Raw genomic sequence first — 115,343 nt, forward strand, 5'->3', positions numbered from 1 at the left:
GATTTACAGATGCAGCTGGGCGCCTATAAAGACAACTTTTACAAAACTATCAAGCAGAAGGTTGAACATACAAAGCTTATGCTTAAAAGCTTTAATCCCGATTCCCTGGAAATCCGCTTCAGGACAATACAGCAGCCGCTTTTAAACCGTTTTGCAAATGCTAAGACTGCCCTAAGCCAGAATCTGAATGATAAAATAAGAAATTTACGCAATCAGATTCAGCAGCATAAGACTGTTTTGGAAAACGCCAGCCCGGAAACAATTTTTGCCCGCGGTTATTCCATGGTCGTTGATAAAGCGACCGGAAAGGTTGTACGGGACGCAAAAACTCTCAGCCTTAATTCAGAAATAGAAATTACACCGGCAAGCGGAAAAATTACCGCAGCCGTAACTAAAATAAACTAGAGGTAGAAAATGAACACTTTTGAAGAAAACCTTGAAAAACTTGAAAAACTCAGTAACGACATAAAAAGAAATGATATTTCACTGGAAGACGCCCTTAAGGATTTTGAAGAAGGAATCAAGCTTGCAGCAGGAATGGAAAAGGAGCTTGAAAAAATTGAAGGCAAAATCCAGATTCTGATGAACGAGCCTGTTCCAATGGAAAAAAATAATCCACCTCAGATGGAACTTTTTGACGGAGCTGATGAATTGACAGGAACAGCCGGCGCTCCTCAGGCAGGAACACGTCAATGAGTCTTGAACACCCTGTAAAAACGCTTAATGCCGAAGTTGCAAGAAAAATTGCAGCCGGTGAAGTTATTGACCGCCCAAATGCAATTATCCGTGAGCTTATAGATAATGCAATCGACTCTGGCGCAAAAAACATTACCGTAGAAATCTCTGGCGGAGGTATAGAAAAAATCCGCATTGTTGATGACGGCTGCGGAATGACAAGAGACGATTTACAGAACTGTGCCCGTCCTCACGCAACAAGTAAAATTGCCACAGAAGTTGATTTAATGAATTTAACGACCCTGGGCTTCCGAGGAGAGGCCCTGGCTTCCATTGCGGCAGTTTCCCGCCTCAGCATAACTTCCGGCGGATTTAAAATGCGGGCAAGCATTACAGAAGACCATATTATTGAGCCTGCGCCACCGGTAGAAGGAACTATCGTACAGGCGGAAGGACTTTTTGAAAATTTCCCGGCCCGCCGCCAGTTTTTAAAGCGCCCTGCAACAGAAGGAATGATGTGTAAAAATACCTTTATAGAAAAAGCCCTCTGCAAAACTGATATTTCTTTCCGCTTTATTCAGGACGGAGAAATTAAAATAGATTTACCTGCCGGACAGACTCAAAAAGAGCGCTTTGTATTTGCTAACAGCTATTCAGAAGACCTTGCACTCTTTAATCAGATAGAAAATACTTCAAGCCATTTTACAGATGAAAATCCAGACTGGAAGTTTACTGTAATAATCGGGGAACCTGCTGTAAGCCGTTCCAACAAAAAAGATATTTTTATTTACGTAAACGGACGGCGCATTCAGGAATATTCTCTTGTTCAGGCCATTGAATACGGCGGACAGGGATACTTTCCTAACGGCACATACCCGGTGGCCGCTGCCTTTATAGACGTGGCGCCAAGCCTTGTGGATTTTAATATCCATCCGGCAAAAAAAGAAGCCCGCTTTTACGATATTTCAGATTTGCATCACGGACTGAGCTCTACAATTAAGGCCTTTTTCCTTAAGTACACTCAGGCAAATTTTGCAGAAGATAAGCCGACAGATTTTGTAAGGGAATTAAGCTTTGGAGAAAGCACTATTTCTGAGACAAAGCCAAGCTACGAGAATCATATTTCATATAAAAATTATTCGCATACAGGTGCAGGTTCTGGAACAAGTTCCGGTGTAAGTTCCGGAGTTGATTTCAGATCCAGACTTTTAGGAGGCGGCTCTCAGACTCATACAAGTTCTTCTCAGAGCCTGGCAGGAGGCGCTTTCAAAACCTCTTCGCTTGCCGAACAGGCGCTTTCAATTTCTGAAGGCAGAAATACGTCGGAAGAGAGCCTAATCCCCCGGCCTGACGCGTCAGCGGCAGCTTCATCAAAAATCAAATTCATAGGCTCCTGCCTTGGCACTTTCCTGCTTGTTGAAAAAAACTCTACGCTTTATTTTATTGACCAGCACGCGGTTCACGAGCGCATTCTTTTTGACAAGCTTATGAATAATCAGGGAAAATCGCAGCCGCTTTTGATTCCTTACAAAATTAAAACCGACTCCAAAAGTCAGGATAACCAGCTGGAAAAACTTAAGGATGCCCTTACTTCAATTGGCTTTACCACAAAAAAAATTCAGGACGGAGAATGGGAAATTACTTCGATTCCGGAGCGATGGACCGGTACGGAATACGATCTTCGCACCCTGCTTTTTGTAAAGCACGTTGAACCTAAGGAAATTATCCGCTCGATTGCGGCAATGACAGCCTGTAAGGCGGCCGTAAAGGACGGTTATGTTTTAGATGACCAGACGGCAGCGGAACTGGCAGAAAAGGCTTTTACGCTGGAAGACCCTCACTGCCCGCACGGACGACCGATTTACACGACAATCACACGCGAGCAGCTTTTTGCCCTGGTAAAGAGAACTTAACTTTGACTACTCTGTGACAAGTTCCGGAAGGATTTCAGGCTCGTTTTTTACTTCAGGTTCCGGGGCATTTTGTGTATCATACTTCTGGAAGCGCTCTTCACTTTCACGAAGTTCAAGAAGGCGTCTTTCTTCCCGGCGGGTTTCTTCAAGCTTTCTCTGGCGTTCTTCTTCGGCAAGGCGGCCTTCTTCAAGAATCACGGCATCTTCAACAAGCATTTTTTTCTGAGAGTCTGAAAGTTTTTCGCCAGTCTGCTCTGAAATATTGTCAGGGGCTCCGAAGTTTTCATCAAAATAGATTTCAGAAAGCTCTTCATCTGTGTTATAAAAATCAGGATTATCTTCGACAAGTTCGTCCCAGTCGCCGTTTTCATAAAAATCAGGATTTTCTGAATATTCTTCTGTGAGCTGTCTCTGGGCTGCAGCCTCGGCATCAAGCCTTCTCTGTTCTTCTTTTAACAGGCCTATCAGCTTGATGATTTTTACTCTCTGAGGATTTTTAGGGTCAAGCTTGAGGAAGTTTGTATAATCAGAAATTGCTTCAATGTAGCGTTTAAGATGAAGATAGCTGTTGGCGCGGTTTAAGAAGGCGCGGGAAAATTTCTTATCCTGCTCAATTGAAAAAGTAAAGCATTTTGCGGCGTTATTGTAATCTTTGAGGGCAAAATAAGAGTTTCCCATATTGTATTGAATTATTGTTTTATTTGTTGAAGGACTTTTCATCGCATTTTCAAAAACTTCAATAGCTTTTTTATGCTCGCCCACCTGAGAATATGCAAGTCCCAGGTAATTATAAACGTCGGCGCTGGCCTTTCCTGTCGCTACCTCGGCTTCAAGAAGTGGAATTGATTCTTTGAATTTATTCTGAGTAAAAAGAAGTACGCCTTCTGAAAATCCAAAAAGACTGGCTGTCCCGGTAAGAAAGAAAAAAAACAAAAAAAATGAACAAGTCAACAAATTGTATTTATTTCTCATAGTTTTTCCCAATATAAAGTTTGACATCAAAAAACAAATAATTTAATCTATTTATATCTGTTTATCGAAAGATTTTACACACTTTTTAAGATAATCTTGGAGAAACCTTAACGTGACTGTTGTAATTCTTATTGTTATTTTACTCCTCGTAGTAGGTGGACTTGGTATTGTTGTTGCAAAAAGTATCATGGCGCCCCACAAGCTTGATAATGTACCGCGCCTTTTGCGTCAGGGAAAAACTCAAACAGCAATCAAAATGTGTAAGCAGATTGTTTCAAAGGAACCTAAAAACTTCCAGGCTCACTATTATCTTGGAAAGGCTTACTTAAAGGAAAACAGAACTGAGCTTGCCCTCATGGAATATAAAACCGTAAATGACAACGCTTTGTTCGGAGAAGGCATTGAAGAGCTTCCATTCCGTAAGGAATATGCTCAGATTTTATTGCAGCACAACCAGCAGAATGATGCCCTGCAGAACTTCCTTCTTCTTACAAAAATGGAACCTAATAATGCCGAAAACTTTTTCCAGGCAGGACGTATTTACGAACTTCAGAACCGCTATGATATTGCCCTCGGCTTTATGCAGAAGGCTGCCATGCTTGATAAAAAGCACGCAAAGGCTCATGCAGAAATCGGCCTTATGATGTACCGCACAAAGCAGTATGAAGGCGCAAAAAAGGAAATTGATATTGCCATTAAATTGAGCCCTGAAACATATTCTTCTTACTATTATTTGGGAAAAATTCTTAAAGACCAGAAGGATTTGAACTCGGCAATTAAGGCTTTTGAAAAAGCTCAGAGAGACCCGGAAGTAAGGCAGAAGGCGCTTATTGAACACGGTTCCTGCTTTATGGTTGCAAACCGCTACGACAATGCCGCCATGGATTTTCAGCGCGCAATTGACCTTGATAAAAACAATTCTAATCCTGAAACTTTGTTTGCCCGCTACTTCTTAGGTCTCTGCTACGAAAAATCTCGTAAAATTGATGACGCCATTAAACAGTGGGAGGAAATTTACAAGCGTAATAAAAACTTCCGCGACGTTGCTTCAAAACTTCAGGAATACAAGGATTTGCAGGCAAACGACTATCTTAAAGACTACCTTACCTGTTCAAATGATGAATTCCCTGAAATCTGCAAAAACACTGCAGAAAAAGGCCTTAATATGCAGGTTCTTACCTGTGACCTTAAAAAATGGGGCTGCCAGATTACAGGCGTTGCAAAAGGTGATGATTCCTGGATGAACGTGCGAAAGCAGGTTATCCTTATCCGCTTTTTCAGAAATCCAGAGCCTATTGAAGATGCCCCAGTCCGCGAGGCTGTGGAACTTCTAAAGACCATGAACGCCGTTAAAGCCTTTATGTTCTCAAGTTCAAGCTTTACCCAGGCAGCAAAGCACTTTGCAGAAAACCGCCCTGTTGAACTTGTTGAAAAACAGAAGCTTGAAGCCGTTCTTTCTAAGGCAGGCTCATAAAAGTCTTTCAAAATGAAAATCTTATGCCTTTCAGATTATGTCGATCCTCTCATTTATAATCCAAACGTAAAAAATGTCTTTCCGGACATTGATATGGTTCTTTGTGCCGGCGACCTTCCTATGGATTATATTGATTTCATCGTTACAGTATTAAACAAGCCGACCTACTTTGTTTTTGGAAATCATAATCTTAAGGAACTGCGTTTTTACGAAAAAAATCCGGCTCACCTGCCGCTCAATCAAAATTCAGCGCCAAGACAGTTTATCCGCCCGGATGCTCCAACCCATGGGGCAATTTACGCAGGCTTTAAATGTCTTGAAAATAAGAATCTTTCTTACATTGACCCGAAAACCGGAAATAAAACACCGCTTCTAATCGCAGGAATTTCAGGAACCTGCAAATACAATAACGGGGTCTGCCAGTATACAGACCGAGAAATGAAGCACCTTTTGAAAAAGCTTTATCCGCGTCTATTATGGAATAAAATCCGTTACGGACGCTACCTGGATATATTTTTAACCCATGCAACTCCTCGCCATATACATGACCATGAAGACCCCTGCCACATCGGCTTTGACAGCTTTAACTGGTTTTTGCAGAAATTCAAGCCAAGCCTTATGATTCACGGCCACATTCATCTTTATGATATGCGCGAAGAAAGAATTGGAACTTATTATGAAACAAAAATCATAAATGCCTATGCCCATTGCATAGTAGAATTTCCGGACACTTCCGACATAAAGTCGGAAAATGTATCTCAGGAACTTGCAAAAGAGGATTTACAAAAATGAGTATGACAACAGCACAGACAGAAGAAGATTTTTCAAGAGCTCACAACAAGGCTTTTTTTAATGAAATACAGCATTTTTTAAGCCCGGAAGAAGCGCGTCTTCTTTCATTAAATGATGTAAAGCAGCTGATAAAACCAAAAAACGAAACTTATATCGGAATGCAGACAATTGCAGTAGATAAGGTAGTTGGAAGCGAAGGCCGTTACAACGATTTTGACAACCGCTTCTTCCCAAAAAACTCACATCTTAGAAACCGCTGGCAGCATGTTGATGAAGCAGCTATCAATTCTGTAGTTCTTCCCCCGATTAAAGTTTATGAACTTGCAGGACTTTATTTTGTCCGCGACGGAAATCATCGTGTTTCAGTTGCAAAAGCAAGGGGAACTGAATTTATCGATGCAGAAGTAGTTTCCCTGCAGAGTGAGGTTGTCCTCAAGCGTCCCAACAACCTAAAGGACGTAATCCGCCAGATTATCAACTATGAAAAGCGTTCTTTTTATGCAGAAACTGGCTTTGGCGACATTACTGACTACTGGTGCCTGGATTTTTCTACAACCGGTTCTTACGACGTTATCTACAATCATATTTTAACTCACAAATACTACCTAAACCTTCATAAAACAGAAGAAGTTTCTATGGAAGCTGCAATAACTTCCTGGTTTGAGACAGTTTACTATCCTTTTGTCGTTACGATTCAAAAGAAGAAACTTATGAAGCATTTCAAAAAGCAGACAATTTCTGACCTTTATGTCTGGATTGTCCGCTACTGGGATGATTTGAAATCAAAATTTGGTGATGAAAATATTTCTATCGACAGGGCCGTAACAGATTTCTACAAGATGAATAAAATTCCTCTGATAAGAAAGATTAAAAATAAAACAATAGGCTTTATTTTAAGGAAAAAAATTCAGCAGACCGAATAAAACAGGGCATAAAATGGCTTAAAGGCGGCGCTAAAAAAACTTGACGGCAGAAAACTTCAAGATTATAATTTAATTTGTATTATAAGGTATAATATAAAGGGAGATAAAAAACTTTGACTTCTATTGATTCATTCATCAGTGTTCCACTATTTGCATCTGCAATCTTCGGATTGTTTATCCTTCTCTCATTAGTTACTTTAAAAATCAAAGGTAAAACAAAACCAAGTTTTATTTTTTATATCACTCTTGTGGTTCTTGCTTTAGGCGCTGTCTATTCTGCCATTTCAAAAAAGAGCATTTTCTTTGTTTTTTCAGTTATTCTTGCAGAATTTCTTGTTGAAACATTCATCCTCTTTAAGTCATTTGATAATCCAGAAAAGCAGGAAGCCAAAAGACTTGCAAAAGCTGCTTCTGAGGCCAGCCATTCAGGCGATCAGGATTCGGTTTCAACCGCAGTTATAAAAGAACTGGAAGAAAAACATAAAAGAACCCTTCAGGTTCACAACGATTTTGTAAATAAGGTTTCTACTTTCTTTTCAAGCGACAACAGTATGGAAAACTTCCTTGAATACTGTAACGGTGTTTTAAGGGAAAAGGTTTCTGCAGACGGTTGTATTATCCTTATTGCTGATGATTATGATCAGGTGCTTGCAGTTAAATCATTTGTGGGATCTTTTCCTCCTCCATATAAATTGCCTGATGATTTGCCTCATAAGCCGCTCAGAGTTGAAACAAACCTTCGCTTTGCCCAGTTCCAGTTGAACGGCAATATTTTTGGTGATATTTTCAAAGAAGGAAAACCTGTTCTTATTGAAGATTCAGTAAAGGATCCTCGTGTATATCAGAATGGTCCGGAAGACTTCTTGAAGACAGGAAGCTATATTTTTGCACCAATCCGTGAGGAAGAAAATGTTGTAGGACTTATCGGTCTTGCAAAGAATCCGGGTGATTCAAAGTTCTCTAAAGACGATCTTGAAAAAGTTGTAGACCTTGCAGATGCAATTTCTATGACAATGAATCCTCTTTACAGTTTCCTTGCTTATGCAGAAAAGACTGAATTAAACAAGGGCGGAAGCATTGCTTCTAAATATCAGAAGGACCTTCTTCCACAGAAACTTCCAGTTATTGGAAAAACTTCAATCGGATGTTTCTCAAATCAGGCAGAAGGTGTCTGCGGTGACTACTACGATATTCTTGCTTCCCGCAAAGATAAGGTTTCATTTATTATGGCCGACGTTGCAGGAAAAGGTATGAATTCACTTATCGTAATGATTATGATTCGCGCAATTCTTCGTCTTGCTGTCAATACAGCCCAGTCTGCATCAACAATTATGACCTGGGCAAACAGAGGAATCTGTGGCGATACTTCTAAAATTGACCATTTTGCCAGTGTTGCCCTTATTAATTACAATGCAACAACAAAAGAAGCAGAGATTTCTACCTGCGGAAACAATCCGGTTTTCCTCTTCTCTGCAAAAGATAAGACCATTAAACAGATTTCAACACCAAGTGAACCGCTGGGTGTTACAAAAGAAACTGTTTTTGAAGATATTAAATTGACATTATGTTCTGGAGACATCTTGGCAGCTTGTACCGATGGTTTGCTTGAATCATTGAATGAAAATGGTGTACAATACTCTTCAAGTAGTTTGTCTAGAATTATAATAAAGAATTGCAATGCAAGTGCTAAGGAAATTTCAAACAAGGTGAAGGATGATTTGAAAAAATTCTGTGGCGTTGCACAGCAATATGATGACCAAAGCCTTCTGGTTATAAAAATACAATAGAAAGGAGCTTCTAATGGAACTGAAGATACGTAAAAATGGTGATGTTTACATTATTGATGTAACCGGGGAAATGGATCTTTACAACTCTTACAAACTAAAAGAGCTTGTAATGAAAATGTTGGAGAAGAACGTTAAAAATTTTGTAATCAACCTTGAACAGGTAGACTACATCGACTCGTCTGGAATCGGTGCATTGATTTACATCTGTTCTACAATTAAAAAGATGAACCTTAACCTTGCGATTGCTAATATCCATGGTTCGGTTAAGAAAGTAATTGAACTTACTAAACTTATGGGCTACTTCCCGATTGCTAACAGCATCGATGAAGCGCTTTTGATGGTTAAAGAGTAATCAATACTTTCACGTCAACATCGTTTTTTGAGGTATAAAATGCAGGAATTTAAAGAGCTTAGATCGGATGAGAATGACCCTTTGTTTGATAAAACAAATATGCTTAAAAAGGAGTTTCCATCTGATTTCAGACAGATCAGATATTTTACTCTTTTAATTGTGCAGTCAGCACCAACAGAAATTAAAGAGTTGAACCTTCTTGAACAGCAGATTAGTGAAGTTATTAAGAATGCCGTTAAACATGGTAATCACTGTGATATTAACAAGAAAGTTACAGTATGGTATTCATTCAGCCCTACTCACGCTCACATTATCGTTCAGGATGAAGGAGAAGGTTTCAAAGATCTGGACAAATGGAACGATTTTAACAGAAAGCGTCTTGAATGCCTTCATAACAATGATTTTATGCAGCTTGCTGATTACGTATCTTTCAAAACTAAAGAATCAGACAGCCAGGACGGCGGTAACGCTTTGTTCGCAGCATTGGAATACTGGAACGGCGGCTTTGTTTACAACGGAAAGAAAAATGCCGTAGCAATGCTTAAGAAATTCCAGCAGAAGTTCCGCACAAGTCACGACGGCGAGTAAACTAAGATACATTTATGCATAAAAAAGACTTCAGATTAATCTGAAGTCTTTTTTTATACTCTTTATTGGAGATGGGGGGAATTGAACCGGGTTCCGCACCAAAACATCCTGTTTTGGCACTCCACCCCATCTACAGTCGCTTTCGGTGCCATCCATGGCACCTTTTCCTCCCTATTCGGTCGGCGCTCATTTCGCGGGGTTCAATTCCCCCTAAAAAAATCATTTAAAATAAAAAAACTCTCGCTTTATTTACGAGAGTTTCTTTGGAGATGGGGGGAATTGAACCCCCGTCCGAAAAGGTAAACCAGGTGCCTCTACAAGTTTAGTTATGCGAGGTGGTTGTCGGGAGCCGGTAGCAGCATAACAAGCGTCGCCTCCGTATTCTGATTAAATGTCCTTCCTAAATACCAGAAACTTTAAGAAGCAAGTCCCGATGGGTAAAAGACGGGCCGGCAACGCGGAACAGAGCCGCCGGGGTCCTGCAAGGCAAACTAAGCTGCCATTGCGAACTGTTCTTCGTTAGAATCTTCTTCTTTACGTTTTGCAGTTATTTTCTTGTCAGTTTAAGGAACCTTCACTCCTACTTGCAACACAAGATTTCGCGATTCCGTCGAAACCGGTGCACCCCCAAGTAGTATTAAATATAAGCACAAAATCAAAAAGCGTCAACCAAAAATATCAGCTTAAATATCAGAAAGAGGGAATCTGTAAACACTTCCGCAGTTACGGCAGACAATTTCTACAGGATCAAGGCCGTCTTTCTTCATAGCTTCTTTTTCCTTGGCAGGAAGATTTTTTAGGTAATTCAGATAGATTTCTTCATTACACTTACAGTCAAAAATAATATCGCGCTCAAGCGTAATAGTCGGACTGAATTCGCGGAAGAGGCCTAAAATAATATCTTCTGAATCAACAGTTTTTTCGCTGTAAAGCTGGCCAAGAGAAGGACATGCAGTAAAAGCATTTTCCACACGGCGGATTAAATCCTCTTCATCTGCATCTTCTTCCTGATGACTGTCAACCTGGGAACCAATCACCTTTGTACCGCCTGTTTTCGGCATAACCTGAAGGTACATGGAACCGGCACCGATTACCCTTCCCTGCTTATCAAACTGAACGCTTGTATTAAAGGCAGTTTTAAGCTGTTCAGACTGACTGAAATACCAGGCAAAATCCTTTGCGATATTTGCATCGTCTACATCAACCGTACTCTGCTGAGGATACTTATCATCCGGGTGAACTCGGCTGAAAGTAAGGTTACCAACGCCCAAAAACTCTTTCAAATCCCAGTTTTCAAGCGGCTTTGTAACAGGAATATGTTCGTTATAAAGATAGCCTCGTACATATCCGGTAGAATCAGCTTCCAGGGAATAACCTTCCGCACTGCCGGTTCCTTCATATTTAATGACAGTATGCTCTCGATCCTTCATCATTGGAATGATAAGGGCAGCACAAAGACCTGCCTGCCCTAAAATCATAGTTTCAAGAATACCAAGATTATGCTGAGCCCTGAGCTGATTTACAAAACGGCTTCCATGAAAAAGGGCTCCTCGCACACGACCGTCTGCCATTGTAAAAATACGGAGTTTATCAGCTTCCAGTGAATCCAAATGCTCTCTCAGTTCTTTATCTTTAATTTCTGCTTTAATCATAAAAGATATAATAGTGAATTTAGTAAGATTATAACAGAGGAAGGAAAAAATGACGCGAAGAAGCATAGCACAGGACGAAAACATTCTGTTTGCGGAGCGTCGCGATAGCGGCGCATTTATAGTTTCTTAACCGCAAACAGCATGTAGCACATTATTGCGCGGTTTCGTACTGGGCTATGCGACCGGAAGTCATTTTTTTATTCTCGATTGATAAACAATCCTAAAAACACTAGAATATTAATATTATATTTTTAGAGGTATTACTATGGCAGTTGATGAAAAACTACAGACTGTGCGTCACTCATGTGCGCATGTGATGGCAGAAGCTATTCTGAAACTGTTCCCTGGCACAAAGATTGCAATTGGACCTGCTATTGAGAACGGTTTTTACTACGATTTTGAATTCCCAACCGAAACCAAATTCACCGAAACCGATTTCACCACCGTTGAAAAAGAAATGCGCCGCATTATTGCAGGTAACCATGATTTTGTACGCAAAGAAATCTCAAAAGATGAAGGCTTGAAGCTTTTTGCAGACCAGCCTTATAAAATTGAACTGATTAAGGATTTGCCGGAAGGCGAAACAATCACAACTTACGAGCAGGACGGCTACCTTGACCTTTGCCGCGGCCCTCACGTTGCAAATACAAAAGAAATCAATGGACAGGCTTTCAAGCTTACAAAAATTGCAGGCGCTTACTGGCGCGGTGACTCTAACAACAAGATGCTTACCCGCGTTTATGCTGTATGTTTTGCAAAACCAAATGACTTGAAAGACTATCTTAAAATGATGGAAGAAGCTGAAAAACGTGACCACCGTAAGCTTGGTGTTCAGATGGACCTCTTCCACCTTGATCCAGAGGATCCAGGTCAGATTTTCTGGCACCCTAATGGATGGACGATCTATACTGCAATGCAGGACTATATGAGAAAGATGGTTCGCCGCGACGGATATCAGGAAGTTAATACACCTGCTATCATGCCACGTACTTTGTGGGAACGTTCAGGTCACTGGGGACACTACCAGCAGAATATGTTCATCACAGAAAGTGAAAAACGTCTTTTTGCCATTAAGCCTATGAACTGTCCTGGTGCCCTTGAGATTTTTAAGAGCCGTCAGCGCTCATACAAAGACCTTCCTTTGCGCCTTGCAGAGTTTGGCCACGATGTTCGTAACGAACCAAGCGGAACCTTGCACGGAATCATGCGTGTACGCGGTTTTGTTCAGGACGATGCTCATATCCTTTGTACAGAGGAACAGATTGGTTCCGAAGTTGCAAAATTCTGTAAGCTTTTGAAACAGGTTTACCATGACTTTGGTTTTAATGACCTTGTAGTAAAATTCTCTACAATGCCTGAAGACCATGTAGGTGACCTTGCAACATGGGAAAGAGCAGAAAAAGCCCTTGCAGACGCTTGTACAGAAGCTGGACTTACTTATGAAATTCAGCCTGGTGAAGGTGCTTTCTACGGTCCAAAGCTTGAGTTTAAACTTTATGACTGCATTGGTCGTGAATGGCAGTGCGGTACAATCCAGGTAGACTATCAGCTTCCAAGTGCAGAACGCCTTGATGCAACATACATTGGAGCAGACAACCAGAAGCACCACCCTGTTATGCTTCACCGCGCTATCCTTGGTTCTTTTGAACGCTTCTTAGGTATTTTGATTGAAAACTTTGCAGGTGCATTCCCAACATGGCTTGCATTTGAGCAGGTTGCCGTTGTTCCTGTAAGTTCAGAATTCAATGATTATGCTCAGGAAGTTTCAAACAAACTTGATGATCTTGGTTTCCGTGTAAAAGCCTACACAGACGAAGAGAACATGAAGAGCAAGATTAAGACAATTTCTACTGAACACAGAACACCTTATATTCTTGTTGTTGGCCAGAAAGAAAAGGACGAAAACAGCGTATGCGTTCGCTACCGCTTCTCTTCAGGCAAGCAGCAGCAGACAATGAAGGTTGATGACTTTATCGCTTACATCACAAAGAATGTAGCAGATAAGTCTGTAGAGATTTAGTCAAAGCTGATTAAATGGAAAAAGGCACTTGCGTAATGTGAGTGCCTTTTTTTATTTAAGGGCAAGAGGGATTTACCTACTTTCGGCTCTGAGCGAGACTTGCGAGCGAAGACGACATCCGCTGGATGTCGGGGGTTAATACAGATTTCGGGCAAAAAAAAAGCTCTCTTTTTCAGAGAGCTTCTATCGGGCAAGAGGGATTTGGCGTTACAGTCGCAAACATCCTGTTTGCTCCTTCCACGCCGTCTACGTTCGCTGTCGCTGCCATCCATGGCAGCTTTTCGCCTGTCGGCGCGCTCACTCCGCTTCAAATCCCTTTCTAGTTCTAAAAAAATAAATTTAAAATAAAAAAGCTTCCGTAGTTCTCTACAGAAGCTTTTTAGTCGGGCAAGAGGGATTTGAACCTGCCGATAATAGCAAATCCGTTAAAAAAAATTGTGCAACAGCGCAATTTTTTAGGATTTACCTACTTTCGGCTCTGAGCGAGACTTGCGAGCGAAGACGACATCAGTTGGATGTCGGGGGTTAATACAGATTTCGGGCAAAAAAAAACTCTCTTTTTCAGAGAGCTTCTATCGGGCAAGAGGGATTTGGCGTTACAGTCGCAAACATCCTGTTTGCTCCTTCCACGCCGTCTACGTTCGCTGTCGCTACCATCCATGGCAGCTTTTCGCCTGTCGGCGCGCTCACTCCGCTTCAAATCCCTTTCTAGTTCTAAAAAAATAAATTTAAAATAAAAAAGCTTCCGTAGTTATCTACAGAAGCTTTTTAGTCGGGCAAGAGGGATTTGAACCCCCGACATCCTGGTCCCAAACCAGACGCGCTACCAGCTGCGCTATTGCCCGTTGCGTGATTTATAATATATACTAAACGCAAAACTTAATCAATAGCTAAAAGTAGAATTTTGCAAAATTTTTGCATTTTTTTTCAAAATATTTTGCTTAATTTACTAGCTCTGCAAGGGCCTCTATCTCTCCACCTTTAAGAATACGCTCTGGAAGAACCTTTATAATGCGCAGGCGAACAGATTTATTAACAGTTAGAGGCACATCAGTTTTTATCTCGCAGTGAATAAAATTTTCTGTTACGGCATGGTAAATCATTGTTGCAGACTTTCCGCTCAAGGCAAGAGGACGACGTACTGTTTCTAAAATTGCAGTCACTTCCTTACCTGCAAAGTGATTTACATAATCAATCTTACTCTTTATGGCAAAGTCAGTAATCTTTTTTGCACGCTCTCCGCTAAGGCTCTGAGGCACTTTTGGCTTCATAATAGCGGCTGGAGTTCCAGGGCGTTCTGAATATGGAAAGGCATGAATCCATGCAAAAGCACATTTTTGGCACAAATCCATAGTCTGTTCAAAATCAGCATCACTTTCACCAGGGAAGCCTGTAATTATGTCGCAGGCAAGGAAAGGAGATTCTTTTGCAGCCTTAAGCTTATTGCAGGCATTCAGCACGTCTTCTGCCTTGTATACGCGGTTCATACGCTGTAAAACGGCATTACTTCCGCTCTGTACAGAAATGTGAAAATGAGGCCTTACACGTGGATTTTTAATTACACGGCAGAATTCATCATCAACAACTTCAGGATAAAGACTGGAGATTCTAAAGGCAATTTTTTTAGTATTCTGCAAAAGAAAATCCAGTAAGCGGGTAAAATTATATACCTTGCCTTCATATTCAGAGCGATACTGGCCAATATTTACAGTTGTGATTACAACTTCATCATTTCCCTTGTTTTCAAGCTCCAGAACGCGTTCCAGAGCCGTTTCTACGGGTATAGATACGCTGTGGCCGCGTGCAATATGAATTGCGCAGTAGGAACAGTTATTATTGCAGCCATCCTGAATCTTAAGCGATGCCCGGGAATGAGAAATAAAGGAGGTTGTAGAAAGTGTAAAGGATTTTTCCGGAAAGCCCTGTTTCTCTGCAGCTTCAGCAGAAAGCTTTGTATTTATAATCTTTGCAAAAGCCGTGGCATCAAAATCAGAGCCGGAAGTATTTTCTTTAAGCAGGGCCGGAACAGCAGCAATACGGCTTTTAATCTGTCCGCCAAGAACCGCAATACGGGCATCCATCGCCTTAATTTCTTCAGGAGAAAGCTGGGCATAGCAGCCAGTAACTATCACACAGGCGCGAGGATATTTTTTCAGCAAAAGACGGATAATTCTTCTTGCCTTTTGTTCTGCTTTCTGGGTAACTGTACATGTATTTAAAATGCATAAAAGCGTTGCAAAATCTTCTTCAGTCTGATTTGTAACGCCCTTCATATCTACGGTATATCCCGCATCTATAAAAAATCTTGCCGCCGCCTCACTTTCAATCTGATTAAGCCGGCAGCCTAATGTTTCTATTCTTATTTCTGTCACTATTCTAGTTTAATTTAGAGCTTACACGCTCACGTCCGCGAATTGCATCATAGAAAGTTGAATTGAGTTTCAAAGCTTCATCATAAGCCTGTAAAGCTTCTGCATAGTTTCCTGCCATTTCGCGGGCATATCCAACTCTAGCCCACCATCGCTCACGATTAGGCTCTTTTTTTACTGCCATAGAAAGTGAAATATCTGCATGCTGGTATTTAGCCTGACGGATGTAGATTTCCCCCATATAATAATATGCAGCGCCAATTCTGGCTCCGTTTTCACTTGCAGTAGCGGCATATTTCTGGAACTGTTCAAGAGCTCCGTTATTTTTTCCAAGATAATATTTTGATTCGCCAAAGATTTCGATTAATCGCAAATCATAAGGGCTGATTTTCAAGCCAGCATCTGCACGCTGTTCAGCTTCTGCATACTGTTTGTTGGCAACCAAAGACCAGCACAAAACTACATAGGAATCAATTCTGTTAGGATTATCTGTAATTTCCTGCTCACAAATCTGAATAGCTTCCTTGTAATTTCCGTTATGATAAAGAACAAGCGCATCCTGTCTGCTCTGTGCAATAAGATTTAAGACAAAAATTGAACTGATAAAAATCAATGACAAGAACTTTTTCATTATTTCACCCCTAAACAGCCTGACCAGAAGTTTTCATAGAACATTTTCCGGTAAAAACACAGCCAGGTTCCAGAACAACTTTTTCAGTTGTAATGTCACCTTCCAAAGAACCAGAAGAAGTTACAAAAATCAATTTATTTCCGATTACATTGCCGCAAACCTTTCCGCGAACCAAAACACGTTCGGCCTTAATGTCAGCGTTTACAACGGCATTTGAATCGATTACAAGATCACTTTCACTAAAAATATTCCCGTTTACTTTCCCGTGAATCATAAATGAAGTTTTAGTTCTGATAGTTCCTGTAAAAAGAATATCGTCTTCAATAATATTTTTGAAAGATTCTTCTTCAAGGTCAAAAAAGTCTGTGTCTTTTACGTCAAACATATTCTATCCTAAGGCTATCTGCCCATCTGTGTATAGTTTTTAGAAATCCAGTCCTTGTAAGAACCGCTCTGAATATGTTCAATCCAGGTAGTATTTGCAAGGTACCAGTCTACAGTTTCCTGCAAGCCTTCTTCAAAAGTCATAAGACGCTTCCAGCCAAGCTTTGTCTTGATTTTTGTACAGTCGATGGCATAGCGCTTGTCGTGTCCCGGACGGTCTTTTACGTAAGTAATAGTCTTTTCTACGTCTTCTACCTTTTTTCCGGTTGCAGCGGCAGTAAGTTCAATTACCTTATGAAGCAGCTTGATATTCTGCCATTCGTTTTCACCGCCGATATTGTATTTTTCGCCAGTTACGCCGTTTTTTACAATCAGCCATACAGCACGGTTGTGGTCTTCTACATAAATCCAGTCGCGGATATTGTCACCCTTACCGTAAACAGGAAGATTTTTTCCTTCCTTGATATTTGAAATCATAAGTGGAAGGAGCTTTTCCGGGAACTGATATGGACCGTAGTTGTTTGTACAGTTTGAAAGTGTGATTGGAAGACCATAAGTGTGGAAGTAAGCCATTACAAGGTGGTCTGAAGATGCCTTTGATGACGAATATGGAGAGCGAGGATCATAAGGTGTGTCCTCACGGAAGTAACCTGTCTCGCCAAGAGAACCGTAAACTTCATCAGTTGAAATATGATGGAATAGAACGTCATCGCGGATGCTTCCGTCTTCTTTTTTCCAGTAATTGCGGGCAACGTCCAGCATTGTAAAGGTTCCCATTACATTTGTCTTTACAAAGGCTTCTGGGCCCAAAATTGAACGGTCAACATGGCTTTCTGCGGCAAAGTGAACTACAGTATCAATATCATACTGCTTGAAAATGCGTTCAATCTGCTCTCGGTTACAGATATCAACCTGCTCAAAAAAGTATCGCTGATTTTTTCCGGCTGCTTTTCCGAATTTTTCTTCTACGTCAGAAAGACTTTCAAGATTTCCTGCATAAGTAAGGCAGTCTACATTTACGACATTTCCGTCAAAAGCAGCGTCGCTAAAAAGATTATTTTTTGCTGATGAGAGTCCAAAAAGATAATGAATGAAGTTTGAACCGATAAATCCGGCACCACCGGTAATCAGAATGTTTTTTAATTTTCTGCTCATTCTTCTATTTTAGCATATTTTCATATGCGGGGGAAGTTCAATTTCAAAGGCGCTTTCCCTGCCGTTTAAAGGAAGTGTAAGACGAACCGATGCCAGAAGAAGAGATTTTATTTTCAGGGCTTTTTTCAAGGCCTTATTGAGCTTAAAATTTCCGTGCTGATCGTCGCCTGCAATCGGACAGCCGTTTTTTGCAAGATGAATACGGATCTGGTGCATACGACCGGTTTCAAGCTTAAGGCGAAGTACAGAAAGTCTTATATTTTCATAGCCTTCAAGTTCTGTCGTGAAATTCTTTTCCTCTTCTACAGTAAAATATGTAACTGCAGATTTTTCACTTCCGTGCTGGGTGACATTTTCTGTAATCACGCCCTTTTTCTCTTTCATAGTTCCGGCACAGATTGCAATATATTCTTTTTTTACGGCTTTTGAAGAAATCAGTTTTGTCCATTTAGACGCCGCAAAAGGTGATTTTGCAACAATCATAAGGCCTGCGGTGTCCTTATCAAGGCGGTGAACAAGATAAACTTTCTGTCCGACCTGCTGGGCAAAATCAACATCAAGGGAATGCTTTACCCCCTGACCGCCCTGAACACTAAGTCCTGCAGGTTTATTTATCACATAAATTTCATCATCTTCATATAAAACACTTACGCAATTCATCCGAAATATAATAATAAGGATAAAACAAAATGACAACAAAACTTTTCTACAAAAAAATTACTGCGCTTTATATTGCATTTTTTTCAGGCTTTTTGCTTTTTGCAGAGCCTATTATTGACGAAACATTCGGATATTCTCTCGACATTCCGGAAGGTTACGAACTTTCCGCAACGACAAACGATAATTTAAGCCTCGCGTTTACCCATAAAAATCTTCCGGTAACACTTGCGGTGAAAATTTATGACAGCACGGAAGATGCCATTTCTGTTCTTCAGACGGCACTTGAAAAAGTGGGCTCAAAGGATGAAGCCGGAAACTTTGAATGGAATAATAAATCCTGCGCCATTGCAAAACCGTCTTTTACCCTGTCCAACGGACAGGAATTTGCAGGATGGGCTCTAAGCTCTCCAACAAAACTTGAAGGATATTATCTTACCCTTCTCTGTTATGCTCCAAAGTCAATTTCTGAAAAATGTAATTATTTTATCATGTCGACATTGAACTCTTTGCAGATTGGAGATGAAAAGACCACGGGAATAATTACAGATTTTGCATATCCAAAACAGGGAAAAGAGGATGTACAGCTTGTAATTGACGGAAAAAAAATCAAAACAAGCGTTGATAAAAGTGATGCAGAGGCATCTGAATTTGTTGTAAATATTGAATTTGCAGTTCTTACAATGTACGCAAATCATCCTCATAAAATGGATGCATGGAAACGCTATTACCGCCTGCTTTATCGTGATTCATATGCCCGTCTTTCCCACGTAAGCGATGATATTTACAAGGCGCTTTTACCGGAATTGAAAACAAAATCTCCAAAGAACCTTCAGCTGGGCTATGCTCAGGCTCTATTAAGCTGGGTTCAGACATTTGATTACAAACGCGCAAAGATAAAAACAAATTCAGACTTTACTCCGCTTCCTGCAATTCTCACAGGAGAAGGAAGCGACTGCGACAGCCGTTCTATGCTTGTAAGCCTTCTTTTGAATGCAAAAAACATTCCGTCTGTACTTTTGTTAAGTCCAGGATTTTCACATGCAATGGCTGGAACTGAAATTCAGGCTCCCGGACAGACTTTTGTAGATAGCGAAAAAGGGAAAGAATACCTGATGGGAGAAACTACAGCCAAAGTTACCTGGGGAACAATAGCCCAGGATCATGCAGATAAGAGCAAGTGGTTTGCTATTGAATTGAACTAAAATGGACAAAAAAAAACGGACTGTGGGACGCAGGCGGAAATTAGGGGGGAACCCGCAAGGGGCAAAATGCTATATACCGACGCATTTTGCCTGATTTACGCCGTCGCTGGGACCCGCAGTCCGTTTTTTTGTAGATTAAGTTATGCTTTCAAAAGCAAGTCGTAAACTTCTTTTTCTGTAGCGGCCTGGGTCATTGCCTGACGAAGGTCATTTTTCTTAAGTTTTGCGCTGAAGTGCGAAATTGTCTTAAGGTAATATGAATGCTGGTTATAAGCCGCAGCAATCATAAAGAGAAGATTTACCTTCTCATCATCAATTGTCTGGAAATCTTCCAGAGGCTTCTTACAAATTCCAACTGCCATTACAAGGTCTGTAACAGAAGAAAGACGAACGTGAGGAATAGCAATTCCGCGTCCGATTGCAGTCGACATAAGCTCTTCACGCTTAAGGATTTCTGTTGTAAGTTCCTGTTCGTTCTTAACCTGAGGTGCTGTAGCCAGAACCTGTGCGAGTTCTACAAGAGCATCATGCTTTGTAGTATGATTTATAAAAATTACACGCTCAGGAGAAAGAACATTTCTTACCTGAACCTGAATCTGAGCCTGTTTTGTAGTATCTGAAGAAAGACGGGCATTTACCCAGTTTTCTACTTCAGATTTCTTGAAACGCCATACAGTTCCGATTTTACCAGCAGGAATTTCCCCCTTCTGAGCCCAATCATAAACTGTTCTATCTGATACACGAAGGTATTTTGCAACTTCTTCAATTGTAAGGATATCGTCTTCCACGACGCGCCCCCTCTGACATGTTTTTTAAAATCATTTTGAAAACTTTAGAATATTTTGCATACTTTACGCTTTTTTGTCAACGATTTTTAAGTTGAGATAATTAGTATTTTATAGTAAATTATTAATATGAATGAAACTAAATCTCGTGCTCCATTACTTATTACCTTAGCAATCATTTTTTCAATCGCTTATCTTATTCTTGCAGCCCGAAAACTTCCAAAAGAATATCAGTTCCAGCCAATCTGGAAAATTAATATAACAAAACAGATTTCAGAACTCAAAGAAGGACAGGAGCAGCACTACTTCAGACTGGGAAAAAACATCGGTTACTTCACTGACGACGGAAACATCACACTTTTTAAGCCCTTCCAGAATCTTGCTTCAATTTCAGATACATATTTTTCAATTTTTAATAACTATACTAAAAACACAACCTTTTACGAAAATAACGGCTCTGCAAAGGGCGTAATTAATTTTGAAGGACTTCCATACATTGTTGAAGACCGTATTTACGTAATGCTGGCAGGCGGAAATTCCTTTATCAAATGCGATGAAAACGGAAATGCCGACTGGCACTATGAAGGGATTCTTCCGATAACCGCCTTCAGCTCAAACAGCGCCTATACCGCAGCAGGTTTTGCAAACGGTTCTATTTCAATTTTCAATAACACAAACGGAATTTCTGAAATCGAATTCTCTCCTGGAGGAAGTGATTTTCCTGTAATTCTGGGAATTGATATTTCAGAACACGGAGAATACATTGCAGCAGTCTGCGGACACAATAAGCAGAGATTTATCATCGCCCACAGGGAAGAAAATCAACCTAAAATCATTTATCACACTTTCTTAGACACAAAAGGTGCCCACCAAAGTCTTGTTCATTTCTGCAACGACAACAGCCGCGTCATTTATACTTTTGAAAAAAACATCGGAATTTATGATTACAGACAAAATCAGAACAACATCATTCCGATTAATTCAAAAATCATTTCTATCAGGGAATCTGATAATTTAATTTTCCTTTTAGGTAAAAACGCTTCTGAATATACAGTTTACCTTCTTGAAAAAACAAATACCCTTGAAGGAAGCTTTAGTTTTAAAGCCGAAACTGCCTTCATTCAGACAGGGAAAGACTGTTTATTCATAGGAAAAGACGATTCCATCTCAAAAATCTCTTTGGAAAGGAAATAGTGATGAAAAAAATAGCTGCAGTCATAATAAATCTTACTTTGCTTGCAGGCATTTTTGCCTTTGAATGGCCATCAGAAAAGGCTGACGCAGATAAAATCTCAACCTGGTTTGCCCAGCGCACAGATACAAATATGGGCACCTTTATAAATCTAAAAGAAACAGAAGAAGTCCTCTGCTCTGATGCAGGCAATACCCTGATAATTATTGAAGATCATAATGATGACACAGATTTTTTCACATCCTCTCTGGGAGCTGCAGTTATTGTCCGTCATGATGATAGTTTAATTTCTGTTTATTCACATCTTGAAAACTCTTCGATTGTTACTACAGACTATTCAAAAACAATTCAAAAAAGCCAGGTAATTGCTCAGACAGGAAACACAGGCTTTGTAAAAGATGAAAAAACACTTGGCTTTCAGATTATCGATGTAAAGGAAAAGAAGGCTATAAATCCCCTTTTACTGCTTCCTCAGCCGCAGACTCTTCCTCAATTATCTATTTCTACAATAATAATTAAAAATAAAAACGGAACAGCCTATGATTTGCAGTGGGCAAAAGCATTTTACGCCGGAACCTATAAAATCTATTTCAAAAGAAACGAAATTCCAGTTCCTTTTAAGACTACTGTGCTTGTAAACGGTGAACAGACTGATGAAATTTCCTATAACTCCCTCAATCAGGAAGACGGAAAATGCAACGTTACAGGAAAAAGAAATTATTCAAATCTTGAAATATATCCGGATGAAAAACTTATGCTGGTTGGTGAAGCAATTCTAAAACAGGGGAAAGCGACAATCACATTAATTTTCACAGACTTAAAAGGAAATTCAAGACATTTAAATTATAACGTTACAGTTCACTAAAAGTATGATAAAATAAAATCATGGAACATAAAATGATTTTATCGGCTTCCGGATGGCGCAAGGTATTTGCAGCATCCGGAGCAGAACAAGACAAAACAAGTGAAATTACAAAAGAAAGTAAGGCTATTTCGGTTGCCGCAGCAGTTTGTTTTTTTGACTACCTTTCAAATCTTACAGGATTAACAGCTCCGGTTATTGCAGTCGGAATGGATACACGTCCAACAGGACCTGCAATTGCAGATGCAGTCTTGCGCGCCCTTATAAAAAAAGGCGCAATCATTCAGTTTTTAGGTATTTCTTCCGCACCAGAGATTATGGCTTATGCTAAAAAACTGGACGGCTTCATTTATATTTCTGCAAGCCACAACCCTATTGGCCACAACGGAATAAAATTCGGTACAAATGACGGCGGAGTTTTAAATGCTGCCGAAAATGCAAAAGTAACGGATGCATTCCTTAAGCTTGTAGGCGATGACAATCTTCTTTTGACAACAGTTTCTGAAGCTGATGCCTGCAGTTCTTCAATCCTCAAGCAGGTCTATCAGGAATCTTCCAGCGCCAAACACAATTCTCTGAAGGCTTACTCAGACTTTATCCGCCGTACAATTTCTTCAAGTGAAGATAAAGAAGGCCAGGAAAAGTTCTTCAATCTCATAAAGGCATCTGCAGAAGAAAAAGCTGTGGGAGTTGTCTGCGATTTCAACGGAAGTTCAAGAAATTACTGTATCGACCGCGACTTTTTTGCAGAAAACAAGATTAAATTTAACAGCATAAACGATAAAGAAATTGTCCACGAAATAATTCCAGAAGCAGAAAATCTTGTTCACGTTGCAAAACAGATGGAATGGCTGCAGAATCAGGGCTATAAAGAGTACATTCTCGGTTATATGCCTGACTGCGACGGAGACCGGGGAAACATCGTTTACTGGGACGACAAGCAGAAAAAAGCAGTTATCCTAAAAGCCCAGGAAGTTTTCAGCCTTTCAGTTCTAGCAGAACTTACCTGGTGCATCTGGAATAACAAAGAAAATAATATAAAACCTGCTGTTGCTGTAAACTGCCCTACTTCCATGAGAATTGAAGAAATTGCAAAGGCGCTTGGAGCAGAAGTTTTCCGCGCAGAAGTTGGAGAAGCAAACGTTGTAAATCTTGCCCGCGAAAAACGTGAAGAAGGCTTTACAGTTCCAATTTTGGGAGAAGGTTCAAACGGAGGAACAATCACATATCCTTCAAGCGTGCGTGACCCTCTTAATACTGTTTTTGCCCTTTTAAAACTCCTTACAATCCGTGAAAACGGACTTTTTGAACTCTGGTGTAAAAAATCCGGTGCAAAATATAAGGCAGATTTTACCCTCACAGATATTCTTGCAACATTGCCTGAATATACAACAACAGGTGTAAGCGAGCCTCGCGCTGTATTAAAAGTAAAAACTACAGATCACGCAAAGCTTAAGGCTGCTTTCCAGAAGGTATTTGAGGACAGCTGGAAGAAAAAGAAATCAGAACTTGAAAAGAAATACGGAATTACATCTTATGAAGCTGTAATTACAAACGGAACAAAAGAAAGCCGGAATGTAAAAGATTATTCTTTGAGTAAGAAAGGCGGACTTAAGATTCTTTTCAAGGATAAAAAGGATGAAGCCTGCGCATTTATCTGGATGCGTGGCAGCGGAACCGAACCTGTATTCCGTATTATGTGCGACGTTAAGGGCAATAATACGGAGGAAGAAAAAGCCCTGCTTGAATGGGAAACAGAGCTTATCAAAAAGGCCGATAACTAAAACATCTGAGTCATATAATCTGGAAGATCAGAATTTTCATCTTCCAGAGAATAGTGCTCGGCGTCAAAGTTTTCAAATTCTTCCTTAAGATTTTTGAAGCATTCAATAATCTTAGGGTTGAACTGGCCGCATTCACCGCCGACAATCATTTCATAAGCCTGCTCAGGGCTGAAAGCATCCTTATAGCAGCGTTCACTGACAAGAGCATCATAAACATCTGCAAGGGAAACAAGCTGGGCAGAAAGAGGTATTTCATCACCTTTTTTGTGCATTGGATAGCCTTTTCCATCCCATCTTTCATGGTGATAAAGACAAATTTCATAGCAGGCAGTACCATATTCTTCATCCCAGATATCAGACATTTCCTTTACGATTGCAGCGCCCTTTGATGTGTGAGCAGTCATAATGGCAAATTCATCAGGAGTAAAACGTCCCGGCTTCAGCAAAATTGAGTCAGGAATTGCAATTTTTCCTACATCATGCAGGGAACTTGCAGAAGCAATCAGTTTTGCCCTGTGAGTTGTCATACCTTCTTCCGGGTAAAGCTTCATATATTCAAGAGCCAGAAGATGTGTATAACCTTTTACACGGTGAATATGTTCTCCGCTTTCAAGATTACGGGATTCAACGACAGTACCAAGAATATCGATAATTCTTGCATTATTCTGATGAAGTTCGTATGCCTGACGGCGCAAAAGAATATTTGTTTTTTCAAGAATATCAGTCTGTGTATTGTAGCGTTCTTCTATCTGCTTGCGGTAATTGTAGAGGTCTGTAATGTTTTTTACTCGCTGGCGGACAATGTTTACATTAAAAGGCTTATGAATAAAATCATTTACACCGAATTTTAAGGCTCGTGTTTCAACTTCAACGGTTGCGTCACCGCTTATAATTACGACAGGAATATCTTTCATCCAGTCACGCTCTTTCATAATATTGAGAACATAAAAACCATCAACTTCCGGCATAACAAGATCCAGAAGAACTACGGCTATATTTTCAATTTCTGAATTCATTATTGTAATTGCCTGACGACCGTCAGCAGCAGTAAGGATGTCATATTCGTCTTCAAGCATATCCGAAAGAATATCGCGGTTAAGCTCAACATCATCGACTATAAGTATTTTATTACGCATAAATTCCCCCGGTTACATTTCGTCTTTATATTTTTCCAATACATCCATAATCAGCTTGTAATCAGAACTTACTTTGTTTACCAGTTCTGTAATGTCGTTTTTTGGTGCTCCATGACGCATTGTGTCACAAAGTTCAGAACCGGAACGGGCAAGTTCGGTAAAACTCATATTAAGGGCAATTCCCTTCAGATTATGAGAAGATTTAAATCCCCCTTCCCAGTCTTTTATCTGAATTGCATTAATCATATCGTTGTAATCAGTCAAATCCATAAATTTCAAAAGATACTTTGAAATCAGTTTTTCAGAACCCAAGCGTTCCATTGCATCTTCATAATCTGAATTAGTCTGTTCGTAAACTTCCTTAATTGTCATAAATCCCGCCTTATCTAATAGATTATATTTTACACCAAGTTATCAATTTTTTTTATAAAAATTTCATCCAAAACCGTAAATAATTTAGTAATGTTAATCGGCTTTACGATATAGGCATTCATGCCTTCCTTTTTTGCCATCTGAATATCTTCTTCAAATGCATTAGCCGTAACCGCAACGATAGGAATCTGAGAAAGCGATATATCAGGAAGATCACGGATAAATCTTGTAGCTTCATAGCCGTTCAAAATAGGCATCTGGATATCCATGAGGACTGCTGAATAATAACCAGGGACGCTGGCCTTCACTTTTTCTACTGCTTCCTGACCGTTTCTTGCTTCTTCAACCTTAAAGCCTGCCCTCTGTAAAAGTTCTGTCGAGATTTCGCGGTTAAAGTCATTATCATCAACAAGAAGAAGAATTTTTCCCTCGTAATTTCGTTTTGAATTATTGATTTTTGAATCGATTCTGTAACTGTCGTGATTGAGAGAAATGTATTTTTCCTTTTCATACTGTTCAAGGCTGATGTGATTAAACTTAAGCTTTACAATAGTTTCAGTTCCGACATTTTCGGCGCTCTTGATTTCTATTGTTCCGTTCATGTGCTCAATCAGTTTTTTACAGATTGCAAGACCAAGTCCCGTACCACTGACTTTATCTTCAATAAGCTTCTGACGGCTGAAAGGTTCAAAGACATGCTTTAAGAAATCACTGCTCATTCCAATTCCGTTATCCTTCATGCTGAATTCGTATTCGGAACTTGATTTTCCCGGAGCAGAAAGCAGGAGCTTTTCTTTTACAGTAAGAGAAATATCGCCGTGCCGCTGAGTATATTTTACGGAGTTACCAAGGATATTAATAAGAATCTGCTGAAGATGCAGCTTATCACACATTACATAAGAATTAGTAAGCAATTCGGAATTTATATGGAAATTCTGTTTTTTAGGCTGAGTCTGAACTGTAAGGATATTTTCTATTTCGCTTAAAATTTCACGAAGGTCGCATTCAGTTTCCTTAATCGTAATTTTTCCGCTTTCAATACGGCTTATATCAAGGACTTCATTTATCAGGGAAAGCAGATGATTGCTGGCAGCAAGGCTCTTTGAAAGATACTGCTTCATCCTGATTTCATCAGAACTGTTAAGAACCGCAAGATTTATGTATCCGACGATTGCATTCATAGGAGTTCGGATATCATGGCTCATGGAAGACAGGAAGATTGTCTTATATTTTGCTTCCGATTCAGCCTTATTCACCCGCTCTTCCATAATTGAAATATTAATTCTTTCCTGAGTGTTTTTAATCATAAAGATCAAATAAATTGAATAAAGTACGCTCATTATCACAATAAATTTTACGGCAGTACTTTTAAATAATTCCAGATCTTTGAAAATTACGTTGTTTTTTCCAAAAACACATATAGAAAAATTTTCCACTGACAAAGGAACTACATATATATAAAGCTTTTCACCCAGACTATGCACTTCTGATGAATAGACACTAAGCTTTTCACAGGCTGAAACAATTTCATCTACCTTGTTTTTAGGATAAATAAGCCGGGTTAAAAAGGCATAGAGATTTCCCGTCAGGCGGGAATAGGTATTTACATACATTTCCCGGGTATTTGGATTAAAAATTATGTAATCTGCGTTGCCGTCATAAATTGATTCAACGCCTTCATTTGCAAGAAAGTCCAGATCGAGTTCACAGAAGAGGATACATACAGTTTTTCCGCTTATGGTAACAGGAAGATAATGATCGATAGATACCATTGATTCTGTAAAACTTGGCTTTATAGGAGAGAAACTTTCTCCTTTTTGCGCCTGACGGAAGAAATATTGATCGTCAGTAATCTGCATGGTTTTTCCGCCCCTGCAGATAATAGTACCGTCAGGAAGAATCATTTTTACATCATAGGTATTATATGAAAAAGTAAAATTCTTCATGAAATTAATGAATTCTTCCTTTTCATCTATTTTATTGGCAATGATTAAATCTGCGTAATCGTGAAGGAATAAGGACTGATACTGAATGTCTGAAGAAAAAAGATTTCCGACTTTTTCGGCGGTTGTTTCAAGATTTATAAGGCAGTTTTTCTCTGTAAGACGGTACATTCGGAAATATACAAAGGCAACAAGTATTATTGAGATAATAATAATTGCGATCGTTGAAAGAAGAGAACCAAGCTGTTTAATTTTTTTAGAAAAACTTAAATTCACAATATATAGTATATTTTAACATGAATGGTAGCAAAATCAATAAAAATCACTTATAATAATATTGAATAAGGCTCGCTCTGACCGGCGGGTTTACATACACAGGAGAATTAAATGGATCAGGCAGAAATCTTAAAGAGAGCAAAAGCTTACATTGCAGAAGAAAAAGATGAAAGATTCAGCAAGGAAGTAGAAGAACTTATTTCGAAAGAAGATTACAAAGAGCTTGAAGACAGATTCTATCAGACTCTTGAATTTGGAACAGGCGGACTCCGCGGAATTATGGGCGGTGGTACAAACCGCATGAATACACTTGAAATCAACAAGGCTACACAGGGTCTTGCAAACTACGTTCTTAAGGCATTCCCTAAAGAAGCAAAAGAAGGAACTTTGAGTGCAGTTGTTGCTTACGACAGCCGCTTGAACTCAGATGTTTTTGCAGAAGCAACAGCTTTGATTTTTGCTGCAAACGGAATTAAGGCTTACCTTTTCTCAAGCCTTCGTCCTACTCCAGAGCTTTCATTTGCAATCCGCCAGCTGGGAGCAAAAACTGGTGTTGTAGTAACAGCATCACACAACCCACGCATGTACAACGGTTACAAGGCTTACTGGGACAACGGTGCTCAGGTAATTGAGCCTCATGATGTTGGTATCATTGAAGAAGTAAACAAAGTAACAGAAGTTAAGACAATGACACGCGTTCAGGCAATTGCCGAAGAAAAACTCGTAATCATTGATAAAGAAATTGATGAAAAATTCTGGGCTATGTGTAAGGCACAGCTTTTCCGCCCTGAATTGATTAAGGAAAAGGCAAAGGACATCCGCATTGTTTACACACCACTCCATGGAACAGGTGCAATGCACGTAGAAAAAGTTCTTGGTGATCTTGGACTTAAAGTAATCACTGTTCCAGAGCAGCGCGAACCGGATGGAAACTTCCCTACTGTAGAAAAGCCAAACCCAGAGGAAAAACCAGCTCTTACTCTTGCAGTTGAACTTGCAAAGAAAGAAAAGGCAGACGGTGTAATGGCAACTGACCCTGATTCAGACCGCTTTGGTACAGCATTCCCAGACAAGGACGGAAACTTCGTTCTTTTGAGCGGAAACCAGATGGGTGCCCTTTTGATGGATTATGTAATCAGAAGCCGCGAAGAATTCGGAAAGATGCCTAAAAATCCAGCCCTCATCCGCTCTATCGTAACATCTAACTTCGGCGATGCTATCTGCAAAAAGCACAATATCGCTTTGGTTGAATGTCTTACAGGATTTAAGTGGATTGCCGCTGCAGAAGAGGCATTTGAAAAAGCAGGAACTCATAACTATGTATTCGGTCTTGAAGAGAGCTACGGTTACAAGATTGAAAAAGAAGTAATGGATAAAGACGGTGTTTCTGCTGCTGCTATGTGTGCAGAAATGATTCTTTACTGGCGTTCACAGGGTAAATCACTTCTTGAACACCTTGATGATATGTACAGAGAGTACGGCTACTATGAAGACCGCGCAATTTCTAAGAACTTCCCGGGAAGCTCTGGTGTTGCAGTAATGAAGGGAATCATGGCTAAACTCCGCACAGAAGGTCTTAAGACTTTGGGTGGCGAAAAGGTTGTTAAAATCCGTGATGTTCAGGAAAGTGTTGTATTCGATCCAGCAAATCCTTCTAACAAAACAAAGATTGACCTTCCAAAGAGCAATGTACTTCAGTTCTATCTGGAAAGCGGTACAATCGTAAGTGCACGTCCTTCTGGAACAGAGCCTAAGATTAAGTTCTACATCAACTCTGTAATCCCGGCAGGAGACGGAAGCGATGCATGGCTCAAAGATGCTAAAGCTAAGGCCGGCACATTCTGTAACGCAATTGAATCAGACATCAACTCTATTCTTGATGCTGCTTCAAAATAAGGCAAAAACTTTCGATGCAGCACTACAACAGGATTTTGCAGGATAACAGACGGCTGCTCAAGCTATTAAAAAGCGGAGCAGTCATCACAGCCTTTGATACCGAAACTACTGGCATAAAGGCGGAGGACTGCACGATAATCGAGATTGGTGCTGTAAAATTCAATAAGGATGGAGAGCTTGACCGCTTCTCCACCCTTATAAATCCAAATCTTCCTATTCCACCCATAATCACCCAAATTACAAAAATCACTGACTCAATGGTTTATGATAAGCCCTGCATTAAAGAGGTATTGCCGCGTTTTATTGATTTTATTGGCGATTCAATTTTGATGGGCCACAATGTTCAGTTTGATTTGAATTTCTTAAACAGTGAGTGTGAAAAAAACGGACTGCCTTATGTGAGAAATCACGCACTTGATACACTGCGTATTTCCCGCTGGGCATATCCAAAGGCAGAGCGCCACAAGCTTGATTATCTGGCTGATGCTTTAAAAATAAATAAAGGTCACAGTCACCGTGCCTTTGACGATGCTGTAACCTGTAAAGAATTATTTCTGCGAATTCTGAAAGATACTGTGCAGTGTCAAAAACTATAATACCATAAAAAGTGCCTCTAACACTGCACATCAGCTTTGCAAGCAAAGCTGATAGTATAATGCAAACTAATTGCGGGGTGCAGTGCGTGGGTCTATAGGCTGGCCGTTCTGGAATACCATGAAGGTAATGCCTGGCTTTCCGCTGATAGGATCAACGCCTGCAGTTCCTAAATCAGCGCCGCTTACAGCATAATCACCCTTCTTAACGTTTACGCTGCCAAGTCCTGTATAGGCATAAATCAGGCCGGTCTTTGACTGAACAAAGAGAACCTGACCAAAACCACGGTAAACACCAACATACATTACAGTACCTTCATGAATACACAAAACCTTTTCATTCTGCAAGGCTGATAGTTGAACGCCTGAAACTTTTCCTTTTACCGAAGTAATTCTTGGATTTTTTACAGGCCATTTTGTATTTGCATCTGAAGACACAGTTGAACCGTAAGTTCTTGTATCTGGAGCTTTATCGTCGAGTCTGATTGTTGTAGTTGTCGTTGAAGCTGAATCCTGATTATATGAAGTATTTGAACTTGAAGATGTTGCAGGAGTTTTTCCCTGTGAATACTGACTGCCGCTTGAAATCTTTAATTTCTGTCCAACTTTGATGACTGCATTATTATCAAGATTATTTAAGGCTAAAAGCTCAGGAACCTTCATGCCGTTTTTGCGAGCAATTCCATAAAGGGTATCGCCCTTTTGAACAACATAAGATGAAGTAGCTGCATTAGATGTTACTTTTGGCGCAGATTTCTGATTTGATGATGAAAGAGCTGCTGCAGTTCCAATATCAGCCTCAGGAATTATAATTTTCTGTCCGGCTTTAAGAACATCATTTTCAGAAAGGTTATTTGCAGTTCTAAGTTCTGCAACTGTGATCTGATTTTTACGGCTGATAGAATATAAAGTATCGCCTTTTTCAACAATATAAGTTGTGTCGGCAAAAGAAAGCGCAAAGTTTGTGATTGCAATCAAAGTCAATAGTACAAATTTCTTCATACTATATTTATCGGCATTAAAAAAAGGGAACTGAAAGGATTTTTAAGGCTTTTTACAGAGAAGAGATTATGCTGTAATCTCGTGAAAAAGCTTATAAACGTTTATTCCGCTGATTTTTTCACCTTCCGCATAGTGGCGCAGCATTCCGTCACGTCCGTTTGTAAGGTGAATTGATGTAATTCCGTGCTTTATGGAAATATCAGCTTCCATAAGGGCTGCAAGATGATCGCAAATTCGAACAAGACGTCCGTCAACAGGATTAAGCTCATCTTCATTATAGAAATTATTCAAATCATCCCAGGAAACTTTCTTTACATTTTTATCATTATCAAGAATTCTGTCTGAAAATTCATCGCTGGTGTAATAAATTATTTCATCACGGAAAAAATCTTCCATAAGAGGAACAAGTTCCTTTGCAACAATTTCATCTTCAATCTTTTTTACGATGTCAGGAAGACCGTCGGTAGCCTGCTTTACAGGTGAAATAATATCTCGGGTTACAGATTCCGGCAAATCATGGAAAAGGGCGCTGAAAAAATTATTGATGATTCTCTGCTTACACATGTTAGGATTTGACTGGCGCCCCAAAAGCATTGTCATTGTTGCAACATAAAAGCAGTGCCCCAAAACAGAAGTTGCAGGAACACGAGGAGTCTGATTCCATCTTGTCTGAAAACGAAGCTGTTCAATTTTCATAAGAAAATCAAAAGGCTTCTGGTGAGTCATAATTTTCTGAAGGCCTTCCAGATCAAGAAAAGGCTGAATATCAGCCTGAAGTTCAGTATAGATTTTTTCAAGGCGCTGCTTTTCGTTTACAACGGCAAGCATATCAAGCTCACGCATTGTTGCGTATTTGTGGGCGGCATTGTAAACGCGAAGAGATGGCCTTAGTTCATCTGACAGCTTAAAATAGCCTGCCTTCTGGCCTACATAAATTGTGAATTTGGAAAATAAATCGTCATCGTTGATAAGAGTACGATACTGATTTAAAACCCACTCATTCAGCCGCATGTATTCGTCAAGAAATTCACGCTTGAGCATCTGCTGAACTGGAGCTTTAATATCACAAAGGGCAATTTTTCTGAGTAAATCAAAAAAGGAAGCGTAAATTATCCATTCCCAATCTATATACTGCCCTTTATTTTCCTCGTATTTTCCAATGATATATGCCAGCACCATTTTTTCGGCGGCCTTATCCATTTCTACCATATCAAACGGCCGGATAAGATCATTCCAGCGCTGTATAGAAAAGCCCTCAAAAATACGAAGAAAAAGTTTTGTTTCCATTAGTTACTGATACCCTTTTTAGCGTCGGCATCCATTCTGTCTTTCCAGACTACAGCCTTTTTCTTTGCTTCTTCAGCAGGCTCTGAACTACCGATTGCTATATAAAGTTTACGAAGCGCAAGAAGATATCTGATTGCATTGCGCATATCATCTACACGACGTGTTGAAAGCTCATATTTATCGCGGTAAGCATCAGCAGAATCAGAAAGCATTTTTGTAATCATTCTGATATAGAAAACTGTGGTTTCATAATCAAGTGAAGAAGGATCAAAATAATCTTTTGTTGCAGATTTCATGTCGATAAGGTTTTTTGCAACTGTTGCAAAGCGTCCTTCAATTTCTACGAAAGTCCATCTCCATTTAGAATTATCGCCGAATGCATCGCGCAATAGATTAATTGCAAGTCCAAGTTTACGGATAATTGTATAACGGCGTGCCAGGCTCAGATTCATGATTTTTTCATGTTTTGGAACCAGATCTGAGTATGGAATATCAATAGTCGGGGTAACAATTTCTTCAAGATAAATGATGGCCTTATAAATCATCTTGCGGGCGTCGTTCAAGGCATCATTATTTTTAACTTCCATAACCTTTACGGAAAGAGCATTCTCAGCCATGTAAAGGGAAGCAATGTAAATCATGTCTTCACACAAAAGGACTTTTTTATTTTCAAAATCCATATCGCCTTCGTGCATACCGTTCAGCATGGTCTTTTCTTTTTCCAGCATCTGATTGATTTTTTCTTTGTAAGGCGCAATTGTCTCTGTAAAATGAAGCCTGCGTTCATCTGAAATTTTTGCCATTAAAATCCCCCGCAAAATTTATTAAGCATAGAGCGAGCGTGTTCCAGAGACTGTTCTGTCTGAGCATCACCGGAAAGCATACGGGCAATTTCACTGACTCTTTCTTCGCCCTCAATAGGATGAACATTAGATGATGTAATTTCACCAGAAACACTTTTCTCTATCTTAATCTGATTATCGGCATAAACTGCGATGCTCGCTAGATGTGTAATACAGAAAATTTGTCGGTTTTTAGAAAGATTTTTGATATGATTTCCTACTGCAACAGCGACTTCACCGCCGATTCCAGTATCAATTTCATCAAAAATAAGGGTTTCTACGTTATCTGCCTGACTTTCAGCAAAAATTGTCTTAAGGGCAAGCATTACACGGGAAAGTTCACCACCAGAAGCAATTTTAGCAAGCGGCTGCAAAGGATTTCCAGGGTTAGCGCTGATCATAAACTCAATGTCATCTTTACCGTAAGGGCCGCATTTCTGTTCAAGAGCAGAACCTTCTTTTGCTTTTATACTGACACCAAAACGTGTACCGCTCATTCCAAGATTTGCAAGAATCGCATCTGTTTCCTGCTCAAGAGTTTTTGCAGCCTGAGCGCGTGCGGCTGAAAGTTTTTCCGCGCGTACAAGAACTTCTTTTTCCAGCGCTTTGATTTCTGCTTCAAGCTGAGATTTTTTATCGTTGCCGCTTTCGTTTTCTTCTACAAAGCGATTTGCTTCTTCAAAGAAAGTAAGTACTTCTGAAAGAGGCGCATTTACAGACGAGGCATATTTTTTCTTAAGGTTATAAATTGCAGAAAGTCTGTCCTGCACTTCCTGAAGACGAGCCGGGTCAAAAACAAGCTTAGACTGATAAGAAGAAAACTCATCAGAAAGGTCAGAAAGCTCATAGAATGCAGATTCTACACGGGCACTAAGTTTTTCCAGAGATTTATCCATCTCTGCCACGTAAGCGCTGCTTCTCATAAGCTTTTTAAGGACCCCGGTAACGCCTTCGTCACCGCCAGAAAGCAGCTGATTAATGCCTTCTACCTCTGAATAGATTTTTTCAAAGCCAGAAAGACGTGATTCTTCCTCTTCCAGGGCAAGGTCTTCATCTTTTTTAAGCTTCAGAGCCCCTATTTCTTCAATGGCAAATTTCATCATATCAAGTTTTCTAAGGCGTTCACTTTCGCTCATAGAATACTCTGAAAGAGATTTTCGCTTTGAAACAAGGGCTGCATAAAGTTTTGTAAATTCTTCTACATCAGCAGTAATACCGGCACGGGCATCAAGGAATTTTCTGTGCTCAGAAACCTTCATCAAAGACTGATGCTCATGCTGACCGTGAATATCAATTAAAAAGGCGGAAAGCTGGGCTAAATCTGTCCTTGTAACAGGAGTATCGTTTATCCAGCCGCCAGACTTTCCGTTAGCACGGATAAAACGGCGTAAAAGTACACGGTTATTTTCTACTTCAATTCCATGCTTAAAAAGCCATTCATAGGCTGTGCGAGGCTCATATTCATCATCAGACTGAATAAGAGCCTGAACTTCTGAACTTACAGGCTTTCCGTTCAAAACAAAGGTTGCGCTTACATTAGCTTCATTTTTACCGGCGCGAATCTGACCAGCATCAGCCTTACCGCCAAGCAAAAATGAAATGGCACCTATTAAAATAGATTTTCCGGCACCTGTTTCACCGGATAATACGGTAAAGCCTTTCTTAAATTCAATATAATCAGAATCGATGAGGGCAAAATCTTTTATTGTCAAATCTTCAAGCATGAGGTCCTCCCGACCAGTTTAATTTTGAGCGCAATGCCGAATAAAATTTATCTGCAGTGCAGTTAACAAGTCTTACCTTCTGTTCCAGTTTTCTGATTAAAACTGTATCGCCGACGCTTAATTCCACAGGTTTTGAACCGTCCAGGCGAAGGTTTATTCCGTCTGCCCTGCTTTCAGAAATACCGATTGAAATCACTCCTTCCTGATTTAAGACAATCGGGCGTGAAGAAAGCGAAAAGGAATTAATCGGCGTCATTACAAAAGCTTCCAGAGAAGGATCCAGAATCGGGCCTCCAGCCGCTGCAGAATAGGCAGTTGAGCCTGTAGGAGTGCTTACAATAAGACCGTCGCCCTTTATCTTACACAAAAGCTGCATTTCGTAGTAAACATCAAGCGAAATTGTTGTCGCTGCAGAACGGGCAGAAAGTACAACATCATTAAGCGCATTTCCACAGTAGATTTCTTCATCATTATGAATGACGCGGACATTTGCCATAGAGCGCTGAATGATTTTTGATTTTCCGTCTAAAAAAGCTTCAAGCTCTTCTTTCCAGTCTTTTGGCTGAACGGAAGCAATGAATCCGAACTGGCCGAAATTTACAGGAAAAATCGGGACATTATATTTTACACAGTTACGGGCGGCAAAGAGAACTGTTCCATCACCGCCGAGCGTAATAACTAAATCATAATCTTTAATTGACGAATCCTGGCAAAACCCGTCAAAATTAAAAAAATCTGTGCTAATTTTTTTTGTATTGAGAAAAGCAGAAATTTGTTCGGCTAATTCTTTTGAATCAGGTTTTCCGACATTAACGATAATAAGAACTTTTTTCATTCAGTTTTTCTCATAAAAACAATAAAAATTACGGTAAAGCGCTCAAAACCTTTACGATTTTTGCGCTTTCAGAATGTGTAAGACGCGGATACAAAGGCACGTGAATACAGCACAAAGAAAGAGTCTTTGCGTGAATGCAGGCTTCAGAAAGTTCTTCCTTGCAGGCAATCACAGACTTTTCAAAGGCAAGCTGAACTTCAATATCCTTTTTAGCGGCGAACTGCTTTACGTCCTTAAAGGAACTTGAAAGTACAAGCGGGAAACTGCACATTGTAGAGCCGTCTTCCATCTCTCTCGCAAAAGTTTTATGACGTCCAATCATGCAAGCCTGATGGAACATTCCGAAAAGCTCTTTACGGGTCTTTTCATTGCGGGCATATTCCTTAACCTGAACCCAGGCAAGGGCAGAGTTAATATCAGGAAGCAAATCTGTATCTGCAGCTTCATCTGAAAATTTCTTAAGGACAATCCACTCACGGCGGCCTGGTGCCATAAGGACAGCTCCACCGCCGGCAGTAAGCACGTTACGCTCTTCAAGACCTAAAATTGTGTAAATACCAAAAGTTCCGGCCTTTTTAGAGTCTTCGGCAGGATTACCGTTTTCGTCTTTTACCTTTACACTTGCACCAGCACTCTGGGAAATATCTTCAATAAATGGAAGGCCTAAAGCGGCAATTCCTTCAAAATCAGGAAGAATTCCTTCTGTTTCATGCAGAATAAGAAGTTTTCCGCCTTCTTCCATTCCCTTCTGTACAATAGCAGCAGAAACCAATCCTGTAGCTTCTTCTACATCAAGAACAAGCGGACTATAGCCCAGCTCTTCAATGGCTTTATACTGCCAGAAAGGAGCTAAGGCAGAAATCATAATTTTTGAATCTTTTTCCAAGTCAAGAGCCAGCAATGCATATTTTAAAGCAATTGCAGGACTTCTCAACGCCACACAACCGTCACATTTAATAAATTCCTTAACCTGCTGGATAAGTCTCTGGTTCAATTCACCAGGACCGATTTTTTCATCAACCATGCAGGTAAGCACGGCATCCATTTCTTTTCGTCGAATAGTAGTAGAGTATGTCTGTATCATTATTGCATTTCGATAATTTTCTGAAGTTCTTTTGCGTTAAAGAGTTTTCTGATATTAAGCATAATCAGATAGCCCTGTTCCTGGCGGATTACACCTTCAATGTATTCCGAGCCAATTCCACTGAGCATCTGAGGAGGCTCTTTTACGTCCTCTGCCTTTACAGAAACAACTCTTTCAACTTTATCAATAATAATACCTATCTGGCTGCCTTCGATATTCAAAATGATAAAACCGCCGTCATTTACATCAGAGTCAGCAGAAACCGGGCCGCTCTGGAGCTTAAAACGCTTGTGCAAATCAATAATAGGAATGATTTCACCACGAAGATTGATAATTCCTTCAACATAATAAGGAGCATTCGGAATAAACCGAACATTCTGGAGTTTTACGATTTCTTTTACATCCATGATGTTAACACCGTACAATTCTTCTCCAAGATGAAAAGTAACCAATTGAAACTGTGATTCAAGTTCAGCCATATTGTCTGTCTCCTGTTTTAAAACGCTCATTAGAGCGTACTATGGTCTATACTACTATAATACTCCCAAATTATTTGTTTTGCAATGCAAGTTTTTATTGTTTTTTTACCTCCATTTTTGATTAATCAAAGCCACTAGCCGACAGCAAACAAAGTCATTGCGTAAACCTTTTTTACAGTCGTATTTACTTTTATGATATGCGCGCAGGTTTCTATAGTAGAACCCGTTGTGCAGACATCATCTATAATACAAAGTTCAGAAGGAAGGACCTCATAGACTTTTTCTGACAAAACATAGGCAGATTGAATTGTTGAAAGGCGTTCTTCACGGTTCAGTTTTTTCTGCTGGGTTGAAGAAGTTCTTTCAAGCAGAGAAAGAAGTTTGAAGCCGTAATGAAATTTCAAAATTTTGCACAGTTCATCTATCTGATCCCAGCCGTTTTTCTTAATTTTTCCAGGTCGAGGCGGAACTGGCACTATATATTCAATCTGAAGTTCCTTCAAAGCCTTGCTTACAAGGCCAGCAAAGAAATATGACAGTGCCCTTAAACCCTGAATTTTCCACATAAATAAAAGCTCTTTATTCCAGAGTCTGTAAGAAAAAAGCGGAATCATTTTATCCGTGCTTTTCAAAACAGGAGAGTCGCGGCATTCCATACATAGCTCTTTTTCCGAAATAAGTTCCTTTCCGCAGCATTTACAGCGATTGACTTTGAGCGCATCTGAAACAAAATAGAGTTTCCTGCAGTTTGAACAAAGAGGAGTCAGATATGATGTTTTACCGCAGACCAGACAGGTCTCCCCGCCAGAAATCAGGCTGTAAAAAAATCTGAGAAAAGTCACGGCATAGCTTTTTATTTTGAATAGAACATTCACATATATAATATATCCGCCGACAGTGAAAATTCGGAAATGAAATGAGAAAAATTTTTTGATTTTTTGAAAAATCTTATGCTCTTACTGACCTGAAAGCTCTTTTTTCCATCTGGAAATTGTCTGCAGGGCATTCATCGGAGTCATGTTATCCAAATCTACAGAAAGAATCTCTGAAATTATGATTTCTTCGTCACTGAACAAGCCCGGTGTAAGGGCAGCCGGCTGTACAGGAGCGGAAACAACACTTTCAGTCTGGGCAATCTCACTCTTATCACTTTCATCCAAAAGCAGAGGCTTTTCGGCTGCCGCATTCTGAATGTGAGTAAGGATTGTTTTTGCGCGGTCAATCACAGTTTTTGGAATACCAGCAAGGGCTGCAACGTGAATACCATAAGAGTTTTCTGTAACGCCTTCCTTAATTTTTCTAAGGAAAACTACACTTCCCTGCTGCTCGCTTACATCCATGCACAGGAACTTAAGGTTTGCATGCTCCATTCGCGAAAGTTCATGATAGTGAGTTGCAAAGAAAGTCTTACATTTAATTGTGTCCAGAAGATATTCAGAAACAGCACGGGCAATTGCAAGTCCGTCTTCTGTAGAAGTTCCGCGTCCTACCTCATCCATAATTACAAGAGAACGTTTTGTTGCTGCGTGAAGGATGTTTGCAGTCTCCGTCATTTCTACAAGGAAGGTTGATTCGCCTTTTGCAAGGTTATCAGAAGCGCCAACACGGCAGAAAATGCGGTCTACAATTCCAAGATGAGCCTTATCGGCAGGAATGTATGAACCTGTCTGTGCAAGAAGAGCTATAAGAGCATTCTGACGCAGATAAGTTGATTTACCTGCCATATTAGGACCTGTAATCAGGTCGAAAGAAGGAACTTCGTCATCATCACTTGAAATAAGGCTGTCGTTAGGAACAAACTCTCCGCTTGGAAGATGATTTTCTACAACCGGATGACGGCCGGCTTTTATCTCAAACATGCAGGCCTCGTCCATTTCCGGGCGAATCCATTTGTGAGCAATTGCAGCCTGTGCAAAAGAAGCAGTAACGTCTGTATTGGCAATTTCATCTGCAATACGCAAAAGATATTCTATATATTGGGCAAGAGTACGGCGAACTTCTATAAAAAGATCACGTTCCAGCTCCAGAATCTTTGTAGAAGATTCATTAAGCTGCTGTTCAAGCTCCTGAAGGCGGTTTGTAGTATAGCGGTCGCCGTTTACAAGAGCCCGGCGCATAATAAAATGCGAAGGAACTGAAGAAAGCTTTCCTTTACTAACTTCAATAAAATAGCCGGAAGCATTGTTGTATTTAATTTTGAGTGTAGAAATGCCTGTTGCATCACGCTCTTCTTCCTCATATTCAGAAAGAACAAGATTAAAATTATCGTGAATCTGTCTCCAGTGATCCAGTTCTTCTGACCAGCCCGGATTTATGATTCCACCTTCTGTAAGGGAAGTTGCAGGATTATCAAGGATTGACTTTTTAATAAGCTGGCAGATTTTATAAGAATCATCAGATGAAACAAAAGAAAAATCATACTGATTAAGATATTCTTTAATTTTACACCAGGATTCAAGACTTAGACGAAGAGCCTGCAGATCTTTTGCATGTGCCTTCTCCATTGCAATACGGCCCGCAAGGCGTTCTACATCAAGAATCTGAGACAAATCAGCTTTAACTTTTTCTAAAAGCTGGCGGTTTTCTACAAAATTAGAAACTCTATTCTGACGGTCTTCAATCTGGCGAAGGTTTGTAAGCGGGAACAAAAGCCAGTTGCGCAAAAGACGGCTTCCCATTGCAGTCTTTGTAAAATCTACGCATTCCATAAGACTGAACTGACTTGTGCCGTCCCGCATATTTTCTGTAATTTCAAGATTACGGCGCGAAGAGTCATCCATCATAAGGAATTCAGAATCCTGATAGAGCCTTATTGAATTTACATGCGGAATAGAAGCGTTCGTTGTCTTTTCAAGATAATCAAGAAGAAAGCCAGCCGGAACAATTTCGCAGGCGCCATCTTCCAGCCCAAAAGCCTTTAAGTTTGCCGTTTTAAACTGTGCCGTAAGCTTTTTATATGAAAGCTCATAATTAAAATCCCAGTCAGGATAATAAGAAACTGCAATATTGGTGTTGGCATTTAAAACAGCCTGAATATCTGAGTTTGTCTTTAAAGAAAGCGGCAGTAAAAGTTCACGAGGTCCTGCACGGTTGAGTTCCTTAGAAAAGTTTTCTGCCATTTTGTTAGCTGGCCAGGAAGTTGCGCGGAATGATGAAGTTGTTACATCAATAAAGGCAAATCCCGCTCGAGCCTTTGAAATACAAAGCGCAGCAAGGTAGCTTGCCTTAAAACCGTCAAGGTATTCAGCTTCTACGGCAGTTCCCGGCGTAATGATTTCTACAACTTTACGCTCAGCAATGCCTTTTCCGCCCTTTGGAATCTCGCCAACCTGCTCGCAGATAACGATTTTTTTTCCAAGACGGAGTAAGCGTGCAATATAAATCTTTGCAGCGTGGTAAGGAATACCACACATAGGCTGATTTGCCCGATGAGTTAATGTTAAATTCAAAAGACGCGATACTTCAACCGCGTCAGCATCAAACATTTCGTAGAAGTCGCCTAATCTGAAAAAGACGACTTCATTCTGATATTTTGATTTTATCTCCCGATACTGAAGCATCATCGGGGTAAGGTTTTCAGCATTATCTAAGGACATTAGTTCAAACCAAGCTCTGTAATAACCTGCTGAGTAATATCAACCGAAGAACTGTACCACAAAATTGCGTTAGCATCCTGAAGACTCAAAATCATACTGTATCCGCCGCTTTCAGCAATTTTTGAAAGAGTGTTATAGAGTTTTTTATAGAATTCATCAGAACCTTTCAAAGACTTCATAAGACTTTCAAGTTCAACGTTCTTTGCATTTGTGTATTCAGTCAGGTAATCTCTTTTTTTTGTGATTTCTGCCTCAACGCGGAGAGCCTGAGCTTCGTTTCCGGCATTTTCAAACTCAAATTTCCTTTCCTGAAGATTTCTTAATTCATCAGTTCTTTTATTGATTTCTGCCTGAAACTCAGCCTTCTTTTTCTCATAGTTACGAACAGGGCCTGATTTCAAGAAGAAAGCTTCATATACTTTTGCTGTATCAACAACACCAAAACGGGTAATCTGCTGAGAAAAAGCACCCGAAGAGATAAAAAGACCAAAAACAAGGGCTAAAATCAAATATTTTGTATTTTTCATAATTTACCTGCCTTAATATTCCTATATTAGCGGTTTGTAATATTAAATGAAAGTACAAACTGGAAGTCGCTGTAACTTGAAGAAGAACCGTTTTCCTTACTCCAGTCAGAAGCCTTAACAGGCTGCCAGTCGCTGTTAATCTTATATTTCCAAGCAAACAAAAGATGCAATGGGAACTGAGGCAAGAGGAAGCGGATACCAGGTCCATAACTGAAGTACCAGTCTTCAATGCTCAAATTCTGCATGTCTTTCATAGAATTCTTAACTGCCGCAGCATCATAGAAGAAGTCAATACCAATAATATTAGGAACAATCGGCATACGGAGTTCAAGACGGTTACTAAGCATTGCCTGACCTTTAGCAATCTTATAAGCTTCAGTCCAACCGCGGCCATTAAACATACCGTCGATATAAACTTTATTCGAATCAGATACCATATCATTATTAACAGGGAACAAAACTGTAAATCCTGTATAGGCAGCAAATACGAATTTAAGAGACCATTTTTCTGTTACACGAAGATCAAGAAGTTTCAAATATCCTTCAAGTTTTGTATCACTCTTAAGGAAGAACTCTTTTTCAAGACCTGGGATAAGACCATACCATGTGTATTTCTGGCTTGCGAACCATCCTTTTGTAGGATCGTAGTTAATATCACGGTTATCAACAGAACCGCTGATCCAAAGACCGTTTAAGATACCCCAGCGGTTTGCATATTTTGAAAGCCCCTGATCGATAGGAACATAAATGTTTTCATCAAAAATGTAGTTAGTAAGGTTATTTGTAAGACCAGTACCCAAAGAAAGAATAGCATAGTCAAATGCCCATCTACGGCCGAATGCAGTAGAAAGACCTACAGACCAGCCGTCATACTTTGTGTAATAGTAGCGCTGAGTCAAATCACCGCCAGGAAGCCACTGATTTGTAAGAACATATGCAGTTTTATGGCTGAAAGAAAGTGATTCAGAGAAAGAAATTGGAAGGGAACCAATCCAGTTCTGTGAGTAACCTAAATCAATTGACTGTTCTGAAGCAGAAATAGTTGTTCCGGCTGATACAGTTTTTCCTTCACCAAAGAGGTTTGAGTTTTCAATTTTTACAAAAAGAGAAATTGGAATAGGGTTATCAGGATCCGAAGAACCTGAGAAAGTCATACCGAACTGCAAAGAAGTAGTTGACTGCTCTTCTACAGAGAAAACAAGGTCAACCAAGTCCTGTTCACTACCCTGCTGAGGCTCAGGAACAACACTTGAGAAGTACTGCAGGTTCATAAGGTTACGAAGACCTGAAATAATCTTATCACGGCTGAAAATATCACCCGGTTCGATAGGAATTTCACGGCGGATTACATAATCCTTAGTCTTTGTATTTCCTTTGATAATTACGTTTTCAATATGAGCGCGAGGACCTTCAACAATAGTTACATCGTAAGAAATTTCGTGAGTCTCTGCGTCTTTAGAAGGCACTGGATAGAACTGGTTAGACATGTAACCGTTCTCATAATATTTACCTGTAATACCAGAAAGGATTTCCTGGAATTTTACTTCATTATAAGTTGCGCCCGGCTTAAGTTTTGGCATTTTGATAAGTTCATCATCAGAGAAAACTTCGTTACCATTAAGACGGATACCGGTATATGTATACTGATTACCTTCCTGTACAAAGAACAAAAGGGAAAGTTCATTACGCTGTTTCTTTTCGTTATAAGATTCTTCAATCTGAACATCAAGAACAGACATATCAACGTAACCGCGTTCTTTATAGAAGGCAACGAGAGCCTGTTTATCCTGCTCTAGAGAAGCCTGCTGGAAAGCGCCGTCTTTAAAAGCGCCGACTTCCTTCAAAGAAAGCTTTGACTTCAATTTTCTTTCAGAAGCAACTGTATTTCCCGCAAAATTAATGTGGCGGATAACTGTGCTGGAACCTTCTTCAATTTTGAAAGTAACGATTACGCCGGCATCAGTTTCCTGAACTGTATGAGAAACCTTTGAAGTTGTATAACCTTTCTGAATGTAATAGTTACGGATTGTACGTTCGTCTACTAAAACTTTTGATTCAACATAAACGTCACTTGCCTTAATTTTTATCTGTTCACGAAGTTCACCATTACGGATTTTTTTATTTCCAGAAAATGTAATGGATTTAATAATAGGACGTTCAGTTACTGTAAAAACAAGAAGAACGTCGTTATTGCTTTTTGAAGCATGCTTTGCATATGGCTCAATTTCCTCAAACAAATCAAGGGCATAAAGCTTATCAAGCATTTCATTATAAACTTCTTCTGTAAATCCATGACCGATATATGAACTGACAACACCAGTAAGTTCAGATTTTTTTACATTTTTAAGACCTTCAAAATCAACCTTTGTAATCGGCTGATCCCAGAACCATTCTCCCTCTCCAGAATCCTGAGCAAAAGAAAGTCCAACACAAATAAATAAAGAAACGAAGAACGCTGCTAACTTACGGCGCATATACATATCCCCTACCAATCCATTTTTTTTCAAAAATTTTTTAATTTTCAAAGCTGTTTTTTATAGGGCTTAAAATCCCTAAATTAAAACTCAAATTTCCAAGAAAGCGTCAGGGCGCTTGATGGCTTATACTGCTGATTAAGCAGAGCTTTGATGTCTGGAGAAACGCTCCATCGTATATTTACAAAAGGCGACTCCAGTTCCAGACCAAATTCAGGCTGGAAGTTTAAATTTAAGCTGTTGGATGCGGTTAATTCCTCATAAGACTGAACTGTTTCATCAAGAGACAGATGCAACATCGTATCAAAATATAACGAGCTTCCAAGGTACTTACCCATATAAACAGTTGAGTTATCCAAAAGGTTACCAATAGTAAAGACTTCCTTTGAAGAAGAAGAATTTCTTCTTACACCGTAACTCAATGTATTTTGCAGCACGTTTGTTCGCACTGAAAATATATCAAAATTCAGCACTTCACGCAATGAATTTTCAATTTTACGTCCAACAGAAGACTGAATTGCATAGTCTCCGGCGGCAAAAAGAAGGTTTGTTCCGCTCATACCGTTTTTATCAGAGGAATCTGCAATTGCAATCTGTCCCAGAAGCTTTCTGATTTCACTTTCTGATTTGGCAGGTGACGCAGAAAAGCGCGGACTCAGTTCCCTCAAATACTGATTTTCTACATTCATCGAAATTGTTACGGTTTTTCCGTTATCATCGCGTTCACGGGTTTCAGCCCGCAGGGAAACAAGAGGATTAAGCAAATCTTCCTGATTGAATTTGATTCTTCCGCCTTTTATATAGAAACTTCTGTTCAAATAAGCAATATCACCGGTGCGGACACCAACATTTCCGTCTACAGCATAAGCCTGGTCATATGTATCTACGCTGACTGTAAGATGAGATTTAGGAACAAGAACTGCCCGCAAAACTGGATCAAGAATAAAGGTTGCATGGTTTCCCAGCTGAATATCCAGGTCTGTTCTGAAATTCATTCCTTTTGGATCCGGTTCAGAAGTAAGGCCTGCAATTTTCTGTACATCGGCAGTAAAACTTGTATTTTCACCGATAATTTTTCCGCCAATTTCCATAACTCCGTTTTCATAAAAGAGAGCCAGGTCTATATTTACATCACTTTTTATCAGGAACTGCTTTGTTTTAAGTTTTCCAGGGAATTTTTCATCACCAATTGACTTAAGGCTTGCTTCCATATGGTCAAATGAAAAACGGTTTAAGAAAATTGAAGCCTTTCCAAGAATTTTTTCTGTCTTTTTAATGGAAAATACGGTTTCTTCAATTTTAATTTCACTGTTTTCGATTGTAATTGGTGTATAAGGAGCCTGAAGTTTCTGCTGGGAAATCAAGCTGAAAATAAGCTGAGGTTCAAAAATTGCAAGATTTCCCTTTATATCAGGTTCAGAAGATGGTCCTGTAATTCCTGCAAAACCGGAAAGTCTTCCGCCGTTAACAATGAAAAGCGTATCAAAATTAAAGTAAGAAAAGGCTTTTTCCAAATCAAAATCAACATCAGTAATATTAATATCAAGCTTTTGCCCGGTTGTACCAAAAACCTTAAGTTTTGCAAAAGAGTTATTGTCAAAATTAAGTTCAAGGAAATGGTCGCTTGTAAGGGAACCGAAAAGTCCAACGTTATCGGAAGTAAAGAAATTAATGTTTCCCTCTGAGTACATCATGCTTGCTGTAAAGCCAAACTGCTTTTTAATGAAAGAGCCGTGAATTGAAGGAAGGGAAAGCGTAACCATAAATGAATCAGGCAGGAATTTTCCTTCAGGGATTGTAGAATTATTAACTTCAATTTTAAAAGGAGACTGAATGCTCTTTTTTATTACAGAAGAATAAAGATTTCCTGAAGCGCTTCCCGTCATAGTTTCCAGAGAAAAATCTGCCTGAATATCAGAGAATTCAGAATTACCCTTTTTAACATTAAGAGTCTGAACCGAAAGGTTTCTTTCTTCAAGTAAAAGGGCTCCCGACATCTTTGTAACGCCGCCGTTTGAAGCAAGGGAAAGTTCAGCAAGGTTCAAGGTTACGTAAGGATGGGTAAAGGTTCCGGTTGCAAAAAGAGAACCGGTAACAAAATTATTTTCACTTTTTGCAACTGTAATATGGTTAAGATTAAGATTAACAAGCTGCATCTGAAGGTCCAGATAGATTTCATTCAAAATCGTCTCTTTGGAGAATTTCTGTCCCATCGGATTTGTCGCATTAAGTACAAGATTAACTGATTCCTCTGAATAGGAATTATTAAGGGCGGCGTTTACATTAAGGGCGTTAAAAATCCCGTCATTTAAGTCAAAGGCAAAATCAGCCTGGCCGGCAAGAGTTGAATAAATATCAGAATAGCCAAGATTATCAAGATGAGCGCCATATTTTGTAACGCTTCCACGGAACATAATTTTTGGAGATACCGTATAGTTTGCGCCAGCGGCTTCAAATTCAAAAAGATTTACAAGAATTTCAGGGCCCTGATCCTTTGTATAAGTAAAATTAGAACGGGTTGAAAGAACCGCCGTCATCTGGTCGTATACCAGAGGAAGATTTTCACAGGCAAGGGAACCTGAGATTCGTGAATCCGGATAAAAGTTCAGGTTAATCTGAGAATTATAATCTCCAGCAATCGAAATAAAATCCTGACGAATATTGCCGGAAAAATGGTAAGGAATGGAAGAACTTGCAATATCAACATTAAAGAAAAGTTCCCTTTCCTCTTTATTTCTGTCGAGGGTTCCGGCCACTTCAAAATTCATTTTTCCCAAAACGGCGCTGAGCTTATTAATCTGCAAAGACTGTTCGTTTCCACCAAAAGAAAGGAGGACTGTCTGATTTTCCTTTTCAATATTGGCGGCAATTATGTAAGGCACATTATATGAAAGTGATTTCAAGTCTGTAGAAAGATAGACGTCGCCGGAAAGCAGGACTGAACTTAGAGATTTGGCGGCGCTTTCCAATGTCTGTGCAGAATCTTCCTTCATTGCCTGGGCTGCAAAAAGAATAAGGCTGTCTGCAAAAACGCTCTGAAGGTTCAAGTTCAATTCCGCATATTTTTGAGACGGAAGAATATTTCCGTCAGCTTTAATAAGGCCTGCATCACCAAAATCAAGATGAGAAAAATCGCTGGCTTCAAAACTATAATAAATGGAATCATTCAGAGGAATAAGCTTAAACTGCAGGGCCGAAAGTGATTTATCACCGACAAAAAGCTGAGGAGAAAAAGCTTCAAAACCTTTTTCCATAGGATCGATGTAAAGCTCAGTAGAAAGAGACTTTCCGTTTTCAAAAACAAAATAAGGAAGTTCAAAAACACCAGAGAGCCTGTATCCGTCAAAAATAAAATCAAAATTCATATTTGAAAGGATTCTCTGACCCGCTGCAGAAAACTTTGAAAGTTCCAGATGAGTTTCATCACCATACAAAGAAAAATCGATGTCCGCGCCGCCTGCAAAAATTGAATCAGGAAGATGAATGTTTGAATCAGAAACATAATCCAGAGCCTTATCTGAGAAACTGTATTTCAGAATTGTATCTGTATTTAAAATGAGATCATTTAATTTTTTTACTGTCTTACGGGAAGTTGAAGAATTAAATATCTGGACAGGCTTAAAATCTTTGGTTTTCAGCTGAATATTCAAATCTTTGGTATCAAGATGGTAGTCGGCACCAAAAGAAACCGGGTTTTCATTCTGAATGATATGAATGCCAGCCGTATTATTCTGATAATCAGCCAGTAAATTCAGCTTTTTAATTGAATAAATGCCGTTTGAAATATTAGAAAGCCTTGCAGTAACGTAAGAGCCGTCGCCTTTATGTAAAATTGAACCTGCAAAAACTGCATTCATATTAATTTTTTGAGAAAGTTTTTCTATCTGCAAACGGATTTTAGATTCAATTTCAAAGTTCAAGCCGTTTTTCTGGCTGTTTGGAGAAAAATCAAAATCCCTGATACGAAGTCCTGCATTTACGCCGTTTTTGTCATAGGTTAATGTAACATTTTTCAGGCGGACATTTTTTGGAATAAGATGATAAAAAGTATCAAAATCAATCTCAGATGAATTTTTGGAACCCTTCTGATTTTTAGTTTTTCCCTGGTTATTTTTCTGAATATAGTCTTTCATTGACATTATTTCACCAAGATTCAGATCAATACCGTCAATTACAAAACTTGTAAAACCATTTGAAAAATCATGCTTCAGAAGCTTAATCAGGCTGTAATCAATATTTGTCTTTTTAATTGAAAGAACGACATTGTTATCATCATCAAGGAATTTAATTTTTTTAACAGTCAGCGTTGAAAGAATTGATGGAGAAAGCTTTTCGTAAGAGAAAGTCAGGCCTGTTTTTTCGTAAATTTTTGATGAAAGACTGTTTACCATGTTTTCTGCAGAGGACACAATAGCCCTGTGAAGCGGAATTACAAGGCTGATTCCAAGCAGAAAGAGGAGAATAAAAATGAAGCTGCGAATTTTAGAAACAGTTACCTTCATCGTTTAAATTATCGGAAAGGTTTAATTATTTCCTTATTATAGTAAATTTTCTGATTTTAGATTATACTTTCTGATATGTTGTTAAAAAATTTTATTGTGTTTGAAGGAATTGACGGAGCGGGTACTTCAACACAGATTAAAAAATTGTGCGCCAGAAATTCAAAATTGTTGATTCCCACTGCAGAGCCGACAGACCGGGCTACCGGAAGATTTTTGCGTCAGCTGCTTGCAGGCGATTTTAAACTTGATGAGAGAACTACTTCTTACCTTTTTGCAGCAGATCGCTGCGAACATATTTACGGCGAAGGCGGAGTTGAAGAGCTATTAAAAGCCGGAAGAATTGTTGTAAGCGACCGCTACTTTTTTTCAAGCCTTGCCTACCAGAGCGCAACCTGCGGAAAAGGAATTCCCCGCCATGTAAACGCCCCATTCCCTCTTCCTGAAGTTCTTTTTTACTTTGAAATAAATCCGGAAGTTTCTTTAAAACGTGTTGAAAGCCGTGACGGCAAACGCGAGATTTATGAAAAAATTGATTACCAGAAAAAAACCGCTGCTTTGTACGACGAAGTAATCAATGAATACGAAAATAATCCGGATGGAATGAAAGTTATCCGTGTTGACGCAACAAAATCAATCGATGAAATCGCAGATTTTATTTATAATACTTTAATCAATCTGAATATCATCCGATAATTTTAATGTGAAAAAATCTTTCCTTATAATTTTACTTTGTACATTATTTTTCTCTTTCTCTTATGAAAATGCCTTTGCCTACATGGTAAAATATAAGGAAGACTGGTATAAGCTTTACCATGTCCACTACCAGCAGTACCCGGATGACTGCATTGAAAATATTTACTGGCTTGAAAAAGCAGCTCAGGCAGATTTTTGTAATCCTCAATTTGCAGATTTTAAGGTAGAAAGCGAAAAACAGTGGGAAAAGTACCGCTATTTATTCCAGATGCACATAAACCTTAAGCTCATTGAACAGCACCTTCGGCTTGGCAGAACTTACGACAAAAAATGTATTTATTTTTATGACGCGCCATGGAAAGATGAATATCTTCGCAATATGGAAAAAGCGCTTAGCTGCTATAAGGCTGGCCTTTATTACTGGCAGGAAGCTAAGCTCTGGTGTGAAAAATCAAGCAATGTTTCATTTAATTTTTTGACTATTACAGCAAAACAGAACTGGGAAGATGAACGGGAAAGAATTGTCTCAGGTCAGCTGAATTATGAAAAGATGCTTAACCGCGAAATAGCACGGTTAGAAAAAAACATCGCGGAATTAACCGCGATGGATAAAAAATATTAACTATTCTTCTTTTGATTTCTTAGATACAACATGTACACGTCCTGATTTTTTTACAGGAGGTTCGTAAGGAGGAAGTTCATCTTCTTTTGATTTAAGGTGAACAACCTTTTTATTTGATTTTGCTCCGGCGCCGAATTTAGCTTCTTTTGCAGCCTTCTTTTCGCGGGCAGCTTTCTGGCGTGCCTTGCGGTCTTTTTCAATAAATTCAAGTGATTTTTCCATTCCCTGAAGGAATTTCTGCATATCATCAGAGAAAATTGCAATCTGATGGCGGTCAGCTTCAGCACCGTCACGATTCTTGCTTTCTACAATCTGCAAAAATACGTCACCAGTACGGTTTTCTTTTACATTGAAAAAATATGAACGGTTATCAAGATAAATCTGAGTAGTAAAAAGTTCTCCACGTGCTCCCATGTTATTACCTCTTTATATTTAGTTTATAATTCGATTTGCAACAAAGAAAAGCCCAAAATTCGAAGAACCTTCCCTTGTGATGTGAGATGTAAATCTACCACATTCTGAAATTAAAATCAACTTGATTGAAAATGTTAGTTAAATGTGCCGTTAACTTCTTTTACAGCTTCAAAAAGTTCATCGATGGCCTTTGCAGTTGTAAGGGGGCCAAAGCTGAAGCGGACAGAAGTTTCGCGTAATTTTCCGTCAACATGCATTGCTTCAAGAACCGGCCGGTTGTTCTTGCGGGAAGAACAGGCGCTTCCTGTACTGATGTAAAAGCCTTTTGAATCAAGGGCTCGAAGCATGACATTACCAGGAACATTATTAAAGGCCGCCTGCACAACATAAGGAGAAAATAAATCGGTCTTTTCAAGACGGGACTGAGGAATTATTGTACAGCCATTCAGCGAAGAAAGTTTCTTTATAAAATCATTGGTTTCCTGACGCTGTTTCTGATAAGCCGAGAGAGCCTCAGAATTTTTCTCTGAAATAAAATATTTTTCCAGACACTTACTGAAGGCCAGGGCACCGAAAACATTTTCAGTTCCGCTTCTGATTCCTTTTTCCTGCCCGCCTCCACGCAAAAATGGATCAAGGCCTTTTTCACAGTCTTTCAGATAAAGGATTCCGATTCCACGAGGACCGCAGATTTTATGGGCGCTAAAGGCAGCGCTGTCTACGCCCCAGTCTTTCAGGCTGAAAGGAATCTTTCCTGCTGCCTGAACACAGTCAACATGAAATTTCGGCTTACGGCCGCCTGCACTAGCCTTTGAAATTGCATCAGCAATTTCTTTAACCGGCTGAATTACACCGGTTTCATTATTGACAGCCATAACGCAGACTGCAAGAGTATCTTTTGTAAGAAGGGCTGTAACTGCTTCGGGTCTAATTACGCCGTCTTTATCAGCCGGGATATATTCAACTTTACAGCCGGCTTTTTTAATTTCCTCCCCCATTTCGCGAAGGGCCGGATGTTCAATAGAACTGATAAGGACAGTTCCTTTTGAAGGCTTATTCAAAACAGAAAGAAGAGCAATATGGTCACTTTCCGTGCCGCCTGAAGTAAAAAAAACAGACTCAACTTTTACGTCAAGCGCCTCTGCAGCAGTTTTTCTTGCAGCTTCAAGAAGATTTTTCGCATTTTTTCCAGCCTGATGCGTAGAGGAAGGATTTCCCCAGTCATCAAGGGTCATTTCCAGCGCCGCGCGGAGAATTTCCTTATCACCCGGACTTGTAGCAGCCCAGTCAAAATAATGCTCTGTTTCTGTCATTTTTTTCCTACTTTAGAACTGAAAGAATTTCAGAATCTTTCACTTCTTCTATAACAGTATCCTGAAGACCATTTTGAATTATAACCCTTACTTTGTCAGTAAGATTTTTTTTGTCGTTGTGCATTACATTCAAAAGTCGTTCTGCAATTCCACCGCCATAAACAACAGAAGGAATTGCGGCAGTTTCCCAGCCGTAAAGCTTAAGTACATCAAAGATTTCGTTCATAAAGGCTTCGCGGCAATATTCTTTTTTATAGCTGAGTGTTACGGCACGACCAATACCCCAGGCAACGGCAGCGCCATGGGTGATTTTTCCCAGTCCTGCAACACTTTCAAGCGCGTGTCCGAAGGTATGTCCCAGATTTAAAGTGGCGCGGATCCCCTGCTCGGTAAAATCTTTTTCTACAACGGCCGCTTTTGCGCGAACGCTCTTGTTTATGATTAAATCGAGGGTCTCTGGGTCGCGGGCGTTGAGCTTATCAGCTTCATTCTTGAAAAGATCATACATTTCCTTATCAAAAAGAAGGGCTGTTTTAAAGGCTTCTGCAAGGCCTGAGTTATACTGATTTTCTGGAAGATACTGAACAAACTCCGGCCAGTAAAAAAGTCTTTTTGCCGGGAAGAATGAACCTATCATATTTTTGTAATTCTGATAGTCACAGCCTGTTTTTCCGCCGATTGAAGCATCAACCATAGCGAGCAAGGTTGTCGGAACAAGTTCTACGGCAGCGCCGCGCTTGAAAATTGAAGCAGCAAAGGCAGTAAGGTCGCAGATTACTCCACCGCCGATTCCTACAAACAAATCCTTACGGCTGAAGCCGGCTTCAAGGGCAGCAGTAATTATTGAAAGTACACTTTCTATTGTCTTAAAAGGCTCTCCAGATCCTAAAATCAAAAGGCAGTCATTGCCGCAAACTCCGTCATCAAACTTTGCGATAAAATTCTTCATGCAGTCAAGGCTGGCTACGGTTGCATCAGTAACGAAAAAACGTTTGCAAGGGGCATCTTCCGCTCCCGGATTGTAAACATCAATTAAATCTGGGGTACCAGACATAAAATTAATTTCTGATTTTTCAGTTCCTGCGTGAATTGAAGGATATGCGATCTGGAATGTTACTTTTTTCATACAAGCAGAGTTTAGCGTTTTTGGTTAGTTTTATCTATAAGAATTTTAATATTTAAAAGAAAGACGCTGGATTGGAGAAGGCCCTATTTCACGGCAGATTTTTCTGTGGGCAGCTGTAGGATAGCCTTTATGTCCGGCATAGCCGTATTGAGGATAGAGTTTATCCATTTCTTTCATAAAACGGTCTCGTTCATTTTTTGCTAAAATGCTTGCCGCCATCACGCAGGGATATTTTCCGTCAGCTTTGGGTTCGGCACGGCATTCAATGGGAAGGTCCGGGCAGCGGTTGCCGTCAGTAATACCAGAAAGTTCAACTTCTTCATAATTTATGCCCCTTTCCCTGCACCATTGTGGAAGTTTTTTTATCATGATTTCAAAGGCCCGCTTCATTGCAAGCATACTGGCTTCAAGAATATTGATTTTATCGATTTCTTTTTCATCACAAAAGGCAATTCCATAGCAGGCTTTTTCTAAAATCACAGTTTCTGCGGCAAGACGCTTTTTTTCAGAAAGTTTTTTTGAATCGTTTAAGATTTCAATGGGAAAATCAGCCGGAAGAATTACTGAAGAGGCATAAACAGGACCGGCAAGAGGACCTCGCCCTGCTTCATCAAAACCGGTCTCAAAGATAATTTTAGTCGGCATAATCTGAGTTATCCAGTTCCTTGAGAACAGAATCTTTGTTCGCAAAAACCATTACAAAGCCATCGCTATTTTGATTCTGTGGAAGATCACACTTGAAAACGTTCTTTTCAAAATCGCCTTTAGCTCCAAAAAGTTCTGCAATACGGCCTGTTTTAGCGCTTACTTTAAACTGATTACTGATGGAATCAACATTTCCTTTAGTTGCGGAAATGACAACGCTTGTATCGGCGCTTGTATTAATCACAGAATCGCGCAGAATAAGATAAGAATTCATGCTTGAAATAAATGAAGAATAAGTAACTGCATTTACAGAAGCGATTGAATCAAAAACCTTTACGACTCCAGAAGAAGCATCGATTACTGTTCCGTTTTTTGCAAAATCTGCGGAAAGCTCGCAGTTTTTAAGTTCCAGAGTACCGTTATTCAAAGAAAAAAGAGGAATCAAATCATTTTCAGAAAGAACCTTCTCTTTTTGAATCCTGATATTATTCAGGCTGAGAGTTGACTTATCAATCTGGATTGAACTTCCCTCATTAAAAATCAGGGTAGCGTTACCGTCATTCAAAATTTCACAGTCAGAAACAAGGCGGATAGCCTCTGGAGGAAATTCTGCATTTCCTTTTAAGCGGAGTTTTACAGAAGTACAGCTGTTAATGTCTTCAAGACATTCCTTGATGTTATTATATGGATGAGCCGCAGAACCATCAGCATTTTTGCCCGAAGATTCAGAATCAAAAAAATAATTGTAGCTGTCTATAATAAAAGAATATTCAACAGTCTGACTTTTTGTGATTTCATTCTGTGAATAAGCCTGGATTTTATAAAACAAGGCGCCGGCATCATTTGGCAAGAACTCATTCTGATAACCGTTTGGCTTATATTCCTTAAAATTGCCGACAGAAGTCTGCTTTAAGGCATTAATAACCTCATCATTGAGCTTAGTAACATCCTTAATTAAAAGAGGACGGCTGACTGCAATAAAAAGCTTGTTTTTTGAATCAGTTTCTACACCGAGGCGAACATTACGGCGTGAATAAAAGCCTTCAAAATCTGAAGAGATTTTAGGAACTTCAGGAGCCCGCTTATCAATATTATAGGAAACAGAAATTTCTCCCTGATAAACAGAACTAGAAAAAAGCCCGACTTTCAAAAGGCCTTCTGCATTATCGCCGTAGAAAACATCCGCGCCAAGCTGAGAATAAAGCTCTGAATATCGGTTATTATCGCCTTTTACGCTCATCGTATAGGAAGAATCGCCTTCTACGACAAAACTTGTAGTGCCGTCTCTTTCAAGCATGGTTTTGATTTTTGGTTTGGCAGGGAGAATACAGAAGTCTATTGCAGAGCCCTTCTGAAAATCCACATTCTGCCAGGAAACGATATGAGGACGACTTCGGTCAATATGGCGGTTTTCAAGCGGCATTGACCAGTATTCATCATCAATTTTATAAAGAAGATTTTTGTCTGTAAAAACTACAGTTTCCCAATCTTCAATTTTAATCGGAACCTTTCTCGTATTATTCAAACCGGCAACATGAGGGAAAGTTTTTATTATAAATCGCCAGGATTTTCCGCCCTCAGCAGGACGAACGACACAGGGAACGTATCTTGAAAGAACGTTTTTTTCCGAAATAGACAAATCAATTCCATGCATAAACTCAGTAGAATTGTTCATCTTAAAATTCATTTCAGCCGGAATAGAAAAAACAGTCCCCGAAGTATAGTTTACAAGTCCTGTATCGTAAAAAGTGGAAATAAAATCTGAATAAGGCTTATTTTCAGCCCTGTCTGTATTTACAGAATAGCGGACTTCCACAGTTTCATCTCTGCCGTCTGGTCTCACATGTGAAATTTTAAGATTTACATCACCTTCCACATCAAGAAGAACCGGACGGTCGTAGAAAAAACCGAAGTTTGCAGGATTTGATCCGTCAACCGAATAGTAAAATTCGCCGCCTTCAGAAGTATCAATAACAAGCATCTGCTTGTTTGCCCAGACACCTTTTACGGGATTTATTACATTAATCTCAGCAATAAGATTTGAAAGTCCCGCAGTCATGAGGAAAATTAAGACTGAAACAAGTTTTTTGACACTTCTTTTCATCAATTCTGCCTTTTTAATTTCCTAAATAAGGTCCAAGAATATCGCGGAGTTCAGGATCATCCTTGTAATAGTGAGTTTCCAATTCTTCAGCTGTAAGTCCGATAAGCTCATGGCTTGCATAGTGAATCCAGCGGTTTTCATCAGGATTGTTAATTTCAAACTTACGGCAGTAGTAATCAGGCTGAATAGGAAGATTTGCGTGTCCGTTGTCATAATTAAAATGCTTGTAATCATGAACGACCACCTTAATGTCTTCACGTTTAAATCCACGTGTATTCATCAATGTTTCAACAAGACAGTTGATTGTGCGGCCTGAGTCGTAAATATCATCTACAAGAAGGATTTTGTCACCAGGACGAAGATTTTCAGGAGGATAAGTCCAGCCGTCAATATAAACCTGTGTGTGCTGGGCAATATCAGAATATGAACGGGCAACTACACCAGCGTACAATACCGGATGATGTTTATTTTCACGGCAGACAATCTTAAAATACTCACTGATAACGTTAGACATGGCAGCGCCACCGCGCAGAGAACAGTAAATTACATCAGGAATAAAACCGTCTTTATAAATTTTGTGTGCAATTTTTAATGCATTGTTGCGGACTGTGTTATAGTCCAGAAATTCTTTAATCATTATTTCTACCTCTTTATCCCTAATATATTACTCAATTACGCCGTTTTTTCCAACAAGCTGCACTACAGGAACTTTTTCTTCTGCAGACAGGCTGATCTTCAACTGGCCTTCATCCAGTTCAATATTTACAAAGCGCATGTTTTTATCTGCATTTTCAAGGATGGCAATTGCAAGAGGATCCTCAATTTCCTTGCGGATAAGACGCTTCATAGGACGGGCTCCCATTGCAGGATTGTAACCATGCTCAATCAGATATTCCTTTGCATCATTATTAATTTTGATTGTAAGGTTCTTCTGTTCTACACGGTCTGCAAGGTCTTTAATCTGAATATCAAGAATCTTTGAAATTTCAGTCTTTGAAAGAGCATTAAATACGATTACATCATCAATACGGTTGATAAGTTCAGGATTTAAAAGCTTTTTCAATTCATGCAGGGCGCCGGCTTTAATGTCTTCGTAAGGCATTACACCTTCCAAAGTACCAAAGCCAACACGGCCTTCATTTGTAATCTGGCGGGCACCAGCATTTGAAGTCATAATGATTACTGTGTTGCGGAAATTTACAGTGTGTCCAAGATTGTCAGAAAGTTCACCTTCCTCAAGAAGCTGCAGCAAAAGGTTGAAAATGTCAGGGTGAGCCTTTTCAATTTCATCGAGCAAAACAACTGAATATGGATGACGGCGTACTTTTTCAGTAAGGATACCGCCGTCTTCATAGCCTACATATCCCGGAGGCGCTCCGACAAGGCGGCTTGCAGTATGCTTTTCCATAAAGTCTGACATATCAATTCTGATAAGGGCGTCTTCGCTTCCAAAAAGATATTTTGCAAGAGCCTTGGCAAGCTGAGTTTTACCAACGCCGGTAGGACCTAAGAAAATAAAGGAACCAACCGGGTGTTTTGGAGAAGAAATACCGGCACGGCTGCGGCGGATTGCGCCACAGATAACTTTAACGGCGTCATTCTGTCCGATAACTGTATTGTGCAGTTCTTCTTCCATATGAATAATGCGGGAAATTTCTGTTGTTGTAAGCTGCTCAACAGGAATGCCTGTCATTTCACAGATGATTTTCTCAATATCTGAAACTGTGACAGTTTTTTTGCCGCCGAACTGACCTTCGCTCAGCATTGTTGAATAGCGGCCAAGTTTTCTTTTGAGTTCGATTACCTTGTCGCGAACAAGAGCGGCGCTTTCGTAATCCTGATTTTTTACCAGAGATTTTTTTTCTTCAATCAAGTCGCTGATATTTGTTTCAATTTCGCGAAGTTCTGCAGGACGTTCTTCTTCGCTGATTTTTTTTGCTGCTCCGGCTTCATCAAGAATGTCAATTGCCTTATCAGGAAGAACTTTCTCAGGAATATAGCGGCGGCTGAGTTTTACGATTGAAGGAATTACGGCATCTTCATAAATTACGTGATGAAAATTCTCATACTTCTGCTTAATTCCGCGAAGGATTTCTTCAGTTTCCTGGTCACTTGGTTCACTTACCTTTACAACCTGGAACCGGCGCTCAAGAGCCAGGTCTTTTTCAATATGCCGTGTATACTCTTTAGTTGTAGTAGCGCCAATAATCTGGATTTCTCCGCGACTTAAAGCCGGCTTCATGATATTGGAAGCATCCATTGTTCCTTCAGGACCACCGGCTCCGATAATCGTGTGAAGCTCGTCAATGAACAAAATGATGTCGTCATTTTCTTGAATTTCCTTCATCATCTTTTTCATGCGCTCTTCAAATTCACCGCGGTATTTGGTACCGGCAACCATGGCAGCCAAATCTAAAGAAAGAATACGCTTCTTAAGAAGATTTGACGGAACTTTTCCCGCAGTAATTGCCTGAGCAAGGCCTTCTACAATGGCAGTTTTTCCGACTCCAGGCTCACCGGTCAAAACAGGATTATTCTTTGTGCGTCGGGAAAGAATCTGAATTACGCGGTGAATTTCCTTATCACGGCCTACGACAGGATCGCTTTTGTTTTCACGCGCCATTTTTGTAAGGTCGCGGCTGTATTCAGAAAGGAAGGATTCGTCACCGCCAGAAGCAGCTTCCGCATTCTTATCATTCTGATTATTTTCTTCAGGAGCAGTTCCTGTTAATAGGAAATCCGAAGGTTCATCGCCGAAAATCGACTTGAAAAACTCATCAGCGTAATTGTGGAAATTAAAATCATTATAGGAGCTTGGAACTTCACTCTGAGCTTCCACTACACTAAACCTAACATCACTTACTGTATAGCCGGAAGCTGTGAAAAAGTTTTCTGCAATAGTTTTTGACTCTTTTACAGCCGCAAGAAGAAGATGCTCTGTTCCCACGTAAACGTTATTTAATGAAGATGCTTCAAGATCTGCAAGTTTAATAAGATTTGCAACTCTTTCACTCTGGGGAATATCTTCTAGAGTTGGAGTTTTTTCAATTGTTGCAAAAGAATCCTCAAGAGATTCTTCAAAACGCATAAGATTAATATTCAGTTTTGTAAGGGTTGTAAAGCCGATACCCTCTTTCAGGCGAAGCATTGCAAGCAGAATATGTTCAGGAAGAATTTCCTTGCTTCCAAACTGACGTGCCTCATCCTGAGCCAGAAACAATACAATTTTTCTTGCGCGAACCGAGAAATTTTTCAATTAAAACCCCATTGCTTTTATGAGTAAAGGATTAGTTTACTGCAATTTTTTCAAAAGCCTGTTGAATTACAATCGCTCTCAGGCGCTGCAACTGGGCGCTCAGGTCGTTTTTAAGGTCTTCCTCGTAAGAAAAAGCGTAGTTGTCATTCACATAAAGAATATGACCGTGCTTTGCCCTGTAATACAAGGCATTCAGCTCCTGCCCGGTAATCCCAGTTACTCTGCCAGTCTGTAAACCGAACTTCATTACGCTGATAATATCCGCCGCTTCATCGTAAGTAAGCAGAAGCGAATACATTGCCTTAGCGTAAGCCCTTTTTACAAAATTTAAGAGTATTGTAGGATTATTATCGGCAAAAGTACGCCGAATCTTGCGTTCTGTTTTTAAAATAATTTCTGCAAGCGAACTGATGTTTGCTGCCTGGTCCAGCTCAGTGCCGTCTGCCGAGTTTCCGGGGAACAAATCAAAAATAAAATTGGAAAAGTTTGCAGAATCCGAAACCTGAAAAACAGGCTGAATGCAGAACTTCTTTTCCTGTACCAGCCCAAGTATTGCATCAAACTGCCCCGAAAGCACAATTGAGGGAATAAAAATACGGTAGGAGATTTTTAGTCCTGTTCCGCAGTCCTTTATCTGAGAAGTCAAATAACCAAAATCATGGCTTGCGGCAAACTGCAGCCTTTTTTGCAAAAGCTCGTCAATTCTGTAAACCTGAGCCATCACCTTTTCGGTTTCAAAGCCGCAGGAAAAAGCTGAAATGCGGACATGATCTATATGATTTACAATAATATTTTCCGAATCATTGTCATTTAAAATTACCGCAGTACAGTCAAAATTCTTATCATCAGTAATGATATTTTTGTCTATGAGAACCTGGCGGCCCTGGGAAAAAATATTTTTGTAATCAATAAAATGAAAGGAATTTTCCCCCTGAATGGCATCGTAAACAAGGGAATTTACCCTCTCCATGTCGTCTGTACTCATTTTCACAGGAAAAGGAAAATCTGCAAGATTGCGGCTGAGACGGATTTTTGTAGAAAGCACTACATCATCATTCTGTCCGCTGACAGAAAACCAGGGAAGAGGTATTTTATTCTTCGCCATTTTTGTCCCCCTTTCCCTCTTTATTTTTTGCTTCTAAATCAATATCAGAATCTGAATCAGTGTCAAAAGTGATTTTTTCACCTGACTCTTCTTCAGAAAAAGAAGCTTCCTTATTCAAAACCTTAAGATAATCCCGGTAAAAAGCGGCCTTTTCGTATTCTTCGGCTTCAATTGCAGCTTCAAGCTTAAACTGCATTTCAACCCGGCTTGTGAGGGTCGACTTATAGCCTTTAAGTTTTTTTGGAAAGCTTCCCTGATAAGGCTTTGTAATTCCGTATTTTTTCAGGGTCTTTTTGAACTCCTGGGCAAAAGTATAATAGCATTCAGAGCAGCCGATCTTCTGAGACTCTGAAATACTTTCGTAAGTCATTCCGCAGACCGGACAGATTTTTTTTGTCATTTCAGCGCCTCCAGAGGTTTTTCTTTACCGGCCCTTACAGAAGGCAGAACGCTTACCAGAACAGAAAGCAGCAGGGTTCCGGCGCATACAAGGACAATCTGCAAAAGCGGAATATCCACAGGAATTGTTTGAAGATAGTAAGCAGGATCCATGAGACGTACTTCGGTAAAAAGATTTACCATGCATTCAAGGCCGCGGATAAGCTGATTTGCAAAAAGAGAAATTAAAAGGCCTGCTGGAAGGCCTATGCAAAGGCCGGAAAAGCCGCAGAAGAGGCCCGTAAGCAAAAAAGAAAGGGTGATTCCGCGCGGCGTGGCGCCCATGCTTTTAAGGATGGCTATTTCGCGGCGGCGTTCCATAACAAGCATTACTATTGCAGAGGAAATATTTATACTTGCCACAAGCACAATCATCATCATTATAAAAACAAGCATAACCTTGGTAGAAGAAAAGTTTTCAAAACGGGCAGAGTTTACCTGCGACCAGCGGTAAACATTGGCATATTGGCCGGCCTCTTTTTTCACTGCCCTCTGGATTGCCATAAGGCGAGGACTGAAAGCATCTTCTGTTTCTATAAGGATATTAAAGTCAGCATTAGTCATAGTAAAGGAACGAAAAAAAGTCTCAATGGGAATAAAAATCCAAAGTTCATCCAGTTCCTGATAGCCGGAAGTTACAATTGCCCCAACTTTGAATGTAGAAAGTTTTGGAAGGACATTCTCCCCCGACTTTCTTGTCGTGATAATCCTGAAACTGTCTCCTGCGTGAACTTTAAGCCTTTCAGCCATCTTCTGTCCTATAATCGCCCCGGAAATAGATGAGGTATCGCCTTCAAGAACTTCAAAAAGTGTTTTAAAGCTTTCATTGCGGGAAAAAATATCACTCTGAACCCCGCGGATATAAGCCCCTGTTCTGACATTCTTTCCAACCGCCAGCGCCGACAGAGTTACTTCAGGGTAAACCGCAGTCACGCCGCTAACCTTTTCAAAGCGGGCCGCATAGGCAGTAAATTTTTCCGCAGATTTAGTCTCTTCAATTCCCTTTGCCACCCTCATTTCCAGATGACTGGAAGAAAGCCCTATTATACGCTCTGTCATTCCGTCAATCATTCCGTTTGTAATGGAAAGGACTGCCACAAGAGGAATTACGCTAAGTCCGATGCATATAATAGCCCCGTAAATACTTTTACGCGCCGAAGATTTTTTTTCAGTTTTTGGGAAAATTAAGCTTTTTGCAAAATACAGGGAGGCCTTTAAAGTCACTTATTTTCCTCCGTTTTCCTTTGCAAGTTTTCCGCCAAGGATTCTGTAAATCTCATCGCCATTTTCTGCAATTTTCATATCGTGAGTTACCAGAAGAAGCGTTTTATTGTATTTTTCCACCATATTGAACAGAAGTCCGCTTATCACACCCGCATTTGCAGGATCAAGATTTCCCGTAGGCTCATCTGCAAGAATTAAGGAAGGGTCATTTATAAGGGCACGGGCAACAGCCACTCTCTGACGTTCTCCGCCGCTAAGCTCTGAAGGAAGATGATTTTTTCTTTCGTAAACTCCGGTATCCTGCAAAAGCTGCTCAGCCTTTTCACGCGCGATTTTTTCAGGAACTCCCGCAATTAAAGCCGGCATACATACATTTTCCAGCGCCGTAAAATCCTTTAAAAGATAGTGAAACTGAAAAACAAGGCCTAAAAAACGCGAGCGGTATTCACAGAGTTCTTTTTCACGAAGTTCAGAAACCTTCCACTTTCCGCTCTTTTCAGTTCCGGCAATTACAGAGCCAGCGGTAATAGAATCAATTCCCCCGATTATATTCAAAAGAGTTGATTTTCCGCTTCCGCTTTCGCCAAGAATTACGATTTTTTTTCCTTCTTCAACTTCAAGATTAAGATCAGAAAGAACAGTAAGCTTTTCGCCTGTTGAAACAAAAGTTTTTTCAAGATTTTTGATGGAAAGTATACTACTCATTATGAAGCACCTCTGCCAGAGTTGATTTTAATACGTTTTTACTTGCAAAAAAACAGGCCGCAAGCGGTGAAATTATTCCAAAAATAAAAATCATAATAACCTCAGACTTAAAAATACGGGCCGGAATATTTGCATAAATGCTGTAAGTCGAATTTTCTTTGATATACATAAGATTTTCACGACTGAAAACCGCTGTAAAAAGATACTGAAAAAAGTAAACGATTTTTGAAGCCCCGTTAAATACCGCATTTGTATTAAGGCTTATGATAATTCCAAGAAGGAGTCCCGCCGCCGAGCCCAGAAGTCCTGTATAAAAACCTCGGGTAATAAAAATCGCCTGAATTTCCTTAGTCCGCGCTCCCAGGGCAGAAAGAATTGCAATCTCCCTCTGCCGTTCAAAAACAAGCCGCCTCATCGCGTTATAAATATTTATTGCCACTACAACAAAAATAAGGCAGACAACCAGCAAAAGCATGTTTTTTTCTATGCGAAGCGCCCCGTAAAAACTCTTATTGTATTCCTTCCACGAGCTGATTTTAGCTCCGTATCCCTCTAAAAGCTTAGTCAGAGCCCGAAGTTCCCTTTCTACCTGAGCCGTATTGTAAACCTTAATTCCCCAGGTCTTTTTCGCATCCTTTCCAAAATACAGGGCCGCATCCTCAAGATTTATAAAACACATGCTGGCATTTATTTCCTGATAGCCGGTTGCAAAAATTCCCTTTACGGTCAAAAGCCTCTGCCCCGAAAAAAGCTCCACATCGCTTGAGCCGCTTAAAACAAAAAGATTTACCTGGTCTCCCACGCGGACTTTCAGATTGTGTGCCAGGGTATTTCCCAAAATGATTCCGCCCCTGCCCGACAAATCAAAGCTTCCCTGTAAAAGAATGATTTCTTTTCTGAAGCCTTCATCCTCGTAGTAAGACTCAGCCGGGATTCCCCGGATTACAGCAGGACTTTCAAATATAGCAGAAGAAGATGATGAAATTTTGCCTCCGGCAAAATCCGGGGGATTAGGCACCGAGCACATTAAAGTCTGCGCCTGATAAAAAGGAGTAAGAGCACGCAGGAGTTTTGAATCCTTACAATGCTGGCTAAGTTTTTGTTCAAGTTCAGCGCCGTCTGCCCCTGAAAGTTCCCCCGAGCCTTCTTCCACCTGAATATGATAAGACTGAGTTTCCAGAATTGCGTCAATAAAACTCATCTGAAAGCCGTTCATAACGCTTGTAACTACAATAAGAGTCATAACTCCAAAGCAGATACCAAGCAGGCTGAGCCGGGAAGTAACCGAAGCCCGGCTTGTCCTGTCTGCCGAAGCAAAACGGCGTGAAATAGAAAAAATTAGCGAAAATTTAGAAATCCAGTTTTTCTTCATCATCAAACTTGTGCACCCTCAAAACCCGGTCTTCCTGGTAAATCACCTCTTTAACCCGGTTATAATCTACAAACCAGGTTTTTACGCTGATTCCTCCGTTAAAAAAATACTGCTGGGTAAAGGATCCCAGAACCTGTGAATATTTTTCCACAGATTTCAATACGTCATTTTCATAATAACTTACATCAGGAGGAATTTCTTCCCCGTCAGCGTTGAGGGGATTATATTTATATTTATATGTTTTTACAAATACGCCTCGGCGCTTTGTATCTTCTTCACTGTTATAGGAAAAAGTTCGCGTACTAATTTCACTAATGCGTTTCTGGCTGTCGTATTTATATCTGCAGATTTCAGTAATATAAGGCCTGTCATTTACCTTTTTGTATTTTTCAGACTTTTCTACAAGATTATCAGGAAGATAGAAAAAACTTTCTCCTTTATCTGCGCTTTCAATGATTTTATTGTAAATGCGTTTTTCCCTTCCGTGATACTTAAAAAACTCCTGCTTTACGATTTTTGAATCACTAAAGCCTGCAATTTCCCAGTGTTCAATTTTTGAAAGTCTGTATTCGTCATCAAAAAACCATCTGGAAGTTTTATTGCCGATCGAATAAACCATTACCCGGCTGCCATCCACCAGGTCAGGCTGAATGACTTCATTTTCAAATTCGCTGAAGCTTAAAAGAGAAGTTTTTTCCTTAAAATCTTTTGAAAGATATTCCGGAACTTCTATTTCAGGAACCTGAAGCTCAGAAATATCAATGTCTGAAAGAGCATCAGCTTCCTGATCTTCAGAAAATCCGGAAACCAAAAGAAGAGAAAAAATAAAAAATGCAGAAAAAAATCTTTTACAGGATTCCCAGGAACTCGTCAATGTATTTCTCCGCATTAAATGGCGCAATATCGCCGTATTTTTCACCTGTACATACAAAAGCAACAGGAATTCCAAGTTCACGGCCAATACTTACAGCAACACCGCCTTTAGCTGTTGAATCGCACTTTGTCATGATGATTGCATCAACCTTTACCGCTTCATTAAAAACTTCTGCCTGGCGCAGGGCATTCTGACCGGTTGTAGAATCAATTACGATGATTTTTTTATAGCAGCCGTCATCAGCTTTAAGGGAACATGTTCGGTCGATTTTCTGAAGCTCGCGAACAAGATTTTCCTTATTGTGAAGGCGGCCTGCAGTATCAGCAATTACAAGGCCAGGTCCCTTAGACTTTACGGCTTCTGCGGCATCAAAAACAACGGCGCTAGGGTCGCTTCCGTGCTGGTGGCTCACAACCCTCACCCCGATTTTTGAACCATGAGTATCAAGCTGTTCGATTGCAGCGGCTCGGAAGGTGTCGGCGCTGGCAAGGACAAGGTTTTCTACTCCACGGTTTTTAAAATAATTTGCAAGCTTTGCAACGCTTGTTGTTTTTCCGACACCGTTTACGCCAAGCACCATCCATACATTCTGCTTTGACATATCCGGCTCCAGGCTGATTTCCCGGATGTTCTGTAATAAAAGCTGCTTAAGTTCAGCAACAATATCCTTCTGTTCACTTATCTTTTTCTGGCGGCAAATCTGTTCAAGTTCATCAGTAATTTCAAAGGCTGTTTTTGCGCCTATATCGCCTTCAACAAGGCTGTCTGTAAGTTCTTCAAAAAATTCTTCGTCTATTTTTTTTGAAAAAAGATTTTTTAATTTTTCGCCGAATGATTTTTTCATTTTACTTCCTCATCTTCAACTTTTTCTTCAGTTTCTATATCGTCTGCATTTTGCTCTGATTCAGTTTCTATAACTTCTTCAGTTTTACGCATTTTCTCAAGTTTTTTAAGTTCTTTCTGCTTCTTTTTTTCAAGTTTTTGTGGAGAAATCGGTTTTGCCTTCTGAGGAAGAACAGAATTTACTGCCATAAAATAGCGGACAAGTTCATAGACAAAAAGGGCTCCGCAGCCTATGGCAATTCCGCCGCAAATCTGGTTTCTTGTCTGCCATTTGAGGGCGTCATCATAAGTTCCGACACCAGAATTAAACTGATTTGCAGAATTAACATAATTTCCGTAAGTGTAAAAATAAGGCACCATAGAAAGCATCAAAAGAGTATAAGTTCCGTACATGATGCGGCGGCGCTTATCAATATAATCATTTACATCGTAGCGAAGGCCTTTTACGGAAACCGTATTTTCATTGCTCAAAAGATTTACAGGAACATAAAAGCTGGTGGAAAAACCGTCATCGCTTATAAACTGACCCAGAATCTGAGTGTCATTTATGCGGATTTTTGCCTGCGGAAAGACGTTTTCTTCTTCAGGAAGAGGCGCAAATGGTTCTGCAAGCGCACCTGCCGCATAAAAACGTCCCGGAAAAGGAGATAAGTTTACGGCATCTATGAAAATTTCTTTTTCAGGCTGCATTGTAACGTCAATCTTATATTTTTTGTTGCCCTCAAAAAAATAGGAAGTTCCCATTTCAAGATAGCCGTCACAGACAAAACGAACGGCATGTACGCCTGACTGAGTTCTTATTGTCGTCATTTTTGGCGGCTGCAAATCATCATCAAAATAAACGCGGACTTTTTCCTTTACCTCTTCTGGCTCCACGCAGATTTCAACATCAACAGGCATACCGTTAGAAAGGGTAATTACAATCTGATGGGCAAGCGAAGCGCTTATCATATCAGCATTTTCGATGAGGCCGACTTCAGAAACCGTGTGATTTAATTTTCCGCCCGGATATTCATATATTTCTACAGTAACAAAATAATATTCCCCGTAATTTGTAACAGTACCGGTAATCAAAGAACGGATTCCTGCATTTACGGCTTCTTTTTCATAATCATAGCTTGTGTAACCGTATTTTTGAGCTGTCTCACTGGCTTCAAAAAGGGCGGTCGTATCATCCTTATACAAATTAATGTCCAGAGAATCGACAAACTCGGCGTCACGATTAAACATATTGTGAAACATGGTCTTTAAGTTTTCTTTTTCACTTGTTTTTTCATCATGATTAAAAAGACCGCGCTGAACAAGTTTTTCTTCACGGATTGATTTTTGCATTGCCTGATCAACTTCTTTTAAGTTATCTGCAATTTTAGTCTTAATGCTTTTTATGGCCTTTTCTTCTTCCTTGATTTTTGAAGCAAGCTTGCGCTTTGAATAATTTTGCAGCAGTAAAGAATCGCGTTTTTTATATTCGGCGGAGAGCTGCAGAAAAAGTGAAAGTCGTGTTTTTCTTAAATCATACAAGGTCTGGTCAAGTTTTTCATCCGGGTAAACAATATGAACAAGGTCTTCATTTAATTTTTCAAGAATTCGGTTAGGAAACATTTCTGCAATTCCCTTTGAAACTGCGGGATCTTCCGACGCTGCAGAAATGTATTTAAAACGTTCAGCGCCCACAACCCACTTTGAAGTATCAGCTGCATAAAGCGGATTTGCGGCGCTTATGAGTAAGGCAAAAATTATAAAAGTCAGGAGATTCCTAAACTTCTTCGTCATCATCCCCGCCGTCCATTGGAAGTCCCTTCCATTTTGCAACAAGGTATGCGTTCATAAATTCGTCTATTTCACCGTCCATTACACTCTGAATGTTTCCCGAAGAAAACTTAGTGCGGTGGTCTTTTACCATTGTGTAAGGCTGGAATACGTATGAGCGGATCTGGCTTCCAAAAGAAATATCCTTTTTTTCTGCGGCAAATTTTGAGTTTTCCTTTTCCTTCTGCTCGCGGTAGTATTCATAAAGACGTGCCTTAAGCATGCTCATACAGGCCTGACGGTTAAAAATCTGGCTGCGTTCTGTCTGGCAGGCAACAACAATTCCAGTAGGAATATGAGTAAAGCGGACAGCAGAGTCTGTTTTGTTTACGTGCTGACCGCCCTTTCCGCCCGCGCGGTAAGTATCTACGCGAAGGTCTTCAGGACGCACTTCAACTTCAATTGTGTCGTCAAGAACCGGGTAAACATAAACAGAGGCAAAACTTGTGTGACGGCGGGCGTTTGCGTCAAAAGGAGAAATACGTACAAGACGGTGAATTCCGCCTTCGCCCTTAAGATAACCGTAAACATAATCGCCGGAAATCTGAATTGTAATAGATTTAATTCCGCCTTCTGCTTCCAGCTGGTCAACAACTTCTGTTTTATAGCCGTGGCGTTCTGCCCAGCGAAGGTACATTCGGCTAAGCATAAAGGCCCAGTCGCAGGCTTCTGTTCCGCCCGCTCCCGCATGAACGGTAAGATATGCGTCGTTCTGGTCAACCTCGCCCGAAAGCAGGTTGAGAATATTTAATTTTTCAAAAGTCTCTTTGCAGGAAGCATACATTGTATTAACTTCGTCTTCGTCGGCAGCATCTCCGCTTTCTACGGCAAGTTCATACATTGCTTCCAGGTCATCAAAATCAGCCTTAAGCTTGCGCCATGGTTCTACGCGATTCTTAAGCTTTCTGATTTGAGACATTACTTTTTCTGCAGCCTTAGGATCATCCCAAAAGCCGGCAGCTTCTGTTAGTTTTTCTTTTTCCTTTATTGATTTATCGATTGCGTCCGAGTCAAAGACGCCCCCAAACAGTGTTGATTTCTTCTTTCAGTTCTTCAATCTGTATTTTTACTTCTTCTAACATAGCCTATACAATAACCTTTTTTTCAAGAATCATCAATCAAATGCCGATTATTAATATATGAAGAAATCTTTTTTTATTTTTGCATTAATTTCAGCATTTTTTGCAAATTCCATCTTTGCCGAGCGCCCTATTGTTCAGGATATTCAGGCTCTTGCGGGTAACTCAAACCGCATAAATCTTTTATGGAATCTGCCGCAAAATCCTGAAAAAGAGATTACACAGCTTTTGGTTTACCGTGACCTTTCTCCGATTTCTTCATATGCCCAGCTTGCAAAACTTGAACCGATTGCAAAGCTTGTTCCAATTCTTACAAGCTACACGGATACAGTCAAAGATTACAAGGATTACTTTTACGCAGTAATTGCAGTTACAGACGAGCCTTATGACATTATTCTTATGTCTATTAACTCAACAGTAACAGGCTGTCATGTTCAGACTGTCGCAAAAAATCCACTGCCAAAAAAAGAAGAAAAAGCTGAAAAGATTTATCCGGAAGGCTCAATGAGGGAAATTCCCCTGCCATATCTTGATTATATTGACGGGCTTGAAAAAGAATATAAGGTTTCACAGGAAGTCGCTGCCAGCGTAAAACCTTTGGGAATAAATGAAAAACGGGAAGTTCCCCGCCTCAGCATTCATATTTTTGAAGAGGATTTGATTTCGCCGGACGGTGGCGATGATTTTCTTCTTTTTGAAGTTTTGAAAACGACTTTTATTCAGAAAAAATACAAAGAAGCGATTGACCAGCTTGAAAAACTGGTTGGAACAAATATCAGCCAGGACACAAGAAACCGCGCCTACTTCTACCTTGGTGAATCGCATTATATGCTGGCACAGTACCCCAGCGCCATCAGAACTTTTGTAAGAATTGAAAACATCTACCCAGCCTTGTGCAAGCAGTGGATAGACAATTCGCTTGATCAATTATAAGCCCAGTTTAAAGAAAATACTTCCGCAAAGAACCGGCTTTTGTTCCGCCGAGAGCGCTGATAGGAAATTATTATACATTTCCAGCGCTCAATGCTCCACAAAAGCCGAACCTTTGCTCCGTATTTTCTTGTAAGTGCAGCTTACTTATTAATAGATTGACCTCAAAATCTCAACAATCGCAGGTTTTTCTACAGCCTTTTTAATCTCGGCAAGAATAGAAGAACCTTCTGTATTCTTTACGACAGGCTTACCCTTCTCGTCCGAGTTTGGAACTGTATCAATTCCTTCTTTTTTATTCTGCTCAGGCACGCTTACCAGAATAATTTCATCATCTACGTTTACGCGGTCGTAAAAACCGTGCTGGGTGATGTCTGCTTCAGAAACTTCTTCGCTGGCCTTTGTGATTTTGATACTACCAACAACATCAGCATCTTTATAAGAAAGCCCGATTCCATTATCCGAAATCTTAAGTCCGCCCTTCTTTACAATCTTGAACTCAGAATCATTTACAACGTTTTCCGATTTTCCAAGGTCAACAAGAACAACCTTGCCGTTACGCTTAAGGATTTTTCCGCGGACTACAAGTTTTTCCAGAACTGAATTACGGAAGCGGCGGAGTACAGTAGAAAATCTGTTGTTTCCGGTTGCGAACCATCTTTCTTCCATAACTGGAGTTCCGGTTCTTCCTGTGTACATGGAAGCCTTAAGGGTAATATCCTCTTCTGATTCACTTGAGTTTACAAGAATAAAATAATCAAAATTACTTCCCCGGGCAATTTTATAGGCTTCGCTGTAGCCGCTTACAGGCGTTACCTGAGTTTTTACAGAGGTAATTGCAACGCCGGAAAATACATCACCAGCCGCAAAGGCTGTAAGGCGTTCTGTATCAGCGTGATTAAAGCTTGTGTTCTGGTCTACATAGAAAACTGCAATGTTCCAGCGGATTTTATCAAGATAAAAAGGTTCTACTTCCCACTTTTTGGCAATTGTTGTTCCCAAAAGTGATTTATAGCCTTCAATTGTGTCTTTTAAAGTCTGATTAATTGAATCCGGCGAATTATTCTGGATAAAATCCAGCTGTTCAAGATAAAGCTCATGCATTCCGTTCATTTCAAGAATGTCAGCATATGAAAGGCGGGCTTTTACATTGGCAGGATCAAGAAGAAGAGCCCTCTGATATTCGTAAACAGCCCCCAGCTTATCAAAGCGGCTTTCATACTGAAGGGCATTTGTAATGTGATATTGAGCCCATTCCTTACGGCGGCTGTCATCCATTGGAAGAGTCGTTCTCGCAGTAAGCTCAAGCTGAGTTCTCATCATTTCATCCTGAGGCGAAACAGAAAGTCCCGCATCCCAGGTATCAATGGCATCATCATAAAGGCCAAGCTTATTCTGGGCAATTCCCTTTAAATACCAGGCTTTTCCGTTTGTACGGTTTCTGCTGATTAAAAAGTCACTTATATCAATTACATCGTTATAGCGGCCTTCAGAATACAAAATTGCTGATAAAAGCTGATAGCCAGGCTCAAAGTTTTTATTGAGTTCAAGGGCAATTCTAACGTGCTTTTCAGCCTGAGTAATTTCACCCTTCATAAAGTAAATGAGGGCTGAAAGAAAGTGAACTTCACTTTCCCCCGAATAAAGCTGCATTGCCTGATTCAAAAACTTTTCAGACTGCTTGTAGCGGCCGGTTTCTGCGCAAATCAGGGCCATAGAAAGAAGAGCCTTTCTGTTCCCGGATTCACGGCGAAGGGCTTCTGAATACTGCTGTTCAGCGCCTGAAAATTTTCCGTCATAAAGTTCAAGTTCTGCAAGACCAAAATGAGCGCTTACGTCATTCGGGAAGTCCTGCAGGATTTTATTAAAAAGAGCCTTTGCTTCTTCCGCGCGACCAAGCGCCAGATAAAGCATTCCCTTTAAATTTTCAATTTTGCTGTTATGCTTTTCAAGATTTTCAGCTTTTTCAAGATAAGTCAGGGCAAGCTCAAACTCCCCCATTTTGTAAGAACAGCTTGCAAGATGATACCAGGCATCGGAATATGAAGGATTTAAGTTTACAACCTGAAAAAAACTCTGTCCTGCATCGAACCAGTTTTCCTGGGCTTCATAGGAAAGTCCCTGGTCAAATAAGGCAAGAGGACTATTCTGGCTGGCTGCAGGCGCCGCATAGAGATTGCCGGCAGTAAATAAAGCTAAAACTAAAAGTGTAAACTTATTCTTCCTTGTTTTCATCATTTTCACTGTTTTTAATTACCTTTATTACATTGATTCTGTGGCCTTCCATGTTCTGAACGATAAAATCAAATCCATTCCAGGAAGTTTTTTCATATTTTACAGGAACTTTTCCGAACAAATCGAAGACAAATCCGCCCAGAGAATCAAAATCTTCTTTAGGGAAGTCTGAACCGATTGCTTCATTTAAATCATCAAGATTTACGCGGGCATCACAAAGCCAGATATTTTCGCCGGCAGAAATGATGTCCTCTTTTTCGTTGTCGAATTCATCCTGAATATCGCCGACAATTTCTTCAATAATATCTTCCATTGTAACAAGGCCGGAAATTCCACCATACTCGTCAATTACAACGGCAATATGAAGGTGCTGGCGCTTGAATTCACGAAGAAGGGAGTCAATTCGCTTGCTTTCCGGAACAAAATAAGCGCGTCGGATAATTTTTTTAAGGTCAATTTCAGAATCTTCAAGAAAAAGCTTGAGAAGGTCTTTTACATAAAGAATGCCGGTTACGTTATCAATTGAATCCTGATAAACCGGGAAACGTGAATGTCCGCTAGCAATCAGTTTATGAAGAAGCTCGTCGCGGGGAGTGTCAGCCGCAATAAAGTCTACGTCGATGCGGGGAACCATAACTTCCTTAACGGCAGTTTCTGAAAGTCCCTCAACGCCTTCAATCATATCCTCTTTTTCTTCTTTCAGAATTTCCTTTTGGGCAGCGGACAATTCTTCTGTATGTGAAGACTTTTTCTTTTTCTTAAAAAAACTCATTTTATTACGCTCTCATTTTTTAATTCTTTTAACAAATTTTCCTGCTTTACAAGCATTTCACAGACAGGCTCTACGCCTTTTTCTATGTGCTCAGGCTCGTGGTCATAGCCGTTCAAATGAAGAAGGCCGTGAACCAGAAGCCTTTTTATTTCGTCATTTTCAGTCTGTTCAAAGTAGGCGGCATTTACAGGAAGAGTGTCCAGGCTGATTGCAATGTCGCCTGCGCATTTCCAGACTCCCTCTTCATCTTCATATTCGTCACCGTTTTCAAAGGAAAGAACATCAGTTGCGCTGTCAATTCCGCGGAAATTCTTATTGAGTTCCCGAATATAATCGTCATTACAAAAAAGAATACTGATTTCTTCCCCATCAAAGCCGAACTTTTCCATAACAAGGTCAACAAAAGGCTCAACATTATCAAGCCATAAAGGAGAGTCTATTTCTTCCTGAACAGAAATTAAAATGCGGTTTGCCATTACTTTTCCGCCTTTTCTGTTTTTTCAGTTTTAGGAGCTTCTTCTTTTGCAGCCTTAGCTCCCTCTTTTTCTTTTTTTGCAAGAGCCGCAGCACGGGCATTTGCAGCTTTTTCTGCAGCAGAAAGGGGCTTTTCAGCAGTCTCGTTTTTTTCTGTCTTATCCTTACCCTCTTCATTCTGATCTGGATATTCAATTCGGCTGTGATAGTAGCCTGCAAGAATCTGAACAAAGGCTTCCTTAATGCGCTTAACATCGCGGAAGGTCAAAGGACAGTTATCAAGCTGCTTGTGTTCAATTTTTCCGTTGATTAACTGAGTTACAAAAGCTTCCAGACGAGGAACAGAAGGACTCTTCAAGGTTCGGCAGGCAGCTTCTACGGTATCTGCAAGCATGACAACGGCTGATTCGCGGGTTGTAGGAGGATTTCCTGAATATGAAAATTCCTCAGGACTCAAAGTGTCGTCAAGTTCCTTTGCTTCATTATAAAAATAGGCAATCAGGCTGTTTCCGTGATGTTCTGCAATAATATCAATTACAGCCTGAGGCAGATGAAGCTGATGAGCCTTTTCCACGCCCTTACGAACGTGACTCTTGATAATCGAGCGTGAAAGAGACGGGTTCAAATCATCGTGCTTGTTTTCACCCTTCTGATTTTCAACAAAGTATTCAGACTGCTCAATTTTTCCTATATCGTGGTAGTAGGCGCCGACGCGAGCAAGCAATGCGTTTGCCTTGATTTCGCGGCAGGCATTTTCAGAAAGCTGGGCAACCATCAGGGAATGCTGATAGGTTCCGCTTGCCTGAACCAGCATTTTTCTCATAAGAGGATGATTCAGGTCGGAAAGTTCCATAAGGCGGAAAACCGAAGCAGTATTAAGCATGATTTCAAGCGGAGTCAAAAGACCAAGCGTTAAAATTCCCGAAAGGAAGCCGTTGGCTGCAACACCGCCCAAAAGTTCAGGAAGTTCTGTAAATGTTTCATTGAAAATTACGTGGATAATCACCATAAAAACGCAGTTGAAAATTGCAAGGGTGATTGAAGCAAAAACAAGATCAAGGCGGCGGTCAATTTTACGGACGATTGCCGCTGAAGTAAGGGAGGTTGCAAGAGTGTAAACAAAGGTCTGAACCTGACAGTCGCTGGAAATCAAAACTCCAAGCGAAAGCACAAAGGAAAGCAGAACTGCCGCAACGTTTCCGTACAGAATTGTAACCAGCATTACAAAAAGCGATGCCGGAATAATAATACAAATAGAATAGGAATCTGAAAAAATTGACATTTTGCCGCAGAAACTGACGACCACGTACAAAAGCACGAAGAAAATCATCTGTAAGAGCGGCTCACGAACATATATCTTCCGGTTGAAAGGTACAAAGCAGTAAAGCAGGTACCACATAATCGCCAGCAGCAGTAAAAAAAGCTCGGCATTTGCAAAAGCCCGGTAATCAATGTAGAGCGGAGAAGCCGACATTTTTTTCAGCTTGGCATAGCCTTCTTCTGTAATCGGGAAGCCCTTCTTTATGATTTTTTCGCCCTTTTCTATTGAAACCGGATCCAGTTCATCAGGCGGCAAATCTTTTTTAGCTATAATAGTACGGTCAGAAATCTGATTGATTTCATAATCGGAAAGTGAAAAATCAGCAATAGTCTGAACAGTACTGATTTTTACAAAGTTAAGGGCAGAAACCATCAGCAATCCTACAAAAAATAGGATTAAATAGAGATAATTTTTAGAAATGTAAGCGCCCATGGACTGGAAATATAATCCAAAAACCCCGGGATTATTCTTCTTAGTATTGTTTTTCATTCTCGTATGCCTTTACAATCTGTTTTACAAGATAGTTTCTTACAACATCTTCTGCTGTAAGCTCCATAAAGCCTATGTCTTCTATTTTATATAAAATCTGAATGGAATGCATTAGTCCGGATGGTGTTTTATGAGGTAAATCTATCTGAGTAGGATCGCCTGTTACAAAAACTTTTGAATTGTCACCCATGCGGGTAAGGAACATCTTCATCTGAGGAATTGTCGCGTTCTGGGCTTCATCAAGAATTACAACAGCATTATTAAGGGTACGACCTCTCATATAGGCAAGCGGCGCTGTTTCAATAATGCCGGCTTCAAAAAGTCGTTTTACAGTTTCTACAGGAAGAACGCTTTCCATTGCATCTTTTAAAGGCCGCATATAAGGGTCGATTTTCTGTTCAAGATCGCCCGGCAAAAATCCAAGGTTTTCCCCCGCTTCTACAACCGGACGGGTAATAATCAATTTTGATTTTTTGTGACTTAAGATGAGGCTGAGTGCTTCTGCCACCGCAAGAAAAGTCTTTCCGCTTCCAGCGCTGCCCGTACAGAAAACCATATCCTTTGTCTGAAGAAGATTGATGTATTCAGCCTGATGCTGAGTACGGGCATAAACCCGTTTAAGTCCGCCCGGAATCATAATTACAGCTTCTTCGGCTTTAGGCTTTTTATGTGTATTTAAAACAGAAACTACAATATCTTCGCCGTTTTTTCCGCCAGCTGCAACTTCATCAATAATGCGGTCTACAATGAACTGGAATTTCTGGCGTATCAGCGGGTCTTCGTCTTCTACGGAAAGCTCGTTTCCTTTTGTAAAGACAGGTACGCCCAAATGTTCTTCTATGAGTCTAAGGTTGCTGTCATTTGTTCCACACACACAAGAAAGTACATTATGGTCAGGAACAACAATCGTGTAATCTTTCATTAAGTATTTCTATTATAAGGTTAAACACGCTAAAAAGCAATTTCCTACAACATTTTGCCTCGCAAAATGTTAAGCGATGGTAGTTTTCATTCGGAATTTGGAGTTTAGATTACGACCATCGCACTATTGGAAAGTCCAGTCTCCGTAATTATCTTTAATCTGAGTCTTCATACTCTGCATTGGCTTCCATACGACACCGATGGTGATATAAGGATTCAAATCGTAATGGCTTGTTCCGTTTTCTGTAAGAAGACGAGGCGCAAAACTCCAGGTCATGCTGAAATCCCAGTCGTGAAGACTGTGGGTAACTTCCATATTAAGAGATTTGAGCTTAAAGCCGGATGCCTTTCTAAGAGATTCATTATCAAAACGGAATGAATTCCATAAATCCTTCCACATATTATCTTCACCAGGAACACGTCCTTCATGTCCTGCCATTTTCTGGAAATAACGGTAAATAACCGAGTTCTGGGTTGTTGAAGAAAATTTTATATAGAAGAAATTATTCAAATTAAAGGTGATTGAAGGAGTAAAAATAAAATATGAGTTTGTTGGTCGAATTAAATCGGCCGTTATGCTGGTAGTAAGGCCCGGTGCCACAGAAATTCGGTTAAACCAGCGGTAATAAGTTTTTGACGGCATTGTATAGGCAAAAGAATAACTGTAAGGAAGAAATTCTTTTTTTGAAGTAGTTCCGTCTGCTTCCTTGCGTTCCACCCATTTGTTATTTTCAAAATCATAGCCCTGAGTATAGGACATTACATATGATGTAGAAAAACCGTACCAGCTTGAAGAAAGTTTTAAGCTCGAATGATATTTTTCTTCAAGGTTATAGTTATAGGATTCTGAAAAAGAAAGTGTTGAACCTAAAACTGTGCCGGACACTGTCGTAGACTGCTGAATATCTTTCCAGTCCCACTGGTCATCCCAGTCAGAAGCGTTTTTATTTTTTTCCTGAATACCTGTTGTGACAGTTTCAGTAACATAAGGAAATACTAAAGTTAAAGTTCCGGTATACTGTCGCAAAAGAGGCGGCATTACCTGACTGAAAGTAAGAGTCTGCTTGAACTTTTTGTCCATTTCGCAGAGGCCGAAAATAAAATCAAGGGAATTGACTGTAACACAGTTTTCATCACCCCAGTCAAGAGTATAATACTTGTAGTCAGGAGTATCTGCATCGCCAATAAATTCCTGGCGGAAAAGCTTTGCAGTAGAACTCCACTTTAAGCCGGTCTCACAGAACAAAGGAACATAAGCAAACGGGAAAAGACTGATTGTGTTGGTAGTTGAAATATCCTGAGATTCAGCCTTATAGTCGGTTACTTTAAGAGTATCAGCCTGGGATTCTGTATAACCGCCGCCCGAAGTACCTTTTGTATTTATATATGGATGCTTCTGATAAATCGGACTGTATGAGAAAGAATTAGTAGCAGAGAAAACACTTGTTCCATAAGTAAGATTATTTGAAAGACTTACAGGAAGCTTGATTGTGTACATTGAAGATTTTATGTTAGTCCAGTCAAAATCACTGCCGGTTTTTATGTATTCAGATTCTGTTGAATAGGCAATCTGAGTAAGAATGGAAGGCGTAAAGGTATAGCCAAGTTTATAGACAAAGCCTTCTGCAAGACTTTCCGTAGAAGATGAAAAATCCAGATCAGGGAAAATTGGTTCAATATTTCCGTTTCCAAAAATTTCATTTGCAGAAGCAACTTTTTCATCCTTTGCAGCTTCTTCAGGCTTTTTTTCGGCCTCATTTTCTGTCGCTTCAGCAGCTTCCTTTTCTTTTTTCAGCTCATCCTCTGTTTTTAATTCATCTGCTTTATTGAGGGTAATTGCAAATTCCTCTTTTTTTGATGAAGTCTTAAAGCCGTTTCCAAAAGGTACTTCCAGAAGAGTTCCTGCAAAATTAAAGGAAAGGGAAAGAGGCGTTGCCTGAGACGGGGCATAGAATTTATTGATATATGAATTTCCATCAATAATATAATGATGTTCAGAACTCAAAGTGCCCGTTGCATCATATTCTGTAGGCTTCATAGTTAGAGTTGTAAACTGAACAGAAGATGTCAGGTTATAACTCATCGTAGAGAAAAACTGCTTTAAGGGTGACGGCAAAGAAATCGCCTTTGAAGAAGTAAGTGTCCAGGCAAAGTTTGAATATTCACTTACAGTAATCGTTTCTGTAGAATTCTGAATTGTATTAAGATCAAGAAGATATGAAATCCAGTCCATGTATTCAGTACGGTTAGTAATAAAATCATACTGATAATAAGGATCTGAAAACAAAGGCATTTCCAGAGTAAGGTTTACAGGATTTGAAAGCTGCAGGCCGAATTTTCCGCCATAACGGAAAGGAAGTTCATTTCCCAAAAAATTAGATTTATCTGAGTAAGTTGTTCCCGTAGTCGGATTATATGGATAATACTTTGAACCGCTTGTATAAATTGTTTTTGAAAAACCAAGTCCAAAATCGGTGACTAATGATGTTACATATTTTTCTGAAGGCTTAAAAACTCCTGAAAAACCGACCATAGTTCCCAAAGTAGAATACCAGTCCACCATCAGCTTAAAATATTTTGAAGTATCGCCTGAATAATTTTCTTCCAGATTATGAAGGACAAGACCTTCAAGACGCTGTTTTTTAAGCTGGGAAGGTTTCATAAAGTTATAAAGGCCTTTAAGAGAATCTGCCGCAGCGGAAGAATTTGTATCAGAGGACGTTGTAGAACTAGATGACGAAGAAGATGATGTTGTTGTCGAAGAAGATGTATCAAGAGGCTTTCGGCCATAAAGATAAACTGTATTTTCTATAAAGTAACCTTCTCGGCGGCGGTAACCAAACACAGGATTGAAGACCAGTTCGTCTTTCGGATAGTAAAAAGCCGGAAGATAAAGAACAGGAATCTCTCCCACGTACAAAAGGGCGTTGAAAAAGGCAAACTCTCCGCCAGGAAGCAGCCAGGTACGGGAGGCGTCAATGTGCCAGTGAGGATTCACATCATCACAGAATGTAAGGCTTGAGTTCTTGAAGGCGATTGCATTTGAAGCGCCCTTACCAAACATATCAGAAAATACGATAAGGGTAGAACCAGATGGCAGATTGATTGCATCAGACTGGGTCTGAACAACCTTACCGCCGTCAAAAACGCCTTCAAGAGTACTGGTATTTAATAAGAAGGAGTTTGCAGTTGTTTTATCGTTACCGGAAGCGGCGCCTGTTGTGGCAATAGAAACATTTCCTTCGGCATAGAGCATTTCTGTCTGGCGGTCATAGCTTACAAAGTCTGCTGAAATTTCTGAGGTGACATTTCCCTTTTTTACGCTGATTTTTACCTGGCCTTTCAAAACGATTGTATCGTTTCCGGTCTCTTCAGATTTTTTATAGGAAGTCTGACTGGCGTTGTTAATTGTGATTACAGTAGTTTCAGGCTCGTCGGCATAAAGCCCCCCCGCCCCGCAAAGAAACAGCGCGATAGTGAGGAAAATTGATTTTACGAAACTACATTTTTTTAAATTCACTTTTTTATCAGATTGCTGTTTTATTTTTTCGCAAGCATTTCCTTTACAAACTGCCCGGTGTAAGAGCCAGCCACCTGAGCCACTTCTTCAGGCGTACCCTTAGCAACTATTGTTCCGCCACCGGTTCCGCCTTCCGGTCCCAGGTCAATCAGATAGTCAGCCTGACAGATTACGTCAAGATTATGTTCAATCATCAAAACAGAGTTTCCCTTGTCCACAAGACTCTGGATAACGCTCATAAGCTGCTTTACATCGGCAAAATGAAGACCTGTTGTAGGTTCATCAAGAATGTAAAGGGTTTTGCCTGTTCCCGGGCGGGCAAGTTCATTTGCAAGCTTAACTCGCTGAGCCTCACCGCCCGAAAGTGTAAGGGCATTCTGTCCAAGCTGAATATAGCCAAGGCCAACTGCCTGTAAAGTTGCAATCTTTCTGTAAATATGAGGAATTGAGCTGAAAAACTCGCAGGCCTCGTCAATCGTCATGTTAAGAACGTCGTTTATGCTCTTTCCCTTATACAAAACTTCCAGCGTTTCGTGATTAAAGCGTTTTCCGTGGCAGACTTCACACTGAATGAAAACATCAGGCAGGAAGTTCATTTCAATTACGATTTCGCCCGCACCCTGACAGTTTTCACATCGTCCGCCCTTTACGTTAAAGCTGAAGCGGCCTTTCTGATAGCCGCGGGCCTTACTTTCCGGCAGGCTTGCATACAAATCGCGGATTGCATCAAAAACGCCTACATAGGTTGCAGGGTTTGAACGAGGAGAACGTCCAATCGGTGACTGGTCAATATTGATTACCTTATCAAGTGCCCCCGCTCCGTGGCATTCAGTGCACTTTCCAACCGGCAGTTTTGTTCGCATAAGGCGGTTACTTACATAAGGGAAGATTACATCGCCCATCAGGGTAGACTTTCCGCTTCCGCTTACGCCGGTAATACAAGTGAAAACTCCAAGAGGAATATCAACATCAACATTTTTAAGGTTATGCTCTGTAACACCGCGAATCTGAAGGAACTTGCCGTTGCCCTTTCTTCTCTCGGCCGGAATCTGCATGGTCAATGTTCCCGCAAGATATTGACCGGTTAGGCTTTCAGGCACTTTTGCCACTTCTTCCGGAGTTCCGGCTGCAACAATTTTACCGCCGTTTACACCAGCCCCTGGGCCTAAATCAATAAGGTAGTCGGCAGTACGCAGAGTCTGCTCATCGTGTTCAACAACAATTACAGTATTTCCGTTATCGCGCAGGTTTATAAGTGTATCAATAAGGCGCTGGTTATCACGCTGATGAAGACCGATACTAGGTTCATCAAGAATGTACATAACGCCGCAAAGGGCAGAACCAATCTGAGTTGCAAGACGAATTCGCTGAGCCTCGCCACCGCTCAAAGTTTCGGCAGCACGTTCAAGTGTAAGATATTCAAGTCCTACATCACGCAAAAAGCGGAGTCGCGCTCGGATTTCCTTAAGCACCTGCTCGCCGATTTTCTTTTCGCTTTCGGTAAGTTCAAGGGCATCAAAAAAAGCAATCGATTCGTTTACAGAAAGTGTAGTCAAATCCCATATGTTTTTTCCGCCAACGGTAACACCAAGGGCTTCGGTGCGAAGTCTTTTTCCGCCGCAGCAGGAACACTCGCTGATTGTCATAAACTTTTCTTCAATGTTAGCGCGCTGACTTTCGCCCCAGGCTTCATTGTGGCGACGCTTCATTTCATTTAAAACTCCGGGCCAGGGGCGGTTATATTCTGAATAGCCTTCCCCGCTCTGCTTTTTGTAAACCCAGCGGATTTTCTTTTCGGCATCGCCATTCCAAAGATAATTAAACTGGGCGTCAGAAAGCTGATTAATCGGAGTGTCCAGAGTAAAGCCTGAAGCCTCAGCAACAGCCGCAAACATGGAATGATTCCACTCGCTGTCAGGATTAAAAAACGGCAGTGCCTTCTGATTAAAACTCAGATTTCGGTCCGGTAAAATCTTACTTTCGTCCCACTCCATTTTCTGGCCAAGACCTGTACATTCCGGGCAGGCACCAAATGGGTTATTAAAAGAAAAAAGACGAGGCTGCAAATCAGGAATGGAAATACCGCAGTCCGGGCAGGCATTTTTCTGGCTGAAGAAAACCTCTTCTTCCCCGGCATCAGTCCGACGGGTAACAACAACAATGCCGTTGGCACTCTTAAGGGCAATTTCCACACTGTCAGTAAGACGGGTACGAACATCCGCGCTTTTTACAATTCGGTCAACAACAATTTCAATAGTGTGCTTTTTCTGTTTATCAAGTTTAATCGTCTCGTCAAGGTCAGCCATAACGCCGTCAACGCGGGCACGGATAAAGCCAGACTTTTTAGCGTCTTCAAAAATCTTAGTATGCTCACCCTTTTTACCGCGGATTACCGGCGCCAAAACCTGCATTTTAGTGCCGTCTTCCCAGGTCATAATCGTATCGATAATCTGGTCAATGGACTGCTCCCGGATTTCCCGCCCGCAGTTAGGACAGTGAGGCTTACCGATGCGGCTAAAAAGCAGACGGTAATAATCGTAGATTTCCGTAATAGTTCCCACTGTAGAACGCGGGTTTTTATTTGTAGATTTCTGTTCAATAGAAATGGCAGGAGAAAGCCCTTCAATCAAATCAACATCCGGCTTATCCATACGGCCAAGAAACTGGCGGGCATAAGCCGAAAGACTTTCCATATAGCGGCGCTGGCCTTCCGCAAAAAGAGTATCAAAAGCAAGGGAAGATTTACCGCTTCCGCTCAGCCCCGAAATTACAACAAGCTTATTGCGCGGAAGTTCAACATCAACATTCTTAAGGTTATGCTCCCTCGCCCCCCGGATAACTATCTTCTCATCATTTGCTTTCATGAAAAATATTATAGTAAAAATAAGGATAAATAGCCACAGATTCACACAGATGAGACACAGATAGCTTTTATGAGGGGAAAGCCTTCCCCTCGCTCCCAAATCCTCACTTCGTTCCGGTCTTGTCCGCTACCCCTTCTGCGGGCTCAATCGCCGCCCGCAACGCCTGCTTTTAAATCTCAACACTTACATGCTTAAATTGAGTAACGTCAAAGAGGCCCATATCGGTGATTTTTAGTGACGGAATAACAGGCAGTGCCATAAAGCATAGCGTCATAAAAGGATCTACTGTTTCCGGAACCGAAAGTTCTTTTCTGGCAATATCTACCATACTTTCAATTTTTTCTGCAACTTCGTGAGCCGGCTTATCGCACATAAGGCCTGCAATTTCGTGCTGAATACTGGAAATTACCTTTCCCTTCTTTGCAATGGCAAGACCGCCACCCATTTCTACAAGGCAGTTTACGGCTGCTTCCATATCTTCATCACTGTCGCCTGCAACAATTATATTGTGAGAATCGTGAGCAATGGAAAGCGCAATTGCCCCGCCCTTAAGACCAAAGCCCTGAATAAGTCCAAGTCCCACATTTCCGGTTCCCTTATGGCGTTCCACAACGGCAATCTTAACTACATCATCATCATTTCGAATCCAGCAGCCATTTTTATCACGCAAAACCTTTACTTCAGAAGCATCTGTAACAATTGAATAAGGAATAATCTTAATCGCCTTAGCCCGGTCAGAAGCCAGTTTCAAGGCAAGTCTTTCCCGGCTGAAGTTTTTTACATTCATTTTGCCGCTTACTTTTTCAGGCTTTACATGCTGGTCTTTGGCAAGATATTGTCCTTCATCTGCGACAAGCTTACCGCTGGCCCAGACTTTTCTGACTTTGAAATCAGATAAATCATCAAACAAAATCAAATCTGCAAGACGTCCCGGAGCAACAGCCCCCCGATTTCTTAAACCAAAACTGTTTGCAGCAGTGTAAGTTGCAATTGTAATTGCAGTAAGCGGATCAAGGCCATGCTTTATGGCAATTCTTATATTATTGTCGATATGACCTTCATTTACAATGCTTGCAGGCTGTCTGTCATCAGTACAGAACATAAAACGGTGATAATTCCTGTCATTTACAGCAGGCAAAAGTGTTACTACATCATGGGTGGCAGAACCTTCCCTGAGCATAATGTACATGCCTCTTCTTATCTTTGCCAGAGCGCCTTCCGGACTGATACATTCATGGTCATTCAAGGCACCTGCCGCAATATAAGCATCAAGCCCTGATTTTCCCAATCCGGGACAGTGGCCGTCAAAGAAATCTTTTCCGTGCTCTTTTGAAACAGCTATCTTATCAAGAACTAAATCATCAGAATTGCAGACACCAACATAATTCATAAGTTCCCCAAGCCCAAGAACACGACGGCTGTCTATGCGGGAAGCAATTTCTTCTGCCCCCAGTACTGCCCCGGAATTTTCAAAAGGAGTTGCAGGAACGCAGGAAGGAAACTGAACAAAAACCTTTAAGGCAAGATTTTCTGTAGCCTTAATCATATAATCAAAACCGTCCAGACCGCATACATTACAGATTTCATGAGGATCCGCAATTATAGTCGTGGTTCCGTGGGGCATAACAAGACGGGAAAATTCTGCAGGACAAAGATGGCTTGATTCAATATGAACATGAGCATCAATAAGGCCTGGCGCGATATAACTTCCCCTGGCATCAAAAACTTCCTTTGCCTGAGGAAAATTAGGACCGCCAAACCCCGCAATATAATCATCAGAAATATAAATATCCGCATTAAAAACGCTTCTGTCAAAAACATCAATGACCTTAGCATTTTTTATGCACAAATCTGCCGGAACTCTTCCCGTCGCAGTTTCAATAAGTTTCTTTAATTTACTTTTTTCCATAATCAACTTCTCTAATCAGGACAAAATCCCGATTATTATTCTTATTACAAAAAGGCCTGCTACAACCCAGGTCATAGTTTCAACTTCTTTGATATGTCCGGTAAATGCCTTAATAAGTACAAAAGACAAAATTCCAAAAAGGATTCCATCTGAAATACTTGAAGTACAAATCATCATAAGAACTGTAAGGAAAGCCGGTATTAACTCTGTATAGTCTGAATAATCAATATCCTTCATAGGAGCAATCATCATGCAGCCTACAAGAATAAGGGCTGACGAAGAAGCAGCAGCTGGAATCGAACCAAATATCGGTTCTATAAACAGAGACAGAAGGAAGAGGATTCCGACGACAATTGTGGTAAGACCTGTGCGGCCACCTTCCGCAACTCCGGTTGAACTTTCAACAAAGGTTGTAATCGTAGAAGTTCCTAAAACGGCGCCGACAGTAGTTCCAATCGCATCAGACATCAAGGCTTCTGAAGTTCTCGGAATTGTGCCGTCTTCCTTTATCATGTTAGATTTTCCAGCGCAGGCAATCAAAGTTCCGACAGTATTAAACATATCAACATATAAAAGAGTAAGCGTAATGATTATAAAATCTGAAATCGTTTTTTGATTTGTAAAAATCTCAGAAAATGAAAATTCACAGAAATAGGGACTTGCAGGAAGATAGCTGCCGCCAGCATATTTAGTAATACCCATAGGGATACCAAGGAGGGTCACAAGAAAGATTCCAACCAGAATTGCCCCCCGAACCTTCTTAACCATAAGAATACCGGTAATGATTACCCCAAGAATTGTCAAAAGCGGAGTTCCAACAAACCAATGGGCATTAATTGCAGTAATAGTAGAAGAATGAGGAACAATTATGTTGCCGTTTTTTAAACCGATGTAAGCCACAAAAAGCCCGACACCAGCCCCTATTGCTTTTTTAAGTGTTGAAGGAATGCAGTTTACGATTGCCTCTCGCAAATTAGTAACAGTAAGAAGGATAAAAATAATGCCTTCCATAAGAACCGCTGTAAGGCCCCACTGCCAGGAATAGCCCATTGCATTACAGATAGTATAGGCAAACATGGCATTTACGCCCATGCTGGCAGAAAGCGCAAAAGGAAGATTGGCATAAAAGCCCATTACAAAGCAGGAAATTGCAGATGCGATAGCCGTGGCGGCAAAAACTTTTGTAAAGTCCATACCGCAGGCAGAAAGGATAAGTGGATTAACCGCAAGAATATACGCCATTGTCATAAAGGTTGACAGACCGGCAATAATCTCGGTTTTTACATCAGAGCCGCTTTCCTTAATATGAAAGAATTTTTCCATAGTTAAAGAATACACGGGGATTATCAAAAAATAAAGAAAAAAAACGGCCACAGATAAACACAGATGTCCACAGATTTGCAATGGTAAAAAAACAACCTTACAACTTCAAAATCAACATCACCATTGCTTAACTTGCGCATAGCGCAAGTTGCAGGACTATCCATGTCCCATCCGTGCTAATCCGCGTTTATCCGTGTCAAAAAAACTAATTTGCCTTAATGCTGTTCTTTACGATTACGTCGTGAGCACCGCCCTCGCGGATAGAAGCAGAACTTACGCGAGTAATCTTTGCCTTCTGCTGAAGTTCAGGAATGCTGACAGCACCACAGTTACACATAGCGTGAATAACTTTGCTTGTTGTAAGAGTAACGTTATCGTGGAGTGAACCGGCATAAGGAACGTAAGAGTCTACGCCCTCTTCAAAAGCCATGCCTTTTTTACCGCCCAGATCATAGCGCTGCCAGTTGCGGGCACGGTTAGAACCTTCACCCCAGTATTCCTTAACGTAGTTGCCGTTTACAATCAGCTTGTTAGTTGGCGATTCATCAAAGCGGGCAAAGTAGCGACCCAGCATTACAAAGTCAGCACCCATAGCCAGAGCCAGAGTGATATGATGGTCGTGAACAATACCGCCGTCCGAACAGATAGGAACGTAAATACCAGTTTTTTCGTAGTAAGCATCGCGGGCCTTAGCAACCTCAACAGTAGCAGTAGCCTGACCGCGCCCAATACCCTTCTGCTCGCGGGTAATACAGATAGAACCGCCGCCAATACCAATTTTTACAAAGTCAGCACCAGCTTCTGCAAGGAAGTTAAAGCCTTCTGCATCAACAACGTTACCTGCACCTACCTTTGCGTTAGGCCATTTAGCGTGAATGTCCTGCAAAGCGCGGCGCTGCCATTCTGTAAATCCTTCTGATGAGTCCAGAGTCATTACATCAACACCAGCCTTTAAAAGAGCAGGAACACGTTCCATATAATCGCGGGTATTGATACCTGCCCCTACGATATAGCGTTTTTTAGAATCCAAGAGCTCAAGAGGATGTTCTGTGTGGCTTGCAGCATCCTTACGGAATACCAGGTACAAAAGATTTCCTTTTTTATCAACAACAGGAAGCTGATTGATTTTGTGAGCCCAAATCAAATCATTAGCTTCTTCAAGAGTGATGCTGTCTTCTGCCTTTACAAGGTCCTTGAGAGGAGTCATATATTCGCTTACTTTAGCGTCAGGAGCGCAGTGATTAATTCTGAAGTCGCGCTCAGTGATAATTCCCAAAAGCTTACCGTTGGCAGAACCGTCTTCTGTTACAGCAACAGTAGAGTGGCCTGTTACTTCAATCAAAGAAACAAGCTCAGTCAAAGTCTGGTCAGGACGGATATTAGTATCAGAAGAAACAAAACCAGCCTTATAGTCCTTTACGCGGGCAACCATGGCAGCCTGATTTTCAATAGTCTGTGAACCAAAAATGAAGGAGATTCCACCCTCTTTTGCAAGAGCAACTGCAAGCTTATCATCAGAAACTGCCTGCATAACCGCACTTACCATCGGAATATTCATTGTAAGCGGGCACTTTTCGCCGTTTTTCTTGTTGTAGCGGACTACCGGAGTCTGCAAAGAAACATTTGCAGGGATACAATCAGGGCCAGTATAGCCCGGAACCAACAGATACTCATCAAAAGTGTGGGATTCTTCTTCAAAAAAATATGCCATTACGTTACCTCTTTTATTTAATCGAACATTCTAGTAGAAAATAACATTTTTTACAACTTCATTTGCTCACTTTTCCATAATATGCTATTCTTAGCGCCATGAATAAGGTTTCCGATTGGGTAAAGGCACAAATCAAGCAGGATGAAATTGACCGCTACATGGAAGGCGGTAAAGACTTTATTGACGACGATTACATAAACCGCACGCTGGCAGAAAATGCCATTAATATAGAAAGAAAACGAGTAGAAGACATCCTTCAGAAGGCCCTCGACATCGAACTTATGGACGATGCCGACGTTGCTGCTCTCTGTAACATAAAAGATTCCGAACTTCGCGCCCTTGTTTTTAAGGCCGCAGAAGAAATCAAACAGAAAGTTTACGACAACCGCATTGTAATGTTTGCCCCGCTCTACTTAAGTTCAAAATGCGTAAACGCCTGCCGCTACTGCGGATTCCGCTCAGACAACAAAGAACAGAAACGCTCGGTACTTACTCAGGCAGAAGTTGAAAAAGAAACTCACGTACTGGCTTCTAAAATCGGACACAAGCGACTTGTAATTGTATTTGGCGAACACCCCGAATCAAATGCAGACTACATTGCAGACTGCATGAAAACCATTTATTCAGTAAAAGACAAGGTTCGTAACGGCTGGGGACAGATTCGCCGCGTAAACGTAAACGCCGCCCCAATGAGCATTGCAGATTTACGAAAGCTCAACGATGCCGGAATCGGAACCTTTCAGGTTTTCCAGGAAACTTACGACCACAAAATATACGCTCAGATGCACCCTGCAAATACTCTTAAGGAAAATTACCAGTGGCGTCTTTACGCACACCACCGCGCAATGGAAGCCGGTATAGACGATGTTGCAATCGGCTGTCTTTTTGGGCTTGCAGACTGGCGATTTGACGTAATGGGAATGGTTGCCCACGCCCGCGACCTGGAAAAACATTTTGGACTAGGCCCTCACACACTTTCTGTTCCCCGTCTGGAAAAGGCAATCGGCACAAACTTCAGCTTTATTAAAAACTGGGTTAGTGATGAAGATTTCAAATACCTTGTAGCAGTTCTCCGCGTTGCAATTCCATACGCAGGCCTTATCGTAACAAACCGCGAAAAGCCGGAAACTATCCGCCAGCTTTCAAACATCATCACCCAGCGCGATGCAGACAGCCGAATCGGGCTCCGCGCCTATTCAGAAGCATACCGACAGGGTCTCAACTCCGCCGCCGACTGCCAGAAGCTTGACACCGCCCAGTTTGAACTTGGCGACACCCGAAGCCTTGATGCCGTTATCCGCGAAGCCGCTCAGCTGGGCCACATAGTTTCTTTCTGTACCGCCGGTTACCGCTGCGGCCGCACAGGCAAAAAAATTATGACTCTTCTTCGTAACGGAACTGAAGGCTGTTTCTGCAAACTCAACGCTGTACTCACATTCCAGGAATGGCTGGACGATTTTGCAAGCGAAGAAACCCGCCGTATCGGCATGGACCTTATTGCCCGCGAAATGGAAGAAATCCGCGGCAAAGTTCCTGGCACCTATCCGCAGGCGCTCTTTATGAATTTTAACGCCAGCTATCAGAAGCTGCTGCAGGGGGAAAGGGATTTGTATTTTTAGGGGAAAGCCTTCCCCTGACTCGCACTTCGTTGCTCGCCACCCCTTCTAGCGGGGAGAGCCCCGCAACACCCCCAAGGAGACTTACAATGTCAGATAACACTACACCGCTTTCAGAATCATTACACATTGTAATTGCCGGCAACACGAACGCCGGTAAATCTTCTCTTTTTAACGCACTCTTTCGTAACAATGTTGCAGTAGTTTCTTCCGCTCCCGGAACAACGACAGACCCTGTAACCCGTAAAATTGAACTTTCAAACCTGGGACCTTGTTCAATCACAGATACCGCAGGACTTGATGACACGACAGAACTCGGTGCTCAACGCATAAAAAAATCACATTCAAGAATTACAACAGCAGATTTAGTGCTTTTCGCGACTCCGGCTAACATCAGTCTTACAGAGGACGAAAAAACTTTGCTGTCTGAACTTACAAAAAGCAAAATTCCTCTAATTGCTATTTTTACTTTTGATGACAAAAAAGATTCTGAAATATTCAAACAAAAAGAAAACTTCTTCAAAAATGCCGGATGCAAAACAGCTGTTTTTTCCTCCTCAAAAAATACCGCCGAGCACGTTTCAAAAATCTACAAATTAATAGAAGAAAGTGATTCAAAAATCGCGCGGGAACTTACACCGGTAGAAGGCATTGTCCGCCCCGGCTCAACAGTAATTCTTGTTACCCCGATAGATTCAGCAGCCCCAAAAGGCCGCCTCATTCTTCCTCAGATAGAAACTCTCCGAGATCTTTTAGACCACGACTGCAAGGCATTTGTAGTAAAAGAAAACGGCTTAGAAAGCGCCCTGAAAATTCTTAAAAATCCCCCTGATTTAGTAATTACAGACAGCCAGGCATTTGCCCAGGTTGCAAAGATTCTTCCGCCAGAGCAGCCTCTTACTTCTTTTTCAATTCTCTTTGCCCGCAAAAAAGGCGATTTTGAATATTTTATGAAGTCACTTTCTGTTCTGGAAAATTTCCCGGACGGTGGCAAAGTTCTTATTATGGAAGCCTGCGCCCATCACCAGAAAGACGATGATATAGGCACTGTAAAAATCCCTAATATTTTTAAGAAGAAAATCTGCGCAGGCGGAAAATCTGTTACTTTTGAATGGAGCCGTGAAATCCCGGAAAACATAAAAGACTGCACCCTTGTAATTCACTGCGGAGCCTGCATGATTACCCAGAAAACAATGCTTGAACGCACCTCTCTCCTAAAATCAGAAGGAATCCCCGTAATAAACTACGGCCTCTTTTTAGCCTGGGCAAACGGACTTCTTCCAAGGGCAATAGAACCTGTCACAAAAGTATGAGTATACAAAACAAAATCGACAGTCTTCAGTCTTCTCTACCCACACCCGCAGAACTTGCTTTATTAATAGAAGAATTAAACTCCTCCGACGAGGAAAGCCTAAAATATCTTTTTACTACTGCCCGAAAACTTACCGAAGATACTTACGGCAAAAATGTTTATATCCGTGGCCTTATAGAATTTTCAAATTACTGCAAGAATAACTGCTACTACTGCGGAATCAGAAAAGACAACAAAAACGTAGACCGCTACCGCCTTACAAGAGAAGAAATTTTAGAATGCTGCAAGCAGGGTTATGAACTGGGCTTCAGAACTTTTGTACTGCAAAGCGGAGAAGATGATTTTTATTCCGCAGACGACATTGCAAAAATTACATCTGAAATTAAAAACGCCCACCCCGACTGTGCCGTCACCCTTTCTCTTGGTGAAAAATCACGAAGCGAATACGAACTTTTCCGCCGCGCTGGTGCCGACCGCTATCTTTTACGCCACGAAAGTGCCGACTGCACACATTACAAAAAACTTAAGCCGCCTCAGCTTGTTTTTGAAAACCGAATGCGCTGCTTAAAGGAATTAAAGGAACTTGGATTTCAGACAGGAGCCGGTTTTATGGTAGGTTCCCCCTTCCAGACCTTTGAATCACTTGCAAAAGATTTGCTTTTCCTAAAAGAATTTCAGCCCCACATGGTAGGAATAGGTCCTTTCATTCCCCATCACGCAACGCCTTTTAAAGACTTTGCCCAGGGAAGTGTAAAACTAACTTTAATAATGCTTGCCCTTACCCGCCTCACTCTGCCTCACGCCCTTATTCCAGCCACCACAGCTCTAGGCACCGCAGACCCGCTCGGCCGCGAAAAAGGCTTACAGGCAGGCGCAAACGTCGTAATGCCAAATCTCTCCCCCGTCAGCGTCCGCAAAAAATACGAACTCTACGAAAACAAAATCTGCACCTCCAGCGAAGCCGCCGAGTGCATAGAATGCCTGAAACGCCGCCTCTCCACCATCGACCGCCACATCGTCACCGACCGCGGAGACTACTGTTCTAAACGTTCAACAAAGGATTTGCCCCAGTAGTCGCAGAGCATTTGGCGGGCAGCGGCCTGAAGTTCCGGGATAACAGTTTCTTTTAGCTGCTGAAGGTTATTTAATAGATAATATGATGTCATTTTGCGGATATGATTTACTTCTTCATCGCTGAGTTTGCCGGGATTTTCTTTTATCCATTCAGAAATTACAGTAAAAACGCTTGCGGCCGAACAGACCATTTTCCATTTGTGCAGACTGTCTATTTTACGGGCACTTGTCATTCCGGTATTTACACGATATCGATAAACTTTTTCTTCAATTCCCTTATAAGATTTTGCATACTGAACGATGAAGAAAAATAAAAGCACATCATCTGCCATATTGCATTCTGTATAAGGAATATGTTCGTAAGCCTTCTGCCAGATTTCATGCTTAATCAGTTTTCCCCAGGTATTTGCAGTAAAAGCACCATCTAAAAGCCATTTCATTAAGATTTTTCTTCCATTAATTTCGCCGTAAAAGATTTTTCCATAGCGATTTTCTGGGGTTGGAATAAAAGAGCCGCTTTTATCATAATAACCGGCGGTGCTTGTTCCGTGAATGATGTCATATTCACCGGCAGAGAACAAAGCTTTTAATGCCCCGGCTTCCATTTCATCATCACTGTCACATTGAGTCATATAGATTCCACGAGCTTCATACATAAGAGTTCGCCGGACTTCAATTAAACCGCGGTTTTCTTTAAGCTCGATAAATCGGATTGGAATCAATTGAAGATGATTTTCTTTTCTATATTTTTCAGATTCTTTCCGGGCAAGTTTTATAATCTTTTTTGCACTATGCCCTTCTGAATCCTTTCCGGGACTTGCATCACTAACTACGACAATTTCAAAAGAATCAAAATTCTGCGTATAAACAGAACGCAAGCACTGAGATAAATATTTCTCAGTGTTATAAACTGGAATACAGACTGAAATTAAGAGATTTTGTAATTCCATTTTATGCGATTATTAATCACCATTAGGAATTATATGAGACATATAACTATATGAGGAAGCTTTAGTATCATTATCATTATCATTACCACTTGTTCCATAATATACCGTTCCTCCAGAAAATTCCGTATAATTTCCATCAGAATATGTATATAAACTAAAACCACCTTTCAGACTTTGATATTTACAAGAATTAGGTAAGAAGCCTGACAATTCTTCTTTAAATTTTACACCCGATGAGACCATATCATATCCTGAAATCACAAAGGATTCCAAATCTACAGTTACAATACGATTAACATTTTTATAGCGATAAGCCCCTAAAGAATCGGTATAAAAAGCAATGCCATCATCTGCTATTACAAGCTTCTTTGGTTTTATGGCAATAAATTTTGACGGGCCGTAAAATCCAGAATTGGCTGAAGATGGAGCATAAATACACAATGTATCAGCAGAGTCATTATTTACAATTAAATCTGAACTCCTTGCAAGAAGTAAAGTTGTCCTTTCAAAATCCGCATAATAAGGAGCATTAGAAATACCATCAGCCCCAGTAGCACGATTTAGATAAGCATATTTTCCGGAATTAGAAAGTTTATTATTAGAAAAACCTAAAGAATACATTTTTTCTGAGGCAATATCATATTTTAATAAAACACCACGACTATAATAATACCATGGAGAAGCACTAGAAGATGTTGAATCTAAAAAATCTTTTCCAAGAATATAAATTGCACCATCCTGATAAAGCATATCGGTTACTGTACCATTAGGTGACATAGTAACATATTTACCTAAATTGACTAAATCTGTGACTGAAACAACTCCAGCAGAGGATAGATTAGCTTTTACAAGATGAGGGTTATGATCATCATTATCTGTTGATCCAACCGTATATAAAACTCCATTGTATACAGCAATAGAAGTTTCATTAGAAAAAGTAAACGATGTGCCAGATATTTGATATTCTATGTTATTTTCAGGATCAAGGGATGATACTAAATTCGGATATTTATATAAATAAAACACATTATCACCAGTAAATCTAGCGACATACATAACATTCTCTGCAAAATCTACATTAATTTTAAACTGAGAAACAGGTTCTATTCCAATTGGTACACCATCATTAGTAAAATCATTTCTGTCCGAATGAATGTTTGGGCCATCAATATAATAAAAATTACCTTCTGTATCAAAACAAAAAGAATTTGACGATGCCGTCATATTTGAAGTTTCAATAACACTTGCATCTGGAGAATCTTTCAAATAATATTGGTAACCATTTTGAGAATTATAGTTATACAACACATACTGCGTATTCAGCAGTTTTTTCAAAATCAATGAAAGTTCGGTGGTGTCGGAAGTCAGGCGGATGGATTTTTGAGAGGCTTCGTAAAGGAGTTCGCTGCCGTAGTAGACGCCGACCCAGATATCAAAGGTTTTGCCGAGGGGCACGGAATCAAAAGTGATTATGGTGCCTGACAGGGTGGCAAGGGTTACGTCCTTCCATTTTGAATCGTTGTAACCGCCGGTAAACTGGATGTTGATGCTTAATGAAGTATTGTTTCCCAAATTTTTGGAAATTGCCGAGCGCATGCTGGAAACGAAGAGATTATCTACCTGAATATCGTACTCTGCAGTGTCGTCTAAAGACTCGTAGCAGCAGGATGCAAAAAGAAGGCCTGCTGCCAGCAGCAATAATGCTAATTTTTTCATAATTTTTAACCTATACTTCATTCAACATTTCCACGAATGCGTTTTTTTCGGCATTGAATCTGCGTATCTGGTCGTTCAAAAGATCTATGTTTTTTTCGCAGTAGGTTCTGATTGTAGATTTATGCTGTGTCGTTTCGTAGACAGCCTGCTTGAGCAAAAGCGCGTACACATCATCGAGTGATTTAAACTCGTTTACAAAAATCACCTTTCCACCGATTGTTTTTGCTATACCTTCCAGATTTGATTCAAGCGTACCGTTATCAAACTGGGTAGAAATCCACATACTTGGCGTGATGGCAGGGAAAATCACTTTTAATTCGTCAGGCTCGTATTCGCGGCCCATCACCCGGGCTTTTATTCCGCCTAAATCAGGACGGAGAAAGAACTCGATTTTTTTTGAGATGCAAGTTAAATCCTTATCACTTATTACTACCTGAAAAACCGGTGTTTTAAGTCTGATGAGAATTTTATTTTCCTTAAAAGAGCAAACATTAGGCTTATGAGAAAGCACTGCACCTACAAACATAGCTTATATTATAACAGAAAATTTAAGAATTTGTATAGCAAAAATTAGCCACAGATACACACAGATTTTCACAGATAGTCCTACAACATGCGCTATGCGCAAGTTAAGCAATGGCCAGATTCATTTGGAAGTTTGCAAATTGATTTTTAGCCATTGCATATCTGTGTCCCATCTGTGGTTATTTCTTTACTTATGCTGAAAAACTTCATGCTGACTAAAAACTTTCTTTGTGCTATAGTATGCGCGTGGCAAAGCCTGAGATGATTCTTCGGGCTGCTGCAAAATATATCTTTTACGCCGCGATGATTCAGCGGCAGGAGAAAACCATGAATATTGTAGTAATGGGTGCCCAGTGGGGCGATGAAGGCAAGGGAAAAATCGTTGACTACCTTGCTCAGGATGCAAAATACGTTGTTCGTTTTGCGGGCGGCGCTAATGCAGGTCACACAATCGTTGTTGATGGTAAAAAGTACGCTCTCCATCAGGTTCCGTCTGGAATCTTGTATCCGGAAAAATCTGTTTTCCTTGGAAGCGGAATGGTAATCGACCCTGAGGCTCTTTTTAAGGAACTTCAGATGCTCAAAGACAACGGTGTAAACTGGGAAGGCCGTGTATTTATTTCTGACCGTGCTCACCTTACTCTTCCAGGCTACCGTGAGATGGACAAGCAGCGCGATGCAGCACGCAAGCGCCCTATCGGAACTACAGGCCGCGGAATTGGTACTACATATTCTATGAAATCTGAACGTGACGGTATTCGCGTTGCAGACCTTGACTGGGAAGAAAAATGGAACGACCTTGACGATGCAGACAAGAAATTCCTTGAACAGTATAAAGACCAGCTTATTAAAATGCGCGTAAACATTGCGGCTAAAATGTACGAATACCGCGATGAAAAGATTTTGTTCGAGGGCGCTCAGGGTGCCATGCTGGATATTGACTCTGGTACCTACCCTTACGTTTCTTCAGGTGCTTCTGGCAGCTACGGAGCCGCTTCAGGTTCTGGAATTGGTCCTAAAGCACTTGATAAGATTTACGGTGTATTCAAGGCTTACGAAACCCGCGTTGGTAACGGTCCAATGCCATCTGAATTCAATGCTGATACAGAAGGCGAACTCTGCGACTATGTCCGCAATACTGGTAACGAATTTGGTGTAACAACAGGTCGTCCACGCCGCTGCGGTTATCTTGACCTGGTAGCCCTTCGCTATGCCTGCCACGTAAACTCAATCGACAACCTTGTTCTTACTCACCTTGATATTTACGATGACATGAACGAAATTGAAGCCTGTGTTGCTTACGACATCGACGGAAAAATCGTAACAGACTTCCCTACTTCAATTCCTGAACTCAACCGCGCTAAACCTGTTTTGAAGAAGTTTGACGGCTGGAAGGCTGACATTACAAAATGTACAGACTACAAAAAACTTCCAAAGAACGCTAAGGCTTATGTAGAGTTTATTGAAGACTTTACAGGAACAAAAGTTGGTATTGTTTCTGTTGGTGCAGACCGCAACCAGACTTTTGTACGCGAAAAAATCTGGAAAAAATAAAGAAATAGCCGCAGATGAACACAGATGCACACAGATAAAAAACTCATCTGTGTAAATCTGCGTCCTATCTGTGGCTATCTATTATTTTTCTATAATTTTTACTAAATATGCCGTATAATGAATTCAATGCAAAAATTGTTTCCTTATGCGGCATTTTTATTTTTAACTCTCCTTACAGCCTGTGCTTCTACAAAAAATCTTAAGCCGCAGGAAGAAAAACCGGTGGAAATTGCCGGCTCAAAAAATAACGAAACTCCCTCCGACAGACTTTCCATTACATTTGCCGGTGACATAATGGCGCATTCCGTAAATCATAATGTCAGTAAATATGATAAAATCTGGGACGGAGTAAGAACTTACATAGAAAGCGCTGACCTGGCCTTTGGAAATATAGAATCGCCTGTTGACCAGACAAAGCCTGTTTCCTCTTACCCTAATTTTAATCTTCCCCGCCGTTATGTAGAGGCTGCAATTGACGCGGGCTTTGATGTTTTTTCGCTTGCAAACAATCACTCTTTTGACCAGTTTGAAAAAGGAATTCAACAGACGATAAAGACCACGGAAGAAATCACGGCTAAATATGCTGAAAATGGTCAGAAGGTTTATTTTTCCGGGCTGAAGAAAAACAAGGGCGACTCCTACAGTTTTAATATAATAGAAAAAAGCGGCTGGAGGATTTTATTTTTGCCTGTTACGGGCATTTTGAATTATCCTCACGACCATGCCTTTATAAATTACGTAAAAACCGGGGAAAAAACTCATAAGGAATTTGTGGAATTCTGTAAAAAACTGCGGGCAGAAAATCCCTGCGATTTGTTTATAATTTCCATGCATGCCGACGAGCCGGAATACAAGCGCGCTGTTTTAAAATCTCAGCGTGATTTTTACTTACAGCTTCTGGAAGTTGCGGACGTTGTCTGGGCTAACCACGCCCACATCATAAAGGACCGGGAGTTTGTTTTTGAAAGCGAAAGCGGACGGCACAAGCTGATTATGTATGCAAACGGAAACACAATCAGCGCCCAGAGAACTCAGCCGACCTTTGATTTGGGAACTCCTATGAGTGAGCGCGACCACACGGGCGACGGACTTTTATATTCTGTGCAATTTATAAAGACTAAGTCGGGCAAAACACGCTATAATACAGAAGGAAAACCTGAAAATCCGGTTCAAATAAAAAAAGCGGAACCGATTTTTATTACTACTTATATCAACACCGCCTGGGAGTTTGTGCTCAAGCCGCTTAATCAGGATTTTGTAAATTATCTGAAAGAGGTAAAACGTAAGGACTGGGCATCCTACATTGAAAGGCGGATTAAGGTTAACACGGAACAAACAAAGGATTTAATTACATGGCAATAGACTACAAATCATTACCAGTTTACGCACAAAAACAGAAAATTTTAGACTGCCTGGAAAATCATCAGGTTGTAATTGTAGAAAGCCCAACAGGCTCAGGAAAAACGACTCAGATTCCGGTGATTTTGTATGAGGCAGGCTACGCTACAAACGGCATGATTGGCGTAACTCAGCCCAGACGAATTGCGGCACTCAGCGTAAGCGAATTTATTTCAAAACAGCTTGGAACAACTTACCCTGGTCTTGTGGGCTACAAGATGCGTTTTGAAGACCAGACAAATCAGGACACAAGAATAAAAATCATGACAGACGGAATCCTTCTTCAGGAGATGAAGCTGGATCCCTGGCTTTCTAAATACAGCGTTCTGATGATTGACGAAGCTCACGAAAGAAGCCTTAACATTGACTTTGTACTGGGACTTGTAAAGCGTGTTCTGAAGGAAAGAAAAGATTTTCACGTTATCGTTTCTTCTGCCACAATGAACACTCAGGTCTTCAGCGAATATTTTGATAACGCGCCTATTGTTTCTATTGATACAATTACCTACCCGGTAAGCGTAGTTTACGACCCGATTGAAGGCGGGGCAACTACCGCGACTGAGGCCGGCTGCGATGCTATTTTGAACAAAATCTGCCGCACGGTAGACCGAGTTCTGGATAACGGAGATGACGGCGGCATTTTGATTTTCTTGCCGGGCGAAAAAATCATTAAAGACTGTATGTACAGGCTGGAACATGCGCCTTTCAGCCGACAGCTCTGGGTACTGCCCCTTTACGGACGACTTCAGAAAGAAGAACAGGAGCGTGTTTTTGATAATCCTCCGGCGGGAAAAAAGAAGGTCGTAATTTCTACAAACATTGCAGAAACTTCTGTAACAATTCAGGATATTACAACTGTAATTGACTGCGGTCTTGCAAAACTGAACTTTTACAGCCCGAGAACCTTTACTTCCAGCTTAGTTGAAACAATGGTAAGTAAGGCAAGCTGTAACCAGCGTAAGGGACGAGCAGGACGTACTCACGAAGGAACCTGTTACCGCTTATATTCACGCAAAGAATTTGAAAGCCGCGAAATGTACACAAAAGAAGAAATCTACCGTACAGATTTGAGCGAAGTTGTTTTACGAATGGCCGAGCTTGGAATCACGGATTTTTATAACTTTGACTTTATTGCAAGCCCGGGACGGGAAGGAATTATCGGCGCAGTTGACACCTTGAATATGCTTGGCGCCCTGGACAGCGACAACACTCTTTCTGACATTGGAAAGATGATGGTAAAATTCCCGCTGGAACCGCGAATAAGTCGAATTATTGTAGAAGCAATCATGCGCTTCCCTGACGTTATCAACAAGGCTCTTGTAGCAGCTTCCTTCTTAAGCGCAAACTCTCCTTTTGTACTTCCACCGAATGAAGAAATGGAAGCCCGCAAGGCACACCACCGTTTCCGCGACCTTCAGGGTGACTTCGGCACCTACATCAATCTCTTTAACGCATGGAAGCAGACCGATAACCGCGAAAAATTCTGCAAGAAAAACTATCTTGACGAGCGCATAATGGCAGAAATAGAAAACATCTATATTCAGCTGGGCGAAATTGTCGGTGATAAAATGGGCATTCCGCTTACTTCTAAAAACGGAAGCATGCAGGATTATCTTTGCTGTATTGCAGCCGGTATGATTCAGTTTGTCTGCATTCGCATGGGAAGGGAAAATTACCGTTCGCTTACGGCAGGCCACATCTGCATTCACCCGGGCAGCGTTATGTTCCGCCAGAATCCGGTATTTATTGTGGCAGGCGAAATCGTGCGCACAAGCCGCATCTTTGCGATGAGCGTTTCGCCTCTTACCCACCCTATGCTGGATACCATTAATCCTCAGCTTTTTGACCGCCTTATGGCATGTAAAAATGCCAAAGACCGCGAAAAGGATGAAGAAGCAGATTTACGCCGTTCAGAAGAAAGAAAGCGCAACGAAGAAGCAAAGCAGAAACGCCTTAAAAAATCTGAACAGAAAGCCGCTGACAGCAAAAAAGGCGCAAAAGAAAAGGATGAAAGTTTTTCTTTTGGCGGCGACATTTTTGAAACAAAGAAATTTAAGGGAAAGAAAACAGCCATCCTGCCGCTTGAACGCTTTATTTTTGCCGTTCAGAATGAGACAGATAAAAACAAGATTAAGGCCTGCGCAAATCTTCGCGGCCGCATCATAACAAAAGACAACGGAATGCTGCTGGACGGAGAAAAGCTTTCACAGATTATTGAGATTGCAAAAAATCTTGTGCTCACTCCTATTGCAGAAAAAAAGTGGAACCGCCACCTGAACGGAAACATTTACAACGATGTAGAAAAAGAGCAGATTATTTTTGCCCTGGAAACAGTACTTCGCACAGCAATTGCTAAGCAGAAAAACAAGGAATACGGCTTTATTACTCTCTTTACAGACGGCAAGGGAAACTACTGGCTTAAAACTTCACGGGGCTTTTCAACTGCTCTTCAGGAAACTCACGCCAGCCTTGAAGCCCTGGTAGAAGAAGATGTGGACTTCAGTCCGGAAGCCGAAGAGCGCATTAACGACGCCCTTAGACTGGTAAACAAGTTCTATGACAAGAAAGATTAGTCCTTCTTCTCTTCCTCTTTTTTTGGTTCGTCTTCTATTCCAAGCATTTTCTTTGCGCGGTTGCGGACTGAACCGTTGCCTTTGCGGTCAAGGGCGAGTGAGCGGATTTTTTCTTCTACTGCGCCACCGAACTTATGATTCTTGTACATATCAAGTCCGATGTTCTGAAGATCGCCGTCCTTATTTTCAAGATATTTGAGACAAATATCGGCATAGCTGCTCTTTGAGTGTTTGGCAAGCTCGTTTCCAACTCCCTTGGCAAGATTTTTCATGCGGACATCAGAAAGGCACTTTTCTGCAAGGGCAAGGATTTCTTCTTCACCATGATCGGCCTCTATCAAAGCCTGAACAACCTTAACCTTAATATTGTCAGGCACCTTCTTTTCAAGCATTTCCTTCATAAAACGGTCTGCGTTCGGCTCGTTATACAAAGGCAGGGCTGAAATTGCGGCTTCCTTGATGATACGTTCGCTGTCGTTTTCGGCACGGTAAATCAAATATGGAATTGCGTGATAATCAAGAATTTTTTTAGAAACATTGATTGCTTCCTGGCGAACCTTCCAGTGCTCATCTCGAATTCCCTGAAGAATGCAGGCCTGAGCCTTACCGTCCTGAGGGAATTCGCCAAGTCCCTTGATTGCGTACTGACGGATGTTAGGATTTGCATCCTTGTAGGTATTGATGAGAACTGGAACTGCTTCCATTTTTCCCATAAGGCCGAGAGCCTCTGCTGCATACATGCGGACAAAGGAGTTTTCATCTTCATTTTCAAGGATGGCAACAATCTTATCAAAAGTTTCTACGGCGTGAAGCTTACCAAGAGTGCGCATAAGAGTCTGGCGCTGGGCGTCACTCAAATCATCTCGTTCAAGATATTCTGCAACCGAAAGGGCCGACTGCGCATCGCCGATTTCACCGATTGTAGAAAGAGTGTCGTTGAAATAGGTTTCATTGTCGCTTTCCAGAATCGTGAAAACTGCAGGAATAGCTTCGCTTGTATGAACTTTCTGAATATATTCAAAGCAGGCCTTTACCAGGTCAGTTTTTGTGTCGTAAGGGTCATTAAGGATTGTTACGGCAAAGTTTTCCAGACAAGGGTCTTCCAGCTTTCCAAAGTATTCAAGGATTTTCTGTTGAATCTGAATGTTTTCGCTTACTTCAAAAAGATCGTAGATTTCTTCGGTAAAGCGAGGGTCTTCATTTTTGATTAAATCGTCGATGAGTTTTGTAATCTCTGAAGGAAGTCCGTACTTGATTGTCTTTTTATTTTCTTCAGGAACTTCGTCATTTTCGTCCTTGTCAGCTGCGGCTTTTGCCTTGTCCTGATCGATTGGCTTAGGACGCTTTTTAGGCGGAACTTCTGAAACTCCGGCAGGAGAATTTGATTTTTTTTCGGAAGAAGAGTCTTCTTCTGTGTCTTCTTCCGGGCTAACTTCGTCCTCACTTTCTTCTGTAGCCTCTTCGGATTCAGACTCGCTTTCATCTTCTGAGGCCGGCTCCCCTTCTTCTTCTGGAGAGGAGTCTTCCGAGCGGGTTCCTGTATTGTCCGTGCCGGCCGAAGAAGCATCATCTTCAGGGGATTGAAGCAGTTTTTTCTCTTCTTCTGTGAGATCAAGGCCGTCGAGCAGGTCGGAAACGGTGTCATCAAGGGCAGAACCTGCGTCGGCAGAATCGCCAAGGGGGTACAAGTCCTTAACCTGGGTAGGATCAGCAGCCTCCTGTGCAAAAAGTGCGGCAGAAAATAATGTAAAAATTGCAATTCGGACTGATTTTTTCACGCTTGCCCCCTAGACTCCCTGATGGAACTTTTCAAGGAAGTTTTTGCGGTATTCTTCAAAGCGGTCTTCGTTGATTGCCGCGCGGATTTCGTGAATCATATTGTGAAGGAAGTAGAGGTTGTGATAGCTTGCAAGAATTGAGCTGAGGATTTCCTGTTCCTTGAAAATATGGCGAAGGTATGAACGGGTGTAAGTTCGGCAAACCTTGCAGTTGCACTCAGGGTCGAGCGGCTCGTGACAGTGAGTCCAGCGTTCCTGCTTAATTGAAAGCATTCCTCGGTGAGTAAAGTAAGAGCCGTTTCGGGCATTGCGGGTTGGAAGAACGCAGTCAAACATGTCGATTCCGGCCTGTACGGCGTCCAGAATGTATTCCGGGGTTCCGATTCCCATTACGTACTTAGGCTTGTTCTCCGGCAGATACTGAACGGTATAATTAAGGAATTTTGTGAACTCTTCAGGAGTTTCGCCGACGCTAAGACCGCCGATTGCGATACCAGGCAGGTCCTGTTCGCTTACAAATTCTGCGCTCTGCTTTCGAAGGTCTTCAAAAAAATTTCCCTGAACGATTGGGAAAAGCATTCCCTTGTAGCCCTGGTCGTTTACGGCGTGCTCCCACTCTTTTTTGGCGCGAAGGAGCCAGTCGCTCGTAACTTTTAAAGCTTTTTCGGCAACCTTACGGGGTTCACCGGCACCGGTACAAACGTCAATCTGCATCTGGATGTCGGAATTAAACTTGCGCTGGGTCTGCACTACGCTTTCAGGCGTAAACATGTGGTAGCTTCCGTCGATATTGCTCTGGAAGCGGACACCTTCGTCAGTGATTTTTCGCAGCTTTGAGAGGCTCCAAACCTGAAATCCGCCCGAGTCTGTTAAAAAGTTTCTGTTCCACTTAGAAAAACCGTGAAGTCCGCCGGCTTCTTCAATAAGGTCTGCGCCCGGGCGAAGGTAAAGATGATAGGTATTTGCAAGGATAATTTCAAAATTGATTTCTTCAAGAAAATCCTTTGGCATTGCCTTTACAGTGGCATTGGTTCCAACCGGCATAAAAACAGGAGTCTGAACGTCGCCGTGAGCCAGGTGAATAACGCCTGTGCGGGCCTTGCCGTCTGCGGAAGTGTGGTGTATGTCAAAAATGTTTGTAATCATATTAAGTCCTACTATATTTTAATAATATTATACTAGCAATTGTAAATAAAATCACAGGCGACCAGGCGCCCGCAAAAGGTGTTATGTAGCCGTGCTTTGCAAAAACCATCGTTACCATGTGCATGACATAAAAAAGTACGGAGGCGCTGATGCAGGAAGCAAGGCTGATTAAAAGCACGTTCTTTTTTGTCTTTCCCGTAAGCCCGATTGAAAGAAAAACAACGATAAAAACGATAAAGGGAAAGGCAAATTTCTTATAGTATTCCGAAAGCTGCTGACCAAAAGGAAGTCCCGCCTTTCTAAGATGCTCAATATAGATTTTTGCTTCCTTTGCCGAAACTGACTGAACGTCCACTATATTTTTTCGGAAGATTTCATAGCTTTCCGTAAGTTTTTCTTCAAGGGTGCTGTCAAAGCTGGCAGTCGAAAAGCGGCCGCTTTCATCACGCTTGTATTCCAGAGTATTCTGAAGGCGCCAGTGCCCCGCATCAAAATCCCATATAGCTAAATCCGAATGAATGACGCTGATAAGATTTTTATTTTCATCGCGGAAGATTACATAAAGATTTTGAAGTCGTTTGGTTTCTTCATAATAACGGGCTGCATTATAAATGATTTTTCCGTTTTCTGAAATTACAATTACGTTATTGTTGTTATCGCTTTCAAATTTCTGAAGAAGATGATTTTGCAGCTTCATTTTCTTTTCGTAGGTCTGAACTACTACCCCATTTTCAAAGGCAAAAAGGGCAATAGAAAGAATAATAGAAAGAATGAGGGCAGGAGCCGTAAACTTAAAAAGCGAAACTCCTGACGCAAAAAGAGCCTCAAGCTCATTATTGGCGTACATGTTACTTAGCGTATAGGATGAAGAAAAAAGAATTGCAACCGGCACGGCATACCAGATTGTTTTTGGAATATAATTGAGCATTACCACGCCAATATCGTGCCAGGAACTTCCGTTCTGAAGGTAAGTCGTAAGGTTCATAAAAAGGTCGACAAGATTGAGGACCAGGGCAAAAAAGAGAACCGCGCCAATAAAAAGAGGAATCATTTTTTTCAGAAGATAGCCGACAAGTTTCAAAAAAAAATCTCCCGTAAGCCTACTTTTTTAACAAAACGGCAAGGAAAGCCAGGGCCATAACACCGATTACAAAATTAGGCACCCAGATACACCAGAAAGGATCAAGTCCTACTCTCTGAACAAAAAGCTGGCCCATAATCTGCATTGCCCAGTAAAGAACGCAGACAACAAGTCCTATAAAAAGACAGATTGTCTGGCCGTGGTGCTTTCCGAATACAAAGGCAATTGAAAAGGCCAGGAAGGCAAAAAAGATTGAACCGAAAGGCAGGGCAAACTTTTTATGAAACTCCATCGTCCAAAGTCGCAGGCGTCGGTTTTCAGCAAAAGAGTCGCTTGTATTTTCTTTCATGCGTTTAAGTTCGCGGGAAAGGTCGTAGGTTGTCATTTCGCGGGCAGAATGAGATGTATTTCCAAGCACAGCCTTATCAAAAACGTTGAGGACCGTGCGTTCAGATTCCAGAACATCGTAATTATGCTTTAAATTGTGCTTGATAGAAAGAACGGTGGCATCATCCATGGAAAGTTCCATTAAAACTCCTTCTGTCTGGCCGCCGCGAAGGGAAGATTTTCCTGCAATAATGATTTTATCAGTATCGTTATCTGTATCAAAAAGAATAAGGTCACTTACAGAGCCGGAGTTCACCTGCCCCATCACAATGCTTGCGCTGTCCAGAGTTTTAACGCTGTTTGATTCCAGGGAAACGGTCGGCGTAGACTGCATGATTTTTCTGAAAAGCTGATTGTATTTCATCGTTCCAAGCGGAAGAAGATAATCGTTTACAAAAAATGAGCCGATTGAAATTGCCGTTCCCAGAATGATTACAGGGTAAAAAATCTTAATGAAAGAAAAGCCCGAAGCCCGGAAAATCAGGATTTCGTTACTGCTCATCATGCCGCCAAGGCTCATGGAAAAACCGACAAGGGTTGCAAAAGGAGCTGACTGGGCAATGATAAAAGGAAGGCTGTAAAACATAATCCTCATTACGTCGCTGAAGGGCGCTGATTTTGCAAGCAGCTGTTCAACAGTAAGAAGAATCTGATTTACAAAAAAAATCATAAAAAAGAAAAGAAAGGCAACAAGAAAATATAAAAATAAATCCTTAAAAAGATATTTTACAAGGATATGATTTTTAAGCTCGCCTGATTTTAATACATTTACGCTGAACCACTCATATTTTGCTTCAACATATTCAATTGCCGGACTCAGTTTTTCAAGAATCCGGTCTATGAGAGGCTCAATGCGTTTGTAAAATCTTGATTTTCGGTCAGAAACAATCCTAAGCGCGTGCTCAAACTGTTTCTTTATTTTTGTAATGTCAGGCAAGCTAAAACTTCCTTACACTCCGGTAGAACCAAATCCGCCGGCTCCTCGTTCTGTTTCTTCAAGGCTTTCTACCACAGAAAAATCAGCCTGAATCACAGGAGCAACAAGCATCTGGGCAATGCGGTCACCGTTATTAACTGTAAAAGGCTGAGAGCCAAGGTTGATTAAAATTACGTTGATTTCGCCGCGGTAATCGCTGTCGATTGTGCCCGGAGTATTCAAAACAGTTACTCCGTTTTTTGCAGCAAGACCTGAACGAGGCCTGATCTGAACCTCATAGCCTTCCGGGATTTCAAAAAAGAGGCCGGTTGGAATCATTGCAGATTTTCCGCTTTCAATTACCACAGGACTTTTTACCAGAGCGCAGATATCTGCCCCTGCAGCGCCATTAGTTTTATAAACAGGAAGCTTTGCTCCCTCTGAAGCTACAACTTTAATATTTATCTTTGTCATAATAATATTATAGGAGATAATTTGATAATTGAAAACCCGACAATAGTTTTGATATAATTAACTAAATGTTTGAAGAAATTGTAAGCAGACTTAGTGAAGTAAAAATTGTTCCCGTTGTTACTGTCTTTGATAAGGATGAAGCGGTAAAGCTTGCCCATTCTCTTGTAAACCGGGGATACAGCGCAGTGGAGTTTGCATTCAGAAGCGCTACAGGTGCAGAAAGTGATTTTATAAAAGCCGGAGAATGCATTCAGGCGGTAAGGAAACTATGTCCTAAAATGCTTTGCGGTGCCGGCACCGTAATCAATCCAAAACTTGCAGAACTCGCAAAAAACAGCGGCGCCCAGTTTGTAATGTCACCAGGCTTTAATCCTGCGACAGTCGAATGGTGCATTAAAAATGATATGGCAATATTTCCGGGCGTAAACTCGCCAAGTCAGGTAGAAGAAGCCTTGATGTATGGCATTGATGTATTGAAGTTTTTCCCGGCAGAAATAAGCGGCGGGGTAAAAATGTTAAAGGCTCTTGGCGGACCTTTCCCGACGGTGAAGTTTATACCGACGGGCGGAATTGATGCCGCCAACGCCGACGATTACCTTGCCTGCAAGAATGTAATCGCCGTAGGCGGTTCGTGGGTTTGCCAGATCAGGTAAGGCAGCTGTCCTACCTTCCCTCGCAAATTAAACCTTAAACTGGTCAATCTGCTCGCCGATTTCGGCAATTGATTCGTTCATCTTGCCTGCAATTCCGTGAAGAGCAGAACCGGTTTCATTAATCTTTTTAGCACCGATAGACATTTCGTCCATCCCCTGAGTCATGCTGACAGTAGCATCCTGCAAAAGCTGAACTTCCTTCAAAATCATCTTATTGCCTTCTGCCATTTCAGAAGAAGCAGTTCTTACTTCGCCGGTACTGTCATTCATATTATGAAGGGCTTCTGTAATCTGTTTAGAACCTTCGTTCTGTTCTTCCATTGCAGTCTTAATGTGAAGGACAAGGGCATCAGTTTCTTCAAGCTTGAGTGAAACAGTTTCAAAGGCGATACTTGCATCTGAACTGGCCTCAACAACTTCATTAATAGAATCCTTGATATTTGTAAGCTGCACACCGATTGTCTTTGACTGTGCAGTAGAAGTTTCTGAAAGTTTTCTGATTTCGTCAGCAACAACAGCAAAGCCCTTACCAGCTTCACCGGCATGAGCAGCCTCAATTGCCGCATTCATTGCAAGAAGGTTTGTCTGACTTGCAATTGCAGAAATAGCGCCGTTTGCTTCCTGAAGCATCTGAGACTGAGCTTCAATCTGTTCAACGCGGGCATTTACAGCCTTCTGTTTTTCAATACCAGTATGAGCGTTCATGCGAAGGTCATTGAAAGAACGGGCCATCTTATCAACAGAACCGTTTACTGAAGAAATATTTCCGATCATCTCTTCTACGGCAGCAGAAGCGGCAGAAACACCGCGGGACTGTGCCGCAATCATGTTTTCAAGAGATTCAATATTTGAAGCAATCTGGTTTACAGCGCCTGCAGTCTGATTTACACTCTGAGTCTGACCGCTGATCTGCTTGCGCATTGAATCAATGTTAGAAATAATTTCTGTAATGGAAGCGGCAGTATCACCTACACTTGCACTCATTGTCTCACCAACGCTTCCAAGGTTAGATTTAGAATCTTTTACGGCAGAAATAATCTGCTGCAGTTTTTCTGTAAAGGCATTAAATCCTTTTACCACGTTACCGATTTCATCATTTGAAGTAACTGCGATGCGTTTTGTAAGGTCGGCATTACCGCTTGCAATTTCAGTAATAGAAGCTTCAACAGTCTTAAGAGGCTTAATACTCATAGAAATAATCAAAGTACTGATTGTAACGGCAATAATCAAAATAATTGCAATGGCAATCAGCATTGAAGTAGCCATTTTTGTAATTACGCCAAAGAATTCAGAGAATGGAGCCATACAGAAAACAGCCCAGTCACAGTTACCGCCGACAGGACGATAAGAAGCAACCATAAGTTTTTTGCGCCAAGGCTCAAAGAAAACCTTATAGGCCACAGTTCCCTTCATTGTATCAGTAATTGCTTCCTTCATGGCGCCGCTTGTAGAATCGCGGAGAACCTGCCCTTCTTCTACGAATTTAACATCAGAGTCAGCAACAGTTTTTCCTGTCTTCATATTGATAACAAAGGGGTGACTTGAACTTCCGATTGTAATGTCTTTACAAAGCTTTGAAGGAGCATCTCCGTGAGTTATTGCAACAATAGCACCTGTAATTCTTCCCGAATACAAATCACGTACAGGAACAGAATAGAAGATCAAAAGCTTATTATTTACAGGACTGATTGTAGGGTCAGAAATATAATGCTCGCCTTTTATTGCACGCTTAAAATATTCACGGTTTGAAAAATCAATTACACTTCCGTCAGTAGTTATGGAAATACCATTTTCATCATAATAAGAAATGTTTTCGTAATTTGTGTTTATTTTCTTTGCACTGGAAACGATTTCTGTTTTTTCCTGATTTGATACCGAAGGATCCTGAATTACAGACATATTTGCAAGAACGTCCAGCATGTGAAATTCTTTTTCATTATTTTCGCGGATCAGGTTTGCGGCATTTTCAGAAATGGCAATAATCTGATTTTCTACAGAATTTCCAAGTGATGATTTTGCCATTGTATAGGCAATAAATCCTAAAACAACATTCGAAAAAATTACAATTCCCAAAAGCAAAACAAGCAGCTTAAATTTTAAACTGTTTAACTTCATATAAGTACCTCAAAAAAAAAGAAAAGTCGCCCGATTAAGGACGACTTTTTTATTTATGAACAGAGTATAATACTTTTACTCCTGATAATCAAGAATGCTTATTTCTGTTTATTCCTGTTCTTATTTCTTTTCTTCGAGAGCGTCTACATAAGAAAGGTTGAGACGGCCCTGCTTGTCAACTTCAAGAAGTTTTACAGGAATCTGCTGACCTTCTTTCAAAACATCAGTTACCTTGCTTACACGCTGGCGGCTGAGTTTTGAAATGTGGCAGAGACCTTCTTTTCCAGGAAGGATTTCTACGAAAGCGCCGAATTCCATAATGCGTTTTACAGTTCCCTGGTAGATTGTTCCTACTTCTGGATCTTCTGTAATGCCCTTTACAGCCTTCTTAGCAGCTTCTGCATTCATTCCGTTCTTAGAGTAGATTGTTACAGTTCCGTCATCATCAGTGTTGATTGTTACATCATACTGCTGGCACAAAGCTTTTACGTTCTTTCCGCCAGGTCCAATCAAAGCACCAATCTTGTCTACAGGAATCTTCATTGTAAGAATCTGTGGAGCGTTCTTAGCGAGTGGAGCTGGTTTGTCGATGCACTTCTCCATAATAGAGAGGATGTGGAGACGACCCTGACGAGCCTGTTCCATAGCCTTCTTCATGATTTCTGTTGTTACACCGGCAATCTTAATATCCATCTGGAAACCAGTAATACCGTCTTTTGTTCCGGCTACTTTGAAGTCCATATCACCAAGGTGGTCTTCTTCACCAAGGATATCGCTCAAAATCTTATAGCGGCCATAAGGATTGTCTCCCTCTGGTTCTGTGATAAGACCCATAGCAATACCAGCTACCATCTTCTTCATTGGAACACCGGCAGCCAGCATACAAAGTGTACCACCACAAGTAGAAGCCTGTGATGAAGAACCGTTAGATTCCATGATTTCAGAAACTACGCGGATTGTGTAAGGGAACTCTTCGCGGCTTGGAACCATAGCAGCGAGTGAGCGGCGAGCGAGGTTACCGTGACCAATTTCGCGGCGGCCTGTTGTAAGCTTACCAGTTTCACCAACTGAGTATGGTGGGAAGTTATAGTGAAGGATGAAGTGCTCTGAGCGATCTCCATCAATATCATCATAAGACTGTTCGTCCATTGCAGTACCAAGAGTACATACAGCAAGAGACTGAGTTTCACCGCGGGTAAAGAGAGCCGATCCGTGAGGAGTTGGCAATACGTTTACTTCGCATGTAATAGGACGGATTTCATCAGTCTTACGACCGTCAATACGAACACCGTCATCAAGAATTGATTTACGAAGAAGTTTGTACTGGATGTCATCCATCAAAGTCATGAACAATTTAGCCTGAATTGGGTCTTCCAGCTGTTCAGCATATTTTGCAGCAAGTTCTTTTTCAACTTTTGCAATAGCCTTTCCGCGGTTCATTTTTCCGTCCTGGAAGCAGGCTTCTTTCAAAAGTGGAGTTGCTTCAGCTTCAATCTGTTCAGCGTTAGCCAGAGTTACATCAAGAGGATTCAAAGGAAGTTTTTCTTTTCCGGCCTTAGCAGCAAGTTCTTCCTGAAGCTTACACATATCAGTAATGAAAGCCTGAGCCTTTTCCAAAGCGCCAAGCATTACTTCTTCAGAAACTTCGTTTGCACCACCTTCAACCATTGTAAAGCCGTCTTTAGTTCCGGCAACAACGATTTCAAGCTCGCTTTCTTCAATCTGCTTGAAGGTTGGGTTTACAATGTACTCGCCGTTCAAATATCCGATACGGCAGGCAGCAACCGGGCCGTGGAAAGGAATATCAGAAATTGTAGTTGCAGCAGAAGCTGCAATTACAGCAAGAATGTCCTGAGTGTGAACACCGTCACAAGAAACACAGGTTGGAACAATCTGGAGCTCGTGACCAAATGAAGGTTCAAAAAGAGGGCGCATAGGACGGTCGATAAGGCGGCTTACCAAAATTTCCTTATCCTTTGGACGACCTTCGCGCTTTACAAAACCGCCAGGGATTTTTCCGGCAGCATAGAATTTTTCATTGTACTCAACAGTAACAGGAACGAAATCCTGACCTTCAGTTACGCTTGAAGAAGCACAAATTGTTGCGATAATAGCGGCTCCGCCCCACTGAGCGTAAACACAGCCGTTAGCCTGTTTACCGATTTTTCCAGTTTCCAGGATGAGATCGGCATCTCCAAGTTTGTAGGTTACTCTTTCTACAGACATAAATTTTACTCCTACATACGTCACTACATCCGACGCATGCTTTTTTCTATTTATTAGTTACACTAATATTCAAAATAATAATAGTTTATTTTAAGCCATAACAATCAATTAATCAATGGATAAATAAGGAGGGAGGAGCCCCTCCCTGCGGTCGCACTTCGTTGCGCCCTACCCACCCAGCGGGGAGTTCCCCGCAACGCCCCCTTCTACCCGTTAAAAACAAAAACCGCCCGATGAACGAGCGGCTTTTTAGCAAACTTAATCTATTTGCGGAGACCAAGTTCTTTGATGAATGCACGGTAACCTTCAAGGTCTGTGCGTTCAAAATAGCGGAGCATCTTACGACGCTGACCAACTACCTTAAGAAGAGCACGTTTACCGCAAGCATCTTTTGGGAATGCTTTTGAGTGTGCTGTAAGCTGTGCTACACGCTGAGTAAGCAAAGCAATCTGAACTTTTACGTTACCAGTGTCTGTGTCTTTTGCACCGTACTGTTTTACGGTTGCGGCAGTTGTTTCTTTTGAAAGTGCCATTATGGAACCCCTTAAAAATATTATTTTTCTGCATAGGCGAAAAACTTTGCAGGTCAAATCCCGGGTTTCTGGGAAGAAATCACAAAGTAAGTCGTATTAACAGAATGAAAACATAATAAATTATTACAAAGATTTAATCAACTTAAATTAACAGATTTTCCTTAGTCTGCTAATTCAGGATAAGCTTTGTCATAATATTGACAGGTACAAGCAACCCATTTACCTTCAACTTTTTCGAAAAAGAATTTGTAGATTTCTTTTCTATCGGCAGTTAAGTACCATTTCAAATTATTTCCTTGCAACACAAATCCTCTAGATGGAGCTTTGCTATCATCAACGTAAACTTCGTAAACATCAATTTCAGTTATAGGTGTATAAGTGCTATTAGCATATTTATACATGATTCCATAAGCAAATCCTCTAGAAGTATCTTCTTCAGTAAGTTCATATTTGATTGTTTTTACATACTTCAATTTAAGATATGTGCTATCAAAACTAGGGGCAGTTTTGTAATCAAATCCTTTAGGATAGAAAACATAGCTGATACCTTTGTTTCCACCATAATAAGACAAGTTAGAATCAATGTGCTCTTTTGACATTGATGTTATACGAGTATAACCTGTGTAATCTTCAACTGTTGTTCCTGTAGGTTTTGTTTCAGAAACGATTGAATAATCATCTGCGTTAGGATTGGCGCAAGATACCAACAACATTGCAAATGCAACCAAGATTAAAAGTTTTTTCATATTTAAACCTCTTATATATTTTTCCCCTTCAACCAAAGATAATTATCAAAAGTTCTTCGTAAAAACCACTCTTCATTAAAAACAGAATTCCAGTTTACAATGCCCCTTTCATGTAATTCTTTAGTCAGTTCAACTTTGAACAGTGCATATTGTTTTTCCCAAACAGTACAAAAATTAGAATATGAGTCTATTTCTTTTCCAGTTATTTCTTTAAGATAATTCTTCGCCTGAGAATCCATTATGATTACATCATGATTAAAAACCCATAAAATTTTCGAAGCTGCGACAACTGCATTTTTTATTCTGTCATTCAAAAGTCCTGCTTCATAAAAACACAGTGAAAGACGTTCGGGATTGAAATCTTCAGGATTTTTCTCTATGAACTTTATAGTCACATTGTAAATATTCTCATCATTATTACTCTTAAAATTTCTGGAAATCTTCATTCCAGAAAGATACTTATGGAAGCATTTTATTTTTGCTTGATTATTTTTATCTCTTATGCAGTCAATATATTTCTTTTCATAATCTTCATAAGCAAGAAAATATCTGAATAAATCCGCAATTGTTATTTCCATAAAAAATAACCCTAATTAAACAACAGATTATAACTATGTCTATAGATTACATATATTAATCAACACAGTTTTATACTCTTTATTATAAAATATTTTAAATATTTATCAAGCCTGTCTTATTTTTATATAAATACTTTAACACTGTTTCATTTTATCTATTTATATTCATATTAAAACCATGAATCTAAAAGAAGTCTTCATCAATAATCTAAAATTTTACAGAAAACAAAAAGGACTCACACAAAACGAACTCACTCTTGCTCTAGACAAAAGTTACAATTATATAAACAGCATAGAACAAGGAAAAATGATGCCGTCTTTTGAAGCAATTGAGCAAATTTGCAATGTTCTTGAAATAAAAGCCGTTCAGCTTTTTGACGAAAATGCTTCACCAGACAACATCAAAACATTCGACAAAGAAAATTATATAAATAAACTTTCTGAAAAACTATTTGAAAAACTAAAAACGCTAATTAAAACGGAAATCAGAAACACAATAAAATAAACACTCTAATGCAAATGGAATTAATAACGAAAACAATATACATAAAAAATCTGTGTTTATCTGTGCCCCATCTGTGGCTATTCTAAAAAGTCACACTAACAAGATTACTCTGCAGATCAAAAATCAGTTCATCTGCTGTAATTTCCAGGCGGATTGATTCTCCCTTCTCATCTTTTACTCGGTAAATACCGTTTGGCGGAAGCACCTGGCTGATTTCAGACTTTTTTATCACCAGTGTCTTATCAGAAATCTGAGTGCATTTTTTTAGTGAAAGCTCGTACGGACGGGTAAGAAGTTCCTGGGCGGCAGAAAAAAAGCCTTTTTTAATCATGCTTCTTATATAGGAAGAAGATATTCTTTCTTCCTCATCAGTTCCGGCCTTATACAAAACCTGAGGAACAAAACTTGTCTTTACACCGTTCTGCTCTGCCCAGTATTTTATGGCAGTCATATCTGTAGCGCCCTTGTAACCGCAGCGGAAATCTTCACCTTCTACAAAAATGCGCATATTGCAGACATTTTTCAAAATTGTAAGGAAGTCGTGCCCCGCGATTTTAGAAACTTCGTCGGTAAAATCAAGAACGATGGCAAATTTAATTCCAAGCTCTTCCATCAAAGAAAGTCGCTGTTCAAGAGTAGAAACATCGCCTGCATAATCTGAGGAATGCTTGTAAAGTGGAAGAGGACGGTTAAAAGTCACGATTCCAGGAAGAAGGTTTTCCTTCTGACACAGATTTACAAGTTCCTGAATAATCTTTCTGTGTCCAAGATGAAGACCGTCAAAACTTCCTATTGAAATACCAGATCCGGCAAGAAGTTCCAGCGGAGATTCTTCTTTTGAAACTGAATTCTGAATGTCTTTCCACGAGTACAAAATCATATTTTCTATTATATCGAATTTACGGCAAAAAAAAAGTCCTGCGGAACCTACCGCAGGACAGGGGTAACAACTTTAATAGTTGCAAAAAGAAAAGTGCTTGCCGATTATTTTTTCAGCGCCACATTCCTCATAAAAGTATTGTCGGCACTATAAGCAACCACATCTTTCATACTGCCTGTTTTAAGCGGGAGAATTACGATTGAGTTTTCTGCGCCAGAAACAACTACCATCGTAGAATTCAAACCGGTTGCAACCGTCGTTGAATCCGTTATTCTCATACCGACCTTTACAGGACTCCAGGTACCGTCTTTTTCTCTATAAGTTACTTTACCTGAAACGGCCCTCACAAGGTAACTTTGCTCTGCAAAAAGAGCAAAACCAAATAAAATAAAAACGACACATAAGGAAAAAAATTTCTTCATTTTCCCTCCCAAAAAGAAAATTCGCTTCCATTTTTTAATCTATGAACGTTTTTTTATGTGTCAGAATTTATTATAAATCAGAAAAACAAAAATGCAAGAAAATTATTCCGTCTGCAGTCTTTTTACAATTTCAGTTCGTCGGCAGCGATATTTACAAGAGGAATTTGAATTTCAAGGCGGAAGCCGCCCTCTTTTGGAGTTGAAACTTCAAGCCTTCCCATAACCTTACTGAGGCGCTCCTCCATACCCGCAAGACCGATTCCTTTTACAACTTCCTTTGAACCGATACCGTCATCCTTTATCACCATTGTAAGAAGGTTTACATCATCCCAGAAGGTAACATAAATATTTTTTGCCCGGCCGTGACGGATTGCATTTGTAAGGCCTTCCTGCAGAGTATGCATGATAATTGCATTAATCGTAATTCCGTAATTTTCCTTAAGGTTTCCGCTCTGAATATCCACCTTGATTCCGGTAATCTGCTGGAAAATACGCTTGATTTCATAAACTGCGGTAAGGTTATTTTGAGTCGGTGATTCAACTTCACGAATCTGGCGGAGAGTTTTTCTGGTTTCCTTAAGTCCGTTTGAAGCAAGGTTTCGCACAGTCAGAAGAGTATCAGAAAGCTTATCGCGTTCAATTTCAGGATTACTCATAATGGCATCAATAATTGCCGTTATATTCACAAAAGCGTAACCGCAGGAATCGTGCATGTCTCGGGTAATTCTCATGCGTTCATTCTGAACAGCTTCTTCTCCGTGATTCTTTGCATATTCCTGCAGCTTGTTGTTAAGTTCGGACATCTGATTCATTACAAGATTCTGGTGCTTTACCGTTTCCGAGGCCAGGATATAATTCTTTGCAATCTGCTTGAGAATCATGGCCATAACAGTACAAAGGGTCATTGTAAAAACAACAGAATTGATTTCACTAAAGCTTTTTACATATCGACTTACATTTCCTTCAACTGTGGAAAAACCGGAAAAGGCTTCTACCACGCTGAAAAACATTAAGGCAGTGGAACTTGTAATCAGCTTTACCCCGAATTTATAGCCGTAAACTGTACAAATCAAAAAGGAAATATAAATAAAAAGTTTGAGGGTAAAAGTCTGATTTGTAGAATAAGCCATCAGGCAGGCAGAAGTAAGTCCAAGAACATAAAAAAGGATTTTAGAATAAAAATTATCAATAAAAAGAATTGCGTATGCGCTTATTATATATAGAAGAAAAAAGGAGTAAAAAGTAAGGAAAAAGGATTTTTCAGTAAAAAAATCAGAAGTTGAAGATTTTATATTAATAGCCCGCATCGGTGAAAAGCAGAAAATATTAAGAAAGTTTGTAAAAGCAATAAGAC

Annotated in this window: 92 protein-coding genes, 1 tRNA gene and 1 other RNA gene (2 of these 94 cut by a window edge); 27 read left to right on the top strand and 67 right to left on the bottom strand. The window is 40.6% G+C overall.

Features of this window, described 5'->3' with window-relative positions:
- The 3 genes in view from xseA to mutL are tightly spaced (at most 9 nt apart) and all read left to right on the top strand, a layout consistent with a single transcriptional unit that may run on beyond the window.
- Positions 1–405, top strand: the 3' end of a protein-coding gene (gene xseA, locus T530_RS0102885; protein WP_051537777.1) for an exodeoxyribonuclease VII large subunit. Its footprint begins 831 nt before the window's first position; the window shows 405 of its 1,236 coding nt (coding positions 832–1,236); its start codon lies off the left edge, out of view; it ends in the stop codon at positions 403–405.
- Positions 406–414: 9 nt separating this feature from the next.
- Positions 415–696, top strand: coding sequence for an exodeoxyribonuclease VII small subunit (gene xseB / locus T530_RS0102890; protein ID WP_027727725.1), 282 nt, complete (start codon positions 415–417; stop codon positions 694–696).
- Entirely contained in the window at positions 693–2,588 is a 1,896-nt protein-coding gene (gene mutL / locus T530_RS0102895; RefSeq protein ID WP_027727726.1) for a DNA mismatch repair endonuclease MutL, read from the top strand. Before xseB ends, mutL begins: the two co-directional genes overlap by 4 nt.
- A 6-nt stretch (positions 2,589–2,594) precedes the next feature.
- On the opposite strand, the gene T530_RS14595 is transcribed toward mutL, so the two are convergent.
- Positions 2,595–3,560 (bottom strand): tetratricopeptide repeat protein, encoded by a 966-nt coding sequence (locus T530_RS14595; protein ID WP_051537779.1) that lies wholly within the window; start codon positions 3,558–3,560, stop codon positions 2,595–2,597.
- A 112-nt stretch (positions 3,561–3,672) separates the two neighbouring features.
- Here T530_RS14595 and T530_RS0102905 point away from each other — a divergent pair, with 112 nt between their 5' ends.
- The 6 genes from T530_RS0102905 to T530_RS0102930 all read left to right on the top strand — a co-directional run bounded on the left by T530_RS0102905 (position 3,673) and on the right by T530_RS0102930 (position 9,476).
- Complete coding sequence (locus T530_RS0102905; RefSeq protein WP_027727727.1) at positions 3,673–5,034, top strand: tetratricopeptide repeat protein; 1,362 nt, start codon at positions 3,673–3,675, stop codon at positions 5,032–5,034.
- Positions 5,035–5,046: 12 nt separating this feature from the next.
- A complete protein-coding gene (locus tag T530_RS0102910) occupies positions 5,047–5,826 on the top strand; it encodes a metallophosphoesterase (protein ID WP_027727728.1) in 780 nt (259 codons plus the stop codon).
- On the top strand, positions 5,823–6,749 hold the full coding sequence (locus T530_RS0102915; protein ID WP_027727729.1) for a hypothetical protein: 927 nt from the start codon (positions 5,823–5,825) through the stop codon (positions 6,747–6,749). The genes T530_RS0102910 and T530_RS0102915 overlap by 4 nt, the downstream gene beginning before the upstream one ends.
- 113 nt (positions 6,750–6,862) lie before the next feature.
- The gene (locus T530_RS0102920; RefSeq protein ID WP_027727730.1) at positions 6,863–8,536 is read left to right on the top strand and encodes a GAF domain-containing SpoIIE family protein phosphatase; all 1,674 of its coding nucleotides are present in this window, start codon (positions 6,863–6,865) and stop codon (positions 8,534–8,536) included.
- A 13-nt stretch (positions 8,537–8,549) separates the two neighbouring features.
- Complete coding sequence (locus tag T530_RS0102925; protein WP_009106444.1) at positions 8,550–8,888, top strand: anti-sigma factor antagonist; 339 nt, start codon at positions 8,550–8,552, stop codon at positions 8,886–8,888.
- Positions 8,889–8,927: 39 nt separating this feature from the next.
- Positions 8,928–9,476 carry an ATP-binding protein gene (locus tag T530_RS0102930; protein WP_027727731.1) on the top strand — a complete coding sequence of 183 codons (549 nt, stop codon included), beginning with the start codon at positions 8,928–8,930 and terminating at the stop codon, positions 9,474–9,476.
- A gap of 263 nt (positions 9,477–9,739) precedes the next feature.
- Here the strand turns inward: T530_RS0102930 and ssrA are convergent.
- Both ssrA and T530_RS0102935 read right to left on the bottom strand, forming a co-directional pair.
- Positions 9,740–10,105, bottom strand: a transfer-messenger RNA (tmRNA) gene (gene ssrA / locus T530_RS14950).
- Between the two features lie 54 nt (positions 10,106–10,159).
- Positions 10,160–11,128 carry an Hsp33 family molecular chaperone HslO gene (locus T530_RS0102935; protein WP_027727732.1) on the bottom strand — a complete coding sequence of 323 codons (969 nt, stop codon included), beginning with the start codon at positions 11,126–11,128 and terminating at the stop codon, positions 10,160–10,162.
- Between the two features lie 265 nt (positions 11,129–11,393).
- On the opposite strand from T530_RS0102935, the gene thrS reads away from it, so the two are divergent.
- The gene (gene thrS, locus T530_RS0102940) at positions 11,394–13,148 is read left to right on the top strand and encodes a threonine--tRNA ligase (protein WP_027727733.1); all 1,755 of its coding nucleotides are present in this window, start codon (positions 11,394–11,396) and stop codon (positions 13,146–13,148) included.
- 772 nt (positions 13,149–13,920) lie between these two features.
- On the opposite strand, the gene T530_RS0102950 is transcribed toward thrS, so the two are convergent.
- The 6 genes from T530_RS0102950 to T530_RS0102975 all read right to left on the bottom strand — a co-directional run bounded on the left by T530_RS0102950 (position 13,921) and on the right by T530_RS0102975 (position 18,347).
- A tRNA-Pro gene (locus tag T530_RS0102950) sits at positions 13,921–13,993 on the bottom strand.
- Between the two features lie 96 nt (positions 13,994–14,089).
- Positions 14,090–15,520: a tRNA (N(6)-L-threonylcarbamoyladenosine(37)-C(2))-methylthiotransferase MtaB gene (gene mtaB / locus T530_RS0102955; RefSeq protein WP_027727735.1), complete on the bottom strand. Its 1,431-nt coding sequence runs from the start codon at positions 15,518–15,520 to the stop codon at positions 14,090–14,092.
- A 4-nt stretch (positions 15,521–15,524) separates the two neighbouring features.
- Positions 15,525–16,148, bottom strand: a complete 624-nt coding sequence (locus tag T530_RS0102960; RefSeq protein WP_027727736.1) for a lipopolysaccharide assembly protein LapB — start codon at positions 16,146–16,148, stop codon at positions 15,525–15,527.
- 10 nt (positions 16,149–16,158) lie between these two features.
- Positions 16,159–16,533, bottom strand: a complete 375-nt coding sequence (locus tag T530_RS0102965) for a polymer-forming cytoskeletal protein (protein ID WP_027727737.1) — start codon at positions 16,531–16,533, stop codon at positions 16,159–16,161.
- Between the two features lie 14 nt (positions 16,534–16,547).
- Complete coding sequence (gene rfbB / locus T530_RS0102970; RefSeq protein ID WP_027727738.1) at positions 16,548–17,687, bottom strand: dTDP-glucose 4,6-dehydratase; 1,140 nt, start codon at positions 17,685–17,687, stop codon at positions 16,548–16,550.
- Positions 17,688–17,696: 9 nt separating this feature from the next.
- On the bottom strand, positions 17,697–18,347 hold the full coding sequence (locus T530_RS0102975; protein WP_027727739.1) for an RluA family pseudouridine synthase: 651 nt from the start codon (positions 18,345–18,347) through the stop codon (positions 17,697–17,699).
- A 29-nt stretch (positions 18,348–18,376) separates the two neighbouring features.
- Between T530_RS0102975 and T530_RS0102980 the strand changes: the two genes are divergently transcribed.
- Entirely contained in the window at positions 18,377–19,549 is a 1,173-nt protein-coding gene (locus T530_RS0102980) for a hypothetical protein (RefSeq protein WP_027727740.1), read from the top strand.
- A gap of 140 nt (positions 19,550–19,689) precedes the next feature.
- Here the strand turns inward: T530_RS0102980 and T530_RS0102985 are convergent, their stop codons facing one another.
- Positions 19,690–20,337 carry a PTS sugar transporter subunit IIA gene (locus T530_RS0102985; RefSeq protein WP_027727741.1) on the bottom strand — a complete coding sequence of 216 codons (648 nt, stop codon included), beginning with the start codon at positions 20,335–20,337 and terminating at the stop codon, positions 19,690–19,692.
- Between the two features lie 126 nt (positions 20,338–20,463).
- Between T530_RS0102985 and T530_RS0102990 the strand changes: the two genes are divergently transcribed.
- Genes T530_RS0102990 through T530_RS0103000 form a run of 3 tightly spaced genes read left to right on the top strand, consistent with a single transcriptional unit; the run spans position 20,464 to position 24,172 of the window.
- On the top strand, positions 20,464–21,528 hold the full coding sequence (locus T530_RS0102990) for a hypothetical protein (protein ID WP_027727742.1): 1,065 nt from the start codon (positions 20,464–20,466) through the stop codon (positions 21,526–21,528).
- A gap of 2 nt (positions 21,529–21,530) precedes the next feature.
- The gene (locus T530_RS0102995) at positions 21,531–22,391 is read left to right on the top strand and encodes a M23 family metallopeptidase (RefSeq protein WP_027727743.1); all 861 of its coding nucleotides are present in this window, start codon (positions 21,531–21,533) and stop codon (positions 22,389–22,391) included.
- A gap of 20 nt (positions 22,392–22,411) precedes the next feature.
- Positions 22,412–24,172 (top strand): phosphoglucomutase, encoded by a 1,761-nt coding sequence (locus T530_RS0103000; protein ID WP_252507348.1) that lies wholly within the window; start codon positions 22,412–22,414, stop codon positions 24,170–24,172.
- On the opposite strand, the gene T530_RS0103005 is transcribed toward T530_RS0103000, so the two are convergent.
- From T530_RS0103005 to T530_RS14600, 3 genes are read right to left on the bottom strand one after another with little or no spacing between them, the layout of a single operon-like run.
- Complete coding sequence (locus T530_RS0103005; RefSeq protein ID WP_027727745.1) at positions 24,169–25,308, bottom strand: HD domain-containing phosphohydrolase; 1,140 nt, start codon at positions 25,306–25,308, stop codon at positions 24,169–24,171. The genes T530_RS0103000 and T530_RS0103005 overlap by 4 nt on opposite strands.
- A 12-nt stretch (positions 25,309–25,320) precedes the next feature.
- A complete protein-coding gene (locus tag T530_RS0103010) occupies positions 25,321–25,680 on the bottom strand; it encodes a hypothetical protein (protein WP_027727746.1) in 360 nt (119 codons plus the stop codon).
- A gap of 29 nt (positions 25,681–25,709) precedes the next feature.
- Positions 25,710–27,899, bottom strand: a complete 2,190-nt coding sequence (locus tag T530_RS14600; RefSeq protein WP_051537783.1) for an ATP-binding protein — start codon at positions 27,897–27,899, stop codon at positions 25,710–25,712.
- Positions 27,900–28,010: 111 nt separating this feature from the next.
- Between T530_RS14600 and T530_RS0103020 the strand changes: the two genes are divergently transcribed.
- Positions 28,011–29,795 (top strand): phospho-sugar mutase, encoded by a 1,785-nt coding sequence (locus T530_RS0103020; RefSeq protein ID WP_027727747.1) that lies wholly within the window; start codon positions 28,011–28,013, stop codon positions 29,793–29,795.
- Between the two features lie 14 nt (positions 29,796–29,809).
- Positions 29,810–30,391, top strand: a complete 582-nt coding sequence (locus tag T530_RS0103025; protein ID WP_027727748.1) for a PolC-type DNA polymerase III — start codon at positions 29,810–29,812, stop codon at positions 30,389–30,391.
- Between the two features lie 66 nt (positions 30,392–30,457).
- On the opposite strand, the gene T530_RS0103030 is transcribed toward T530_RS0103025, so the two are convergent.
- From T530_RS0103030 to T530_RS0103085, 12 genes are all read right to left on the bottom strand, one after another.
- On the bottom strand, positions 30,458–31,390 hold the full coding sequence (locus T530_RS0103030; RefSeq protein WP_027727749.1) for a LysM peptidoglycan-binding domain-containing M23 family metallopeptidase: 933 nt from the start codon (positions 31,388–31,390) through the stop codon (positions 30,458–30,460).
- Positions 31,391–31,456: 66 nt separating this feature from the next.
- A complete protein-coding gene (locus T530_RS0103035; protein ID WP_027727750.1) occupies positions 31,457–32,677 on the bottom strand; it encodes an HD family hydrolase in 1,221 nt (406 codons plus the stop codon).
- Positions 32,677–33,480 carry a hypothetical protein gene (locus tag T530_RS0103040; RefSeq protein WP_027727751.1) on the bottom strand — a complete coding sequence of 268 codons (804 nt, stop codon included), beginning with the start codon at positions 33,478–33,480 and terminating at the stop codon, positions 32,677–32,679. The genes T530_RS0103035 and T530_RS0103040 overlap by 1 nt, the downstream gene beginning before the upstream one ends.
- Positions 33,480–35,243: a DNA repair protein RecN gene (recN, locus tag T530_RS0103045; protein ID WP_027727752.1), complete on the bottom strand. Its 1,764-nt coding sequence runs from the start codon at positions 35,241–35,243 to the stop codon at positions 33,480–33,482. Before recN ends, T530_RS0103040 begins: the two co-directional genes overlap by 1 nt.
- A complete protein-coding gene (locus T530_RS0103050; protein ID WP_027727753.1) occupies positions 35,236–36,078 on the bottom strand; it encodes an NAD(+)/NADH kinase in 843 nt (280 codons plus the stop codon). Before T530_RS0103050 ends, recN begins: the two co-directional genes overlap by 8 nt.
- A 28-nt stretch (positions 36,079–36,106) precedes the next feature.
- Positions 36,107–37,165, bottom strand: coding sequence for a DegT/DnrJ/EryC1/StrS family aminotransferase (locus T530_RS0103055; RefSeq protein WP_027727754.1), 1,059 nt, complete (start codon positions 37,163–37,165; stop codon positions 36,107–36,109).
- The gene (locus T530_RS0103060) at positions 37,162–37,641 is read right to left on the bottom strand and encodes a chemotaxis protein CheW (RefSeq protein ID WP_027727755.1); all 480 of its coding nucleotides are present in this window, start codon (positions 37,639–37,641) and stop codon (positions 37,162–37,164) included. The genes T530_RS0103055 and T530_RS0103060 overlap by 4 nt, the downstream gene beginning before the upstream one ends.
- 134 nt (positions 37,642–37,775) lie before the next feature.
- Entirely contained in the window at positions 37,776–38,516 is a 741-nt protein-coding gene (locus T530_RS0103065; protein WP_027727756.1) for a ComF family protein, read from the bottom strand.
- An 81-nt stretch (positions 38,517–38,597) separates the two neighbouring features.
- Complete coding sequence (mutS, locus tag T530_RS0103070; RefSeq protein ID WP_027727757.1) at positions 38,598–41,237, bottom strand: DNA mismatch repair protein MutS; 2,640 nt, start codon at positions 41,235–41,237, stop codon at positions 38,598–38,600.
- Positions 41,237–41,764: an OmpH family outer membrane protein gene (locus T530_RS0103075; protein WP_027727758.1), complete on the bottom strand. Its 528-nt coding sequence runs from the start codon at positions 41,762–41,764 to the stop codon at positions 41,237–41,239. The genes mutS and T530_RS0103075 overlap by 1 nt, the downstream gene beginning before the upstream one ends.
- A gap of 26 nt (positions 41,765–41,790) precedes the next feature.
- Complete coding sequence (bamA, locus tag T530_RS0103080; protein WP_038073330.1) at positions 41,791–44,238, bottom strand: outer membrane protein assembly factor BamA; 2,448 nt, start codon at positions 44,236–44,238, stop codon at positions 41,791–41,793.
- 83 nt (positions 44,239–44,321) lie between these two features.
- Positions 44,322–48,740 (bottom strand): translocation/assembly module TamB domain-containing protein, encoded by a 4,419-nt coding sequence (locus T530_RS0103085; protein WP_027727760.1) that lies wholly within the window; start codon positions 48,738–48,740, stop codon positions 44,322–44,324.
- Between the two features lie 75 nt (positions 48,741–48,815).
- Here T530_RS0103085 and tmk point away from each other — a divergent pair, with 75 nt between their 5' ends.
- Complete coding sequence (tmk, locus tag T530_RS0103090; protein WP_027727761.1) at positions 48,816–49,433, top strand: dTMP kinase; 618 nt, start codon at positions 48,816–48,818, stop codon at positions 49,431–49,433.
- A 7-nt stretch (positions 49,434–49,440) separates the two neighbouring features.
- Entirely contained in the window at positions 49,441–50,055 is a 615-nt protein-coding gene (locus T530_RS0103095) for a hypothetical protein (RefSeq protein WP_027727762.1), read from the top strand.
- Here the strand turns inward: T530_RS0103095 and T530_RS0103100 are convergent, their stop codons facing one another.
- The 16 genes from T530_RS0103100 to prfB all read right to left on the bottom strand — a co-directional run bounded on the left by T530_RS0103100 (position 50,056) and on the right by prfB (position 68,365).
- Positions 50,056–50,469 carry a PUR family DNA/RNA-binding protein gene (locus T530_RS0103100; RefSeq protein WP_027727763.1) on the bottom strand — a complete coding sequence of 138 codons (414 nt, stop codon included), beginning with the start codon at positions 50,467–50,469 and terminating at the stop codon, positions 50,056–50,058.
- A 134-nt stretch (positions 50,470–50,603) separates the two neighbouring features.
- Positions 50,604–51,782 carry a cysteine desulfurase family protein gene (locus T530_RS0103105; protein WP_027727764.1) on the bottom strand — a complete coding sequence of 393 codons (1,179 nt, stop codon included), beginning with the start codon at positions 51,780–51,782 and terminating at the stop codon, positions 50,604–50,606.
- A 7-nt stretch (positions 51,783–51,789) separates the two neighbouring features.
- Positions 51,790–52,908 (bottom strand): 3-dehydroquinate synthase family protein, encoded by a 1,119-nt coding sequence (locus T530_RS0103110; RefSeq protein WP_027727765.1) that lies wholly within the window; start codon positions 52,906–52,908, stop codon positions 51,790–51,792.
- Positions 52,909–52,953: 45 nt separating this feature from the next.
- Complete coding sequence (locus T530_RS0103115; RefSeq protein ID WP_027727766.1) at positions 52,954–53,553, bottom strand: ribonuclease HII; 600 nt, start codon at positions 53,551–53,553, stop codon at positions 52,954–52,956.
- Complete coding sequence (locus T530_RS0103120) at positions 53,543–55,657, bottom strand: FN3 associated domain-containing protein (RefSeq protein ID WP_027727767.1); 2,115 nt, start codon at positions 55,655–55,657, stop codon at positions 53,543–53,545. Before T530_RS0103120 ends, T530_RS0103115 begins: the two co-directional genes overlap by 11 nt.
- A gap of 13 nt (positions 55,658–55,670) precedes the next feature.
- Positions 55,671–56,294, bottom strand: coding sequence for a phosphoribosyltransferase (locus T530_RS0103125; protein ID WP_027727768.1), 624 nt, complete (start codon positions 56,292–56,294; stop codon positions 55,671–55,673).
- A 27-nt stretch (positions 56,295–56,321) separates the two neighbouring features.
- Positions 56,322–58,913 carry an ATP-dependent Clp protease ATP-binding subunit gene (locus T530_RS0103130; RefSeq protein WP_027727769.1) on the bottom strand — a complete coding sequence of 864 codons (2,592 nt, stop codon included), beginning with the start codon at positions 58,911–58,913 and terminating at the stop codon, positions 56,322–56,324.
- 31 nt (positions 58,914–58,944) lie between these two features.
- The gene (locus tag T530_RS0103135; protein ID WP_027727770.1) at positions 58,945–60,018 is read right to left on the bottom strand and encodes a hypothetical protein; all 1,074 of its coding nucleotides are present in this window, start codon (positions 60,016–60,018) and stop codon (positions 58,945–58,947) included.
- Positions 60,005–60,418 (bottom strand): UvrB/UvrC motif-containing protein, encoded by a 414-nt coding sequence (locus T530_RS13380; protein WP_051537785.1) that lies wholly within the window; start codon positions 60,416–60,418, stop codon positions 60,005–60,007. The genes T530_RS0103135 and T530_RS13380 overlap by 14 nt, the downstream gene beginning before the upstream one ends.
- A complete protein-coding gene (locus tag T530_RS0103145) occupies positions 60,415–61,680 on the bottom strand; it encodes an FtsX-like permease family protein (protein ID WP_027727771.1) in 1,266 nt (421 codons plus the stop codon). The genes T530_RS13380 and T530_RS0103145 overlap by 4 nt, the downstream gene beginning before the upstream one ends.
- Positions 61,681–62,388 (bottom strand): ABC transporter ATP-binding protein, encoded by a 708-nt coding sequence (locus T530_RS0103150; protein WP_197018233.1) that lies wholly within the window; start codon positions 62,386–62,388, stop codon positions 61,681–61,683.
- Positions 62,378–63,760: an ABC transporter permease gene (locus T530_RS0103155; protein WP_051537787.1), complete on the bottom strand. Its 1,383-nt coding sequence runs from the start codon at positions 63,758–63,760 to the stop codon at positions 62,378–62,380. Before T530_RS0103155 ends, T530_RS0103150 begins: the two co-directional genes overlap by 11 nt.
- Complete coding sequence (locus T530_RS0103160) at positions 63,735–64,631, bottom strand: hypothetical protein (protein WP_027727774.1); 897 nt, start codon at positions 64,629–64,631, stop codon at positions 63,735–63,737. Before T530_RS0103160 ends, T530_RS0103155 begins: the two co-directional genes overlap by 26 nt.
- Positions 64,606–65,475 carry a signal recognition particle-docking protein FtsY gene (gene ftsY / locus T530_RS0103165; RefSeq protein ID WP_027727775.1) on the bottom strand — a complete coding sequence of 290 codons (870 nt, stop codon included), beginning with the start codon at positions 65,473–65,475 and terminating at the stop codon, positions 64,606–64,608. The genes T530_RS0103160 and ftsY overlap by 26 nt, the downstream gene beginning before the upstream one ends.
- A complete protein-coding gene (locus T530_RS0103170) occupies positions 65,472–67,247 on the bottom strand; it encodes a hypothetical protein (protein WP_027727776.1) in 1,776 nt (591 codons plus the stop codon). The genes ftsY and T530_RS0103170 overlap by 4 nt, the downstream gene beginning before the upstream one ends.
- Positions 67,231–68,365 (bottom strand): peptide chain release factor 2 gene (gene prfB, locus T530_RS0103175; protein WP_156011511.1). Its coding sequence is split into 2 segments (ribosomal slippage): positions 67,231–68,295 and positions 68,297–68,365, totalling 1,134 coding nucleotides; the frame shifts between segments, so codons are not numbered across the junction. Before prfB ends, T530_RS0103170 begins: the two co-directional genes overlap by 17 nt.
- A gap of 57 nt (positions 68,366–68,422) precedes the next feature.
- Between prfB and T530_RS0103180 the strand changes: the two genes are divergently transcribed.
- Entirely contained in the window at positions 68,423–69,295 is an 873-nt protein-coding gene (locus T530_RS0103180; RefSeq protein WP_027727778.1) for a tol-pal system YbgF family protein, read from the top strand.
- Positions 69,296–69,442: 147 nt separating this feature from the next.
- On the opposite strand, the gene T530_RS0103185 is transcribed toward T530_RS0103180, so the two are convergent.
- The 10 genes from T530_RS0103185 to T530_RS0103230 all read right to left on the bottom strand — a co-directional run bounded on the left by T530_RS0103185 (position 69,443) and on the right by T530_RS0103230 (position 86,831).
- The gene (locus T530_RS0103185) at positions 69,443–71,530 is read right to left on the bottom strand and encodes a lipopolysaccharide assembly protein LapB (protein WP_081773652.1); all 2,088 of its coding nucleotides are present in this window, start codon (positions 71,528–71,530) and stop codon (positions 69,443–69,445) included.
- Positions 71,508–72,299, bottom strand: coding sequence for a hemolysin family protein (locus T530_RS0103190; RefSeq protein WP_027727780.1), 792 nt, complete (start codon positions 72,297–72,299; stop codon positions 71,508–71,510). Before T530_RS0103190 ends, T530_RS0103185 begins: the two co-directional genes overlap by 23 nt.
- Positions 72,296–72,775: an rRNA maturation RNase YbeY gene (ybeY, locus tag T530_RS0103195; protein ID WP_027727781.1), complete on the bottom strand. Its 480-nt coding sequence runs from the start codon at positions 72,773–72,775 to the stop codon at positions 72,296–72,298. The genes T530_RS0103190 and ybeY overlap by 4 nt, the downstream gene beginning before the upstream one ends.
- Entirely contained in the window at positions 72,775–74,583 is a 1,809-nt protein-coding gene (locus T530_RS0103200) for an HD family phosphohydrolase (RefSeq protein WP_027727782.1), read from the bottom strand. The genes ybeY and T530_RS0103200 overlap by 1 nt, the downstream gene beginning before the upstream one ends.
- A complete protein-coding gene (locus T530_RS0103205) occupies positions 74,567–75,505 on the bottom strand; it encodes a PhoH family protein (RefSeq protein ID WP_027727783.1) in 939 nt (312 codons plus the stop codon). The genes T530_RS0103200 and T530_RS0103205 overlap by 17 nt, the downstream gene beginning before the upstream one ends.
- A gap of 123 nt (positions 75,506–75,628) precedes the next feature.
- Entirely contained in the window at positions 75,629–79,024 is a 3,396-nt protein-coding gene (locus T530_RS0103210) for an LPS-assembly protein LptD (protein WP_027727784.1), read from the bottom strand.
- A 20-nt stretch (positions 79,025–79,044) separates the two neighbouring features.
- Positions 79,045–81,888 carry an excinuclease ABC subunit UvrA gene (gene uvrA, locus T530_RS0103215; protein ID WP_027727785.1) on the bottom strand — a complete coding sequence of 948 codons (2,844 nt, stop codon included), beginning with the start codon at positions 81,886–81,888 and terminating at the stop codon, positions 79,045–79,047.
- Positions 81,889–82,057: 169 nt separating this feature from the next.
- A complete protein-coding gene (ade, locus tag T530_RS0103220; RefSeq protein WP_027727786.1) occupies positions 82,058–83,797 on the bottom strand; it encodes an adenine deaminase in 1,740 nt (579 codons plus the stop codon).
- A 15-nt stretch (positions 83,798–83,812) separates the two neighbouring features.
- A complete protein-coding gene (locus T530_RS0103225; RefSeq protein WP_027727787.1) occupies positions 83,813–85,120 on the bottom strand; it encodes an NCS2 family permease in 1,308 nt (435 codons plus the stop codon).
- 205 nt (positions 85,121–85,325) lie between these two features.
- Entirely contained in the window at positions 85,326–86,831 is a 1,506-nt protein-coding gene (locus T530_RS0103230; RefSeq protein WP_027727788.1) for an IMP dehydrogenase, read from the bottom strand.
- Positions 86,832–86,929: 98 nt separating this feature from the next.
- Here T530_RS0103230 and hydG point away from each other — a divergent pair, with 98 nt between their 5' ends.
- From hydG to hydE, 3 genes are all read left to right on the top strand, one after another.
- Positions 86,930–88,450, top strand: coding sequence for a [FeFe] hydrogenase H-cluster radical SAM maturase HydG (gene hydG / locus T530_RS0103235; protein ID WP_027727789.1), 1,521 nt, complete (start codon positions 86,930–86,932; stop codon positions 88,448–88,450).
- A gap of 86 nt (positions 88,451–88,536) precedes the next feature.
- Entirely contained in the window at positions 88,537–89,760 is a 1,224-nt protein-coding gene (hydF, locus tag T530_RS0103240) for a [FeFe] hydrogenase H-cluster maturation GTPase HydF (RefSeq protein ID WP_027727790.1), read from the top strand.
- The gene (hydE, locus tag T530_RS0103245; RefSeq protein WP_081773653.1) at positions 89,757–90,833 is read left to right on the top strand and encodes a [FeFe] hydrogenase H-cluster radical SAM maturase HydE; all 1,077 of its coding nucleotides are present in this window, start codon (positions 89,757–89,759) and stop codon (positions 90,831–90,833) included. The genes hydF and hydE overlap by 4 nt, the downstream gene beginning before the upstream one ends.
- Here the strand turns inward: hydE and T530_RS0103250 are convergent.
- The 3 genes from T530_RS0103250 to T530_RS0103260 are packed head-to-tail and all read right to left on the bottom strand — an operon-like array spanning position 90,794 to position 94,025.
- Entirely contained in the window at positions 90,794–91,783 is a 990-nt protein-coding gene (locus T530_RS0103250; protein WP_081773654.1) for a glycosyltransferase family 2 protein, read from the bottom strand. The genes hydE and T530_RS0103250 overlap by 40 nt on opposite strands.
- Positions 91,784–91,795: 12 nt before the next feature.
- Positions 91,796–93,499, bottom strand: a complete 1,704-nt coding sequence (locus T530_RS0103255) for a hypothetical protein (protein ID WP_156011512.1) — start codon at positions 93,497–93,499, stop codon at positions 91,796–91,798.
- 10 nt (positions 93,500–93,509) lie between these two features.
- The gene (locus T530_RS0103260) at positions 93,510–94,025 is read right to left on the bottom strand and encodes a hypothetical protein (RefSeq protein WP_027727794.1); all 516 of its coding nucleotides are present in this window, start codon (positions 94,023–94,025) and stop codon (positions 93,510–93,512) included.
- A 326-nt stretch (positions 94,026–94,351) separates the two neighbouring features.
- Here T530_RS0103260 and T530_RS0103265 point away from each other — a divergent pair, with 326 nt between their 5' ends.
- From T530_RS0103265 to T530_RS0103275, 3 genes are all read left to right on the top strand, one after another.
- Positions 94,352–95,578 (top strand): adenylosuccinate synthase, encoded by a 1,227-nt coding sequence (locus T530_RS0103265; protein WP_027727795.1) that lies wholly within the window; start codon positions 94,352–94,354, stop codon positions 95,576–95,578.
- A 126-nt stretch (positions 95,579–95,704) separates the two neighbouring features.
- A complete protein-coding gene (locus T530_RS0103270) occupies positions 95,705–96,940 on the top strand; it encodes a CapA family protein (RefSeq protein ID WP_197018228.1) in 1,236 nt (411 codons plus the stop codon).
- On the top strand, positions 96,931–99,549 hold the full coding sequence (locus T530_RS0103275) for a helicase-related protein (RefSeq protein WP_027727797.1): 2,619 nt from the start codon (positions 96,931–96,933) through the stop codon (positions 99,547–99,549). The genes T530_RS0103270 and T530_RS0103275 overlap by 10 nt, the downstream gene beginning before the upstream one ends.
- Here the strand turns inward: T530_RS0103275 and T530_RS0103280 are convergent.
- Genes T530_RS0103280 through dut form a run of 5 tightly spaced genes read right to left on the bottom strand, consistent with a single transcriptional unit; the run spans position 99,546 to position 105,331 of the window.
- Positions 99,546–101,327, bottom strand: a complete 1,782-nt coding sequence (locus T530_RS0103280) for a HEAT repeat domain-containing protein (RefSeq protein WP_027727798.1) — start codon at positions 101,325–101,327, stop codon at positions 99,546–99,548. The two genes, T530_RS0103275 and T530_RS0103280, sit on opposite strands and share 4 nt — an antisense overlap.
- A 9-nt stretch (positions 101,328–101,336) precedes the next feature.
- Entirely contained in the window at positions 101,337–102,473 is a 1,137-nt protein-coding gene (tgt, locus tag T530_RS0103285) for a tRNA guanosine(34) transglycosylase Tgt (protein ID WP_051537790.1), read from the bottom strand.
- A gap of 1 nt (position 102,474) precedes the next feature.
- Positions 102,475–103,554 carry an LptF/LptG family permease gene (locus T530_RS0103290; RefSeq protein ID WP_027727800.1) on the bottom strand — a complete coding sequence of 360 codons (1,080 nt, stop codon included), beginning with the start codon at positions 103,552–103,554 and terminating at the stop codon, positions 102,475–102,477.
- A 19-nt stretch (positions 103,555–103,573) separates the two neighbouring features.
- On the bottom strand, positions 103,574–104,878 hold the full coding sequence (locus T530_RS13385) for an LptF/LptG family permease (protein ID WP_252507349.1): 1,305 nt from the start codon (positions 104,876–104,878) through the stop codon (positions 103,574–103,576).
- 12 nt (positions 104,879–104,890) lie between these two features.
- Positions 104,891–105,331, bottom strand: a complete 441-nt coding sequence (gene dut, locus T530_RS0103300) for a dUTP diphosphatase (RefSeq protein WP_027727801.1) — start codon at positions 105,329–105,331, stop codon at positions 104,891–104,893.
- 65 nt (positions 105,332–105,396) lie between these two features.
- Here dut and eda point away from each other — a divergent pair, with 65 nt between their 5' ends.
- A complete protein-coding gene (gene eda, locus T530_RS0103305; RefSeq protein WP_027727802.1) occupies positions 105,397–105,984 on the top strand; it encodes a bifunctional 4-hydroxy-2-oxoglutarate aldolase/2-dehydro-3-deoxy-phosphogluconate aldolase in 588 nt (195 codons plus the stop codon).
- 27 nt (positions 105,985–106,011) lie between these two features.
- Here eda and T530_RS0103310 read toward each other — a convergent pair whose 3' ends face one another.
- The 5 genes from T530_RS0103310 to T530_RS0103330 all read right to left on the bottom strand — a co-directional run bounded on the left by T530_RS0103310 (position 106,012) and on the right by T530_RS0103330 (position 112,182).
- A complete protein-coding gene (locus T530_RS0103310; RefSeq protein ID WP_027727803.1) occupies positions 106,012–108,099 on the bottom strand; it encodes a methyl-accepting chemotaxis protein in 2,088 nt (695 codons plus the stop codon).
- Positions 108,100–108,219: 120 nt separating this feature from the next.
- Complete coding sequence (gene pnp, locus T530_RS0103315) at positions 108,220–110,325, bottom strand: polyribonucleotide nucleotidyltransferase (protein ID WP_027727804.1); 2,106 nt, start codon at positions 110,323–110,325, stop codon at positions 108,220–108,222.
- 263 nt (positions 110,326–110,588) lie between these two features.
- A complete protein-coding gene (gene rpsO / locus T530_RS0103320; protein WP_027727805.1) occupies positions 110,589–110,858 on the bottom strand; it encodes a 30S ribosomal protein S15 in 270 nt (89 codons plus the stop codon).
- 161 nt (positions 110,859–111,019) lie between these two features.
- Positions 111,020–111,604: a hypothetical protein gene (locus tag T530_RS0103325; RefSeq protein WP_027727806.1), complete on the bottom strand. Its 585-nt coding sequence runs from the start codon at positions 111,602–111,604 to the stop codon at positions 111,020–111,022.
- Between the two features lie 11 nt (positions 111,605–111,615).
- Positions 111,616–112,182 carry a hypothetical protein gene (locus tag T530_RS0103330; protein ID WP_027727807.1) on the bottom strand — a complete coding sequence of 189 codons (567 nt, stop codon included), beginning with the start codon at positions 112,180–112,182 and terminating at the stop codon, positions 111,616–111,618.
- A gap of 178 nt (positions 112,183–112,360) precedes the next feature.
- Here T530_RS0103330 and T530_RS0103335 point away from each other — a divergent pair, with 178 nt between their 5' ends.
- A complete protein-coding gene (locus T530_RS0103335) occupies positions 112,361–112,687 on the top strand; it encodes a helix-turn-helix domain-containing protein (protein ID WP_027727808.1) in 327 nt (108 codons plus the stop codon).
- Between the two features lie 82 nt (positions 112,688–112,769).
- On the opposite strand, the gene T530_RS0103340 is transcribed toward T530_RS0103335, so the two are convergent.
- The 3 genes from T530_RS0103340 to T530_RS0103350 all read right to left on the bottom strand — a co-directional run.
- Complete coding sequence (locus T530_RS0103340) at positions 112,770–113,567, bottom strand: FAD synthetase family protein (protein ID WP_027727809.1); 798 nt, start codon at positions 113,565–113,567, stop codon at positions 112,770–112,772.
- 104 nt (positions 113,568–113,671) lie between these two features.
- Entirely contained in the window at positions 113,672–113,989 is a 318-nt protein-coding gene (locus tag T530_RS0103345) for a hypothetical protein (protein WP_027727810.1), read from the bottom strand.
- 122 nt (positions 113,990–114,111) lie between these two features.
- Positions 114,112–115,343 carry the 3' portion of a sensor histidine kinase gene (locus T530_RS0103350; protein ID WP_027727811.1) on the bottom strand. Its footprint extends 88 nt past the window's final position, so only the last 1,232 of its 1,320 coding nucleotides appear in the window; the start codon falls outside the window, past its right edge; it ends in the stop codon at positions 114,112–114,114.

The sequence above is a fragment of the Treponema sp. C6A8 genome (genome assembly GCF_000619925.1).
Taxonomy (GTDB): domain Bacteria; phylum Spirochaetota; class Spirochaetia; order Treponematales; family Treponemataceae; genus Treponema_D.

What these genes read in the sequence shown, in the direction of transcription:
- T530_RS0103110 (WP_027727765.1), bottom strand. Translation starts at nt 52,908, where the DNA reads ATGAAAAAAGTAACATTCCAGATCGCATATCCTTCAATTCACGCAGGA.
- T530_RS0102965 (WP_027727737.1), bottom strand. Translation starts at nt 16,533, where the DNA reads ATGTTTGACGTAAAAGACACAGACTTTTTTGACCTTGAAGAAGAATCT.
- mutS (WP_027727757.1), bottom strand. Translation starts at nt 41,237, where the DNA reads ATGTCCTTAGATAATGCTGAAAACCTTACCCCGATGATGCTTCAGTAT.
- T530_RS0103275 (WP_027727797.1), top strand. Translation starts at nt 96,931, where the DNA reads ATGGCAATAGACTACAAATCATTACCAGTTTACGCACAAAAACAGAAA.
- T530_RS0103025 (WP_027727748.1), top strand. Translation starts at nt 29,810, where the DNA reads ATGCAGCACTACAACAGGATTTTGCAGGATAACAGACGGCTGCTCAAG.
- T530_RS0102925 (WP_009106444.1), top strand. Translation starts at nt 8,550, where the DNA reads ATGGAACTGAAGATACGTAAAAATGGTGATGTTTACATTATTGATGTA.
- T530_RS0103255 (WP_156011512.1), bottom strand. Translation starts at nt 93,499, where the DNA reads ATGAAAAAATTAGCATTATTGCTGCTGGCAGCAGGCCTTCTTTTTGCA.
- ftsY (WP_027727775.1), bottom strand. Translation starts at nt 65,475, where the DNA reads ATGAAAAAATCATTCGGCGAAAAATTAAAAAATCTTTTTTCAAAAAAA.
- T530_RS0102980 (WP_027727740.1), top strand. Translation starts at nt 18,377, where the DNA reads ATGACAACAAAACTTTTCTACAAAAAAATTACTGCGCTTTATATTGCA.
- T530_RS0103170 (WP_027727776.1), bottom strand. Translation starts at nt 67,247, where the DNA reads ATGACGAAGAAGTTTAGGAATCTCCTGACTTTTATAATTTTTGCCTTA.
- T530_RS0102930 (WP_027727731.1), top strand. Translation starts at nt 8,928, where the DNA reads ATGCAGGAATTTAAAGAGCTTAGATCGGATGAGAATGACCCTTTGTTT.
- T530_RS14595 (WP_051537779.1), bottom strand. Translation starts at nt 3,560, where the DNA reads ATGAGAAATAAATACAATTTGTTGACTTGTTCATTTTTTTTGTTTTTT.
- T530_RS0103120 (WP_027727767.1), bottom strand. Translation starts at nt 55,657, where the DNA reads ATGAAAAGAAGTGTCAAAAAACTTGTTTCAGTCTTAATTTTCCTCATG.
- T530_RS0103135 (WP_027727770.1), bottom strand. Translation starts at nt 60,018, where the DNA reads ATGGCGAAGAATAAAATACCTCTTCCCTGGTTTTCTGTCAGCGGACAG.
- T530_RS0103335 (WP_027727808.1), top strand. Translation starts at nt 112,361, where the DNA reads ATGAATCTAAAAGAAGTCTTCATCAATAATCTAAAATTTTACAGAAAA.
- ybeY (WP_027727781.1), bottom strand. Translation starts at nt 72,775, where the DNA reads ATGGCAAACCGCATTTTAATTTCTGTTCAGGAAGAAATAGACTCTCCT.
- T530_RS0103115 (WP_027727766.1), bottom strand. Translation starts at nt 53,553, where the DNA reads ATGCCGACTAAAATTATCTTTGAGACCGGTTTTGATGAAGCAGGGCGA.
- T530_RS0103100 (WP_027727763.1), bottom strand. Translation starts at nt 50,469, where the DNA reads ATGGGAGCACGTGGAGAACTTTTTACTACTCAGATTTATCTTGATAAC.
- T530_RS0102960 (WP_027727736.1), bottom strand. Translation starts at nt 16,148, where the DNA reads ATGAAAAAGTTCTTGTCATTGATTTTTATCAGTTCAATTTTTGTCTTA.
- T530_RS0103050 (WP_027727753.1), bottom strand. Translation starts at nt 36,078, where the DNA reads ATGAAAAAAGTTCTTATTATCGTTAATGTCGGAAAACCTGATTCAAAA.
- T530_RS0103020 (WP_027727747.1), top strand. Translation starts at nt 28,011, where the DNA reads ATGGATCAGGCAGAAATCTTAAAGAGAGCAAAAGCTTACATTGCAGAA.
- T530_RS0103205 (WP_027727783.1), bottom strand. Translation starts at nt 75,505, where the DNA reads ATGAAAGATTACACGATTGTTGTTCCTGACCATAATGTACTTTCTTGT.
- T530_RS0102975 (WP_027727739.1), bottom strand. Translation starts at nt 18,347, where the DNA reads ATGAATTGCGTAAGTGTTTTATATGAAGATGATGAAATTTATGTGATA.
- T530_RS0102995 (WP_027727743.1), top strand. Translation starts at nt 21,531, where the DNA reads ATGAAAAAAATAGCTGCAGTCATAATAAATCTTACTTTGCTTGCAGGC.
- T530_RS0103340 (WP_027727809.1), bottom strand. Translation starts at nt 113,567, where the DNA reads ATGATTTTGTACTCGTGGAAAGACATTCAGAATTCAGTTTCAAAAGAA.
- dut (WP_027727801.1), bottom strand. Translation starts at nt 105,331, where the DNA reads ATGACAAAGATAAATATTAAAGTTGTAGCTTCAGAGGGAGCAAAGCTT.
- xseB (WP_027727725.1), top strand. Translation starts at nt 415, where the DNA reads ATGAACACTTTTGAAGAAAACCTTGAAAAACTTGAAAAACTCAGTAAC.
- T530_RS0103000 (WP_252507348.1), top strand. Translation starts at nt 22,412, where the DNA reads ATGGAACATAAAATGATTTTATCGGCTTCCGGATGGCGCAAGGTATTT.
- T530_RS0103040 (WP_027727751.1), bottom strand. Translation starts at nt 33,480, where the DNA reads ATGGCAAAAATTTCAGATGAACGCAGGCTTCATTTTACAGAGACAATT.
- T530_RS0103035 (WP_027727750.1), bottom strand. Translation starts at nt 32,677, where the DNA reads ATGGAAACAAAACTTTTTCTTCGTATTTTTGAGGGCTTTTCTATACAG.
- T530_RS0103270 (WP_197018228.1), top strand. Translation starts at nt 95,705, where the DNA reads ATGCAAAAATTGTTTCCTTATGCGGCATTTTTATTTTTAACTCTCCTT.
- T530_RS0102910 (WP_027727728.1), top strand. Translation starts at nt 5,047, where the DNA reads ATGAAAATCTTATGCCTTTCAGATTATGTCGATCCTCTCATTTATAAT.
- T530_RS0103105 (WP_027727764.1), bottom strand. Translation starts at nt 51,782, where the DNA reads ATGACAGAAACAGAGCATTATTTTGACTGGGCTGCTACAAGTCCGGGT.
- T530_RS0102935 (WP_027727732.1), bottom strand. Translation starts at nt 11,128, where the DNA reads ATGATTAAAGCAGAAATTAAAGATAAAGAACTGAGAGAGCATTTGGAT.
- T530_RS0102990 (WP_027727742.1), top strand. Translation starts at nt 20,464, where the DNA reads ATGAATGAAACTAAATCTCGTGCTCCATTACTTATTACCTTAGCAATC.
- mutL (WP_027727726.1), top strand. Translation starts at nt 693, where the DNA reads ATGAGTCTTGAACACCCTGTAAAAACGCTTAATGCCGAAGTTGCAAGA.
- T530_RS0103010 (WP_027727746.1), bottom strand. Translation starts at nt 25,680, where the DNA reads ATGACAATTAAGGAAGTTTACGAACAGACTAATTCAGATTATGAAGAT.
- T530_RS0103325 (WP_027727806.1), bottom strand. Translation starts at nt 111,604, where the DNA reads ATGAAAAAACTTTTAATCTTGGTTGCATTTGCAATGTTGTTGGTATCT.
- hydG (WP_027727789.1), top strand. Translation starts at nt 86,930, where the DNA reads ATGAATAAGGTTTCCGATTGGGTAAAGGCACAAATCAAGCAGGATGAA.
- uvrA (WP_027727785.1), bottom strand. Translation starts at nt 81,888, where the DNA reads ATGAAAGCAAATGATGAGAAGATAGTTATCCGGGGGGCGAGGGAGCAT.
- thrS (WP_027727733.1), top strand. Translation starts at nt 11,394, where the DNA reads ATGGCAGTTGATGAAAAACTACAGACTGTGCGTCACTCATGTGCGCAT.
- tmk (WP_027727761.1), top strand. Translation starts at nt 48,816, where the DNA reads ATGTTGTTAAAAAATTTTATTGTGTTTGAAGGAATTGACGGAGCGGGT.
- T530_RS0103200 (WP_027727782.1), bottom strand. Translation starts at nt 74,583, where the DNA reads ATGAAAAACAATACTAAGAAGAATAATCCCGGGGTTTTTGGATTATAT.
- T530_RS0103230 (WP_027727788.1), bottom strand. Translation starts at nt 86,831, where the DNA reads ATGGCATATTTTTTTGAAGAAGAATCCCACACTTTTGATGAGTATCTG.
- T530_RS0103260 (WP_027727794.1), bottom strand. Translation starts at nt 94,025, where the DNA reads ATGTTTGTAGGTGCAGTGCTTTCTCATAAGCCTAATGTTTGCTCTTTT.
- rfbB (WP_027727738.1), bottom strand. Translation starts at nt 17,687, where the DNA reads ATGAGCAGAAAATTAAAAAACATTCTGATTACCGGTGGTGCCGGATTT.
- T530_RS0103180 (WP_027727778.1), top strand. Translation starts at nt 68,423, where the DNA reads ATGAAGAAATCTTTTTTTATTTTTGCATTAATTTCAGCATTTTTTGCA.
- T530_RS0103185 (WP_081773652.1), bottom strand. Translation starts at nt 71,530, where the DNA reads ATGATGAAAACAAGGAAGAATAAGTTTACACTTTTAGTTTTAGCTTTA.
- hydE (WP_081773653.1), top strand. Translation starts at nt 89,757, where the DNA reads ATGAGTATACAAAACAAAATCGACAGTCTTCAGTCTTCTCTACCCACA.
- tgt (WP_051537790.1), bottom strand. Translation starts at nt 102,473, where the DNA reads ATGATTACAAACATTTTTGACATACACCACACTTCCGCAGACGGCAAG.
- T530_RS0103005 (WP_027727745.1), bottom strand. Translation starts at nt 25,308, where the DNA reads ATGCGTAATAAAATACTTATAGTCGATGATGTTGAGCTTAACCGCGAT.
- T530_RS0103265 (WP_027727795.1), top strand. Translation starts at nt 94,352, where the DNA reads ATGAATATTGTAGTAATGGGTGCCCAGTGGGGCGATGAAGGCAAGGGA.
- eda (WP_027727802.1), top strand. Translation starts at nt 105,397, where the DNA reads ATGTTTGAAGAAATTGTAAGCAGACTTAGTGAAGTAAAAATTGTTCCC.
- T530_RS0103330 (WP_027727807.1), bottom strand. Translation starts at nt 112,182, where the DNA reads ATGGAAATAACAATTGCGGATTTATTCAGATATTTTCTTGCTTATGAA.
- T530_RS13380 (WP_051537785.1), bottom strand. Translation starts at nt 60,418, where the DNA reads ATGACAAAAAAAATCTGTCCGGTCTGCGGAATGACTTACGAAAGTATT.
- recN (WP_027727752.1), bottom strand. Translation starts at nt 35,243, where the DNA reads ATGCTTGAAGATTTGACAATAAAAGATTTTGCCCTCATCGATTCTGAT.
- T530_RS0103085 (WP_027727760.1), bottom strand. Translation starts at nt 48,740, where the DNA reads ATGAAGGTAACTGTTTCTAAAATTCGCAGCTTCATTTTTATTCTCCTC.
- T530_RS0102915 (WP_027727729.1), top strand. Translation starts at nt 5,823, where the DNA reads ATGAGTATGACAACAGCACAGACAGAAGAAGATTTTTCAAGAGCTCAC.
- T530_RS0103030 (WP_027727749.1), bottom strand. Translation starts at nt 31,390, where the DNA reads ATGAAGAAATTTGTACTATTGACTTTGATTGCAATCACAAACTTTGCG.
- T530_RS0103060 (WP_027727755.1), bottom strand. Translation starts at nt 37,641, where the DNA reads ATGGCTGAACTTGAATCACAGTTTCAATTGGTTACTTTTCATCTTGGA.
- T530_RS0103125 (WP_027727768.1), bottom strand. Translation starts at nt 56,294, where the DNA reads ATGATTAAAGAATTTCTGGACTATAACACAGTCCGCAACAATGCATTA.
- T530_RS0103345 (WP_027727810.1), bottom strand. Translation starts at nt 113,989, where the DNA reads ATGAAGAAATTTTTTTCCTTATGTGTCGTTTTTATTTTATTTGGTTTT.
- bamA (WP_038073330.1), bottom strand. Translation starts at nt 44,238, where the DNA reads ATGCGCCGTAAGTTAGCAGCGTTCTTCGTTTCTTTATTTATTTGTGTT.
- pnp (WP_027727804.1), bottom strand. Translation starts at nt 110,325, where the DNA reads ATGTCTGTAGAAAGAGTAACCTACAAACTTGGAGATGCCGATCTCATC.
- T530_RS0103155 (WP_051537787.1), bottom strand. Translation starts at nt 63,760, where the DNA reads ATGATGAAGAAAAACTGGATTTCTAAATTTTCGCTAATTTTTTCTATT.
- rpsO (WP_027727805.1), bottom strand. Translation starts at nt 110,858, where the DNA reads ATGGCACTTTCAAAAGAAACAACTGCCGCAACCGTAAAACAGTACGGT.
- T530_RS0103225 (WP_027727787.1), bottom strand. Translation starts at nt 85,120, where the DNA reads ATGGAAAAATTCTTTCATATTAAGGAAAGCGGCTCTGATGTAAAAACC.
- T530_RS0103310 (WP_027727803.1), bottom strand. Translation starts at nt 108,099, where the DNA reads ATGAAGTTAAACAGTTTAAAATTTAAGCTGCTTGTTTTGCTTTTGGGA.
- T530_RS0103075 (WP_027727758.1), bottom strand. Translation starts at nt 41,764, where the DNA reads ATGAAAAATACAAAATATTTGATTTTAGCCCTTGTTTTTGGTCTTTTT.
- T530_RS0103250 (WP_081773654.1), bottom strand. Translation starts at nt 91,783, where the DNA reads ATGGAATTACAAAATCTCTTAATTTCAGTCTGTATTCCAGTTTATAAC.
- hydF (WP_027727790.1), top strand. Translation starts at nt 88,537, where the DNA reads ATGTCAGATAACACTACACCGCTTTCAGAATCATTACACATTGTAATT.
- T530_RS0103190 (WP_027727780.1), bottom strand. Translation starts at nt 72,299, where the DNA reads ATGAGTTTTTTTAAGAAAAAGAAAAAGTCTTCACATACAGAAGAATTG.
- ade (WP_027727786.1), bottom strand. Translation starts at nt 83,797, where the DNA reads ATGGAAAAAAGTAAATTAAAGAAACTTATTGAAACTGCGACGGGAAGA.